The sequence below is a fragment of the Leptothoe sp. EHU-05/26/07-4 genome (assembly GCF_043421015.1).
Taxonomy (GTDB): Bacteria; Cyanobacteriota; Cyanobacteriia; order Phormidesmidales; family Phormidesmidaceae; genus Leptothoe; species Leptothoe turfae.
The window spans coordinates 57,672-173,014 of record NZ_JAXSQV010000003.1 but is presented as its reverse complement, the minus strand read 5'-3'; the positions used below and the strand labels follow the sequence as shown (position 1 = coordinate 173,014).

At 45.9% G+C, this 115,343-nt stretch carries 97 protein-coding genes, 2 pseudogenes and 1 riboswitch (2 of these 100 cut by a window edge); of the genes and pseudogenes, 52 read left to right on the top strand and 47 right to left on the bottom strand.

All coding sequences use genetic code 11. The annotated features are described in order from the left end of the window. From U2F10_RS08595 to phnF, 3 genes are all read right to left on the bottom strand, one after another. Positions 1 to 660 carry the 5' portion of a putative 2-aminoethylphosphonate ABC transporter ATP-binding protein gene (locus U2F10_RS08595; protein WP_163664907.1) on the bottom strand. 546 nt of this gene lie to the left of the window's left edge, so 660 of the gene's 1,206 nt are visible here — the first part of the coding sequence; the start codon lies at positions 658 to 660; its stop codon lies off the left edge, out of view. Between the two features lie 32 nt (positions 661 to 692). Then, a complete protein-coding gene (locus U2F10_RS08590; protein WP_499871732.1) occupies positions 693 to 1,802 on the bottom strand; it encodes a putative 2-aminoethylphosphonate ABC transporter substrate-binding protein in 1,110 nt (369 codons plus the stop codon). Between the two features lie 487 nt (positions 1,803 to 2,289). Then, a complete protein-coding gene (gene phnF / locus U2F10_RS08585; RefSeq protein WP_163664908.1) occupies positions 2,290 to 3,003 on the bottom strand; it encodes a phosphonate metabolism transcriptional regulator PhnF in 714 nt (237 codons plus the stop codon). A 282-nt stretch (positions 3,004 to 3,285) separates the two neighbouring features. On the opposite strand from phnF, the gene U2F10_RS08580 reads away from it, so the two are divergent. Next, positions 3,286 to 4,110 (top strand): HAD family hydrolase, encoded by an 825-nt coding sequence (locus U2F10_RS08580; protein WP_499871730.1) that lies wholly within the window; start codon positions 3,286 to 3,288, stop codon positions 4,108 to 4,110. Between the two features lie 60 nt (positions 4,111 to 4,170). Next, positions 4,171 to 5,334 (top strand): TIGR03364 family FAD-dependent oxidoreductase, encoded by a 1,164-nt coding sequence (locus U2F10_RS08575; protein ID WP_499871729.1) that lies wholly within the window; start codon positions 4,171 to 4,173, stop codon positions 5,332 to 5,334. A 44-nt stretch (positions 5,335 to 5,378) separates the two neighbouring features. Here the strand turns inward: U2F10_RS08575 and U2F10_RS08570 are convergent, their stop codons facing one another. Next, complete coding sequence (locus U2F10_RS08570; protein WP_163664913.1) at positions 5,379 to 5,903, bottom strand: hypothetical protein; 525 nt, start codon at positions 5,901 to 5,903, stop codon at positions 5,379 to 5,381. Positions 5,904 to 5,916: 13 nt separating this feature from the next. Then, entirely contained in the window at positions 5,917 to 7,407 is a 1,491-nt protein-coding gene (locus U2F10_RS08565; RefSeq protein WP_499871728.1) for an ammonium transporter, read from the bottom strand. A gap of 463 nt (positions 7,408 to 7,870) precedes the next feature. Here U2F10_RS08565 and U2F10_RS08560 point away from each other — a divergent pair, with 463 nt between their 5' ends. Then, a complete protein-coding gene (locus U2F10_RS08560) occupies positions 7,871 to 13,615 on the top strand; it encodes an AAA family ATPase (RefSeq protein WP_499871727.1) in 5,745 nt (1,914 codons plus the stop codon). A gap of 43 nt (positions 13,616 to 13,658) precedes the next feature. Here the strand turns inward: U2F10_RS08560 and U2F10_RS08555 are convergent, their stop codons facing one another. Next, complete coding sequence (locus U2F10_RS08555) at positions 13,659 to 14,129, bottom strand: hypothetical protein (protein WP_163664919.1); 471 nt, start codon at positions 14,127 to 14,129, stop codon at positions 13,659 to 13,661. A gap of 255 nt (positions 14,130 to 14,384) precedes the next feature. Between U2F10_RS08555 and U2F10_RS08550 the strand changes: the two genes are divergently transcribed. Next, positions 14,385 to 14,639: a hypothetical protein gene (locus U2F10_RS08550; protein WP_006513927.1), complete on the top strand. Its 255-nt coding sequence runs from the start codon at positions 14,385 to 14,387 to the stop codon at positions 14,637 to 14,639. 273 nt (positions 14,640 to 14,912) lie between these two features. On the opposite strand, the gene U2F10_RS08545 is transcribed toward U2F10_RS08550, so the two are convergent. Further along, positions 14,913 to 15,509, bottom strand: coding sequence for a LabA-like NYN domain-containing protein (locus U2F10_RS08545; RefSeq protein ID WP_163664921.1), 597 nt, complete (start codon positions 15,507 to 15,509; stop codon positions 14,913 to 14,915). A 560-nt stretch (positions 15,510 to 16,069) separates the two neighbouring features. On the opposite strand from U2F10_RS08545, the gene U2F10_RS08540 reads away from it, so the two are divergent. Beyond that, positions 16,070 to 16,603, top strand: a complete 534-nt coding sequence (locus tag U2F10_RS08540) for a pentapeptide repeat-containing protein (RefSeq protein ID WP_163664923.1) — start codon at positions 16,070 to 16,072, stop codon at positions 16,601 to 16,603. A 263-nt stretch (positions 16,604 to 16,866) separates the two neighbouring features. On the opposite strand, the gene U2F10_RS08535 is transcribed toward U2F10_RS08540, so the two are convergent. The 4 genes from U2F10_RS08535 to U2F10_RS08520 all read right to left on the bottom strand — a co-directional run bounded on the left by U2F10_RS08535 (position 16,867) and on the right by U2F10_RS08520 (position 19,304). Beyond that, positions 16,867 to 17,064, bottom strand: a complete 198-nt coding sequence (locus U2F10_RS08535) for a hypothetical protein (protein ID WP_163702664.1) — start codon at positions 17,062 to 17,064, stop codon at positions 16,867 to 16,869. A 77-nt stretch (positions 17,065 to 17,141) separates the two neighbouring features. Further along, the gene (locus U2F10_RS08530; RefSeq protein WP_499871726.1) at positions 17,142 to 18,080 is read right to left on the bottom strand and encodes a CHAD domain-containing protein; all 939 of its coding nucleotides are present in this window, start codon (positions 18,078 to 18,080) and stop codon (positions 17,142 to 17,144) included. A gap of 125 nt (positions 18,081 to 18,205) precedes the next feature. Beyond that, positions 18,206 to 18,343 carry a hypothetical protein gene (locus U2F10_RS08525; RefSeq protein WP_499871725.1) on the bottom strand — a complete coding sequence of 46 codons (138 nt, stop codon included), beginning with the start codon at positions 18,341 to 18,343 and terminating at the stop codon, positions 18,206 to 18,208. Between the two features lie 148 nt (positions 18,344 to 18,491). Continuing rightward, complete coding sequence (locus U2F10_RS08520) at positions 18,492 to 19,304, bottom strand: acyl-CoA desaturase (protein ID WP_163664930.1); 813 nt, start codon at positions 19,302 to 19,304, stop codon at positions 18,492 to 18,494. A gap of 234 nt (positions 19,305 to 19,538) precedes the next feature. Here U2F10_RS08520 and U2F10_RS08515 point away from each other — a divergent pair, with 234 nt between their 5' ends. From U2F10_RS08515 to ltaE, 3 genes are all read left to right on the top strand, one after another. Beyond that, positions 19,539 to 20,906: a (Fe-S)-binding protein gene (locus U2F10_RS08515; protein WP_499871723.1), complete on the top strand. Its 1,368-nt coding sequence runs from the start codon at positions 19,539 to 19,541 to the stop codon at positions 20,904 to 20,906. A gap of 111 nt (positions 20,907 to 21,017) precedes the next feature. Then, on the top strand, positions 21,018 to 21,443 hold the full coding sequence (locus U2F10_RS08510) for a thiol-disulfide oxidoreductase DCC family protein (RefSeq protein WP_163664932.1): 426 nt from the start codon (positions 21,018 to 21,020) through the stop codon (positions 21,441 to 21,443). A 22-nt stretch (positions 21,444 to 21,465) separates the two neighbouring features. Then, entirely contained in the window at positions 21,466 to 22,494 is a 1,029-nt protein-coding gene (gene ltaE / locus U2F10_RS08505; RefSeq protein ID WP_163664933.1) for a low-specificity L-threonine aldolase, read from the top strand. Between the two features lie 97 nt (positions 22,495 to 22,591). Here the strand turns inward: ltaE and U2F10_RS08500 are convergent, their stop codons facing one another. Further along, positions 22,592 to 23,272, bottom strand: a complete 681-nt coding sequence (locus U2F10_RS08500) for a YHS domain-containing (seleno)protein (RefSeq protein WP_499871721.1) — start codon at positions 23,270 to 23,272, stop codon at positions 22,592 to 22,594. 685 nt (positions 23,273 to 23,957) lie between these two features. Here U2F10_RS08500 and U2F10_RS08495 point away from each other — a divergent pair. Next, complete coding sequence (locus U2F10_RS08495; protein WP_499871719.1) at positions 23,958 to 24,929, top strand: phycobilisome rod-core linker polypeptide; 972 nt, start codon at positions 23,958 to 23,960, stop codon at positions 24,927 to 24,929. A 131-nt stretch (positions 24,930 to 25,060) separates the two neighbouring features. On the opposite strand, the gene U2F10_RS08490 is transcribed toward U2F10_RS08495, so the two are convergent. From U2F10_RS08490 to U2F10_RS08465, 6 genes are all read right to left on the bottom strand, one after another. Then, positions 25,061 to 26,365: a glycoside hydrolase family 10-like protein gene (locus U2F10_RS08490; protein ID WP_499871717.1), complete on the bottom strand. Its 1,305-nt coding sequence runs from the start codon at positions 26,363 to 26,365 to the stop codon at positions 25,061 to 25,063. After that, entirely contained in the window at positions 26,358 to 27,206 is an 849-nt protein-coding gene (locus U2F10_RS08485; protein ID WP_499871715.1) for an HAD family hydrolase, read from the bottom strand. Before U2F10_RS08485 ends, U2F10_RS08490 begins: the two co-directional genes overlap by 8 nt. A 167-nt stretch (positions 27,207 to 27,373) precedes the next feature. Then, positions 27,374 to 27,991: a helix-turn-helix transcriptional regulator gene (locus tag U2F10_RS08480; RefSeq protein ID WP_499871714.1), complete on the bottom strand. Its 618-nt coding sequence runs from the start codon at positions 27,989 to 27,991 to the stop codon at positions 27,374 to 27,376. A gap of 542 nt (positions 27,992 to 28,533) precedes the next feature. After that, positions 28,534 to 30,561, bottom strand: coding sequence for a dynamin family protein (locus tag U2F10_RS08475; protein WP_163664946.1), 2,028 nt, complete (start codon positions 30,559 to 30,561; stop codon positions 28,534 to 28,536). A gap of 46 nt (positions 30,562 to 30,607) precedes the next feature. Continuing rightward, positions 30,608 to 31,375 (bottom strand): GntR family transcriptional regulator, encoded by a 768-nt coding sequence (locus U2F10_RS08470; protein ID WP_499871712.1) that lies wholly within the window; start codon positions 31,373 to 31,375, stop codon positions 30,608 to 30,610. A 241-nt stretch (positions 31,376 to 31,616) separates the two neighbouring features. Beyond that, on the bottom strand, positions 31,617 to 33,290 hold the full coding sequence (locus U2F10_RS08465; protein WP_499871710.1) for a BCCT family transporter: 1,674 nt from the start codon (positions 33,288 to 33,290) through the stop codon (positions 31,617 to 31,619). Positions 33,291 to 34,122: 832 nt separating this feature from the next. Between U2F10_RS08465 and U2F10_RS08460 the strand changes: the two genes are divergently transcribed. Further along, positions 34,123 to 35,436: a J domain-containing protein gene (locus U2F10_RS08460; protein ID WP_499866367.1), complete on the top strand. Its 1,314-nt coding sequence runs from the start codon at positions 34,123 to 34,125 to the stop codon at positions 35,434 to 35,436. 137 nt (positions 35,437 to 35,573) lie between these two features. On the opposite strand, the gene U2F10_RS08455 is transcribed toward U2F10_RS08460, so the two are convergent. Beyond that, a complete protein-coding gene (locus tag U2F10_RS08455; protein WP_499866366.1) occupies positions 35,574 to 36,959 on the bottom strand; it encodes a sensor histidine kinase in 1,386 nt (461 codons plus the stop codon). Then, the gene (locus U2F10_RS08450) at positions 36,953 to 37,567 is read right to left on the bottom strand and encodes a cysteine hydrolase family protein (RefSeq protein WP_499866365.1); all 615 of its coding nucleotides are present in this window, start codon (positions 37,565 to 37,567) and stop codon (positions 36,953 to 36,955) included. The genes U2F10_RS08455 and U2F10_RS08450 overlap by 7 nt, the downstream gene beginning before the upstream one ends. Positions 37,568 to 38,179: 612 nt before the next feature. Here U2F10_RS08450 and U2F10_RS08445 point away from each other — a divergent pair. The 5 genes from U2F10_RS08445 (at position 38,180) to U2F10_RS08425 (ending at position 47,225) form a co-directional block, all read left to right on the top strand. Beyond that, positions 38,180 to 39,109, top strand: a complete 930-nt coding sequence (locus U2F10_RS08445) for a response regulator transcription factor (RefSeq protein WP_499871708.1) — start codon at positions 38,180 to 38,182, stop codon at positions 39,107 to 39,109. 146 nt (positions 39,110 to 39,255) lie between these two features. Beyond that, a complete protein-coding gene (locus tag U2F10_RS08440) occupies positions 39,256 to 39,801 on the top strand; it encodes a chemotaxis protein CheW (protein WP_499871707.1) in 546 nt (181 codons plus the stop codon). A gap of 120 nt (positions 39,802 to 39,921) precedes the next feature. Further along, complete coding sequence (locus U2F10_RS08435) at positions 39,922 to 43,542, top strand: GAF domain-containing protein (RefSeq protein WP_499871705.1); 3,621 nt, start codon at positions 39,922 to 39,924, stop codon at positions 43,540 to 43,542. A gap of 102 nt (positions 43,543 to 43,644) precedes the next feature. Then, positions 43,645 to 46,653, top strand: coding sequence for a hybrid sensor histidine kinase/response regulator (locus tag U2F10_RS08430; protein ID WP_499871703.1), 3,009 nt, complete (start codon positions 43,645 to 43,647; stop codon positions 46,651 to 46,653). A gap of 98 nt (positions 46,654 to 46,751) precedes the next feature. Next, positions 46,752 to 47,225, top strand: a complete 474-nt coding sequence (locus U2F10_RS08425) for a chemotaxis protein CheW (protein WP_499866360.1) — start codon at positions 46,752 to 46,754, stop codon at positions 47,223 to 47,225. A 20-nt stretch (positions 47,226 to 47,245) separates the two neighbouring features. On the opposite strand, the gene U2F10_RS08420 is transcribed toward U2F10_RS08425, so the two are convergent. The 6 genes from U2F10_RS08420 to U2F10_RS08395 all read right to left on the bottom strand — a co-directional run bounded on the left by U2F10_RS08420 (position 47,246) and on the right by U2F10_RS08395 (position 60,006). Then, positions 47,246 to 48,547, bottom strand: coding sequence for a M74 family metallopeptidase (locus U2F10_RS08420; protein WP_499866359.1), 1,302 nt, complete (start codon positions 48,545 to 48,547; stop codon positions 47,246 to 47,248). Between the two features lie 267 nt (positions 48,548 to 48,814). Next, on the bottom strand, positions 48,815 to 50,131 hold the full coding sequence (locus tag U2F10_RS08415; RefSeq protein WP_499871701.1) for a hybrid sensor histidine kinase/response regulator: 1,317 nt from the start codon (positions 50,129 to 50,131) through the stop codon (positions 48,815 to 48,817). Between the two features lie 120 nt (positions 50,132 to 50,251). Continuing rightward, positions 50,252 to 52,978 (bottom strand): hybrid sensor histidine kinase/response regulator, encoded by a 2,727-nt coding sequence (locus U2F10_RS08410; RefSeq protein WP_499871700.1) that lies wholly within the window; start codon positions 52,976 to 52,978, stop codon positions 50,252 to 50,254. A gap of 229 nt (positions 52,979 to 53,207) precedes the next feature. Beyond that, positions 53,208 to 53,978: a guanitoxin biosynthesis pre-guanitoxin forming N-methyltransferase GntF gene (gene gntF / locus U2F10_RS08405; protein ID WP_499058712.1), complete on the bottom strand. Its 771-nt coding sequence runs from the start codon at positions 53,976 to 53,978 to the stop codon at positions 53,208 to 53,210. A 54-nt stretch (positions 53,979 to 54,032) separates the two neighbouring features. Next, positions 54,033 to 58,379 carry an amino acid adenylation domain-containing protein gene (locus U2F10_RS08400; protein WP_499871698.1) on the bottom strand — a complete coding sequence of 1,449 codons (4,347 nt, stop codon included), beginning with the start codon at positions 58,377 to 58,379 and terminating at the stop codon, positions 54,033 to 54,035. Positions 58,380 to 59,520: 1,141 nt separating this feature from the next. Continuing rightward, positions 59,521 to 60,006, bottom strand: coding sequence for a GNAT family N-acetyltransferase (locus U2F10_RS08395; RefSeq protein ID WP_499871696.1), 486 nt, complete (start codon positions 60,004 to 60,006; stop codon positions 59,521 to 59,523). 1,032 nt (positions 60,007 to 61,038) lie between these two features. Between U2F10_RS08395 and U2F10_RS08390 the strand changes: the two genes are divergently transcribed. After that, positions 61,039 to 64,737 carry an NACHT domain-containing protein gene (locus tag U2F10_RS08390; protein ID WP_499871695.1) on the top strand — a complete coding sequence of 1,233 codons (3,699 nt, stop codon included), beginning with the start codon at positions 61,039 to 61,041 and terminating at the stop codon, positions 64,735 to 64,737. 139 nt (positions 64,738 to 64,876) lie between these two features. Here the strand turns inward: U2F10_RS08390 and U2F10_RS08385 are convergent, their stop codons facing one another. Beyond that, positions 64,877 to 65,311, bottom strand: a complete 435-nt coding sequence (locus U2F10_RS08385; RefSeq protein WP_163664978.1) for an ExbD/TolR family protein — start codon at positions 65,309 to 65,311, stop codon at positions 64,877 to 64,879. After that, on the bottom strand, positions 65,298 to 65,948 hold the full coding sequence (locus U2F10_RS08380; protein WP_163664980.1) for a MotA/TolQ/ExbB proton channel family protein: 651 nt from the start codon (positions 65,946 to 65,948) through the stop codon (positions 65,298 to 65,300). Before U2F10_RS08380 ends, U2F10_RS08385 begins: the two co-directional genes overlap by 14 nt. Before the next feature lie 446 nt (positions 65,949 to 66,394). On the opposite strand from U2F10_RS08380, the gene U2F10_RS08375 reads away from it, so the two are divergent. From U2F10_RS08375 to U2F10_RS08340, 8 genes are all read left to right on the top strand, one after another. After that, entirely contained in the window at positions 66,395 to 67,816 is a 1,422-nt protein-coding gene (locus tag U2F10_RS08375) for an energy transducer TonB (RefSeq protein WP_499871694.1), read from the top strand. Positions 67,817 to 67,821: 5 nt separating this feature from the next. Next, complete coding sequence (locus U2F10_RS08370) at positions 67,822 to 68,847, top strand: FecCD family ABC transporter permease (RefSeq protein ID WP_163664984.1); 1,026 nt, start codon at positions 67,822 to 67,824, stop codon at positions 68,845 to 68,847. A gap of 4 nt (positions 68,848 to 68,851) precedes the next feature. Then, positions 68,852 to 69,913 carry a FecCD family ABC transporter permease gene (locus U2F10_RS08365; protein ID WP_163664986.1) on the top strand — a complete coding sequence of 354 codons (1,062 nt, stop codon included), beginning with the start codon at positions 68,852 to 68,854 and terminating at the stop codon, positions 69,911 to 69,913. Then, positions 69,910 to 70,716 (top strand): ABC transporter ATP-binding protein, encoded by an 807-nt coding sequence (locus U2F10_RS08360; RefSeq protein WP_163664987.1) that lies wholly within the window; start codon positions 69,910 to 69,912, stop codon positions 70,714 to 70,716. Before U2F10_RS08365 ends, U2F10_RS08360 begins: the two co-directional genes overlap by 4 nt. Before the next feature lie 254 nt (positions 70,717 to 70,970). Further along, on the top strand, positions 70,971 to 71,366 hold the full coding sequence (locus U2F10_RS08355) for a bleomycin resistance family protein (protein ID WP_163664990.1): 396 nt from the start codon (positions 70,971 to 70,973) through the stop codon (positions 71,364 to 71,366). A gap of 42 nt (positions 71,367 to 71,408) precedes the next feature. Continuing rightward, a complete protein-coding gene (locus tag U2F10_RS08350) occupies positions 71,409 to 71,732 on the top strand; it encodes a hypothetical protein (RefSeq protein WP_499058727.1) in 324 nt (107 codons plus the stop codon). Between the two features lie 184 nt (positions 71,733 to 71,916). After that, positions 71,917 to 73,086, top strand: a complete 1,170-nt coding sequence (locus tag U2F10_RS08345; protein ID WP_499871693.1) for a virulence factor — start codon at positions 71,917 to 71,919, stop codon at positions 73,084 to 73,086. Further along, positions 73,083 to 73,811, top strand: a complete 729-nt coding sequence (locus tag U2F10_RS08340) for a hypothetical protein (RefSeq protein WP_499871691.1) — start codon at positions 73,083 to 73,085, stop codon at positions 73,809 to 73,811. The genes U2F10_RS08345 and U2F10_RS08340 overlap by 4 nt, the downstream gene beginning before the upstream one ends. A 289-nt stretch (positions 73,812 to 74,100) precedes the next feature. Here the strand turns inward: U2F10_RS08340 and U2F10_RS08335 are convergent, their stop codons facing one another. Next, positions 74,101 to 74,559, bottom strand: a complete 459-nt coding sequence (locus U2F10_RS08335; RefSeq protein ID WP_499871689.1) for an FHA domain-containing protein — start codon at positions 74,557 to 74,559, stop codon at positions 74,101 to 74,103. A 321-nt stretch (positions 74,560 to 74,880) separates the two neighbouring features. Between U2F10_RS08335 and U2F10_RS08330 the strand changes: the two genes are divergently transcribed. The 4 genes from U2F10_RS08330 (at position 74,881) to U2F10_RS08315 (ending at position 76,525) form a co-directional block, all read left to right on the top strand. Further along, on the top strand, positions 74,881 to 75,078 hold the full coding sequence (locus U2F10_RS08330; RefSeq protein ID WP_499871687.1) for a hypothetical protein: 198 nt from the start codon (positions 74,881 to 74,883) through the stop codon (positions 75,076 to 75,078). Between the two features lie 108 nt (positions 75,079 to 75,186). Beyond that, on the top strand, positions 75,187 to 75,831 hold the full coding sequence (locus U2F10_RS08325) for a DUF4291 domain-containing protein (RefSeq protein ID WP_499866349.1): 645 nt from the start codon (positions 75,187 to 75,189) through the stop codon (positions 75,829 to 75,831). 116 nt (positions 75,832 to 75,947) lie between these two features. Continuing rightward, positions 75,948 to 76,208 (top strand): AbrB/MazE/SpoVT family DNA-binding domain-containing protein, encoded by a 261-nt coding sequence (locus tag U2F10_RS08320; RefSeq protein ID WP_163698888.1) that lies wholly within the window; start codon positions 75,948 to 75,950, stop codon positions 76,206 to 76,208. Next, a complete protein-coding gene (locus tag U2F10_RS08315) occupies positions 76,196 to 76,525 on the top strand; it encodes a type II toxin-antitoxin system PemK/MazF family toxin (protein WP_499866348.1) in 330 nt (109 codons plus the stop codon). The genes U2F10_RS08320 and U2F10_RS08315 overlap by 13 nt, the downstream gene beginning before the upstream one ends. Before the next feature lie 292 nt (positions 76,526 to 76,817). Here U2F10_RS08315 and U2F10_RS08310 read toward each other — a convergent pair whose 3' ends face one another. Together U2F10_RS08310 and U2F10_RS08305 are read right to left on the bottom strand one after the other, a co-directional pair. Beyond that, positions 76,818 to 78,686 (bottom strand): S9 family peptidase, encoded by a 1,869-nt coding sequence (locus U2F10_RS08310; protein ID WP_499871685.1) that lies wholly within the window; start codon positions 78,684 to 78,686, stop codon positions 76,818 to 76,820. A 137-nt stretch (positions 78,687 to 78,823) separates the two neighbouring features. Beyond that, positions 78,824 to 79,558, bottom strand: a complete 735-nt coding sequence (locus U2F10_RS08305; RefSeq protein WP_163698894.1) for a nucleotidyltransferase domain-containing protein — start codon at positions 79,556 to 79,558, stop codon at positions 78,824 to 78,826. Between the two features lie 360 nt (positions 79,559 to 79,918). On the opposite strand from U2F10_RS08305, the gene U2F10_RS08300 reads away from it, so the two are divergent. After that, positions 79,919 to 80,503: a protein-S-isoprenylcysteine O-methyltransferase gene (locus tag U2F10_RS08300; RefSeq protein WP_250564689.1), complete on the top strand. Its 585-nt coding sequence runs from the start codon at positions 79,919 to 79,921 to the stop codon at positions 80,501 to 80,503. Between the two features lie 41 nt (positions 80,504 to 80,544). Here the strand turns inward: U2F10_RS08300 and U2F10_RS08295 are convergent, their stop codons facing one another. Continuing rightward, positions 80,545 to 80,775, bottom strand: coding sequence for a hypothetical protein (locus tag U2F10_RS08295; protein WP_499871683.1), 231 nt, complete (start codon positions 80,773 to 80,775; stop codon positions 80,545 to 80,547). Positions 80,776 to 80,785: 10 nt separating this feature from the next. On the opposite strand from U2F10_RS08295, the pseudogene U2F10_RS08290 reads away from it, so the two are divergent. Further along, positions 80,786 to 81,109, top strand: a pseudogene (locus U2F10_RS08290) (cation diffusion facilitator family transporter); the annotation flags it as partial. Positions 81,110 to 81,334: 225 nt separating this feature from the next. On the opposite strand, the gene U2F10_RS08285 reads toward U2F10_RS08290, so the two are convergent. The 3 genes from U2F10_RS08285 to U2F10_RS08275 form a co-directional block, all read right to left on the bottom strand. Then, complete coding sequence (locus U2F10_RS08285; RefSeq protein ID WP_499872340.1) at positions 81,335 to 82,000, bottom strand: O-methyltransferase; 666 nt, start codon at positions 81,998 to 82,000, stop codon at positions 81,335 to 81,337. A 75-nt stretch (positions 82,001 to 82,075) separates the two neighbouring features. After that, complete coding sequence (locus U2F10_RS08280; RefSeq protein ID WP_499871682.1) at positions 82,076 to 83,359, bottom strand: TonB-dependent siderophore receptor; 1,284 nt, start codon at positions 83,357 to 83,359, stop codon at positions 82,076 to 82,078. A gap of 125 nt (positions 83,360 to 83,484) precedes the next feature. Next, positions 83,485 to 84,510 (bottom strand): helix-turn-helix transcriptional regulator, encoded by a 1,026-nt coding sequence (locus U2F10_RS08275; protein ID WP_499871680.1) that lies wholly within the window; start codon positions 84,508 to 84,510, stop codon positions 83,485 to 83,487. 123 nt (positions 84,511 to 84,633) lie between these two features. Here U2F10_RS08275 and U2F10_RS08270 point away from each other — a divergent pair, with 123 nt between their 5' ends. From U2F10_RS08270 to U2F10_RS08225, 10 genes and pseudogenes are all read left to right on the top strand, one after another. Beyond that, positions 84,634 to 85,467 (top strand): alpha/beta fold hydrolase, encoded by an 834-nt coding sequence (locus tag U2F10_RS08270; protein WP_499871679.1) that lies wholly within the window; start codon positions 84,634 to 84,636, stop codon positions 85,465 to 85,467. A 187-nt stretch (positions 85,468 to 85,654) separates the two neighbouring features. Next, positions 85,655 to 86,884: a saccharopine dehydrogenase family protein gene (locus U2F10_RS08265; protein ID WP_499871677.1), complete on the top strand. Its 1,230-nt coding sequence runs from the start codon at positions 85,655 to 85,657 to the stop codon at positions 86,882 to 86,884. A gap of 213 nt (positions 86,885 to 87,097) precedes the next feature. Continuing rightward, positions 87,098 to 87,331, top strand: a complete 234-nt coding sequence (locus tag U2F10_RS08260) for a hypothetical protein (RefSeq protein WP_499871675.1) — start codon at positions 87,098 to 87,100, stop codon at positions 87,329 to 87,331. Then, positions 87,321 to 87,695, top strand: a complete 375-nt coding sequence (locus U2F10_RS08255; protein ID WP_499871673.1) for a type II toxin-antitoxin system VapC family toxin — start codon at positions 87,321 to 87,323, stop codon at positions 87,693 to 87,695. The genes U2F10_RS08260 and U2F10_RS08255 overlap by 11 nt, the downstream gene beginning before the upstream one ends. A 242-nt stretch (positions 87,696 to 87,937) precedes the next feature. Next, positions 87,938 to 88,783 (top strand): class II fructose-bisphosphate aldolase, encoded by an 846-nt coding sequence (locus tag U2F10_RS08250; RefSeq protein ID WP_163698914.1) that lies wholly within the window; start codon positions 87,938 to 87,940, stop codon positions 88,781 to 88,783. A gap of 461 nt (positions 88,784 to 89,244) precedes the next feature. Beyond that, positions 89,245 to 90,330, top strand: coding sequence for a HEAT repeat domain-containing protein (locus tag U2F10_RS08245; protein WP_499871671.1), 1,086 nt, complete (start codon positions 89,245 to 89,247; stop codon positions 90,328 to 90,330). Between the two features lie 301 nt (positions 90,331 to 90,631). Next, on the top strand, positions 90,632 to 91,249 hold the full coding sequence (locus U2F10_RS08240) for a TMEM165/GDT1 family protein (RefSeq protein ID WP_163660175.1): 618 nt from the start codon (positions 90,632 to 90,634) through the stop codon (positions 91,247 to 91,249). Positions 91,250 to 91,326: 77 nt separating this feature from the next. Beyond that, a complete protein-coding gene (locus tag U2F10_RS08235; RefSeq protein ID WP_163660177.1) occupies positions 91,327 to 92,511 on the top strand; it encodes an MFS transporter in 1,185 nt (394 codons plus the stop codon). Between the two features lie 61 nt (positions 92,512 to 92,572). Continuing rightward, a riboswitch (cobalamin riboswitch) is annotated at positions 92,573 to 92,717 on the top strand. Between the two features lie 283 nt (positions 92,718 to 93,000). Further along, the gene (locus U2F10_RS08230; RefSeq protein ID WP_163660179.1) at positions 93,001 to 93,267 is read left to right on the top strand and encodes a hypothetical protein; all 267 of its coding nucleotides are present in this window, start codon (positions 93,001 to 93,003) and stop codon (positions 93,265 to 93,267) included. 178 nt (positions 93,268 to 93,445) lie between these two features. Then, positions 93,446 to 93,574, top strand: a pseudogene (locus tag U2F10_RS08225) (SAM-dependent methyltransferase); the annotation flags it as partial. A gap of 282 nt (positions 93,575 to 93,856) precedes the next feature. Here the strand turns inward: U2F10_RS08225 and U2F10_RS08220 are convergent. Further along, on the bottom strand, positions 93,857 to 94,444 hold the full coding sequence (locus U2F10_RS08220; protein ID WP_163660184.1) for a hypothetical protein: 588 nt from the start codon (positions 94,442 to 94,444) through the stop codon (positions 93,857 to 93,859). A gap of 252 nt (positions 94,445 to 94,696) precedes the next feature. Here U2F10_RS08220 and U2F10_RS08215 point away from each other — a divergent pair, with 252 nt between their 5' ends. The 3 genes from U2F10_RS08215 (at position 94,697) to U2F10_RS08205 (ending at position 96,976) form a co-directional block, all read left to right on the top strand. Next, positions 94,697 to 95,131, top strand: coding sequence for a ferritin-like domain-containing protein (locus U2F10_RS08215; protein WP_163660186.1), 435 nt, complete (start codon positions 94,697 to 94,699; stop codon positions 95,129 to 95,131). A 704-nt stretch (positions 95,132 to 95,835) separates the two neighbouring features. Next, entirely contained in the window at positions 95,836 to 96,330 is a 495-nt protein-coding gene (locus U2F10_RS08210; RefSeq protein WP_163702934.1) for a tetratricopeptide repeat protein, read from the top strand. 205 nt (positions 96,331 to 96,535) lie between these two features. Then, entirely contained in the window at positions 96,536 to 96,976 is a 441-nt protein-coding gene (locus tag U2F10_RS08205) for a hypothetical protein (protein ID WP_163702933.1), read from the top strand. A gap of 76 nt (positions 96,977 to 97,052) precedes the next feature. Here U2F10_RS08205 and U2F10_RS08200 read toward each other — a convergent pair whose 3' ends face one another. Beyond that, entirely contained in the window at positions 97,053 to 97,835 is a 783-nt protein-coding gene (locus U2F10_RS08200) for an SAM-dependent methyltransferase (RefSeq protein ID WP_250566008.1), read from the bottom strand. A gap of 800 nt (positions 97,836 to 98,635) precedes the next feature. Here U2F10_RS08200 and U2F10_RS08195 point away from each other — a divergent pair. After that, on the top strand, positions 98,636 to 98,935 hold the full coding sequence (locus tag U2F10_RS08195; RefSeq protein WP_163700337.1) for a 2Fe-2S iron-sulfur cluster-binding protein: 300 nt from the start codon (positions 98,636 to 98,638) through the stop codon (positions 98,933 to 98,935). Between the two features lie 194 nt (positions 98,936 to 99,129). Here U2F10_RS08195 and U2F10_RS08190 read toward each other — a convergent pair whose 3' ends face one another. Then, positions 99,130 to 99,801 (bottom strand): tetratricopeptide repeat protein, encoded by a 672-nt coding sequence (locus tag U2F10_RS08190; protein WP_163700334.1) that lies wholly within the window; start codon positions 99,799 to 99,801, stop codon positions 99,130 to 99,132. A 429-nt stretch (positions 99,802 to 100,230) separates the two neighbouring features. Here U2F10_RS08190 and U2F10_RS08185 point away from each other — a divergent pair, with 429 nt between their 5' ends. Next, the gene (locus tag U2F10_RS08185; protein WP_499058792.1) at positions 100,231 to 101,070 is read left to right on the top strand and encodes a YwiC-like family protein; all 840 of its coding nucleotides are present in this window, start codon (positions 100,231 to 100,233) and stop codon (positions 101,068 to 101,070) included. 19 nt (positions 101,071 to 101,089) lie between these two features. Here U2F10_RS08185 and U2F10_RS08180 read toward each other — a convergent pair whose 3' ends face one another. From U2F10_RS08180 to U2F10_RS08145, 8 genes are all read right to left on the bottom strand, one after another. Next, complete coding sequence (locus U2F10_RS08180) at positions 101,090 to 102,043, bottom strand: FAD-dependent oxidoreductase (RefSeq protein WP_163700331.1); 954 nt, start codon at positions 102,041 to 102,043, stop codon at positions 101,090 to 101,092. Between the two features lie 149 nt (positions 102,044 to 102,192). Next, a complete protein-coding gene (locus U2F10_RS08175) occupies positions 102,193 to 102,552 on the bottom strand; it encodes a 2Fe-2S iron-sulfur cluster-binding protein (RefSeq protein WP_431732003.1) in 360 nt (119 codons plus the stop codon). A gap of 69 nt (positions 102,553 to 102,621) precedes the next feature. Continuing rightward, entirely contained in the window at positions 102,622 to 103,695 is a 1,074-nt protein-coding gene (locus U2F10_RS08170) for a chlorophyll a/b binding light-harvesting protein (RefSeq protein WP_163660202.1), read from the bottom strand. Positions 103,696 to 103,818: 123 nt separating this feature from the next. Continuing rightward, positions 103,819 to 104,076: a hypothetical protein gene (locus U2F10_RS08165; RefSeq protein WP_250564790.1), complete on the bottom strand. Its 258-nt coding sequence runs from the start codon at positions 104,074 to 104,076 to the stop codon at positions 103,819 to 103,821. Between the two features lie 210 nt (positions 104,077 to 104,286). Further along, on the bottom strand, positions 104,287 to 104,796 hold the full coding sequence (gene fldA / locus U2F10_RS08160) for a flavodoxin FldA (protein WP_163660204.1): 510 nt from the start codon (positions 104,794 to 104,796) through the stop codon (positions 104,287 to 104,289). 280 nt (positions 104,797 to 105,076) lie between these two features. Continuing rightward, complete coding sequence (locus U2F10_RS08155; protein WP_499871669.1) at positions 105,077 to 106,525, bottom strand: chlorophyll a/b binding light-harvesting protein; 1,449 nt, start codon at positions 106,523 to 106,525, stop codon at positions 105,077 to 105,079. A gap of 136 nt (positions 106,526 to 106,661) precedes the next feature. Continuing rightward, a complete protein-coding gene (locus U2F10_RS08150) occupies positions 106,662 to 107,726 on the bottom strand; it encodes a chlorophyll a/b binding light-harvesting protein (protein ID WP_163660208.1) in 1,065 nt (354 codons plus the stop codon). A gap of 132 nt (positions 107,727 to 107,858) precedes the next feature. After that, positions 107,859 to 108,584, bottom strand: a complete 726-nt coding sequence (locus U2F10_RS08145) for a phycobilisome rod-core linker polypeptide (RefSeq protein ID WP_163660210.1) — start codon at positions 108,582 to 108,584, stop codon at positions 107,859 to 107,861. A gap of 714 nt (positions 108,585 to 109,298) precedes the next feature. On the opposite strand from U2F10_RS08145, the gene U2F10_RS08140 reads away from it, so the two are divergent. Beyond that, entirely contained in the window at positions 109,299 to 109,751 is a 453-nt protein-coding gene (locus U2F10_RS08140; protein WP_489670947.1) for a Tery_1686 family protein, read from the top strand. A 546-nt stretch (positions 109,752 to 110,297) separates the two neighbouring features. On the opposite strand, the gene U2F10_RS08135 is transcribed toward U2F10_RS08140, so the two are convergent. Then, the gene (locus tag U2F10_RS08135; protein WP_163660212.1) at positions 110,298 to 110,486 is read right to left on the bottom strand and encodes a hypothetical protein; all 189 of its coding nucleotides are present in this window, start codon (positions 110,484 to 110,486) and stop codon (positions 110,298 to 110,300) included. A 464-nt stretch (positions 110,487 to 110,950) separates the two neighbouring features. Here U2F10_RS08135 and U2F10_RS08130 point away from each other — a divergent pair, with 464 nt between their 5' ends. The 6 genes from U2F10_RS08130 to U2F10_RS08105 all read left to right on the top strand — a co-directional run. Next, complete coding sequence (locus tag U2F10_RS08130; RefSeq protein ID WP_499871668.1) at positions 110,951 to 111,322, top strand: hypothetical protein; 372 nt, start codon at positions 110,951 to 110,953, stop codon at positions 111,320 to 111,322. Between the two features lie 79 nt (positions 111,323 to 111,401). After that, positions 111,402 to 111,761, top strand: coding sequence for a hypothetical protein (locus tag U2F10_RS08125; RefSeq protein ID WP_499871667.1), 360 nt, complete (start codon positions 111,402 to 111,404; stop codon positions 111,759 to 111,761). Between the two features lie 102 nt (positions 111,762 to 111,863). Continuing rightward, on the top strand, positions 111,864 to 113,051 hold the full coding sequence (gene grrM / locus U2F10_RS08120; RefSeq protein WP_499871666.1) for a cyclophane-forming radical SAM/SPASM peptide maturase GrrM/OscB: 1,188 nt from the start codon (positions 111,864 to 111,866) through the stop codon (positions 113,049 to 113,051). Between the two features lie 41 nt (positions 113,052 to 113,092). Further along, the gene (locus U2F10_RS08115) at positions 113,093 to 113,974 is read left to right on the top strand and encodes a hypothetical protein (protein ID WP_499871665.1); all 882 of its coding nucleotides are present in this window, start codon (positions 113,093 to 113,095) and stop codon (positions 113,972 to 113,974) included. Between the two features lie 98 nt (positions 113,975 to 114,072). After that, the gene (locus tag U2F10_RS08110) at positions 114,073 to 114,612 is read left to right on the top strand and encodes a 2OG-Fe(II) oxygenase (RefSeq protein WP_499871664.1); all 540 of its coding nucleotides are present in this window, start codon (positions 114,073 to 114,075) and stop codon (positions 114,610 to 114,612) included. Positions 114,613 to 114,756: 144 nt separating this feature from the next. Then, positions 114,757 to 115,343: the 5' end (the start) of a CHAT domain-containing protein gene (locus U2F10_RS08105; RefSeq protein ID WP_499871663.1), read on the top strand. 2,944 nt of this gene lie beyond the right edge of the window; only the first 587 of its 3,531 coding nucleotides appear in the window; the start codon lies at positions 114,757 to 114,759; its stop codon lies off the right edge, out of view.

Genomic DNA, 115,343 nt, shown 5'->3' with positions numbered 1-115,343 from the left:
ATTCAACTCCCTTTGTATACGGGCAATTTCGCTACGCAGTTTCACACGCACTTTAGCATCCAAGGCAGAAAGGGGTTCATCCAGCAGCAATAATCCAGGGGAGAGTGCTAAGGCCCGTGCTAAGGCCACCCGCTGTTGTTGTCCACCGGACATTTGAGCTGGATATTTATGACCAATTTGGCCTAAACCTACTTTGTCTAAAAGCTCTGTAACTCGGGCTGTAACTTGTTCTTTTGGGTGACCTGCGTTTTCTAAACCGTAGGCAATATTTTGGGCTGCGGTCAGGTTAGGAAATAGGGCATAGGATTGAAATACGATTCCAAAGTCTCGTTGATAAGGAGGGAGTGCTGAAACATCTTTCCCATTTTGGATAACGCGTCCACTGGTTTGGGGATCAAGGCCAGAAATAATACGCAGCAGTGTGGATTTACCACAACCACTAGGTCCCAGGAGACAGACTAGTTCACCTGGATAAACGTCTAGATAAATGGCTTTGAGGGCAACAAAGGAACCAAACTGTTTATAGGCGTTTTCGATACGCAAATAGGGCTCGGCCTGCCTTTCTGTTGTGACAACGGTACCGTGCCGTTGAACTAACGGGTCAGAGTCAACCGAAGGGATGGATTGGGACGAAACCTTAGGCTCATTAGGAGAATGCATTGTCGTAATTCCTAGCTAGCTGGGGGATGGATTTATTCTTTAGGCTCAGACTTGCCGTCGTAGCGATTGGTCCATTCTTCTAGGATGCGATCGCGATTCTCAGCCGCCCAATTAAAGTCATTTTCGGCCAGTTGAGCAATGGGATCGGCAGGGAAACCAGCGGGTACCGGAACATCTGTTTTCACCGCCGTGATTGCATAGCTTTTCGCATACTTCTCAGAAATTTCAGGGGTAATGGCCCAATCTAAAAAGGTTTTAGCCGCAGGCTTAATGTTGTCTTTCTTAATCAGAGCATTGGCTTCCATTTCCCAGCCAGACCCTTCTTGTGGAAAGACGGGTTCGATGGGTTCTCCATCATTCTTTTGCTTAACCGCCCGATAGCCAAAGGAAATACCAATGGGATATTCACCTGCCCCTGCTAATTTGCAGGGCTTAGAACCTGAGTGAGTGTACTGAGCAATATTGTCATGCAACCCATCCAGATACTGCCAGCCACCCTCTTCACCCTTGAGCTGAAGCAACGAAGACACCGACAAAAAGCCTGTCCCCGACGATGCTGGATTTGGCATTACCAGATGACCTTTGTACACTGGATCGGCTAAATCTTCCCAGGACTCGGGTATGGGCAATCCCTTAGCCTCTACTTCTACGGTATTCACACAAAATGCAGAAATCCAGGCATCAATGCCAATCCAGCGGGGAGGATTTTGAGGATCCCGAAATCGCGCCTCAACTTTTTCCAACCCTGCCGGGGCATAGGGTTCTAACAGTCCTTTTTGATCAGCCAGTACCAGGCTGGACGCGGCTAATCCCCAGACAACATCAGCTTGAGGATTATCTTTTTCCGCCAAGAGTTTAGCCGTAACAATTCCTGTCGAATCACGCACAATGTTGACGTCGATATCCGGATAGGCAGACTTAAACCCAGCTAGGTAGCCTTCAATCTGGTCATCTTCGATGGCAGTGTAAACAGTAATCGAACCTGCTGTTGCACTGGCGGTATCAACGGCTGCCGCACCCGATGTATTGGCACCGCTAGTGTTTGTATCCTCTTTGACAACACATCCGTTGACCGCAATGGCGACTATTAAACTGGCTAGGGACGTGGAACAAAGACTTAGAAACCGTTTTCTTGAAAGCATAAGTGACATTCCTATTTGGGGAACTAAAAGATAGAACGCCGAGCAGACGGGAAGAGAAAATACTTGCTGAGCTGAATTAACAAACGATGCGAGTTCAACAGACCCAGAGTGCGATTAAACAGGGAAATACAGCATGTATAACGGGATGGAGAACTCGAGCTGAACCGTAGCAGTATGACGATTGACTAGACGTTATGGACCAGATATCCATGGGTGGCTAGTTGTCTAGACAAGTTGAATGATATTGAGCTTACTTTGATAAATCGTTAAGGCAGGGTTAAGCTTCCCAAAAATTGGGTTCGATACCTTTTTGACATTGATTGTTAGTTAGCCTTGCTCAACCAGGGGCAAAAGAGGTCTTCAGGAATCAATCAGCAACTTTATACTTATTGGCCCGGAGTACTCAGGCATCACTCAGTAACTCGGCACTATCGGCCTGGAGTATTCAAGAATCAATCACCAGCTCGATACTATCGGCCTGGAGTATTCAAGAATCAATCACCAGCTCGATACTATCGGCCCGGAATCGTGTGATTGTGTACTCAATGGCTGTGCCGTACTGGTTTTCGTTAATGGACTGTACCAGCAGAATCGACTGATTTTTGGCAATTTTTAGGAGTTTGGCATCTTGAGGCTTGACCGGACGAGACGAGATAAACGTGCGACGACGAATGTGGTCAAATCCATAAACGTCATGCATAAGCTTGGAAATTGATGCGAACTCAGACAATTTCTCGGCAATATTAGGGCAGGATGCGATCGCAAAATAACTCGTTGACACATTTAGCGGTTTGTCATCTGCCCACCCCGTTGTTTCGTATTGAACGACAACATCTCCCAGGTCAAGGGCTAAATATTCAGCTACCTTGCCGGTCGCCACGGTTTCAGTGAGCTGAAGTACTTTTTGTCGAGACGAACGGCCCTGGGCCTGGAGTGAGTTGTTATAACGAACACGCTTACCAATGGGATAGTTAATGGGCGCGTCTGCAACAAAGACCCCCAGACCTTTATCTACCCGGAGCAATCCTTCCTCTTTTAGTAGGTCGACAGCCTGACGCACAGTATGTCGATTGACTCCAAAGCGAATGCCTAACTGCTGTTGACTCGGCAACCTATCACCAGTTTGATAAACACCTTGCTGAATATCGTGGCGTAAATCGTTGGCAATTTGCACATAGCGGGGCAGCGCTGATTGAAACATTGTCAACACACAGTGGCCAAAGTGCTTATTCGCTCAATCGTAACAGTATAGCAAGCTAAATACTGAAATTTATAGTAAATGGCTGAATGCATTCAGCCATTTACTGAGCACATAACTGCAGCTAAATAGAGATTTCAGCCATAACTGATGTCATAAACTATGTGCGCCAAAATATAGTTAGCAACCATTATTGTCAATTTTCCCATATGGAGTAAAATCTAGATGTCTAGACAGCTAGATATGTTGTTTTTTGAGTGATCTTTACATTAGGGGGTGTCAAGGATGTCTAGAATCCAGTTAGTTGTATTTGATATGGCTGGTACTACCGTTCAGGATCATAACGAGGTGCAGCGTTGTTTTTTTGAGGCAGCTGATGCAACAGGGTTGAAGGCAGATCCTAAAAAAATCACGGCCATGATGGGCTGGTCCAAACGGTTAGTGTTTGAGACTCTCTGGCAACAACAAATTGGGGGGGATCATCTCCATTATTTACATCGGGTAGAAACCTCATATCAAGCGTTTAAGCACATACTTGAAAACCATTACAGGACTCAGCCAGTCTTACCAACGGCAGGATGTTTGGATGTCTTTGATTGGCTGAAGTCTCAAGATATCCAAGTGGCGCTAAATACAGGTTTCTATCGCCAGGTGACAGATATTATTCTGGAGCGTTTGGGCTGGGATCGTGGTCTTGATAAAAACTATGCAGGGACTACGGATAGTGTTATACAGGTATCCGTAACCCCATCGGAAATTTATGGCAATGAGGGTAGACCAGCTCCCTACATGATTCAAAAAGCTATGTATTTGTTGGGTATTAAGGATCCTCAGGCGGTCGTTGTCGTTGGTGATACGCCATCAGATCTAGAGGCCGGTATCAATGCCCACTGTCGTTGGTCGTTAGGTGTCACTAATGGCACCCATAGCCGTGAACAGTTAGAGCTATATCCAAATCACGGTCTTTTGGATTCGCTATCAGCATTAAAGGACAAAGGCATTGCTGATCCTCAAGATGGCTTTAATTGTGAGACACCGTCCAATAGCAATCGCTCTAGACCGGTGCATCCCCTAAATCAGCAATCGCAAGACAAAATTGCGAAGGTCTAGCTGCATTATCTGACGTTTCTAGAAATAAAATCCATCTCACGAACAGGGAGTATAACGACTATGGCAAATGTAGAACGCAGGGTTGATGTAGCCATTGTAGGCGCTGGGATTGTTGGGCTTGCCCATGGGTTGGCTGCTGCGAAACAAGGTAAACGTGTTGTTGTTTTTGAGCGAAACCTTCAGTGTGTTGGTGCTTCTATCCGCAACTTTGGGATGGTATGGCCGATTGGTCAGCCTGGTGGGACGTTGCTGGATCGGGCGTTGCGATCGCGCAAAATTTGGCTAGAGCTATCAGCAGCAGCTGGGTTTCATGCCAATCCCTGTGGGTCTTTACACCTGGCGTATCGCCCCGATGAACTGGCGGTATTAGAAGAATTTATCGCTGAGCGACAACAATATACCAATACTGTTGCCCTCTTAGCTGCTGATGCAGTTAATCAGAAAAGCCGTGCAGTTAGAACAGAGGGATTACTAGGTGCCCTTTGGAGTGACACTGAAGTAATCGTTGATCCTCGAGAAGCGATTCGTAAATTACCTAATTACTTATCCCGTACCTATGGCGTAGAGTTTCACTTTGGTACTGTTGTCACTGACATTGCATCTCCATATTTATTGGCAGATGGCAAGCGTTGGCAGGCTGAACAAATCTTTGTATGTAGTGGAGCTGATTTTGAAACCCTTTATCCTGAACTTTATCGTGATAGCTCCATTACGAAAGTCAAGCTCCAAATGATGCGTACTACCCCTCAGCCAGATGGCTTTAGTATCGGCGTACCCTTGTGTGGTGGGTTAACACTGACCCATTATGCTGCTTTTGCCAACTGCCCCTCTTTGGCTGCATTAAAAGCTCGCATTGAGCAAGAAACCCCTTATTTTCCTCAGTGGGGCATTCATGTCATGGTTTCACAAAATGCATTGGGAGAATTGATTATTGGCGATTCCCATGAGTATGGCGATAACCCAGATCCTTTTAATCGGGCTCACTTGAACCAATATATTCTGGACTATCTAAAAAGTTTTTTCCAAGCTCCCTCGCTAGACATGGCTGCAACCTGGCATGGCGTTTATGCTAAATTACCGGGCAAAACAGAATTAGTTCTCTGTCCAGAAACTGGAGTTACAATTATTAATGCTTTGAGTGGGGCAGGCATGACCCTCTCTTTTGGATTAGCAGAAGAAGTAGTCGCGGCGATATCAGGAGAAGCCGTGGTTGCAGCGGCATAAAGCATGACTACGTCGCGGCAAGTCATCATTAGTCCACGATGAGACTACAATTTTTCAAGTACTTCTCTAGCAGCAGGACAGTTTTTGCGAGGATCTTGCTGATTTTGAAAAAAGCTTTCTAGTAAAGGCCTAATTTCTTGGGGTTTACCGGACGTGTTACGATTTTGTTCCCAGAGACTAAATAGAAATTGAGCCTCTTTAAAATACTCTGATCCACTTCCTTCTGGAATTTTACAGAGTCGAATAAAGGAGGTGCTAAATTTACCCTCTGTTGCTTTAATAATCGCCGTGTCATAAAGGGCACCATCCAATTTATTCTGACAAAAGTTAGTCCATTTCTCCTCGATCTGCGTCTTAAGTCTTAACAATTCTTCCACAATTATCTCATTGCTCTCAAAATCATCTTGACAATAATTTTCTGTAATTACAGGCAACTCGCTTATGACAGGTTGAGACGAAGTTTTAAACATAAAATAGGCAACAACACCAAGTGCCGATATCATGAAAGCGGCTGTTGACCACGTCATTGAGGAGCCAGAAGCATCCCTTTTTATATCTTGTTTACGCATGATTAAGGTCTACTCACATAATTATGGTGGCATCACTTCCCGCTTTTTCATCTTCCAGCGTTACCCTTAATCCTCTTCTAGCCGCTGTGAAAATACCCACATTATTACTAGTATTTTGAATGTAGCCGCTTTCATTTAAATTTAACGCGTAAAGAGATAACCCTATCAGCACCCAGGCTATTAAACTCAATAGGAAAGTAACGACCACTACACAGCTACACCCCAAAGCTTGGTAAAGAAATTGCTGAGTAACAGGATAAACACTACTAAACTCACGGGAGAAACTTTGTGCAAAAATCCCCACTGCTATCGTCCCCCAGATACCACAGAAGAGATGAACAGGCACAGCACTGACTGGATCATCAATGCGTAACAGTTTTTTTTCAAGTAAGCCCTCACCAATCAGCACCAGGATGCCGCCGACGGCTCCAATAATGCATGCGCCTAAAACATCTACATAAGCAGACGAAGCTGTAATACTGACTAATCCTCCTAGCAAGCCATTTATAATAGATGAGAGTTTTACTTTATAGCCCGTTACCAGAGGACTATAAAATAGAATGGCTAAACCTCCAGCAGTGGCAGAAAACATCGTTGTGGTAATGACATGGGGAACATAGTCTAAAAAGCGTGTTGAACCACCATTAAAGCCAAACCAACCAAGCCACAAAATTAAACACCCTAACGTAGTAAACCCTGTATTGCAGGGCTCAAATTTTTCAGTATCTCTCTCAAAAAGGAAGGTTTCTTGCTCTGCATCATATCCAAACCGTCCATCCCTTGGCCCTAGGACCCAAGCACCGACTAATGCAGCTGTTCCTCCAACTGCATGAATTACGGTTGCACCAGCGAAATCATGGAAGTTAAGCACATTTGCGATCCAACCACTTTCTCCCCATACCCAGTAACCCACTAGCGGATAAATAAAACCAACAAGAATAAAACTAAAGAGGATAAAGCCCCAAAATTTAATTCTTTCTGCAACGGCCCCAGACACAATCGTTGCTACAGTGCCAGCAAAAGATAATTGGAAAAAGAAAATTGCTGCAAACGACCTGTTTTCCCAAAAGCTTCTGACATATTCAAAACCTTGTGGAAAAGGATTTAAATTTTCCTTGGATGGAAAGATGAAATCCACAAAAAAACCAACTTGTCCAAAGAGAGAATTTTCACTATCGCCAAACATAAAGCGAAAGCCAAACAGGAAAAATGCACTTGCTGCCACACAAAATACGATTAAATTCTTAGCTAGAACATTAGTCGAGTTTTCAGTTCGACAAATTCCTGCTTCAAGCATGGCAAACCCAGCATTCATGAAGAAGACGAGTAACGCTGCAATCACCATCCAAGCAGTGTTGACCGCAGAGAAAAGCTCTATGTTCGTTGGAATTTGACTAGTAGATTCTTGGGCAAATGATTGAGTCGATATAACTAGTAAGAACGTAACTGTTAATAAACTAGTGAACAACCAGTGTTTTGATAATCGACTCACTAAAAGATTCATATTTCTAGAGAACAAGAATTTCAATTAACCTTCTGCATAAATGAAAGGTATAAATTTAAGCTGGGCAATTTTGATATCTATTTCGATGTGATCGCTTGTTAGGGGGTCTATTTATACCTTGAAGATTGCACCCACAATCGCTTTCATGACCAAGATGCATTTATCCCCATCGAGAAATTCTATACATCTAGACATTAAGTATCAGAGTATCTAGTTGATATCTAATATGTCATTGACAGAAGAGGCCATTATCTATGCAAAATTGGCCAAGTTCAATCCGTGTTTTGGGCAGGAACTTGGTCAGAGTATTATTCGTCACTAGCCTGGAAGCTCTGATTGAAGGGCAATTGGTCAAAGGATACTTTTTCGCTTGTGGCCAGCTACGAATGATTTCGAAAATTGCCCTGAAACGATACAAACGTTAGGCAAACATATAAGTGCATTCAACGTTAATGTTTATTAGATGACTCGTAAGCTACATCAAACGATCGTAGACACCTCTATTCGGATACCTGGCTACGAAATTATTGAAAACCTCTACAGTAGCAAACGAACTCTGATCTATCGGGCCATACGTCAGGCTGATCAGCAAATAGTCATCCTAAAGTTATTTCATAATTCGGAGCCTAACCTTAAAGAACTTGTCCGGTTTCGTAATCAATACTTAGTCACTCGGCAGCTGCAACATCCAGGAATTCATCAGATCGAAGCCTTGCTGCCCTATCAAAATGGCCTAGCTTTGGTTATGCTTGCTGACGATCGCTGTTCTCTTAAAGATTATCTAGAGAATAATGTTCAAGCTGGCTTGCCCCTGGCTGAGGTGTTAACTATTGGCATTCAGATGGCCGAGGTGCTCCATTATTTGGGAGAAAAGCGCATTATTCACAAGGATATTAAACCGGCTAATATTCTGATTCATCCAGATACCTTACAGATTCAACTCATTGACTTTGGATTGGCATCGTTGCTGCCCAAGGAAGTTCAAGAGCTGTGTGCCCCCAAGCACTTAGAAGGGACATTGGCCTACATGGCTCCAGAGCAAACGGGGCGCATGAATCGTGGGATTGATTATCGTGTGGATTTCTATAGTTTGGGGGTGACGCTGTATCAGTTGCTAACAGGGCAGCAACCTTTTTGGGCCTCTGACTCCTTAGGGTTGATTTATTGTCATTTGGCTCAGCCACCTACTCCACCGGTTGAGATTCTGGGTGTCGACTCCGGTCAACCCATTGATATTCAAAGGATACCGACGGTTGTCTCTGACATTGTGCTCAAGTTAATGGCCAAAAATGCAGAGGATCGTTATCAGAGTGGCCTGGGGTTGAAGTATGACTTGGAGCAGTGTCTATGTCAGTGGCAAGAGACCGGCACGATTACTGACTTTGAGCTGGGACAACGAGATAGGTGCGATCGCATCTTACCGCCCCAGCATCTCTATGGACGCGACACAGAGGCAAAAAAACTGCTAGATGCATTTGACCGAATCATAGCGGGGAGTGTAGAACTAATATTAGTCGCTGGTTTTTCTGGCATTGGTAAAACAGCCGTTATTAGTGAAATCCATAAACCCATTACTCGCCAGAGAGGCTATTTTATCCAAGGCAAATTCGACCAATTTAACCATAGTCTGCCATTCTCCGCCTTTGTCCAAGCCTTTCGCAACTTAATGGGCCAGTTATTGGGAGAATCAGATACGGCTCTGGCTGCATGGAAAACAAAAATCCTGGAAGTCGTTGGAGAAAATGGGCAGGTTTTAATCGACGTCATCCCTGAGTTAGAGTATGTTATTGGCCCCCAATCTAGGGTTTCTCAACTGTCTGGCAGCGCGTCTCAAAACCGCTTTAATTTACTTTTCAGCAAATTTGTTGGTATCTTTACCACCCAAGATCATCCTCTAGTCATTTTTCTAGATGATTTACAGTGGGTGGACTCAGCCTCCTTAAGGCTACTGGAGCTATTGCTCACTCAGTCAGACGCAGATTGTTTATTGATTTTGGGTGCCTACCGAGATAATGAGGTGTTTCCAGAACACCCTCTAATGTTGACACTGGAACAACTTCAAAAGCAACAGGCCAGCCTCAGGACATTAACACTGGCACCCTTAAAAGCCAAAGATGTTACCCACTTAGTTGCAGATACGTTACGGTGTCCTGCAAACACCGTAACTCAGTTATCACAAAGGCTCTATCCCATTACCCAGGGGAATCCATTTTTTACCCTTCAATTTTTGCAAGGTCTCTATGAGGAAGGCTGCATACAGTTTGATGCAGCAACGGGTAGCTGGCAATATGACCTGACACACATGCAACAGGTTGAGTTAGCCGATGATGTGGTGGACTTTATGGTGAAGCGTCTGCAGAAATTACCCGCTGCAACCCAGGAAACTTTAAAGTTGGCAGCTTGTATTGGCAATCGCTTTGATCTTGAAACATTGGCTATTATTTGCGAGATCCGTCAGGGGAAGGTGGCGGCAAATTTATGGAAGAGTTTACGAGCAGGGCTGATCATCCCAGAAACTGAAATCTATAAGTTTTTCCAAAGAGCTGATAAAGGTGTTGCCAGCCTTAAAGATATTACAGTTGACTACCACTTTCTACACGATCGGGTTCAACAAGCCGCCTATGCTCTGATTCCGCAAACTGATAAACAAGCAATTCATCTTAAGATTGGACAGCTACTTTTAAAGAAAATGTCTCCCAGTGATCAAGAGGAGACCATTTTTACGATCGTTGGCCAGCTTAATATGGGTCGTGATCTTTTGACCACGCAAGCAGACCGCACACAGTTGGCTCAGCTAAACTTACAGGCAGGCCGTAAAGCTAAAGCATCCACAGCCTATAGTGCTGCCCTTGGCTATTTGACCATTGCCCGCCAACTGTGTGCTCCAGATAGTTGGCAACATGACTATCAAGCTACTTTGGAGACTTTTATTGAGGCATTAGAGTTAGAGTACTTGAATACCAACTTTGATGTGGTAGAACCCCTTGCTGACGAAATTCTTCTTAAAACACAAAATTTGCTTGATCGCATCAAAGTCTATGAAATAAAAATTCGAGTGTGGATTGGCTATGGAGATCAACATCGGGCATTAGAGATCGGTCTGGATGTTCTCAAGCTTTTAAATATCCCTCTTCGTCACCATAAGCCTGATTCTGTTGCTAATGTTGCAGGGCTGATTGATGTCCCAGCCATGAACGATCCATACAAATTGTCTGCCATGACTATTATGGCCCACATCATTACACCTGCGTGGGCCGTCAGCCCTGATGATTTTAAGAGAATCACCTTTACTATGGTGGATCTGTCCCTACAACATGGAAACTGTGCGGCTTCTGCCTTTGGCTATGTCTGGTATGGCACTCTGCTATGTGAAACCCTAGGCAATATTAGCGAAGGCTATGAATTTGGCCGATTATCCGTTGATTTACTCAATCACTTTGATGCCCGTGAATTAGAGTCTAAAGTATTAGTTTTATATGCCAGCTGTGTGATTCTTTGGAAGGAACATATTGAGAAATCTCTTCCTGTCCACCTTAAAGGATTACAGCGGGGGTTAGAAACAGGAGATTTAGAGTTTGCCAGTTATGGTGCTGCTGAATATGGTCAGTACCTGTTTTTAACTGGCGCACCTCTGACACAGGTACGCGATGAGGTTGAGCAAAAAATCTCGATTATTCATAAGCTCAAGCAAAACTTTCATATTGACTACTTAGCACCCTGGCTCCAGGGAATCCTTAATTTATTGGGGAACAGTGAAACCACGACCACATTAGATGGCCCCACTTATAATGAGGAGCAACGTCTCCCCATACTAATTGAGCAAAAACAATTAACTACAGTATTCGTTGCTTATTTTGTTAAAAGCTTTTTAAGTTATCTGTTTGAAGACTTTGACCAGGCTGTTGAAAATGGACAGCGGGCACGAGACCACAGTGGTGGGGTGGCTGGAACATTTTTTATTCCAGTCGAAATGTTTTATTCTTCACTAGCACGGATTGCTCGTTTGGAAAACCTTGAATCTTCTAAACAACAGTCTGAACGTCAGAATATTAGTGAGTGCCTTGAAAAATTAAAACGCTGGGCCATCCATGCCCCCGAAAATTATCAACATAAGTGCGATCTGATAGAAGCAGAGCTAGCAAAGCATGATCGCCAATTATTAGTAGCAATGGAGCAATATGATCGTGCCATTGGCAACGCGAAAAAGAACAAATACCTTCAGGAAGAGGCATTAGCTAACGAACTAGCGGCAAAATTTTATATTGATTGGGGTAAAGAAAAAGTTGCAGTAGGCTATATACAAGAAGCCTATACCTGCTACAGACGCTGGGGAGCTACGGCCAAAACAGATAAGTTAGAGCAGCGCTACCCCAAGTTATTGGGACCAATTCTTCAAAACCATTCAACGGAGATTGTTTCTATCGTTTTCCCTGCCACACACAACAACTCGACCAAGGGTACTGATCAATCATCCGGTGATTGGGAACTCAACTCTGTGGACTTTATTCCAATTATGCAATCAGCCCAGGCTCTGGCTCAGCATACCGACATCAATGAACTGATTCGACAACTGATCCAAATTGCCTTAGTTAGCTCAGGTGCTCAAACCTGCATGATTGCCTACTTCAACACCCATGAGCAATGGATTGTTCAAGGCAGCCATATCCCTCACAACAGAACAGATAGTGCTGAACAATCTTCTACGACCTTAATAACTCCCATGGAGTATCCTAACCATCTAATCCATTGGACTAAAAATACTAAAACTGTGGTGGCTATAGACAGCCAAAGTCCTCTGGCCGTCGTCGATCACTATCTACTTGACCATCGACCTCAGAGTGCTTTTTGTGCTCCTATCCTGAAAGGTGAAACGGTTCTTGGTGTCCTTTATCTTGAACATCGCCATGTTGCCAATATTTTCACCAAACGAGATCAGCTTATTCTGTCGTTTTTATGTGCCCAATCTGCCATTGCCTTTGAAAACACGCATCTCCGTCAAGTTACCCAAACGTTACGAACCGAGCAGACGTATTTCACCACACTCTTGGCCAATATTCCCCATATGGCATGGCTTCAGGATCTCAGCGGCCATATTTTAGCGGCTAATCCAGCTTTTGTCCAAACCTTTGGTCAAGGTACTTTACCAGGTATGGTCGGCCAACATTACACCGATTGGCTGCCAAAATCACTAACAGAAAAGTTCCAAGCGGATGCCCTAGAAGTGACCGTGACTGGTCAACCAAAAGTGACTGAAATCGAGATTATATTGATTAATAGTCCTCCCCGTTGGTACGAAGTCATCAAAAATCCAATCCGTGATACAGAAGGTCAAATAACTGGCATGGTTGGTATCTGGATTGATATTCAAACGCGCAAACAAAACGAGATTGCACGTCAAGCCATGGAGCACCATTACCAAACTCTCTCTACTCAAATGCCCGGTGTGGTCTTCCAGTTATGTCAAGAAACAGATGGTGTTCTCAGTTTTCTCTATATCAGCATCACCTGCTATGAGCTATGCCAGCTGTCAGCCACTGCCATCATGACCAATGCAAATTGCCTACTGGGCATGATTCACGACGATGATATTGCCGGAGTCAAAGCAGCCATTAACCAATCTGCTGAGACATTAACTCCCCTATTATGGATGGGGCGCTTTGTTTTACCCTCAGGGGAAGTCAAATGGATAAGACTAGCTGCTCGTCCTGAATCTAACAGACAAGGAGCAACTATCTGGGATGGGGTACTGCTAGAAAGCGATGTCCCTATACAACCTGCCACTCAAAATACTCCCATCTCAATCAATCACCGAACGGCTGCCCTGACCAAAACCAAAATGTGGAAGTTTGCCCAGGCGCAATTAACCGAACCTTTAGGCACACCAGAGTACTCTAATTCTTTCTTAGAGCAGGTCAAAGCAACCTTGGTTGAACTATTGCCCATGGGGCAATGCTCAGCAGTGAGCGTCGCTAAGAAATTAGAAGTTAGTCCGCGTACTCTACGGCGGCGTTTACAAGATAAAGGAACAACCTTTAAGACCATCGTATCCCAAATACGGATGGCCCTTGCCAAACATTATCTACGTCAGTCTGATCTAACCTGCAAGCATATTGCTACCTTGATTGGATACGATAATCCGAGTTCCTTCACTCGAGCTTTTCACACAGCAACTGGCACAACTCCTGAGGAATTTCGTGAAACTCAGTAGGAAAGATAGGTAAATCGATTTTTAGTATCGACAGACACTAAGACTATTGTTCTTTCCGAACAATCAGCCAGGGCATCACCGCAAACAAGCAAAGCATGATGTAGTAAACCGTACCAGCTATGGGGTCACGAGTAGCAATATACTCACCCATGGAAAGTCCCCGTAGCCCCAGAACCAGGCCCCATTCTGCACCCAGCAAACAAGCCAGTGCCACTAAGCCCATGCTGAGCCTGGACCATAGCACCGGCGGCACCGCTAGTTGCTTCACAACCCAGTAGGCAGCTATAACAACGGCCATTAACATCAGAGGCATTTCCAACAGTTCAGCCAGTCTGACCCCAAATTGAGGCTCTATCCATACCACTCGAATGAACCCCAACAGAAAACCTATTCCAAAAACAGTCACAAAGTAGATTAATCCGGCCTTTACACTTAGCCATAGCGTCGTTAGTCGATGAAAAGACTTTTCTTCATTGTTGTAACTGTTTAGATTTTGATCGGTGGAGCTTTGCATTACCTCTAACTCCCTAAATTAGCCTACATCGCTACTTTAGGGAAAAAGCATGGGGAACCTGTGAGGCAAACAGGAGATGCCTTCACAAGTGTCTCAGAATTAAATGCTTAAATAATAGCAACTTTCTCCCCAGCGGCTTCATTTTTAGGTGTCATGGTTTGGGCTTCCGTAATGGGGTGTTTCCTTCCAGATAAAGAAAGCCATACTTAACGCTAGGGTAAGAGCCTGAGGAAATTATGAAGGGAGAAGATCCTAATGCTCACATTTCACACAATTCTAGAACCTGAAGAACATTGGGATGATCTATTGGAGAAAGAAGTGATCTATTTCGGTAATGAGGCAGCTCCAGTTGAAATTGTGGCGATGTCAAAGGGCATGGCCTCGGGACGAACCAGCATCAGCATGCGGCTAGATCTACCCGATGGTCGCGTGATAATTATGGAGACGGCTCTGTATGAGTTAGATAGAGCGGTGAAAACCATCCAAAAGCATTTTGGCGAATGCGTCTAAAGGAGACTGCCCAAACATAAAGACCCAGGTTTAGGCTGTAGATGGGTGGGGAACGGGGTGATTCCAAAATATCATCTATAATTCAGCCACCCATATAGCTGATTAAGGCTAAATCAAGGGTGGCTGAATGTAAATTTCTGGCATTGCTGATCTTTAGAAGGGGGTTGGCGATGAGGGGCCGTTACATAGCAATGACGCTAGACTGGTTCATCCTCTAAATCAGCAATCACTATAGTCTTAAGATATCTGAGCACCCCTGCACAGGCAAATTCATTATACTCTAGCTGTCAGTGGCCGATAAACATAGTGATCTTCGTTAGCCTTAGTAATTCTTTTGTGAACAGCTTTTTGAATGTCAGTTTTTATGGTGGAGAGATCTAGATAAGCATCGGCGACATTGATCAAATAATCACTCATCATAGATTTAAGACCAACCACCTCGACCCGTACCCCTTGTCTACTAACAGCATCAACGGCATAAGCCAAGTGGCCGTTACCGCTGACCAAAACAGCGGTGTCATAGTAAGGAGCCAGGGTGAACATATCAACCACCATTTCCACCTCTAAATTAATTTTCTTAGAGCCATCAGGCATTGGCACTAACTCTTTGGTAACGACTCGATAACCATTACGCCGCATCCATAGCAAAAAGCCCTGTTGTTTTTCGTTATTGCTATCCACACCTGTGTAGAAAAAGGCCCTTAGAAGTTTTGAATCCAAAGTTAGCGTTGCTAACAATTGGGTGTAGTCCAGCTCAATATCTAGCTGTAAGGCCGCATAAAACAGGTGCGAGCCATCAATAAAGATGGCAGTGCGACCACGATCCTGATGGGGCAGCAGGCTAGATAAACTGTTTTGATGAATCGTCATAATTAGGACCTACTAAATTCTACAGAGGGGTGGGAATAAGCACAGATCGTCAAGCTTTGAAGGTGCGATCTGCCTATGGCTCCATGGGCTTGAATTCAATGTTGCCGCTATGTTCAAGTGTGATGTAAACAGTTGTTGGGAACGGGTTACCATTCTCGTTATATTTCATAAGCTTTCTTTTTATAGTGCTGACGGATAAGCAACCTGATGCATCACACAGATGGCTATACTTCACACACTAATTTCTAAAAATGAAAAAGTTCTGAAATGCTACAGGTATTGCTTGCCCATAGATCAGCGTGGGGCATTGCAATCCATTAACAACCTGTGTCGCTTTTTATAAAGTACGCCAAGATAGGGATACCGTTAGGAACAGTGTTGGCGAACGGCGAATCATTAATCGCACATTAATCGCACATTTGTGTGACGATCCATCACAACAAACCACAGATCGTATCAATTCTCTGTCGTAGGTATTCCGCCAATAGCGCCAAACTGTTTCATGTCAGTTAGAGAGCCCCACCTCTTTACCTTGGACAACCCCCTATAGGAGACACACCATGATTAATATTCAACAACTCCGCCACGAATATAACCAAGGCTACCGCGATTTCTCCGGTGTTAGCCTGCATAATGCCAACCTCAGCCAAACGCACTTCAGCGGCGTAGACTTTAGCCAATGCGATCTCAGCGGCGCAGACCTTAGCAATGCAGACCTTAGCCGCAGTGACCTCAACAGCGCCAACCTCACCGATGCCGATGTCACTAAGGCCGACCTCAGCGGTAGCAAGCTCATGGGCGCTAACTTTATCGGGGCCGATCTGTCAGGCACGAGTCTTGTCGGAGCCGACCTGAGCCAGGCCGACCTCAGAATGGCCAACTTAGAAGGAGCCGATTTGAGAGGTGCTAATCTTACCGCCGCCATTGTCAGTGGCGCTAACTTCTGTAATGCCAACTTAACCGCTGCCTGCTTAGACGAAACTGGCTTAGAGGAAGTAGATCATGACGGTGCTAACCTTTGCCATCTCAGAACCCCTGTAATGAATGGCGCAGACACCACAGCTCATCGCTGGGTTACCTGGGGCGCACATTAAAAAATAGTCTAAGTGTTTCTCCGTAGGGGCGCGCTGCTGTGCGCCCTTTTAGGCTGTTTACCAATAATCAATTATCTGTTTCCTGGGTCTCCTGAGAATGGCCACAAAAAAAGAACGCAAAGAAATACGTCCCTCCAGAGATATTCGTTTTCTTATGCAAATCTCTTACCCAATCAAAAAGAGATATCTGTTCTATTTGAAGATATAGCCAATATCAACAAGAAAATTTCAGACAGTTACCACTATTTTGCCTCAGGCGTACATCAGTGTGCCCCCACAACCTCAGCATCCGATACGACTAGCGGCCTAAACAACATATTACTCAACACAGCATGCACTTCATCGGCACCACAGCTATCCGCTTCCGGCATTTCCTGACGGCAGTCAGGACAATACAAATACACCTCACCATGACGAATATGTCGTAACAGCGAACTATTGCAACAAATACAGTAACTCATAGTCACCTCCAACCTGTAGTGCTGTTACATTAATAGGCTACAAAGTTGAAGATTTTATGAGGGCGGGTAGAATCTGGCTACACCAAGAACAGCTGATGTAAAGCATCACGCTGGGTTGCAGACACATAAGGCTGCCGTAGTTCTAACCACTGCTGCCATAGCTGATGATGTTGCTTCTGAAAACACCGATGTAAGCTAGGCAATTTTTTCGCCCACTTAGAACCGAGCATGGTTACCAAAAATGATTGCACAACTAATTCATCTTGCAATTCACCCAGCACATCCTGCATCTGTCTGAAGGTGTTTACCTGGGTTCTATAGTCTTCGCCATAAAACTCTCTAAATAATGCCATCTGATAACGCACACCTTTAATGTGTTTGCGCAGATCATGGACCTGTTCAAGCTTAGTTGTGTCAGTTGCATCCACCACTAACCAGCCAGGATGCAACAATAGCTGACAGATCATCGGCAACTGAACGTCTGGCAAAGCGACTGTCAAAGGCAATCTCGATACGGACTGATATTGCGGCTGTTTCAGCCATTTTTTGATGACCTTGAACAGTTGTTTATAGGCCTTACTCCGCAGTAGCTTGTCAGTTTGAACCCGACATTGCTTACGTTGCTTTTTCAGCGTTCGGTTTAAGGTGCGTAGCACTTTTATTTCCGATTTTTTCAACTTAGTCTGGCTACTGTACTTTTTAAGCCAACCTTGCAATATATCCAGGTCTCGCATGCGCCCCAAAGCTTTGCCCAGCCGCTTCAGGGCACGATCACTAACTGCATCGGGTAAAACCAAGGCAAAGTCAAAGGCTGCTCGCACCGTCCGCAGACGACGCAAGCCTACACGCATTTGATGCACAAATTCAGGATCGCGATGATGGGCCAGCACACCCTTTTCGTGCTGGAGAATATGATCAACATATTTTTTGATGGCCTGGTGAGCATAGTCACCAACACATTCGGTTTTTTCTTTTACCGGTAACTGGGCAATAGCTGACACAAGTTGGGGTTTCATGCGATGCGCCCCTGATTTCATAGAGCCAATTTCAGCCTATCGTATCGCCTTTAGTCTGTGGTTTTTCCTTAGAATTTCTCCACCTGATTAGGAATAGGTAACAACCGATCAAGCAGGCTCTCTAGCTATATTTTCAGAATTATCTTGAGCCCCAGCCGATAGCTCAAATTAATGGCCATCGCTGGGTTGCTAATTTCATACACCGCTGTCAGGCTTACTTTTAGCCCCACTCCATCGGTTGTCAGCACTGCCTGCTCCGGCACACTCAGATACTGATCCGTAGTAAGGGGGCAGTGGGCAACCCTCAGCTAGTCATACTAGCCGGAGGAGCTTAACGGTCCCTTAACGGGCATTATGGTCCCCCAGATTGCCCCTGTGATATATCAAAAGTAAGCCCCTACAGAAATTCCATTAATTGGCTGTTTTCACCTTTTGAGCCAGACCAACCGCCTGCAGCAATCGGATTACTTGCCATACGGGATCAATTTCCCACCAGCTTTTCTGAAAACAAGCAGAAGACTGACAGGCGTGATGATTGTTGTGCCAGCCTTCACCATAGGTGAGTATGGCCACCCACCAACAGTTGGTAGACATGTCATCGGTGTCAGTGGAACGGTAGCCAAACTTATGACAGGCGCTGTTCACAAAGCAAGTGCCATGGAAGCTAACGAGCAGTCTGACAAATATGCCCCAGACAAGAAATGGCATGCCACCCATTAGATATAGCAGCAGTCCCAGAGCCACCTGTAGTGTGATGTAGTGGTTATGGCAAAACTGATAGAATTTATCGTCACGGATATCTTGAGTCATGCGAGGTAGCAAGGATTGGGTAGGCACCGTATGCATTAGCCAGTTGATATGGCTCCACCAAAATCCCTTACTAGCACTGTGGGGATCGAGTGCTTGATCAGTGTGCTTGTGATGCAGTCGATGATACCCCACCCAGCCATATACGCCCCCCTGAAAGGCGAGGGTACCCAGCAAAATGAACAGGTGTTCTAACCACAGAGGTACTCGCAAACTGCGATGGCTAGCCATTCGGTGAAAGCCGAGGGAAATGCCGAGACCTTGAGTCAATGCATGTAAAAAAATAGCGATGCCAATGGCTCGCCAACTAAAATTGCTTGGCAGCAGCGCCAGGAGAGCGAGTAAGTGAAGAATGACCGTTGAAACAACCACCGTCCAACGTAACCGTGGGGTGGGTAGAGCTGCTGTAGTAACCAAGGATTATTACCTAAATAAGTAAGACTGATTGAGGGGTTCTTCCCCTATGGCAGACTAACATATTCGTCTTGTATCGCTTCATTTCCAGGCCATTACCACCTTAGGTACAGACCACTCGTGTGGAGTATATTTATTTGCCTCATTAGCTTATTCAATCGACAAAAGGTGTTTTAGAGCCATGACATCATAACGAAAACGATAAGCTAGTTAGAGTATTGCCTCTTGCTCCTTTGAATGCAGACTTCGGAACCATCTACGGCGGCCTCTCTTAAGCTTAATACTGGCCTGGACTCTAACACGGTTGGGTTTGATGCCCATGAGCCCCCTGACCAATCTTTAATTGATGCCTGTGTCCACTGTGGATTTTGCCTGACGACATGCCCTAGCTATCGGGTTATTGGTAAAGAGACTGATTCACCTCGGGGTCGTATTTATTTGATGGATGCCATCAACAAGGGAGAGGCCCCTCTGTCTGCGGCATCGGCCAGTCATTTTGATTCTTGTTTGGGGTGTTTAGCCTGTACGACTTCCTGTCCGTCTGGAGTGCAATATGACCGGTTGATTGACTCGGTGCGATCGCAAGTCAATCGTAACCATCAGCGCCCTCTCCCCATCAACCTGATCCGACAGTTAATTTTCTCCCTATTTCCCTACCCCGACCGCATTCGTCTGCTGTTGGGCCCCCTTGCCCTATATCAATGGCTAGGGGTATCGAAAGTCATCCGCAGCACCGGCCTATTAGAGCGTTTTTCACCGCAGCTGGCGGCGATGGAATCAAACTTGCCTGCGGTCACTCCCAAGTGCTTCCAAGACAATCTGCCAGAAACCGTACCTGCCCAAGGCAAAAAACGCTACCGAGTTGGCATGGTGCTGGGCTGTGTTCAACGCGTCTTTTTCTCTGACGTCAATGAGGCGACGGCCCGCGTACTGAGCGCTAACGGCTGTGAAGTGGTGATTCCCAGAAGCCAGGGCTGCTGCTCCGCTCTGCCCGCTCACCAGGGAGAAACTGACCAGGCCCAGGCCCTTGCCCGTCAGATGATCGACAGCTTCGCCGACACCGCCGTAGACTACGTCATTATCAATGCCGCTGGCTGTGGTCACACCTTAAAAGACTACGGTCATATTCTTAAAGACGACCCCGACTATTGCGACAAAGCGGTCGCTTTTAGCGACAATGTTCGCGATATCCAGGAGTTTCTTGCCGAGGTAGGGTTAACCGCCAAACTCTCTGCCGTGACGGATACCCCCCTCAAGCTGGTCTATCAAGATGCCTGTCATTTACGCCATGGCCAGGGCATCACCCAGCCGCCTCGCCAGTTGCTTAAACAAATTCCTAACGTCAGTGTTGCTGACCCCATTGATGCAGAACTTTGCTGCGGTAGCGCTGGTGTTTACAACATGCTGCAGCCGGAAGTTGCCAATGAATTGGGCCAGATGAAGGTGACTAATTTGGTTAATACAGGAGCGGCCCTGATCGCTTCGTCGAATCCAGGCTGTGCCCTTCAGATTCAAAAGCATCTTGAGCTCCAGGGAAAAACGCTGCCGCTGATGCACCCAATTGAATTACTGGATAAGGCCATTAGTGGCGAAAAACTAGATTGAAGGGCAAGTGCGATCGCGATGCTGGAGGGTGAGGATATCCCATCACCCAGCCACCAGCAATAATCAGAAAATCCCTTTAGACTACCAAAGGAAACAAACGCATCTGCACCCATGGCCGACTGGAAAATTAAGCTGCTCTATGACGGTGACTGTCCTTTGTGTCTGCGCGAAGTAAATTTTCTCCGAAAAAAGGACAATGGTCGTGGCCTAGTAGTCTTTACAGATATTGCTGCGGACGATTATGATCCTGCTGCAAACGGGGGTGTTTCCTTTGAAATAGCGATGGCTCGCATTCATGCGGTCCTACCCGATGGCAGTGTGATTCAAAATGTTGAGGTGTTTCGTCGAGTCTATACCACACTGGGTATCGGCTGGATGTATGCCCCTACCCAGTGGCCTGTGCTGGGGCCTTTAATAGACAAAATTTACGACATTTGGGCGGACTGGCGTTTAAAACTCACAGGTCGCCCAGATTTAGCCACTATAATTGCCCAACGCAACCAGCGGTGCCAGCCTGAGGAAACCTGTCGGTTGTAATCGGTCAGAAGCAACCAAGCCCATGCCCATTGATCTGAGAAGCGACACCATTACACAACCGACCCGTGGTATGCGGGAAGCCATTGCCACCGCTGAAGTTGGGGACGATGTCCTGGGAGATGATCCCACTGTTCGGCAGCTAGAGCGATTTGTGGCGGGTCTTTTGGGCAAGGAAGCGGCGGTCTTTATGCCCTCTGGCACCATGACCAACCAGATTGCGCTGCGCACCCATACGGAACCGGGCGATGAGGTGATCTTAGAATCCCAGGCGCACATTTACTATTACGAAGGTGGGGGTCCCGCTGCCCTATCCGGTGTGATGTGTCGCCTGATCAACGGAGATCGTGGCGTTTTCACGGCGGCAGATGTGGAAACGGTTTTGCGTCCCGCCGATGTTCATTTTCCAAAGACTAAATTAGTCTGTCTAGAGAATACCCATAACCGAGGTGGGGGCAAGATTTATCCCCTGTCCGAGATAGATGCGATCGCGCAGGTCTGCAAACAGCACGGTCTCAAGCTTCACCTTGATGGTGCCCGACTGTGGAATGCCTGCATTGCCACCAACACCCCTGAGGAGCAATACGTTAAAGCCTTTGATTCCGTCAGCGTATGTTTTTCCAAAGGTCTCGGTGCGCCCATCGGCTCTGCCCTGGCTGGGTCCCATGACTTTATTAAGCGAGCCCGACGCTTCCGCAAAATGTTTGGCGGTGGTATGCGACAGGCAGGCATGATGGCGGCAGGGGCCATCTATGCCCTTAAGCACCATCGCGCCCATCTAAAAGAAGATCATCTTAACGCCCAAACCTTAGCCAAAGGTCTGGCAGAAATTCCAGAAATTATCATTGACCCTACAGCCGTGGAAACCAACATTGTTGTTTTTCACACAAAAATGTTACGCGCCCAGGTGCTGGTAGATCGTCTTAAGCTAAAAGGCGTTTATGTTTTACCGGTGGGGCCAAAGTCTATTCGGGCCGTGACTAATTTAATGGTAACAGAGGAGCAGATTTTACAGGTTCCAGATCTGGTGGACCTTTCCCTCAATGAAAGTTAAAAGAAAACGAAAGTTAAAAGAAAACTCTCTCTATCGGGAAAGGGTATCCTGATATAACAACTGCTTTAGGGGTGTCAAGGACAAAAAGAATCCAAACCTAGAAATAGACGGCTCCAACAGTGTCGTAGTAAACAACATTGGCAGTCTCTAAAATGCTGGGCCACTTAGAATCTGCTTTAGAAATGTTGCCAGGAATATCTCCTTTCCACTGCGTTTGAACATCCAGACTGTAGTTGAGATAGAGTTTACCATCAACAATATCCCAAGCCTCAGGTACTGTTGAAGCCAGATTTCCTTCACTCAAAGCCTTTGCACAGTAGCCACCATACTGGGGGGCATAGGCTTCGGGGTTACTAGCAAACAGTTCTTTATTAGCCGCACTAGAGAAACGCCAGGTAGCACCGTTCCACTCATACGCATAGTCGCCGCTGCCTTCAACCGGCGCACCAACCGTAAAATAAGCCACTGGGTCATACCCTCGAATAGCAAGATTATCCTCTGCCTGAGGATCGGAGAAAACGGTTGGGATCGCAGCAGCTACAGAGGCTGCACAAGGATCAGCCGCACAAGGATTTGCAGCGCCAGCGCAAGGGGCCGCCGCGCAAGGGGTCGCCGCACAAGGATTTGCAGCGCCAGCGCAAGGGGTCGCCGCACAAGGATTAACAACGCCAGCAGCGCAAGGATTGGCCTGGGCAGGGATGAACTGAGTTGGAGCCACGACAGCTGTAAAACTAACAATCGAAGCGGCAATCAGAGTAGAAAAATACTTAATTTTCATGGACCTGATACTTCCTAAAGGCTAGAGGGTATTACGTTGGCAGCACCAGGGATATATTGGCATCAACTCCATGCTTGAACCTGAGATTGCGCTGAACTAACCATGAGCTTTAGTCCGTTATTCAATGAGCCCTTCTCATATAATGAGCCCTTCTCATATAATGAGCCCTCATGCTGATTGGCCCATCACTGTTGCCATGCCGTCACATCGTATCCAAACTGCTCACCTGTTAGCCTGTGCAGCAGATCAGTCACTACCACAGGCTCCCCTCAAACCTAGGCAATACCCATGTGATTTTACGTTTTGTTACGTTTTTTAATTTTCTAAAGTAGCGAACCAGCTATTTGAATGCCCATCCAAAGGATCAAATCAGAGAGTATCTCAGCTGATATAACTTGGGACTAATTCAACCAAGCCCTTACTCTTCAATGATTTTGAAGGATAGAAAAGTAAGTCATATCCACCCTGGCAGTCAGCATTTGCTGCATTCAACGTTCATTGACGAGGCACCAGTCACGCTGATAGGATTGGCCCTGTAATCTACGTCCCCTGTAGGTTTTCAGCGAGTTTTTAGCTCCTTACTTTGTGGGAGAATAAAAATTTAATTTACGTCCTTAATGAGACTAAACAGAGTCCGTTAAGTGTGTGAGGTTGTCAAATTTGTTTTTTCTAAAGGGCTTAGGAAATGCTTAAAGGGTTATCTGGCGTCTTAGAACAATCTAAGAACCTCAAGCTGCCAGTACTGAATGGAAAAAAACCAACTGAAGCCAAGCAGGCGAGTGAGCCTAAAGCTGTAGCCACACCAGCCCCTGTCACATCACCTACGCCTAAGGCCGTCGCTGCTCCGAAACCTGTAGCCAGTAAGGAGGTAGACGGTCGAATTCAAATTTGGACAGCCCCAGAAGATAAGGCTAAAACTTTACCGACAAAATATCGCGACGCCATTGCTGGCAGTGTTGTCGCTGAATACACTGGCGATGCCCTATCCCAAGGGAATGCCGATTTGGTGATTGCTGCGGCTTACAAACAGGTTTTTGGTAATGCCCATCTAATGGAGTCTGAGCGTTGCACCATTGCTGAATCAAAAGTGCGCAGCGGCGAAATTAGCGTGCTTGAGTTTATTCGGGCACTGGCTAAGTCTGATCACTATAGAGCATTGTTCTGGGAAAAGCATCCCAATGTGACTGCCATTGAATTGAATTTCAAGCATCTGCTGGGCCGTGCCCCTAAGAACTATGCGGAAATTTCCGAGCATATTCAAATCATTGCAGAGGGTGGTTTCGACGCTGAAATTGATGCTTATTTAGATAGTGATGAGTATTTCCAAACGTTTGGAGATATGTATGTGCCCTATCCCAGGGGCTATAACACTCAGACTGGTGTTAACGGATTAGGCTACACTCGCTCATTTTCCCTATTTGGTGCTGCTTGTGGGAGCGATAAGTCTAGGTTTGGTGGCGATAACCCTGGCTTGAAGCCCAATTTACTGTCTGAGGGGCCTGGTGAGATTCCTGACATCAGGGCGATTCCTGATTCCTATTCAGCGGAGTTGGTTAAAACGTCCATACCCCGCGTACCTAAGGAGCTATATAGCATTGCTCGGGAACTGCTAGGAGAAATGCGCGCTAGAAAAGGTCTTGCACCTCTTAATTACTAAGTGTCATAGCTTGGTTAAGCTTGTCCCTTCTTTGTGCTTCTCCCTAACATCTAGGGAGAAGCACAAGTGTATTTTAGGAAGTTTTGATATCACCTGATATTCCAGGGTGTGCCCAAGACATCATCTCACTGTTAAGACTGAAACAAGCGCTCTAGGGTTTGTCTCACTTCTAGGTCAGTCGCTTTTCTCAGGACCCAGAATGTTGTTTCCCATGAGAAAAAGGCAACACCACGGTAACCTGCCTGCTGTACAGCTGAAATTTCATCTACTGTGCGATTGAAATCTTTTGCTGCTGCCAGTGGCCCTGTGTAGAGACCAATGGCAATGGGAACCTGGTTACGCAGGTTATGAAACCCGCTGCTATACAAGTCTTTTTCAAAGATGCTGAGGTCGTCACGGTAAAGCTGCACGACCACCTCATCGACGATGCCTAAATTGACCCACTGGACCCAGTCTTGAAGGTACTTGCGATAGGCAAACCCAGGTGGATTGGGAGAAACTGAAATAATCGCTTCTGGGCGTACCTCTTTGACCGCTTGGGTGATGTCGGTTAGTAGCGTAGTAATGGCGTGGGCCCGCCAGGCAACCCAACCCGGAGCACTGGGATCATCGGGGGGTGGCGCACCGCCATGGGTGTCTTTATAGAGCTGCACTGAATAAGGGTCGTAGCCCATGGACATTGGCAAACTAAAGTGATCGTCCAACTGGATACCGTCCACTGGATAGCGCTTGACCACATCGACAATCAAGTCGATCATGAACTGGCGTACCTCTGGGTGCATGGGGTTAAGCCAGGCAATATTGCCACCGGTAATCTCCATTTGGACATTCTTTAAGGGCTGCGGCAGCAATGGATGGGCCGATAGCGGTGCCGGAATACTAGCGCCTGCTCGGTTAGTGGTTAACCACTCGGGGTGGGCCCTGGCAATGGGCGATGTTGCTGGCACCATGAGGCCATACTCAAACCAAGGGATCAGGCGCATGTTGTGGCGGTGGGCCTGACGGGTGAGGCTATGGAGAATATCATCAAAGGGGTAGAAAGGGACATTGGCGATGCGATCGCAACATCGCCCGCCCGCTTTTTTAGTCACCTCATTGGGATACAGCGTATACCCCTGGTTCCAAACGCTGGGATAGAGTGTATTGATCCGATGCTCCGCCAGGTTAGCCACCGCATCATCCAGGCGAAAGCTGAAGTAGTTCATAGCCGCCGCCACATTGGTCATCCACACACCGCGAATCTGGTTGCTGGTGGTCAACTTGACCGCTGGAGCCTGCCAACAGGCCAACACAAGCCACACCGCCGCAATGCCCAAGGCCCAATAGCGCCGTCGCCTACGTCTGGCTAATTTAGCCCGTAGTAACAAGCGTGACTGCTTCGATGATTTAGCAGGGGAGGTCCTGGATGATTTACCAGGGGACTTAGCTTCAGACATTCACCATTGACCAACGGGATTCTAAGTATTTCACTACGCTATCTTCACTGTGGTGACCAATGATTTCGGTTGCATGTTGCTGTAGTTCTAGCGTCGCATTCGCCGTTGCCACTGCCACATCGGCCAGTTGAAACATGGAAATATCGTTGTTGTGGTCTCCAAACACGGTCAGATCGTGATCATGCAGCTTGTGAAATGCTTGCAATTCACGAATACCATTTGCTTTAGTTGCCGATCGATCCTGTAGAGTCAGCCAGTACCAATCAGGCTGATAGGGATTTTCGAACAGATGCATATCAAGACAGCCAGGAAAGTGCTGATTCAACGCTTGTTCTAGATGGGTTAAACGCGCTTTCGTATCAATCAGTGTAAACCGCATCACCTGTTCGTCAAAGATTTCCGTTAAGTCAGTCCGACAGTGCCAACGGCCATCTTCATTACGCTCAGCATCATCGATGTACCATTGGATGCCTGGATTCACATCATGGGTGAAATAGACATGGTCATCTTGACCGTTATAACTAGAAATCAGCGGTTTAACGTCATAATCTTGCACTAACTTTAGAATTTTTATGGCCAGCTCCGTGGCAATGTCATTCACAATCAGATGCTGCCCGGTGGTCAAGTCAGTAATATAGGCACCATTTAGCTCAATAACCGGTAATGGCAGTGATACGCCCTGAAAAATGGGGCCAACCGAACTGACACTGCGGGACGTGGCGACGGTAAATGGTAAACCGGATTCTAGTAGGCGCTTGAGAGTGGCTCGGGTGTAAGTGGACAAAGTGGCCGTTGGTGTTAGTAACGTGCCATCGAGATCTGAAACATACAGTGTGGGCATGGGCAATCTTGAGTCCAATACTCCTCAGAGTTGAGGAAAATCATACAAGCGAGGCTTTGTCCCACCTAGTTATGGCAGCTATGGGTGCCATTGTCTAGCGGTGGGCTCCTAAAGATTACATTTGTCCACCATGCTAAAGAATTGCTTGACGTTGTTAGCTGACATGGTTAACTGGCCAGGTTATCGGTGTAAGTCTCTTCTTTCACCAAGGCCATATGTCGTTTGACATAGATCTTCTTGATGTGTCTCTTCACCGTATTCACGGCAATGTATAGCTCGGCAGCAATTTCTCGATAGGTGTAGCCCGTGCGGTGTAGCAACCATACTTCTGCCTCACGGGGACTGAGACCATAGCGATCCACTTCAGTAATGGCCAAATTCCGTTTGGAATAGTTTTGATCTTCTAAGATCACCAAAATGTAAGCATTGTTGCCATAGTCACCAAAATCAAACCATCGGGCACGAATGCGAAAATGTTCGTGGGGTTTCACACTGAGTTCTGATTCGGCAACCACTGGACCCTCGGTATACTCGTTACAGCCTTGAATCAGTACCCGACAGGTGCGCCAGATTTCTTTGGGGATCTGGCCAGAATCGGTTTGGGTGATGCGATCGCAAATTTGTTTTGCAATGGAGTTACTGCGCACTAACTCACCCGTTTTCGTCAAAATCAGAATGCCATCAATCCAGCTGGTGATAATAGCATCCATCAGTTCACGGTTAGGGCCATGGACACCTAAGGGCGATGATGGTTGAGATAGCTGGTTAGGGTTTTGAGAAGTCATGGGGCTACGCACAGGTTCAACAGTGAGGTACAACAATCAGGTGTTTGAAGCCTGTTCAAACGGTTGCTCAAAAATTGGGCTTTGAATAAATGTCTTACAGCGTCAGCAAAACAGGCTCAACCGGGCTGAGTAGCTAGTTGAGTCCCAGCAGCAGATTCTCAAACAGAGTAAGAATAATCTTCGATACCAACTTGTCTTTATGAGAATTATGAGGAATTAGCCCCTGAATATCATTGCTGTTTCTGGACAATTGAGACTGCACTTTATTGCCATTTTTCGATGAATAATATTGCAGAAAACTGCAAAGGGGCTGCCCATCTCTCCCAACCATCAAAAGCAACATCGTTGCCAATCATCACTTTCACGGTGCTTACGACGAGACTGAGAGAGAGTACCTAGCTGAGTTTTTTACCTCGTAACGCATGGGTAAAGAGAACCCTGATGTGGCTAACTCGTCTGGAGTAGTTACCATAGGTTATGGTGGGCAGATGTAGGGTCAGAGTATAGGCAAAGGATATCCGTAGGGAACTGCCACCCTACCGTTACACCATCCCCTGTAATACTTCTAATTCTTGCTGAATACTGTCTTCCAATGATTTCAATCGCTCTACCGTTTGCTCGCGATTAATCTCATTCTGTTGCTTTTTCTCCACCAGGCTGCTTAACTCCAAACGTCGCGCTGCAATATCACTGCTAATCCGCTCAATTGCCCGTTCTTCATAGGTACCAAAACAATCTGTTACCGCCTTGTAAATTGACTGCCACTGGTCCGCTGCAATCTGGGGCAAGTGCTTCACAAACTCTTTGCGCGTTGCCTTGATAAATTCTTGACGCACAAACTCTGCTTGCACTGCTAAAACGCCACCCGCAGCAGCAATCACACCAATAATATTTAAGAACAAACTGCTAAACAATAACCCTAAAATCTGTAGCGCAATCACAATACACACATAGCTCACCGCCATCTGCAACACTGATTGCCAAAAATGATTAAAGGGCTGGATCGCATCGTTCAACGTGTCGGGAATCTCATCAAAGAGATCGCGAATATTATCAATCCAAGGACGCGCTTCATCCGCAGTGTCTGTGCTGGGGGCATAGAATTTACGCCCCATCATTTTCTCGTGGATTACTTCGACCACTTCGGCATAGGCTACCTGATAATCCGCAGCGCTCTCATTGAGCTCGTCAAAGGACTGACCAATCTTTTGCTTGGCGGTAAACTCCCAGGCAGCTAGACGATCGTTAATATAACGCTCAAAGGCACGCTTGAATTCTTTGTAGAAGTCATCCCGTGCATCTTCATCTAGAAAATCAAGAAAATCCAGATCGGGCTGGGAAGCAACAAAATCGGTCTCGAAGGTTTCTTCTAAATTGAGGATATAGGTTTTGAAGGAATCAGCAATGGCTTTAGCCGTGCGATCGCATCTTCCCCGAATCAGCTGTCGGTAATTATCCCGAATCTTCTCCAGCTTGCCAAATTCCTCCTCAACTGAAGCGACCCGTTGCTGTAGTTCACTTAGATCTTCATCTAGTAAAGGAATCCGCCGGGCCACCGATTCTTGCACCGCGCTGTAGGCCCGATGGGCGAGCTTGGCCGCCCGCCGAATCTCTGCTTGACCACGGCTTTGGGTTAAAAAGGACTCCAGCTCGGTTAAAAACTTATCCACACCGCTACCGGCCAGGGACTTTCCCTGACGCCGCTGACGCAGGGCCGTTAGGGCTGATACCTCAAACCAGCTGGCATCTTCGGGCAGGCTCTGGGCAAATACCTGACGCTGACGCTGTTCCGCGTCAGTCAACGCGGCTGCATCCTCCGGATTAACCAGGCCGACTTTAATCCGGTCCCAGCCATTGACCACATAAAAGCAATCCAGATCGCGGCCTTGAATATAGTTTTGCAAGTAGCGCCGCTCGTCCAATGTCATCGGCTGCAACGCATCCAGCACAAACACAACGGCCTGGGCTTCGTTTAAATAGCTCAGCACCTGTTGGTTACGGGCTTCAGTATCATTGAGGCCTGGGGTATCAACGATTTCTAGTCCCGATGCCAGCAGCGGAGCCGGGCATTCAATCACCACATGGCTAATGTCAGGAAACGCATTGGTTTCCAGATGCCGGGCTTCATCGGCAGGAATCGTGTAGTCAGCACGGAAGGTATCAAAATCAATGGCTTTAGGGGATTTGCCATCGGTATAGTGCACCATCACCCGTTGCTCTGGGCCGTGGCGTAGCAGGCTCAATAATGCCGTGCAGGGATTGACATCACTTGGCAGCAGCGCCTCTCCCACCAGAGCATTGATCAGGGTGCTCTTACCCCGCTTCATTTCACCCAGTACCACGATGCGATACTTGCCCTGCTGTAGCTGCTCCGCCGTACTTTTTAGGGTACGAATGTGGCGGGTTAACCCCAGTTGGCCAGACCGCTCCGTAGTTTCAGCCCGGTCCATTGCGATCGCAATTTGACTTAAAACCTGGGCTGCCTGCTTGCGACTATGGATAAGTGCATCAAGGCTGCCTGCCATTTGCGGGTGAGCATTGGAACCGTTTGCTGCCTGGGGTGTGACCATAAAAGCACGCTAGAACTACTAAAAGCGAAGGATTATCCGACTATACCTACAACCCAGTGTGCCTCAAATCCCCAAAATTGAGATCTGTGATCTCAGATGTGTAACAAAGCCAGTTAGAATGCGACAGCACCTTGCCACACACAACCGGCTGCAGGTTATCTGAAAAAACAACAAAATCAAGCACTAGCAACGGCATGCCTAACGGGATATTTAAGTGCTTGGTCAACTCATAGGTGGCAGGCACAGTCCCCAACGTCACTTTACCAGTACTGAGATTAACGCCATTAGCCTTTAACGTGCTGTACGTAAACCCTTGCTGCAACTGGTCTGTCAGGGATGTACCAATTGTCTCAAGGAAATAGTCAATTTCTAGAGCAATGGGACTATCGTCAGCGTAAATGATTTTCTCTTGCTCATACACATGGGTTCCTTGAGCAACGGCGAGGGTGTGTGCTAGTTCAGCAGATGCCTGGGTTAGCTGAAATTTTAACGATTGGATTCGTCCCTCATAACCCTGTTCCCGAAAAGCAATATCGAAATGGGTCATGGGGTTAGAGATAGAAATGTTGATCTTGTGATGACCGCTGACAAAACTACCTTTACCCCGCTGACTTCTAACCAGACCTTGCTGAATCAGGTTTAAGATGGCTTTGCGGATCGTAGTACGGCTAACGCCAAAGAGTTCTCCAAGATCAAATTCACTGGGCAACCGTTGCCCCGGCTCATATTGACCCGCTTCAATTTTTTCTTTTAACTGCTCTGAAATAACCATGTGCAGTGGTTGTTTGCCTGCACCTGGCTCACTTGGAACCATAGAGTGTAAAGTCATTTCCAGGGGTTACTCCAGACATCCTACCGGAAAAAAAGACCCTAGTTTTTAATGGATTGAAATCAATTAACTTTATTGGGAATATAATTCACTGGTCCAGTCGCAGATATGTTCGGTTCATTGTTGGCTGGGGGGGTAATCTACTTCGCTGGGGCTATGGGATAGCTCAGGGCTTTCCTCCGAAAGGGAGGAAAGCCCTGAGCCCCTCACTTCAAACCAACACCTCCTAAACCGCTTCCTCAACAACTCCTTCAGCCATCTGCAACTCTTTTTCTTTAGCCATCTGCAACTCTTTTCCCTCAATCATCGCCAACTCCTGACTTAGCCCCCTATACAAGCTGAAACACATCACCAACAACACAATCGCAAATGGTAACCCCGTGGCAATGGATGCCGTTTGCAACGCCTGTAGACCTCCTCCTAACAACAGCACCGCAGCAACAACACCTTCTATTACCGCCCAAAACACCCGTTGCGGTATAGGGGAATCTAACTTTCCACCAGACGTCAAACTATCCACGACTAAAGAACCAGAATCCGACGAGGTCACAAAGAAAACCACCACCAACAAAATCCCCACAAAGGAGGTGATTGCCGTTAGGGGCAGCTGTTGCAACATGACAAATAAAGCAGTGGCCACATTTTCATTAACCGCATTGCTGATGGTGCCCGATAGTTCACCCAACTCCATTGACACGGCTGTTCCACCAAATACCGACAGCCACAAAAATGTCAGTGTTGTCGGCAGCAGCAACACACCTAAGATAAATTCACGCACCGTACGTCCTTTAGAAACACGGGCGATAAAAATACCCACAAAAGGAGACCAGGAAATCCACCATCCCCAGTAGAATACGGTCCAACTATTCTGCCAGGCTGTTCCCTCAAAGGTTTCCGTCCAAAAGCTGAGGGTGGGCAAGGAGGCCGCATAGTAGCCAACAACCTGAACAAAGGAACCAAAAATAAACAAGGTGGGACCCACCAACAACACAAAGGCCATAAAGATGGCCGCCAAAATCATATTGAGTTCACTCAAGCGGCGCACACCGGAGTCTAAACCAGAAACAACTGACGCTGTGGCAAACCCCGTAATAATGGCAATTAAACCAATCTGGATGGGCGTGTTGATGGGTAGACCCACCAGGAAGTTAAAGCCTGCATTAACCTGTTGGACACCAAAGCCTAGGGAGGTCGCTAATCCAAAAAGAGTAGAAGCGACGGCCAGAATATCAATGACGTTGCCACCCCATCCGTAAATACGATCACCCAAAATGGGATAAAACACGGAACGAATGGTTAAAGGTAGCCCCCAGTTATAAGCAAAAAAGCCCAAGGACAACCCCACAATGGCATAGATACCCCAGGCATGCAGACCCCAGTGAAAAAAGGTAATCCCCAGGGCCTGTTGGGCCGCATCTTGAGACAAGGGTTCAATGGCACCAATGAGCGCGGGCGGATCCTGGAAGTGGTAGATGGGCTCGGCCACGCTCCAAAACATCAGGCCAATTCCCATACCCGCACTGATTAACATGGCAATCCAGGCAAAGGTGGGAAACTCAGGTTTAGCGTTTTGGCCGCCCAAACGAATTCTGCCAAATTTACTAAAGGCGAGAAGAATAGCCACCCCTAGATAAATGCTGACGGACAAGATTAAAAACCAGCCCATCGCCTCCGCAATAAAGGTTTGAATATCTCCAAAAACAGTCTCGGCAGGCTCGCGAAAGAGTAGGGTCACCAGCACAAACAGCACAATGAGACCAGCGGAAACTAGAAATACCTCCGGATGAAAATCAAAGCCATAGCCAGTGACGTTGCGATCGCCAGGCTGACGACGACTTCGATGCGACCTCGGTGTGCTCAAGGGTTCTTGCCCTTGAGCACCAGGTTTTTGATGGGTCATAAGTAGTACTACTCCAATGCTTAGAGCACGTAGCTATGTGCCCTAAGAAAAAATTCATAAATTTCGATCAACAATGATGATGTTCTTAAAAGCAGCAGCGCATCATCAGATTTCGACGTTAGCTGCACGATAAAGGGCACATTATTAAGCCTCTGTCTTTATCTCTACAGTTGTCACTACATGTTTTGAATGCCATAGATTGCTGATTGAAATTTAACTATTAGAGGATGTTTCAACTGTGTAGGTTAACAATCCAGGCTTCTGAAGACCTTGAAAATATTTGGATTAGATACCCTGGATTCAAATTAAACATCCCTAGAAATTTTAGAAGGCTAATGTCCTTTTATAGAGAGTTATAGAGAAGATCTTAATAAAAGTTTCAGATTTTATGATGCACCAGAAACTGAATACGACTTCTAGAAAAATCTAAAAATTGTCGAAAATATGACAGTCTAAATTGAAAACATACTCCATATTCTCTATTTTCAAGACTTGTAATTACAAGTTCAAATTTGTGATTTACAGACTAAAAAGTATTAAGTTTGACGGTCACTGATCTAGACAGGGTCCATGACAATTGAGGCAGAATATGAATCCCCCGTGTTGTTTCGAAATCCGTTTGCGATTCTGACGAGCTGTAAGAACCAGACATATCTTTAGGGTCACCCATGACATCCTTAGGGACCTACAGAGAGGGTCTATCATCGGATGGGACGGTGCGTCGTTGGTAGGGAGTATTGCGTCGTGAGTTACGATTCACCTGACTAAATGATTACAATAAGGACATCTCCTACATCATCACCCCATCCATATCCCACTTGTTTGGTTGTCTATGGCCATTCCTGACGACTACTACGCCCGGTTACAGGTATCGCCCGATGCCACTCAAACAGAAATCAAAGCGGCGTTTCGACGATTAGCACGACGCTATCACCCCGACTTAAACCCAAACGATCCAAGAGCCCTGGAAAAGTTTCGAGCCCTGCATGAGGCCTATGAAGTGTTGACGGACCAGGTGCGGCGACAGCGCTATGACTGCACAGGCACCACTGAATATAATGGCACTCGACCCCAAACAGCCCATGATTTCTACCTGCGGGGTATTCAGCAAACCTTAGCAAGGCGTTATAAAGCGGCATTGGCAGATTTTGACCAAGCCATTGAGCTCCAGCCAAACTTAGCTGAGGCCTATTTACGACGGGCTCAGGTGCGCTACATTTTAGAAGATGATGCTGGGGTACTGGCAGACTGTCAGCGGCTACTACAGTTTTCAGATACATTACCCCAGACGTATTACTACCTTGGTTTGGCGCGCTATCGTCTGGGCTATACGGAGAGCTCGATCGCTGCCTTTACCGAAGCCATTGTCCTTGAACCCGATGATCCCCAAGCCTATTTTCAACGGGCAGTGGCCTATGAAGATATCCAGGAATGGGACGAGGCCACCACTGACTTTCAAACTGCCTCCATGTATTACCAAGCCCAGGGAGACTTGGAAGGCTATCATCGGAGTTGCGATCGCATCCACGCTCTCCGCAAACAGCGGCGCTTTAAACTCAGCACCCCTTCCCGCAGAATTGTCGCTAAGCGATGGGGCCTACTGGGGCAGCTCAATCGATTACTATTCGGCCTACTGAGCAACCCAGCAGAAGAGTTGCCTGCCATTTATAGCCATCTTAATCAACGCCAGGCTTTGCGCGTCGGCTGTTTACTCGCCACCCTGGCCCTGGGCAGCTTTACCTTAGGCGGCTACATGCTGCCGTTTGCCTCAGGCGCAACCAGCAGCAATATTGCCCTGGGCGCATTCTGGCTATCGGGTTCTGCCGCTTTTTTAAGTTTAATTATGATGTTGGCTGTTTCCCGTCTTTGTCTACGACGCCACGGCAGTTGGTCCGACGACACGTTTATCGCTGGTGCCACGTTATTGCCCATGGGCATCTTTATCTTGATCAGTCCTGTGGCCATTGGTATCCCCTGGCTGTGGTTGCTGCTGCTTTGTATCGCTCTGCACCACACACTTTTAACCCTCCACAGCGGCTGTCACCAAATTCAACATTATTCTGTAGTTGCTGCCACCTGGCTAACACCCAGCCTGTTCTTTACGTGTTTGAGCATCGGCTATTTAGTCTGGCGTATCTGGATCTAGCTTTAGTGACATAGCATTAAACATTACCCCCACTCACCAATCACTGACACCACCAAACTGTATTCATCCCAACCGGGAACTGCCACAAATGCCGTTACTGATCCTCTCAAGGATCAGTAACGGCTATAAATTAAACCCTATCGAGCATCCGCAACGCCCGCATCGTTTATCGGCATCTGGATTTTAAATGTTGTTCCCTGGCCAATATCAGAGCTACAGCTTATTTGCCCATGATGGTTTTCAACAATAATTTGATGACTAATCGATAACCCCAGCCCAGTTCCTTTTCCAACCGGCTTAGTTGTAAAAAATGGCTCAAACACCCGGGAGATAATATCCTCAGAAATACCAGGCCCGTTATCAGAAATTTCAACATTAACAAAACCATTCTGTGCGTGAGTACAAATTGTCAACACAGGCACAGAATTTAGCAACGTGTTACCTAATACGCTAGCATCATTTTTCTCAACAGCTAATAGGGCATCAATGGCATTACTCAACAGATTCATAAACACCTGATTAAGCTGATCCGGAAAACCATCAATCAATGGCAGTTCACCATAGCTTTTAATTAACTGAATCCCTTTCTCTTCACTGTTTTTTCCCTTAAAGCGATGGTTTAAAATCAATAACGTATCATCGATGCCCTTGTGGATATCTACTTTTGTCATTAATGATTCATCTACGCGAGAAAAGCCTCGTAGGGAATCGACAATTTTTCTGATGCGCTCTGTGCCTGACTCCATAGAGCTTAGCAACTTGGGAAAATCTCCTTTAATAAACTCAATATCACAATCATCAAGCATGGATTGGATACCCTCAGCAGGTTGAGGATAGTGCTGCTGATAGAGCCCAAGCAAACTCAATAGTTCCTGGGCATAGGCTTGGGCTGGCTCAAGATTACAATGTACAAAACTCACGGGATTATTAATCTCATGGGCTACGCCAGCTACCAACCGGCCCAGGCTAGACATTTTTTCTTTATGTACAAGTTGTCCCTGGGCATACTTCAGCTGCCGTATCGTATGCTGCAATTTCTGATTGGCGCTTATCAATTCCAATGTACGCTGCCTGACTCTATCTTCAAGCTGCTCATTTGCCTGTCTTAAAAAAGTCTCAGCCTGTTTACGCTCAGTGATATTAATCAGTGCACCTGAGAGGCTATTACTATCCTCAAACCGCATGGCAAGCTCTAACCACAATAGAGAGCCATTGTCAGCATAAAACCGCAGCTCTAAATAGCAGTCGATTTGCATTTGTAATGCTGTTTGCCATTTATGAATGTCATCCTCATTGATAAACTGATCCAGGGACTTACCGACAACATCTCCAAACGCATACCCTAACGTTTCGGTCCAGGCTCGATTAATAAATGTCAGTACCCCCGAATAGTCACATTCGAACACGATCTCCCGTAAATTTTCGACTAGAGTACGATAACGTCGCTCTGACTCTGTAACCTTTTCAATTAAGCGATACTGAATTTGGGTGTAGAGTTCGTTGACTTTTTCAGGCTCTAGCATAACGATTCAACGGCTAGCTTTTCCAAAAACTCTGAAGACGTGATGGTATCGCTATATAAAGGAAATATATTTTCGCAATAAAAGTCTTGCTCAAAGGTTGTGCGTGCTGATGTACAGTCTTTAAGAATAGAGACATGGTAGCCTTTTTCATGGGCTGAGCGACCAGTAGAGTCAATACAAATAGACGTTACAGCACCCGCTAAAACAAGGTGAACAATATTATTCTTTCGCAGGATTCCGTCTAGATCAGTATTGATAAACGCATTAAATCCACGCTTGCCAGGAACCTCTAAAATTTTATCCTTAAACGGTAGTAGTGCCTGAATACTTTCAAAGCCCTTAGAGCCTTCTTGAAAAGCTCTCATATCCTTAATTGTCTTTAGGATACCCACGGGTTCCATCAACTCCTCATAGTTTGGGGTAAAGCAGATGGGGGTAGAAATTAATAAAACAGCGGTATTTTCTAAGGAATACAATAGCCTGGTCACATTTTCAACTGTCTTGACAGCCTTAGCTGATGCATCAATCACTCCGTGCAAAATTCCATCCGGAGCAAAATAGTCGTTTTGAAAACCAATGAGAAGCAAGGCGGTACGCTGAGGATTCATAAGCTGAAATCGGATAAACACGTCTGTAAGGTCTGATAGCTAAAAATTCATATCCTGACGAGTTGAATTCTCGGTGTAGTCAGTAAATAATGGTCGCGATTAGCGACTACCTACATCCACTCCAAATCATTCAGAATAATTTAAATTATATTTAAACAAAATTAGATAACCACCTCACATATATGAATTTTGTAATTGGTTATATCCAGTCTTGGTCAGTAGCGCTCTGGTCTAACGCATAATTGGGCCAATCAATCCCTATATATGCTGATTAATTCCAGTGAACATCAACAATTTAATGAAAAAACGCCCCAGTAATTTTTCCTATTCCTGAACATCTTTATAACCATAAGAACGAATAGAAAAATTATTTCGTTGTCGAAACTGAGTGTATCTATGCAACTGGTCTATTTTTTTCAATCTATTTCCACCCAGGAAAGCTTGATTAGTCAAATGGATGGAGGGTCGCAGCAATAGCCTCTTTGGTTCACGTCAAACGGTTATTGTGATTTGGCATTGGTCAACAGCAACTTTGGCTCTGAGCTGTTGACTATCGTCCAATAAGTTCAAAGCCTTTTAGCCCAGACACCCATATTCATTTGAATCTCTTTTATGACTTGGAAAATCTTATTAGTAGAACATGATGAGCCCATGTGTAGGATGTTACAAAAACAACTTGCACAGTACGGATATGAGGTGGTGCTGGCCAATGATGGAGGGGATGAAGGGATTTTAATGGCGGTCACTGAGCTGCCGGATTTGATCTTAATTGCAACAGATCTGCCTGTAATTGATGGTTGGCAAACTATTAAGATCCTGAAGGCTTCCACCGTCACTCAGAACATCCCGATTATGGCGCTGATGGCACTAACCTCAGATGCCGAATGGGGTAAAGTATCCGAGTCAGGCTGTGACGATTATGAGCTGAAACCAATTGATTTAACAAGTGTCTTGAATAAAATCAAGGCTCTCTTAAGTCCTGAAAATGCATCTGCTCTTTCAGCCATATCTTATGGTTTCGAAAGCCCATTATTCCAGGATCGTTTGCCAGCTTCTCAACGTTCAAGAGAAGCTCAGATATCCAAGCGTTGGGCTCAGGTGGCAAATGCTACTAACCCAACAACAACATCAAGTCAATCAAGGGTGGTGTACGTTGATGATAGTCCGGTAGATAGCCAAGTTATGGCAGAAATTGTCAGGGGTGCAGGCTATGAATATGACAATATTACTGAACCATTAGACGCTATTCCTATATTATTGGAGCTTAGACCTAAGGTTATTTTTCTAGATCTGGTGATGCCATTTACCAATGGCTATGAGGTATGTGCTCAGATTCGACGCATATCTACCTTTCGAAAAACCCCTATTATTATTGTTACTAATAATGATGGTATTATTGATCGAATTCGCGCCAGAATCGTTGGTGCATCAGGATTCTTCAGCAAGCCGGTCAAGAAAAAGCGCGTCCTCAAGGTACTCAACAAATACTTGGGTGCTAGTCGTGAAGAAACCATCAAAAGTCTTTCTCCAAGTGAATTTTGATCTTTTTTCTAATGTGTTTAGTGGCCGTCATGTTCGCTAATTAGTCAATAAATACTCTGATTCTGATGCTGTTCTCAGTATCAGTACTTAGGCCCTCGCGTGAACATCAACACTATAGAACTTATATCCACCTGAGCACATCAGCCATGGCATCAACTGTTGTCAGTCAGCTACAGTCATCTCTTCAGGAGACTGCGGCACTGTCGGATCCACTTGGACTGGAGCCCATTCCTGAAGATACGCGTCAACGTTTTTTGAGATTTAAACTCTCCGGAGAGAACGGAACATTATTGCCCCTAGAAACGATTATTGAGATATTGCAATTAGAGCCAGTAGAGATTTTACCTGTACCAGAGGTACCGGCTTATTTATTGGGCGTATGCCACTGGCGCGGTGCCATTCTGTGGCTGACGGATCTAAATGTGTTAGTTGGCTCACCGCCGCTGTGGCAGCAGGCCCCATCCCTAGAAAAGCCATTAGTGATTGTTATCGAATCTGGCGATCGCAGGGTTGGTCTGGCGGTAGAACAGGTGGATGATGTGGAAATGGTGGCTCCTGAGACAATTCACTTGCCAACCGAATTTGACTCGACGCCAATAGCGCCTTTTGTCATGGGCTATTTGCCAAACCATGGAGGTACTGTATTGGATGTGGATGTCATTGTTGAACGCTCTCTACAAGGTCCCCCTTAATACCCTAAGCTCCTGCTCTTCTAACCTAGGAGTTCACCTCAGCATTACTCGATGCTATGGGCTGAAATTACACGCTGAAATTACACATTAATTACACACGACTAAGGTTTAAAATTATTCATGGATAACATCGCTAACAATAATTCAGACGAGCTACTGACAACCGTTGATACCCCATCTCCAGAAGAGCAGGACTCGTCTCCAGAACTAATGCTAGCCGCTGAGGAGTTGACGCTAAGTCAAACTGCGTCAGACCAGTCTACTGAGATCACCCTTGCAGTAGAGTCCATTCCCTTTTCACAGAATCAGAGTAGACGACCGTTTGCGATCGCAAACGCCATGGCTCAAGCCACTGACTTAGAAAACCTTTACCAGGTTACGGTTAGTCAATTACGTAAACGATTTAATGCAGACCGAGTCCTGATCTATCAGTTTCAATCTGAAACCCAAGGCACTGTCATTGCCGAGTCACTCACGTCCGGCTATACACCTGCTTTGGGACAGACTATTGCCCCCTTATCCTTTGGAGCAACCACCACTCAACACTATCAGCAACAAGCCGTTATCAGCATTAGTAATATTGCAGAAGAGGCGATTACACCCTACCAGGCGCAAACCGCCCAACGCTTGCAGGTACAGGCTAGTCTCGGCTTACCTCTTTTTTTAGAAAACCAGTTGTGGGGATTGTTGGTCGTTCAAAATTGTGCCGCCCCTCGTCAGTGGACAGATTCTGAAATTGCCCTACTCTATCAAGTCGGCACCGAACTCATCTTGAAGCTTCAGCCATTACGACTGCAAGCTGAACGACAGTTGCTTGCTAGTGTCAGTGACAAACTCCGTCAATCCTCCGATCAAGAAACCCTCTTTCGGGGCATCACTCGAGACCTTAGGAGACTCCTAAATGTTGATCGCGTGGCCATTTGCCAGTTCCGTCAAGACTACAGTCTGCAATTTGTCTTTGAATCAAAAGTGGGGCCAGTAGCCTCGATGCGTGATGTTGTTTTAGCAGATAGCCATCTGCAAAAGCATGAGGGAGGCATCTTTCGACAATCTGACCCATTTGTTGTCAACCATGTCGCCAAAGATTCCACGCTCACCCCTTGTCATGTCGAGAATCTAACCGACTTTGACATTAAAGCCTGTGCCATTGTGGCGATTTATCAAGGACAGAAACTGTGGGGTTTGCTGGGGGCCTATCAACATAATGGTGCCCGATACTGGGACCCCAATGAAGTCAAATTGTTGACTCAGTTAGGTAACTTGGTCGGGGTCAGCTTGCATCAATCAGAACTCATGGAGGATCAAGCCAAAGCCTCTAAAAACCAGGAAGCCCTGCCCGACATTATTAATAAAATTAGTAATACGGCCTATGCTGAAAACATTTATCAAACCGCTGTACAAGAGGTTCGTAATCTCCTGAATGCAGAGCGCGTCTGCATTTACAAATTTCGCCCAGATTATTTCGGCGACTTTATCTATGAATCTGGTACCGGTGGGTGGCCATCATTGGTGGGAAGCGCCTGGGAAGATACCTACATTCAAGAGAATCAAGGGGGGCGATTCCGCAACACTGAGCAACCGTTTCTCGCAGATGACATTTACTCCGCTGGGTTAAGTGAATGTCATGTTCAGACGTTAGAGCACTTTGGCGTTAAATCCTTCTTGATCGTCGCCATTAGACAGGGAGGTAGTCTTTGGGGTTTGTTAAGTGCCTTTCAACATAGTGGGCCTCGCCATTGGTTGGAGAGTGATATTAACGTTTTACAAGATATCAGCCGCCAGATGGAAGTCAGTCTGAAAGGGGCTAATTATGTTGCCCAGTTACAAGAGCAATCGGCTCAAATGACTAAAGCGGCTCAAATTGGTCGTTCAGTGTCCACTATCATTCCAAAGATTTTGCAAGCCCAGGACACTGAGCAAATCTTGAAAGTAACACAGCGAGCGGTACGACAACTGCTGGTATGCGATCGCGTCGCCTTCCATCGCTTCAAAGCTGACTGGAGTTCCGAACTACTCTATGGATCAAGTGCAAAAAGTCAGGCCAGTTCAGACTTAGAAGAAAATCTGCAGGCAATTTGGCCAAAGCACAATTTGCAGGAAACCCAGGGAGGGCCTTATCGCAACCAAGACAGCTTAGTCATTAACAATATCTATGCCGCTGATCATGCACCTTTGGAGATTGAAATGCTGGAGGAATTTAGCATTAATGCCTATATGGCAGTACCCATCTTTAATAAAGGTCAGCTCTGGGGTGTGCTGAGTGCATATCAAAATGAGAAACCCCGTTCATGGACTAACGCAGAGATTAATGCCCTGAAACAAATTGGTTTACAGGTGGGGACTGCAATGCAGCAAGCAGATTACCTCAAACGCTTGGCTCGCATAGCCCAGCAGGAACAATTAATCAGTAATATTATCGATCGTCTCCGCAAAGCCACCGATTTACCCCAGGCTCTAACAACAGTGGCCCGTGACATTCGTGTAATGCTTCAGGCTGATCGAGTAGGGCTGTACCAATTTGATCCAGCCACCAACTATAGTGTCGGAGCGTTTGTTGTAGAAGACGTTGCTCCAGGGGTACGGTCTGCGATGGCCGCCAGGATACAAGATCACTGTTTTGCTGAAGGTCAGGCAGAAAACTATCAAAAAGGTCGCTACTGGGTCGTCAATGATGTTAAAACCCTGGATCTGCCTAATTGCTTAGTCGATCTACTGGCTAACCTACAGGTCCGGGCCAGTTTAGTCGTTCCCTTACTCAAAGGCAACGTGCTTTGGGGCTTATTTGCCATTCATCAGTGCCAGGGACCCCGTGAGTGGCAAGAGACTGAAGTAGAGTTTGTTCACCGCATTGGTGCCCAGCTTAACCTGGCACTGCAGCAGGGTGAATATTTAGATCAGCTCAAGGCTAAAAATACAGCCCTGACTGAAATTGTTTTAGAGGTGCAAAAAGCGGCGGATCAAGTGGGGCAAACATCCCAGTTAAACGCCGTCTCCATCACCCAGCAAACTGAGTCTCTGACCCAGGTTCTCAAGCGCGTTCAAGATCTCATGCGCCTTTCTGAAGGGGTGGTGGGTGATGCCCAACAAGTGGAAGCTGCTGTCCAGCAGGCGAATAAAACCGTGCGCATTGGCGATGCCGCCATGAACCGCACGGTTGATGGCATCATGACCATTCGCTCCACCGTAGCCGATACTAACCAGCGCATTAAACGGCTGAGTGAGTCGTCCCAGAAAATCTCGAAGGTGGTCAGTCTGATCAGTCAATTCACCACTCAAACCCAGCTACTGGCACTGAATGCCTCTATCGAAGCCACCCGCGCAGGGGAATATGGTCGCGGCTTTGCCGTTGTTGCGGACGAAGTGCGATCGCTAGCCCGACAATCTGCTGAAGCAGCCACCGAAATTGAACAGCTAGTGCAGGAAATTCAAGTGGGTACCGCTGAGGTTTCAACCGCCATGGAAACGGGTATCCAGCAGGTGGCGGAAGGCACTAATCTGGTCACTGACACCCGTCGTAATTTGACGGAAATCGTAGAAGCTACCGGCCAGATCAGTAACTTGATTGAGGAAATCACCGAAGCCACACACCAACAGGCCGATGAGTTTAAGGGGGTGACGGCCACCGTGACAGAAGCCACCACCACCGCTGCTCAAACCTCGAAAAATTCAGAACAGTTAACCCTATCCATTCATCAACTGTTAACGACCGCCAAGGCGCTTCAAGCCAGTACGGGCACTTAATCAGCGTTCTAATGGTCGAACATCGTGGCGTCCTGTGTTTAACCTCCTAATCCCAGGGCGCTACCAGACTTTTGCATGCCATAAAAATCTCGTTTTCAGTGAATGATGACTTCTGATTCCGTGCATTCCCAGCAGGTACCCTCTTACTTTTTGCAAGAAGCCTCCGAGTTGCTTCAGCAAATGGACGGTGAGCTGCAAACCCTCAGCCAGGATTTTGGTGTCCAGAAGGTCTATGCATTGATGCGAATAGCCCATACTCTGAAAGGAGCCGCCGCCAGTGTCGGATTAGACCACATTAAAACAACCACCCATTCCCTAGAGAATGTGTTTAGGGCATTGTGTAGTCCCAATGCCTCACTCACTCCTGCCATAGAATCACTCATTTTTGAGGGCTATGGCTGCTTACAGTTGCTACTTTCGGCCCAAATAGCAGAGGCCCAGATTGATGAGCCCAGCATTTTGGAGCGCATGGCAGATGTGGTCTCTAAGTTGGAAAAACATCTGGGCAGTCGGTTTGGACAGGATGGTTATTTACCCACATCGAGTGAGCTGGGGGTGGATATTACCCGGTCAGTTTTTGAGAAAGGCATCACGCAACGTCTCCAGCAATTAGAAGTGGCCCTGGAAACGCCAGATCCAGAAAATCTTAGGTCTTTATTGCGCTCCCAGGCGGATGTTTTTGGTGGTTTAGCCGAGTCGTTTAATCTGCCAGGGTTTGGAGCAATTGTTCAAACCACGCTCAAAGCACTGGAGTGTCGGCCTGATCTGGTGGTGCAAATTGCCCAGATTGCCCTAGACGACTACCGCGCTGGCCAGCGGCTTGTCTTGGACGGCGATCGCAATCGCGGCGGTGAACCCAGCTTAATGCTCAAAAAATTGGCCACTCCCCCCAAGTCCGCCAAGAACAATTGGTTAGGACAGGTGTGGAATGCTTTAAACCAGCCGATTCCAGGGACGACAGCGAAACATCAAACTGCGACTAAATCGCAGAGCCCAGCCGCCCCCAGCCACCGCCCCAACTCACCTCCGTCCATTCCTGAGCAAGGAGCAGCCAACAAAGGGACATTGGACGATCTATTGACAACGTCAGAATCAGTTGCGATCGCTGAAACGAATGCTTTATTTGCAACCCACCAGGGGGGGGCTGGTTTAGACAACAGTGACTCCAGGACAGATGCCCCCCTACTATCTGACTTACCTGTTCCTAAGTCGGCTCCTAAAACCTCCAGTATTCCGACCTTACATGTCTCCAACCTTAAAATATCCGTTGCTCACCTGGACCAAATTAACTATGCCATTGGTGATTTATTAACCCAGCAAAATCGGCAGGCCCTTCACAATCAGCAATTAGCAACCGCCAGTAAGGCCCTACTTAACCGACTAGAGCAGCAACAACAACAGTTAACCAAACTACTCAACCAAGCAAGTCATAGCGCCCTCGCCCACCCCACCACCCGCAGCACTGAATACCAGTTCGATACATTAGAATTCGACAACTACAGCGAACTTCAGCTGCAAGTCCAGGCGTCGTTGGACACCTTAGTGCAGCAAATAGAAAACGCTGAAGCCATTGAACTGTTTGTGCGCCAGAACACTCAGGCCGTTGAAAAACAGCAGCGGTTAATTAAAACTCTACGAGAAACTGTGGTCACAGCGAGAATGCAGCCCATCGACAATGTGTTTCAACGTTTTCACCAAGTTTTAGGTCGCTTAGTGGCTCAACAAGGCAAACCCGTAGAGCTATTGATTGAAGGTGGTCATGTCCTTGTCGATAAGATGATCGCTGACAAGCTTTATGAACCCCTCTTGCACCTGATCCGCAATGCCTTTGACCACGGTGTCGAAAAAGCATCAGAGCGTAAACAGCAGGGAAAGATAGAAGACGCTAAAATCACGCTATCCGCAAAACAAGAAGGGCACCACCTCAGCATCACTGTGCGAGATAATGGTCGCGGTCTTAACCTTGATAGCATTCGGGAAAAAGCGATCTCCCAACAACTGATCACAGCAGATGAGGCTCAACAACTAACATCTGACCAAATCAGCGAACTAATCTTTGAGCCAGGTTTTTCAACGTCAGCGCAAGTTAATGACATCTCAGGGCGAGGGTTTGGACTCGATGCGGTACGGGCTCAGATATATCCCCTCCACGGCAGGGTGACGGTCACCCATAAACCTGACCAAGAAACCTGTTTCACCCTGGAGCTTCCGACTCATTTAACAATTGCCAGATTGTTACTCTGTCAAACAGGTGAAACACTATATACCTTTATGACCGATGCCATTGAGCAAATTCTCGTTCCTAAACCTGAGCAGTTAAGTACCCGTAATGAGAGAAAAATGCTGAGCTGGGAGTTGGAAGGTAAAGAATATTTAGTGCCCGTCATTTCCCTTGCAGATGCCCTCAACTACAACGCCAAACTTCCCCATAGCCATTGGCAAAGAACAGACCAGACAGCCGATATATCCAGTCCAATTTTGATTATGCGACACCAAGATAAGATCTTGGGTCTAGAATGCGATCATCTTTTGGGAGAACAAGAACTCGTCATTCGCTCCCTGGGAGATATGGCCTTTACCCCCGAGTATTTCTATGGCTGTAGCATTCTCCCCAATGGTCGTCTCAGCCTGGTCATTGATGGCAGTCTGTTAACGGTGAATGTTTTACAACAGTCTTCTCAAACATCAACCGTAAGTTCTCCACCACCACACCATCAAGCTGAACCATCGACTCTAGAGAAACAATCGATCTTAATCGTTGATGATTCCATTACGGTGCGTAATACCCTAGCCCAGGGATTACAAAAGGCTGGCTATCGGGTTATCCAAGCTAAAGAAGGCAATGAGGCGTTACAAAAACTAGAGCACACGCCAGTGACAGTTATCTTGTGTGACTTAGAAATGCCAGGCATGAATGGCTTTGATTTTCTAAGAGCGCGCCAGAGAATCCCAACCGTTGCATCGGTGCCAACGATTATGCTCACATCCCGAACAGGGGATAAACATCGTCACCTGGCTCAGTCTTTGGGGGCCGATAACTATTTAACCAAGCCCTATTTGATGCCTCAGCTGATTGAAACCATTAACAATGTCCTAACGCCGGACGCTTAAGCATTAAATTGCTAACATTCCGCAGCATAGCCCCATCTTTTATCGATAGGGCGTTTTCAAACGCCTTGAAGACCCACCGCTCCCCTGTACTCCCCCCTATGGATAACAACACACCAGAGATAGAACGATTTATTACCTTTGACGTGGGTGGCTACTGGTTTGCCTTGCCCATGATGTCCATTCTGAAAATTGTTAACTGCCCACCCCCTACTCAAGGGGGAACTGTGGGCATTGGCTTAGTGCAGTTGGGCTCCCACACAGTCCGACTCTTAAATTTACATAGAGAAGTCGGTAAGACGGCTGAAGCCTCACCTGATCATGCTCCCTTTCTAGTGGTTGTTCGCACCCCTCAAAAGGAGCTATGGGGCATCGCCTTGGAGGAGCCACCCGACTTGATAGAACTCCCCTTGACCCTCTTTAAACCGGTATCCCTGGAACCCCCGTTTGACCACAAGACAAACTGGATTAGCCACATGGCGATTGTGTCTGAAAAGGATAGCGATCGCACCCTGCTATTGTTAGATGTCCATGCCGTCTTTCAACATGACATTGGTCAACCTGTCAGCGCCTAGTACCCTCACTAGCAACCACATTAGACCTGCGGGGGCACATTGATCTCAAAATGAATGTGATCATCATGGCCGCCTGCGCGTCGGCATAGCCTTTTGCTAATCAGAGCGGGATCGTTGAAATACAGAGTCCTCTTATCGACCCAAGGTTGTGCTCGTAACGCCTTTAAGATGGCCTCGGTTGCATTGCGATCGTAGTTAGCATTAGACCATCTTGTGCCGCCAAATCGTCCTCCCTTACGGGGTAGCACGATATCCCCCGCATTGCCGCTTTGATGACCAGAATGATCCGGCGTGCGCCCTCCCTTGGGGAGACTGACATCATTCACGGCCATGGGGGCAATCTCTGAGCGATTTTTACGATAGGCCAACTCATAGTGAATACCGGCTGATCGAATCACATTGCTAATCCAATCGATACCATAGTCATGGCTATCCCCTGGCTGGTCTAACACTTCCACGTTATAAAAGCCCACCCCCTGGCCTGGCATCCGCATCCATTTGGGGGCATTCGCGGCTTCTAAAAACTGCTGGGTTTTACCCCCGACATCCACTCGCCCATCACCTCGAAGTGTGGTACTGCCTGAGATCGCAGACTGAAATAGCTGAATAGCCTGGATCAGATTATTCATGGAGTTGCCTGCCGCAAAGTCATATCCCAGGACCACTAAACGGTCGCGGACAAGTTTGACATCACTGGCTCGATTTGACCCTCCAGACCCAACACTGGCACTAAGCGCAAGCTTCTGGCCCCCTGGATGTTTCTCAATGTAGGGGGTAAGGGTTAGAGACGCCATATCCGTAGCCTCCCCCGCAACCACCTTCAGCCGACGCATCTGGGGCTTAGGCACGGCTAAAAAGACGGACTGAAAAGCCCACTGGTTATTCCCATTAACCGTTGTTGTTGCAATGGGCTTTTGGTTGTTGTCCACATAAAGGTTCACCGTTTTACCCACCAAATCATCACTGGTGGTGCCCGCCAGCTGATAGGGATGGTAGATCTTCACCTGGTTAGGAACTTTGGTGATTTTGATACCCTGACTAGACGGCGGCTCAGGGGTGGGGGTTACCGGTTGAGGGTTGGAAATCGGCGGGGGGGCGGGGGGTTGCGGCTTGGGTTGCGGCTCATCGACCCCGGTCCCTACGGATACCAGGAAAAACCCTGGTGCATCATCACTATTAAGCCAGTCCTTGAGCACCTTAGTCCGAAAAAAGGTTTCACCCTCTACATCACCCTGACGTGGGGACTTGTCAATTTTCTGGCGGTAGTAACCACCCTCCATTAGATAAATGGCTTTATCAGTTTCCTTAATCCAAGTCCCCATAGGTCCTCCAAACGATGCTGATGTAGGAAAGCGAAATGTTAACCAAGCTCAGGTCCCTGCAAATGTTAGCAGGATATGACTATGCGGTTAGATATCTAAATAGATATCTATTTGTTGGGTTTTTGGTGGATTTTTAGGTGAATTTCAATGAATCTAAATCAATTTAAAATCCTCTCTAGTTTCCTGAAACCCAGCCTTGCCGCTCCTGAGTATGATTTAGCCTTGCCAATCCAGGCTATTGGCAAGTTTCACAGAGCCGTTCATCCCCTAAACTGATTTAGTTGAGGCAATGGGAATTTCAATCAGAAACTGGGTCCCTGGCTGGTTTGGAATGGGCTCACACCACAGTTTGCCTTTGTGGGTTTCAGTTACGATGGTGTAACTGATGGACAGCCCCATACCGATACCTTTGCCGACGGATTTGGTCGTAAAGAAGGGGTTGAAAATTTGCGATCGCAAATCTTCTGGCACGCCCATACCGTTATCCATAATTCGGATCAGCAGCCGACTATCCTGGATCGCTGTCGAAATTTTAATCATGCCGGGATCTGCGATCGCATTTTCCACAGTTCGGTGAGCATCACGCTCATTCACAGCCTCAATGGCGTTACTCAACAAATTCATAAATACCTGATTGAGCTGCCCTGCATAGCATTCAACCAGAGGTAAGACCCCGTAATCTTTAACAACCTGAATATCAGGATAGTGATTGCTACGTTGCAAGTGACTTTGCAAAATGGTGAGGGTACTATCGATACCCTCATGGATATCAGCCAGTTTAATCTCTGCTTCATGGTGTCGCGAAAACGTCCGCAGAGAAAGCACAATGTCACAGATCCGACTAGTGCCAAGGCTCATAGAGTTTAAGATCTTCATTAGATCCTGCTCAAGATAGTCCAGATCCAGTTCATCGATCTTGTCAGCAACTGCCTTTGGAGGGTTGGGAATATGCTGCTTATAGAGTGAGATAATGCTCAATAGATCTTCCACATAGCGCTCAGCGTGGTGAAGATTGGCATGGATAAAATTCACTGGATTATTGATTTCATGGGCAACCCCTGCAACAAGTTGCCCCAAGCTCAGCATCTTTTCATTATGTACCAGTTGTATTTGTGTTTTCTTAAGTTCCTCAAGGGCCCGCTGTAGCTCTCTCTCGGCCTGCGTTCTCTCAGTAATTTCACTGAGTAACTGCATTTGTGTGTGTCGCAATGTCAGGTGCACTTTAACCCGTGCTAGCACCTCATCAGGGTGGATCGGCTTAGTAATGTAGTCAACGGCACCTATGCTGAGGCCTTTAACCTTATCGACCTCATCGGTCAGGGCTGTCATAAAGATAACTGGAATATCTCGGGTCCTTGGATTCTGCTTGAGTTTTTCACAGACTACAAATCCATCCAGCCCTGGCATCATCACATCCAGTAGAATAAGATCTGGAACTATTTTTTCTAATTTCTTAAAAGCACTCTCTGCATTTTTAGCAATTGAAACTTTGTAATTAGACTGTTGAAGAAATTCGTAGAGGAGTTTAATATTAGTTGGAATATCATCAACAATCAAAATTTCACTTCGTTGGGAGCTCAACATAATCTAGCGAGGTCCAAAGAAAAAATTAACGAGGTATTTAAAGTAAGCGTTGAATCTGGTGAGTCTAGTTACTCTAGATTTCCCAAAAGTTAGTTTGTCTCTAAAGGGACATCCTATGGTTTAAAAGTTTATATGGGGTTTCACAAGTTGGACAATCCCTTCATCATCAAAGTCATCAGCTAGTTTCAACAACTGATCAACAAATGGAGCATAGTCTGAACCAAGCTGCTTGAGGTGAGCAACTTCAGCTTGAATATCTGCAATATACCCCTTTTCAGCTGCCTCATAGAGAGGCATCAGGATATCTGAGGATGGCACAACCATCTCAGCCCCAAGATTAGGCGACACAGCTTCTACAGGTTTTAAGTCATATTGCCACTCTAAGCGCAAGAGCTGTTGAAGCTGATTTATAAGCTCTTGTGCTTGTATCGGTTTTGATAAAAAGCCACTAAATCCAGTCTCAATGCTGGCTTCTAAATCTCCACCAGATAAGTGTGCCGAAGAAGCAATAATAGGCACAGATTGGAATTCTTTCAAATTATGAAGCTGTTTGAGAAGTCCATAGCCATCCAAGTTGGGCATCAGCAAGTCTGTAATCACTAAATCTGGTAGAAATGATTTAGCCTTAGTGATGCCATCCTGGCCATCCTGAGCTTCCAATACTTCAAATCCAAGGGGTTCTAAAAGATTGACGATCACAGAGCGATTTTCCCATCGATCATCGACGACTAAAATTTTTCTACCTTTACCGTCATATCCCATCAGCTCACCTAAACCTGGCTGTTCAAGGTTACTTTGAAGCCAGTCCTCAGCAAGGGGACAAACTACGTCAAATTCAAAGACACTGCCTTCGCCCAAGGTACTTTTAACCTGAATATGGCTGTCCATCAGCTGAATAATTTGCTGGCTAATGGCAAGACCTAATCCAGTGCCTTCAATTACATATTTGGTGTTATCTGTCTGCTCAAAAGGCGCAAAAATTTTCTCAAAGTTATCAGTTGCAATGCCAACACCGGTGTCTTCAACAGCAAAATGAAGCTGCGTAAGTAATGGATTCTGGGGATCAGCTTGCGCTTCCACCTTCAGTGTGACCCTACCCGCGTCAGTAAATTTAACTGCATTGCCAAGGAGATTTAACAAAACCTGCCGTAACCGTTTTTCATCAGCAACGATGCCTGGCGGCAAGGTATCGAGAGGCTCAAAAATCAGGGGTAAATTTTTCTGATCGGCACGAATCCGACAAATTTCCACAACTCCTTGTACAAAAGAAGGAAAATGAAAGGGGCTAGGATTTAATTCCAATTTTTGCGCCTCAATTTTAGAAATATCTAAAACATCATTAATTAGAGTTAAGAGATGACCAGCGCATTGGGAAATAGTCCGAATACTTTTACGGTCTTTGTCAGGGCGATTTTTTTGAAGTTGCAGAATTTGGGCATATCCTAAAATGCCATTCAGCGGTGTTCTAAGCTCATGGCTCATATTCGCTAAGAACTCGCTTTTAGCATGGTTGGCCATATCTGCAAGATCCTTCGCTTCAGCTAACTGAGCAGTACGCTCTGCAACTCGGGTTTCCAGCATTTCAAAGGCATCTTGCAACTGTTCTGCCATTTGGTTAAACGCAGACGATAACCCTTGTAGTTCGCGAATTCCCCTAACTTGCAGCGATTGCTCCAAATCTCCCGTTGCGATCGCTTGACTAGCCAAATTTAATCGCTGAATCGGCGCACTAATCCAGCGAGACGTCAGAAATCCTAGTAAAGTTGCAATCACCAGGGCTGCAACACATAGCATGACCGTATTACGGGTGTTGGCATTAATTACTGCCATAAAGTCAGACTCTGGGATGGCAACCACCACCAGCCAGTCCAACCCATAATCATCTTGCCAGGGAGACACCTGGACGAACTGTCGGCTGCCGTCTGTTCGAAATTCTAGTTGCTGGCCATTCTGGATATTTTCAAAGCCATTAAATTCCGCTTCCAGATATTGAGCGGTTGCTCGAATAATTGAATCAGAACTTTCTAGGGCACTCAGGCGCTGGGGTTCTCCATCGACTACACTGTAAGTCTTGGCTTCACTAGAATTACCTATCAGCAGACCATCCCGTTCCATCAAAAAGGCTTTGCCATTGGGGCTGATATCTAGTTTTTTCAGAAAATTACTAATATCACTCAGGAGCAGATCAATACTCAATGCCCCAAAAAGCTGACCTTCAGTGTCATAAAGGGGGAACGAAGCAGATGCAGCAACATAGTCTTCGAATCCTTCTGCATTATAAATACTGCTCCATGTTGGTTGCCCTGCATTGACAGCATCGAGATACCACTGGTCTTCAGGAGCGTAATATTCAGTAGCATCTAATACATCGGTACGATTTCCTTGAGCATCGGTGCCATAGGTATAGTCTTTCCCATCTGCTAATGAATGTTCGACGATAGTGACACCTTGACCTGCTAGCCAGCGTCCAGCTCCCACCCCTTCTCCTGACTCCAGGTAATACCCAATAAAATTGATATCTGGATAGGTTTGTGCCCTTTGCCATAGGTTACGACCGGTCAGCTCAAAATTTTTGATATCAAGGACTCCAGTTTGTAACTCATCGACGGTTATGGCACCCAGTTCATGGGGACGAGATAGGTAACTGTCTAAATGCTGATCAACCCGGCCACTAATTTCATTACTAAGACGTAAAACCAAGCTATTAACAGCCTTTTGACTATTTCTGAAGGACAGATATCCCACTAACCCTACAGCTGAAAAAATTTGCAAAACGAATGGGACGACAAGCACAAGGCTTAACGGCGTCCCATGGGGCATTTGACTGTGTTTTCTGTCCATAGCCATAGGTTTTGGGTTCAACACTGTAGGGAAATAGATGACGATGTACTTTACCAACTTCTGTAAGGTTATTGGAAAAGACTCGATTCAGCTATATCCGCTAGAGTGCCCAGGAAAAAAATGGCTAACCACAGGCCATAGATGGCTATATCATCACTTTTTCATGAAACAAGTGACTCATTGAGACGACTTAAGAGTTTAAAGTTGTCAGGTTTGTTTTTGTTAAAACTCAGATTTAAGAAGATTTAACACCACAAGCAAAGATGGTATAGAAAAATCCCTGTTCTGAATATTCGGGTAAATCTCTAACACGAATGTCAAGATTGACAAACCCATTGTCTAAAAAACAGCTCAGTACATCTTGGGGATTCAGTTCCGTAGATGGGAAACAGTTGTCACCAACTCGATAATAGTTACCAGAACCACAGGCTGAGGTGATCAATGTGCCACCAGGTTGCACCATGCCCATAATATTACGCATATAGGTACGCCACTCGTCTTTATTGAGGCTAATACCTTCTGCACAATAATGGGCTGTCACCAATGGATAAAACGTGCGTTTGCTTTCCCCTAAAGGATTAGGTTCTCTGACATCACCCGGGGTAATTAGGGTGACTTTTTGACGTGCGTCTAGCTCTCTTTGCTGAACCTCTAGAGGTTCAGGCAATTGATGGCCTTCAAGCTGTAATACCTTTTGAGTGAAAAGCTGCCAATCGTAGGCTGTTGGATCTCCAGAAAACCATTTCTTTAGTTCAATTAAATTGGACTCAACATATTCAGAAACATGAATCTCGTGGGCCTTAGTTACCAAAGGTAAAATATGGGAAATAATAGGTCCACTGCCAAAATCTAATGCAACTGGGACAGACTCGATTCGCTTTAAAGACTCTACCAAAAACTCCAAACAGTATTGTTCGTCAGGCATAATTCCAGAATAGTATTCTTGCAAATACTGTTTCGGATCCCAGGCAGAATAATCTGTGTACTTCGTTTCAACAGCTTGCATTGGTTCTCTCCAAATTTACTAATGAATAGTCGTGTTTAGTTTGAGCAGAAAACATTAACTAATGTTTTCTAAATATTTCATTAACATCTGCTTATCAACTGCTGGACAAGCAATTTGGGTTTGATTTAGCCCCTGTAGGGTATTTCGACAATCAAACATTTGGGTGCCTGCTAACCAGATTTCTAGGCGAGTAAGAGAATGTCCTTGTACCACCTCCATTAAGACTTTAGCTAGGGGGCTAAGGGCATTATGCACATTAATTACTTCACGTTGCCACTGTTCATAGGGGGATGTTCTAACAGAATAGCCCAATTGGTTCAGCCCATAGACCAGCTGGCCTAATGGATAGGGGTTGGGGTTCACTAAGTGGAAAGCTTGGGTGAAAGAGTCCGGTTGCAGGGATAGATGAGCGATTGCTTTACTCACATAATCAACCGGTGTCATATCAATCATCCAATCTAAATCCGGTGCACTTTCAAGCTGAAGAAGACTACTCAAAAAGCGACACATTAAATCTGTTGGATTACATATTCCTGTTTGGGTGTGCCCAGTTACCATGCCTGGGCGATAGATACAAGCCGGAACCCCCGATGCTATGGCATGCGTAACGAGTTGCTCTGCCACCCATTTACTTTGAGCATAGCCTCCCGAAATACCAGAACCTTGGGCAATATTATCATTCTCATAAATAATCGATGGTCCTGTTGTTACCAAAGACTCAAAGACATCTAAAGTCGAGATATAGTGCACTGGTTTGAGCTTAGTATGAGTAGCGAGGTTCAAGACAGATTGGGTCCCAAGTATATTGGTTGCCCTTAATGCTCGATAAGGATAAAACAAGTTAACATTGGCAGCGCTATGGTAGATAACATCTATAGTCTCAGCCAAATAGTTAACGTCTTCAAGGTCTAAGCCCAATCCAGGACGGGCCATATTACCAATCAGAGGTTTGATTCTGTTATGGGGAATATCGAAGCCTGGTAAATTTTGTTGCAACGCCTGATGTAACCTTTTTTGACCTTCTTCACGTGTTTGTGCGCGCACCAAACAGTAAACAGTTGCATCTGTCTGTTTTAGTAGCTCATACAATAACGACGTACCAATAAATCCTGTCGCACCTGTGAGTAAAATCGACTGGGGATTGATCCAATTTGATTCAGGTTTTGACCAAGGACCTCCTGAAGAATATAAGTTGACCTCAAACAATGCTTCAGCCTCCAGCTGAGCTAGGGGCATGAACTCAGTAACGGTAGAAGATTTTTGTGTGTGGCCCAGCTGTTTGCATAGATCTGAGATAGTGGGTCGTTGGAAGAAATCGGCAAAGGAAAGCGTTAGTTTAAAGGAGCGTTCAACTTGTGCCATCAGCTGCATCAACCGTAACGAGTCACCCCCCAGTTCAAAGAAACTATCATTAATGCCAATGGGGGATACATTTAGAATGCTTGACCAAATCTCTGCTAGCTTTTCTTCTTGAATGGTTTGAGGGGCAACAAAAGACACCGATAGTTCTGGCCGAGAAGAATCAGGCAATGGTAATGATTTTCGATCAATTTTGCCGTTCGCATTGAGAGGAAATGTCTCTAATATCACAAACGCGGAAGGTACCATATAGTTGGGTAATGTTTGTGCAGCATAGGAGCGTAGCTGACTCGAAAGGATTTGAGTTATCTTGGCTTGCAACGGATTATTAGCATAGACGTTCCAAGGCTGGGGCAGTGGTTGCGGACCCATTGCTGGCAAAGGCTCAATGCTACCTAATTTATAGTCAGCCATATTCGCCTGGGGTTTAAAGAGGGCGTTAAAAGAACCACTATTTTCTGCACTGGGCCAGCTAATGGTAACGTCATAGGATAGCTCAGTGGCAATTTGTCTAAGCTCTTCAGGATCTACGCCATCAATATCTTTGGTTTGTGTCAGATAGCCTTTTAGGTCCGCAACGTTGCCAGAGAGCTGACATTGTTTAAGGACATCCACCGCTTTGATAGATTCTGAAACCCTGGCATTAGGAATATCTCGGAAACCTATGGCTTTCATGGTATAGCTTTTTAAGCGTTGTCGGAGTTTTGCAAGATCAAGGTATTGAGATGTCCAGTCTGACCAACTGGTTTCAACCATTAATTGGGGTGTTGCACCGACGTGTAAGACAACGTCATACCGAAATTGGCTAAGTTCGTTATGAAACTGGCTTTGTTTCAGTAAAACTTGAACCTGGCTAATTTGAGGCAGATAATCTTGCAGGGTTAAGAAAAAGGACGGATCGATGGTGAGTTCTTCTTCCTGACGTAGTCTTTTTTGAATACGTTGCCAGAGATCTGTTACAGGCAGATCATCAGGGGCTTTAAATAATTCTATAGACGTGGCGAATGCCTCTTGTAGGAGGTAGTTTCTAACATCGCCAATGAATAAAGAGCCACCCGGTTTAATGAAACGTACAGCCTGTTCTAGAACGTGGACTAAATAATCAATACTGGGAAAGTATTGTAAAACAGAGTTGAGAATCACTGTGTCATAGGAAGCCGGTTCTATACTGCTAAAGTCATCTGCAGCACAAAGTTTAAGATCAACGCGTGATGCTAGATCTTGTCTGCCTGTCAATTGTTTTTTGATATGTGCCAGCGAAACATCTGAAATATCTGTGCCAATGTAGCCCTTGCAATGGGGTGCCACTTGAAATAGCAAGAGTCCTGTACCACATCCAAGTTCTAACACATGGTCAGGCTTAAGGTTTAGAATTCGTTCAACGGTTGTATCAACCCATTCTTGCATTTCAATATCAGGGAGTAGTGCACCTGTGTAACTGCTAATCCAACCGCTGATATTGAATGTTTCATCCCATTCTGTGTTGACAGCATTTAAGTGGTCATCGTTATGGATAACTTGCCACTGTTTGATTTGTTCTTGCTCAAGTTGGGTGCAAATTGACTCGTCAGCGCTGACGCTATCGTCAATCAACTGGCCCACCGTTGAAGACGGTATATGATTGACCACATAGGCAACTAGCCGCTTACTGCCGGAATTATCTTCTTGAGCGACAACAACAGCTTCTTGCACAGCAGGGTGCTGCTCTAGGATAGATTCAATCTCTTGTAACTCGACCCGAAAACCTCGAATTTTAATCTGATGATCGACACGCCCTAAAAATTCTAACTGTCCGTCTTTACAATAACGAGCTAAGTCACCTGTTTTATAAAGTCGAATCGTTTGATTATTTTCGTCTAACGTTGTCACTAAAAACTTATCCGCTGTCAAATCAGGGCGATTTAAATAACCTGATGCTAGACCTCGTCCACCGATATATAACTCCCCCGAACTCTCTGCATGAACAGGTCTCATCTGCTCATCGAGAATATACGCTTGGACATGGCTTAATGGCCTGCCAATGGGAGCAATACCATCATTTACATCCTTATCTGTATAGGGCCCAGCTAAATGGCAATACGTTGCAACCACTGTCGTTTCTGTTGGACCATAGGTATTCACTAGCTGAACCTGAGGGCTCACATACTGTTTCCAGATATTGACCCATTGGGGCAGCACTCGCTCTCCTCCAATAATGGTGAGTCTAATAGTTGGCGATAGGTGTAGAGTATCTAATGAGGCACACAGCTGATGCCAAAAAGCAGTTGGCAAATCTAACACAGTTAGCTGCAATCTCTCGCAGGCTTGCAGAAAATCCGGAATGGATTTCAGCATATCTTTGGTGCGAAGGACTAATGTTGCCCCTTGGGTCAGGGTCAGGAAAATTTCCTCGATAGCCGCATCAAAACTAATCGATGCAAATTGCAATACGCGATCGTCAGCGACAATTCCATAGGCTTGATTGGCCGCAGAGACAAAATTTGCTAAGGCAACGTGCTCAACTAGAACCCCCTTGGGTTGCCCGGTGGAACCAGATGTGTAGATGACATAGGCTAATGAGCCTGCTGTCAAAGATGGGAGGTTATAAACAGGATACTGGGCAATAATAGGCCAATCTGCATCTAAACAAATAGTGTTTGCACCATTAACTGGAAGTGCTGAGACTAAAGATTTTTGCGTCAGTAAACATGAAACTTGAGAGTCTTTCAATATCCAATTAAGACGCTCTTCGGGATAGTCAGGATCTAAGGGAACGTAGGCCCCACCTGCTTTTAGAATAGCGAGGACCCCTATGACCATCTCAAAAGAGCGATCAATGCATAGCCCCACCAATACACCAGGTCTGACACCTTGTGTACGCAAGTAATGAGCAAGTTGGTTAGCACGGGAGTTTAAGGCTTGATAACTCAAATGCTGACCCATAAATTCAATTGCCGTCGCGGTAGGTCTGATATTGACCTGGGTTTCAAATAACCGAACAACAAATTTTAGGCTCTCAACAGAACCCTCCAATGAGCGATTCCTAAGATCTACAAAAACCATTTACTTGATTCCCCCAAACACTGACAACAGGCCTGACAACTTTGGTTCCTAAATCGACTCTAGGGCTGCTGTATCACTAGACACCCACGTTGGTCTAGATAGTGACACTAAAAACCAAGCCCTTATCTAACAGGGACTGTGAAAGGTATGATATAGGACTATTATTGACCACCACCAGGCCGATACCGGTGATCAATGGCCTTGCCTATCCCGACAACAAAGTCATTGCCGAAGCGCCCAAAGTCCCTAAAGACCTTGGGGAAGTATAATTCTAAAGAGTGAACATTTTATCGAGCAAACAGAACAGTGAATCCCTCTAAATGGATAGGCTTCATACTTCCCATGACTCTCAAAAAAGACTTTTTGACATCCATAGACTTGGCAATTAGTGAACGTATTATCTCAAATCAAACGTTGACATGCGCTAATTTTCAATACAGTAATATTCTGCATTGATGGGTCGACTGGATTAAAATCGCCAATCATCAATCATCTGAGACAAAGGACAATTCAGTCGAAAAACCAAAACGGGGCTTCTCTCTCCGATCTTGTTTTACGCCTTATCCTACCTTGATAAAAACCGTATTCCACGCTTTGTGTAGTATCAAAGAATACAATAGCTCCATTGCCACAAATTTATATCCAATTAAAATATTAAAGAAACCTTAAGTCCCAAGGGCTGTGCCATAGGTCCTTAGGTGTGAATACTGAGATTTCCCCCTACAAATTAACCTGTCGTACTCTACAGCTTTTTCACGATATGTACTCCAGAACATCGGAGTATGGTCATGAGAACAAAGAAAAACCTTTTTCTTTGTTCTCATTCCGTATTTCCTCTGTTTACATTACAGCTTCTCTTTTGCTAAAGACAATGCCCATAGCGCCAAAAGGCTTTCTGAACCATTTATTGGTGCTATATTGGGCGAGTGAGAGGAAAATATTTTTTGATTTTTAGGTTTTTGTACTGAATAAAATGCACTTAACGCTATTTTTATACTAATAGGCTTATGTATCCCCACGTTAATGTCGTATAATCTGGCAGGGTATCTGTTAAACAATTTTTTCTGTTCTGTTTTTAGAAAACATACGTCAAGAGGATCGTGTTATCTTTTGAGCAAGATAGATTGTTAATGCCATTACATTAACGGTGATCAATTTTAAGTTCTAGTAGGAATAACTCAACCAGATAACGTTCGAACTCTACACCCTGCAGAGAAACCACTTCAGTGTCATACAGTTGAAAACCAAATTTCTTAAATAGCCCTAAGCTAAACTCACTGGCTTCCGCGTAAAGTCTTGGCATGCGATGTTCATGGGCATAGTTCAGTACAGTTTTCATTAATTTAGAACCAATACCCTGATGAAGACTGTCGTATCGAACATAGGCTGATGCCACATGACCATTGTCTCCAATGCCTGAAAATCCTAGGATACCTGTTTTATCAATCGCAACAAACGTGGTAACTTCTAGAATAAATTGACGAAAATGTTCAACATCTAAAGGGGAAGATGCCCACACTTCCGTTTGAGCCTTTGTGTAGTATTGGGGGGCATGTACTAACACTGTCTGTCGAAACAGAGCTGACAGCTCCAATAGATCTGTTTCATGAGCAAGGCGAATATTCATCACTGATTGCACCTAATTGTTGTCATAAGCTTAATCAGCTTCTGAAGCTATCTTAAACTTCTTCTGACAGAGCGTTAACCTTAGCATTAGATATATGGGTATAGTATTTGCGATTCACAGTGAATATTCCGTACGCGTGCTTTATCTATCTAGATAGCTCTCTATTGAAGTGGAGTATGGATATAACAATTTTTAAGTTATTTTGGGCGTTGCCGCTCTTCAGTATTGTTTCATCTGCCACGTCTAGATTGTTTGAAGGCACTTACGCTTAAATAAGCATTCCATTACCCCATCCACTCATCCACCCCTCTACAGCCCCACACTGGGCCTTTATTTTTGTACAGTCCCCTAATCCCATGATTACTCAGGGATAAGCTGAAGCTCAGAGGATTATTGGCACTTTAAAAATCTTTGCGTATCTAGCTTTATGGGGAACAGAGCAGAGTCATTGGGCGTGAACATGGGTTTAAAGAGCACCATGGGTTTCTTAGCCAAGCAAGGTTGATGTACAGAAGACTGTACCCATGATGGGTACCGATCGCCAAGGGGTCCTGAAGCTTCAGAAAGCAAAACTGTAAACACCTTTAGCCATAAACTAATCCCTATATAAAGGGTAATAGAATCAAAGTACAAAGTTTTCTCAACTGTATAAATTAGGCATTGGGTTCAAAAATCCAGTGCCTTACTGATCGTCTGGATTCTGAACACCTAACTAGTTGGAATTTCTTAACATGAATAGATACGCTAAAATGACTAGATCACGTTCAGAGTGGATCAAGGTAGACTCACAGCATAGTCCCATGTAAAAATCATCACAATGAGTTCTTAAAAAGGAATGATCGTCCTATCATGTCTGAAGAGGCCCAATCGTTATCTAGCCTAATTATTGACGCATTGGGAACCAGGAGAGGATTTTTCTTCGGCCTGCTCAAAAAGCGTCCTAATCCACAGACGAGGCAAGCTATTTTGACTGCCTCTCAGGCATATGTGCACAGATTTAGACAACGTCATGGCAAGCTTAAGGTTCTGGGCATGAGCAAGCCCGTAAGCCTCGACTCGGTTTACGTTCCTGTACGTTTTTTGGAAGAAAGCGAAATTAATAAATCTATGTCAATTGATGACATGGAAAAGGCTTGTCGAGATCGCAACGAGCGCAAGCTACGTTCCAGTTCAAAACGGCAGAAAACAGCCATACATGTTGCCAACGAGCTTCAGTATTTATCAGTGATTGGTGCACCCGGTGTTGGTAAAACGACGCTGCTTCGGAAAATTGGTTTAGAAGCCCTCAAACATGCGAATGAAACTGAGTTTCATCATGCCTGTATACCCCTTTGGATTGATTTAAAAAAATTTACTGAGGGAGCGGTCGGGTTTCAAGCCTATATTGCCAATGAATTAGAATCATTTGACTTTCCAAGCAGCTTAGAAATTACTGAAAATGCCTTAAAGAAAGGACGTTTTTTAATCTTATTTGATGGTCTAGATGAAGTCTCATCAAAGCGTCGTTATAAAGTCCTTGATAAAATTGAGGCCTTTGTAGAACGCTATAAGAAAAATCGCTACGTTATTTCTTGTCGAGCAGCTGCTTATCGTAGTCCGTCGCCAAGTTTTCGAGAGATAACCTTGGCGGGTAATGGTCAAGATCAGATTAAAAATTTTATTTTTAACTGGTTCACTGTCGATCGGGAAGATGGTTCTGAAGCAGCGGAGAAGTGTTGGAAGTCCATTCGGAAATCAGATAATGTTGCGGTTAGAGAGCTTGCCCGTACGCCGCTGCTGCTGACATTTTTATGTCTGGTTTATAGCCGTTCTTTAACATTTTCGGGTAACAGAAGCATCCTTTACCATGAGGGCCTGCGCATTCTGTTAGAGAAATGGTTTGATGAAAAGCGGGTCTCCAACGAAGTCATTTATGAAGGTCTGCATGTAGAGCTTGAGGAGAAACTGTTGGCAGAAATTGCCTACAAGGCTTTTAGAGATGACAAAATTCTATTCACTAAAGTCAATCTAGTCGAGCATATTCGGGAATTTTTGCTCAGAGAATTGAATGCGCCCAGTAACCTGAGTGGAGAGAATATATTAGATGCGATCGCAATTCAGCAAGGCATCCTGGTCGAGCAGTCTGAGGGCATCTATTCATTTTCACACCTTACCTTTCAAGAATTTTTAGTTGCCAAGTACATCCACGAAAACTACAGCAACCAAGCTCTTTCAGAGATGGTACGGCTATACGCCAATGATAAGCGGTGGGAAGAAGTTTTTCTACTGATTGCTGGTCTCAAGTACGACGAAAGTAACGTTATTAACCTGCTGCTCTACCTCAACCAGGTAGCCCAAGGTTATATCAATACAGAACAGCTTAGCTCGCTATGGATGTGGGCTGCCCAAGTAACAGCGGATGAACCTACACCTGAGAAGCTGATCGAAAAACGTGCTAATGCCCTCTACCGAGCATTCCATTACAGTCGAATTTTAGCCCAAAGTTCCAAACTCAAAGGAGAGTTGGAAATCGTCCAAGCATTACTACAACCCTTTATCTATAATCTGAGAGCATCAAGTGATTTAACCCTGACAACCCATCTCATCAATGCATTCCAGAGTGTTGTTTTACAGGTTAAAAAAACGGGAAAACTCAGCGAAACAACAGCAAGAAAACGCGCTCAAAGCGAACTTAAAAAAGCTGTTCAGTTAGCGAGACCCTTAGCTAACACAATCCGCAAGCGAGCCAGTGTTCGCAGCATGCGCTACTTGAAGAACCATGGGCAGCGTTCTTCCCTCGATGAAGATCTAAAGAACAACGAAATTTTCTCAGGTTCTGACTTTTTATCACTGTTCGAACAGCTCAACCGATTGAGTCTCAATATACCAGGCACCCAGTTTCCAAGCCATATTCATAAAAAGTTTCTAGATGAGCTTAAGCAAGTATGTCTAGGCATTTTAAAAATCGATGAAGCCTGGTTGATGCTGACTCGCCAGGAAGCCAAGGCCTGTCAAGATTGCTTATACGTAACACTGTTGATGTTGAAGTGCAGACAGGAAGCAAAACGTATATCACCCGAGCTGTGGGACTCTGTTCAGGAACAAATTCTCTCCCTCACCACAGGGGGGTATCGAACAGCCATGTTGACAGCTCAAAGCTTTTTAGACCAAGTGGGCGCAATATCAAAACAGGAAAATGATGAGAATCTCTTAGTCACCAAGATTTCAGACGAGTTTGGCTTAAACCCACCATTTTTTGTGGCCGCAGTAGCAGAATATCTGACGGAAGATATCCTCAACAAATTATGCCATAAATCTGATGAGATCAAAGCCCATAACGCAGATTTAACTGGGATCATCCTGTATGAGGCGCTACCTGAGAACGCACCGAGAAAGCTAATTGCCGATTTGAGAGCCCATCAAAACTTTAAGGTGATTCCCATTGCTTTGGCGGAAGTCGAACATGTCTTAACTGATGCCGATAGCTGCAAAGAAGTACTGATAAACTATGCTCGTCAATATACTGATACGGTTGACTTCTTCAGGGGCAAAAAGCCGATTCATGACAAACTACTGTTTTTTGGGCACGCTGAACTCCTGGAAGAACTAGCGACCGATTTAAAGGACAATCAAAACATCGGTTTATTTGGCCTGCGTAAGTCAGGAAAGTCATCTGTCCTCCATCAGCTATCTCTGATGTGCCAGGATCACGCTGTTATTTATATAGACTTGCAGAAGTACACCGACATTGGTTATGGCGTTGAGTTACTAGATGATATTTTGCAAACCCTCTATGCTTTAGTAAAAAATAGAAATCCATTGCTAGAGCAGCCCCCTCTTTTCTCAGAAAGTGGTCAACCCATCAAAGACGCATCGCGTGATTTTTACCAGCATTTCAAGAAATTATCTAAGGATCTTGAAGGCGTTGGCTATGAGCTACCGATCCTTTGCTGCCTCGACAATTTAGATAAGATTTTCCCACGTTCCAATGAAAAATTTGAGGAGAAAGCAGAAGAGTTTAATTTTGTATTCAGCGCATTACAGGGTTTGAGCCAGAAAGAACAACTGGTCTCTTTAGTCGTCACTGCTGTAAGACCGCAGTGTAATCGGATTAAGCAGTGGAACTTTTCTGACACCGCCGAGAATCCACTGCATCGGTTTTTTAAAGAGACGTTTCTAAAGCCATTTTCGATCCATGAGACCCTGGCTTTAGTTAATGGTCTGGGCAGCCTTATGCAGTGGGAGTTTGACTATCAAACGACCCAGGCTATTCACCGTCTGAGTGGTGGCCATCCCTTTTTGATTAGAAAGGTCGCTGGATTCTTAGTTCGAAAGGCCACCACTCAGACTGAGGCAGGTTCGACAGGGTATATAACATTTGACTTTGCTCAACAACATCTGAGAAAAGTCTTTCGCGATCAGTCGTTGAAAGCCTATGTAGAACATGGCATTATTGGTGAGCTTAGGGCGTATAAGTCAAAACCTAAGGTGCATCATGTGTTGAATGCTCTGAGTATCATGACAACGGCATCTAATAGTACGGATGGTTGGCTGCGGGCAAGGACACTGTTAGGATTTCTATCTAAGAAATTAAATCTTTCAGAGATCCAATGTTTGGATGCGGTGCATGTCCTACAAAATTTTGGCATTGTGGAGCAGACGGAACATCCAGACGGATATGATTGTTATCGGATTCAGCTATTGTTATTACATCAGTGGTTCCAGATGCTAAGGAAATCTAAAAGTGCTTAATTAAAGACGACCTCTGACGACAGTCTTTCTACATAAGAGAACAAAATCTCGATGGCAGCAATTTGGCCACTACTGCATCCACCCATTTACCCATCGACGCATCCACATTGGATAGTGGGCAAACTTACGCCACAAAGTACTAGCGATTTTCAACTGCATTAGGAGAAGCCGGCTTAGGTAAAGTAGCAATACCTAAACTGGCTCCTTCTATGGTTCTTAATTCATCCATGACTGTAATCACCTTGCCATGATAAGTCTGTTCATCTGCTTTGATAGTAATCAACACCGCTTGTTCAGGTTCAAGCTGAACCTGAATTCGCTCACGCAGAGTCTCTTCTGTAACAGATGCATCATCAAGAAAAAGGCTACCATCTGGCTGAATTGTGACCGTGAAGTCAGCCGGATCCTGTGGCTCAGACGTATCGGTTGTAGGTAAATTGACGGGTAGTCCTTCTGTGCGAGTTAGAAAAAGCGTCGAAACGATGAAAAATGCAAGAATTGCAAAAATCACATCGATCATCGGCAGGATATTAATCTCAAACTCATCTTCTTGCTCGTTGTCAAGGATGTGCATATTCTTGGCTTCCTAACTTGTTGGTGTAGTGATTTTCGTACAGTAATTCAAGCTGACCACCATGTTCTTGCAAAAGCGAAATCTGTCGTTTGTAAAGACCACGAAATAAATTAGCGAACAGTAATGTGAAGATGGCAACGACCATTCCCGTTGCTGTTGATACCAATGCTTCGCTAATGCCACTAGTGACCGCATTCGCATTGGTCCCAATACCACCAATTTCAATCGCGCCAAACGAATTAATGAGGCCTAAAATAGTTCCTAGAAGACCTAACAGTGGTGAGACTGTGATAATTGTCTGAAAAACAGTATTAAATCGCTTCAGAATGGGTAATTCTGCTTGGGTAGCACTTTCCAGTGCCAAACGAAACTGGCTAGGAGAAGGCTTTTCAAGCTCTAGCGCTTCAAGAAAAATACGAGAGATGGGCAGGTGAATATTTTGTCGCAAAAGTGTAAACACATCCATGGGCGTGCGACGGTAGGTTGCCAAAACTTGTTTTACGACTTTTCGTTGGCTGCGATTAATACGTATCCAAAAAACTAAGCGCTCAACGGAAAGTGCGATCGCGATTAACGAGAACAACGCAAGTGGCCACATCACAATTCCACCTGCTTGAAAAATCTCAGTCAAAGACATAACAAAACCCAATCACGCCTAAATCTCAAAAATCATCGTTGCTGCCGTCCACAGAAAGCTACCATGACACAAACTGGTAGGGCGTATCAACTGTTGATGACATTAGATGTCATATAGCAGTTCATTCTAATATACATAGATGAAATCTAAACGTACCAAGGACATTTCCCTGACAAGACCGAATAGATTTGATTGTAAGGCTTGGAACCGTTAAGACTTAAGATAGAAATTAGATGGAGTCAATCGTAATTAAACTGACTGACTTATTTTCCTTTTTTTATCAATAGAGCTAAAATCAAACAGTCCACACCGAGTCTTAATTGACAAAGGTTATCAATAGCTTTTGTATGGCGCTTTCTCAATCTTGTATAGAGCAACATAATCGGGAAGAAGCTATTGCGCGCAGATGGGTTTGCTGGGGGTTAGTGTGTGCTGCTGGAAGTCATATGGCACTGGTCCCTTTGTTAGCTCTTAGGCCAAGTTTTCTCCAGCAGAGTGAACCGGAGCGCATTGAGCTGATAGTCACAGCTCCACTTGAACCTGAAACTGAGATAGAGCCAGAGCCAGAAGAACCGCTTCCGGAACCAGAGCCACCCAAACCTCTACCTCAGAACGTCCAGCAGCCAACAGAGCGTGAAGTTGCCACAGAACCTGAGGCTGAGGCAGAACCTGAAGTTACCGAAGAGCCGGAGCCGGAGGCCGAGGTGGCAGAAGAGCCCGATAGCGCTCCTGCCGAAAACGAGCCTGCCGAAGGTCCAAGCGTTCAGCAACCCATACTCGAAGGCAATGGGCCGACTAGGGTGGACGGAACTTCTGGGCCCAGCATTGCCGTGCCTACTCTTGCCACCGGGGGAACAGGTTCAGAGGGCACAGGAACAGGTTCAGAGGGCACAGGAACAGGTTCAGAGGGCACAGGAACAGGTTCTGAAACAACAACAGCAGCACGACAGGGGCCTGCTGCGCGCCCCTCGGGGCGAGGGAGTACTCAATTTGGCTGTCGCAATTGTATCCGACCCGACTATCCTGACGAAGCCTTAGACGATGCAGTCGAAGGACAACCAGCAATCGAATTTGAGGTGGATGAGGACGGCAACGTTATTAATGCCCGTGTTACTCAATCTAGCGGTAGTGCAGCTTTAGATCGAGCAGCCTTGGAAGCCGTCAGAGAATCAACATTTACCTCAGGTGGTCAAGGGCGTGCTCGTACAATTGAGGTGGACTTTTCCATTGAAGGTTCTGAACGTAATCGTGCTGCGCGGAGACGAGGTGAACGACAGACAGTGGAGGAATCTGCTCCTGTAGCTGACCCTTCACCTGTAACATCTCAGCCAGAAACGCCTGTTCCTGAAGCAGAAAATCCATCAAATGCAACGCCGCCATTAAATGCCAGCGATGAAACTGATAACAATAGTCAGCCAGCTGGTCCGGCACCAGTTTCTAATGAAACAGATGAAACAGATGAAGATGAATCGTCTTCAGAGCAGGAGACAGATGCGGCATTAGAGTCTCCCGATACGCCTGCCCCTGCCAGCAATGCTAGCCCAGAAACAGCTGAACCAGTTGTTCCTGCAACACCACAGCCATCGACAACACCAGCAACGCCAGCACCCAGCAATCCCCAACCGACTACGCCAGCATCTTCGGTGCCCGAAACAAGCTCCCCAACGTCTCCCGCCCCACAGCCGAGTGCTCAACCGGCGGCCCCACAGCCAAGTCCACAACCGGCGGCACAGCCGAGTGCTCAACCGGCGGCCCCACAACCGAGTCCACAACCAGCACTACAGCCGAGTCCACAACCGGCGGCACAGCCCAGGCCACAACCGGCGGCAGATCCACCGCCTACTAGTGCACCAGTACCGGAAAGCTAGTACACATGGAGAGAGTTAAAAATCAATTGTTCATTCCCTCACGAACAACCCTACTCACAGCGGGATATGTTATTGGAATTTCGCTGTTGTTGACATGCTTGATTGCCAGTATCGCTTTAGGCGTTGCTGACATTGCACCCATGGATGTTTATCAGGCATTAGTCTCTCCCAATGGTTCTACAGAACACTTAATTATTCGTACCGTACGATTACCCCGCTCCATAACGGCCTTGTTGGTTGGGGCCGCTGTAGCAGTATCTGGAGCCATCATGCAGGGACTGACGCGGAATCCCTTGGCTGATCCTGGTATTTTAGGGATCAACTCTGGTGCGGCTTTAGCCGTGGTTGTTTCAGTCTTTTGGTTTAACTCCACATCGCTGAGTGTCTATGCTGGGTTTGCATTAGTTGGGGCAGCTATTGCAGCCGTTACGGTTTATGGTTTGGGGTCCCTAGGGCGAGGGGGACTGAATCCTCTTAATCTAACGATTGCTGGAGCTGCCCTGACGGCTTTGGTCTCATCGTTAACGACGGGGATTTTGATCCTTAGCCAGCGGACCTTAGAAGAGATTCGCTTTTGGTTAGCTGGGTCTGTGGCTGGGCGAGATATGGAACTCGTGCTCCAGGTGATGCCTTTCTTGCTGTTAGGGCTGGTTTTAGGTTTAGCCATGGGCAAACAGTTGACCACCTTAAGTCTGGGGGATGCTGTTGCTAAAGGGTTAGGTCAAAAGACTATCTGGGTCAAGGTGTTTGCCGCCATTAGTGTTGTTTTATTAGCCGGAGGTTCGGTCGCGATCGCAGGTCCCATTGGTTTTCTAGGCCTGATTGTTCCTCACATTGTGCGATTCTGGGCAGGGGCCGACTACCGTTGGATTCTTCCTTATTCAGCTCTATGTGGGGCAATTTTGTTGCTGTTGGCTGACATTGGCGCTCGACTCATTATTCAGCCCCAAGAATTACCGGTGGGTATTGTTATGCCGCTACTAGGAGCACCGTTCTTCATTTATCTCACGCGTTCTCGGGTGAGGCGATAGCATTATGCAAAAAACAAGGCAGTCCCAAGACCATCTACAGTGGCTAATACTACGCACAGGGTTTGTGTCTGCACGCCTGGATCGGCGAGTCCCCAAAATTTTGTTGGGTCTGATGCTAGTGACTCTGTTGGCCATGGTATGGAGCGTCGGTCAAGGCGAATATCCAGTGCCCCCGCTAGATGTGATCCGCACGGTGTTGGGTTTACCAACGGATAACCCAGACTACGGGTTTATTGTCAATACACTGCGTTTGCCAAGAACCTTAGTGGCCTGGGGGGTGGGTATGGCCCTAGGCATGGCAGGTACCCTAACCCAGGGGATTACCCGGAATCCCCTGGCCGCCCCTGGCATTATCGGTGTGAATGCCGGGGCCACTCTGGCTGCGGTCAGTCTAATTGTTGTTTTCCCTTGGGTACCGATAGCCGTACTCCCCCTGGCTGCTTTTATGGGGGCCCTCGCAGTCGCTGTCTTAATATACCTGCTGGCCTGGAATGGAGGGGCTTCTCCAGTCAGGCTAATTTTAGTGGGTGTGGGCTTTAGCTTAGTGGCGGGTGCCTTAACGAATCTCATGGTTACCTTTGGTAATATTTACGATGTTAGTCAGGCGCTGGTGTGGTTGGCAGGCAGTGTTTACGGTCGCAGCTGGGCCCAGGTGTTTGCCTTTACGCCCTGGCTAATTGTTTTTGGCTTGTTGTCGCTGGTGCTGAGCCGAGAGCTGAATGCTCTACAAATGGGGGATGATGTAGCTCGTGGTCTGGGCAGCCGGTTGGAATGGCAGCGTGGCTGGTTGTTGCTGAGTTCGGTAGCCTTGGCTGGGGCGGCGGTGGCCACGGCAGGGAGTATTGGTTTTATTGGTTTAATGGCTCCCCACATCGCTCGTCAGCTGGTGGGGCCTTCCCATGAGGGACTGTTGCCAACGGCAGCGCTGACCGGGGGAATGGTGGTGGTGGTGGCTGACCTGATGGGTCGGCTGTTATTTGCTCCCATTGAATTACCCTGTGGCATCATCACCGCTGTGATTGGTGCGCCTTATTTTCTGTATTTATTGATTCGCGATCGCAAATGACAGATCCCGCTCTCACCACCCGTAAACTGACCCTGGCCTATGATGGCAACCCCATTATTGAGGGGCTGGATCTGGCCATTCCCTCAAGCAAAATTACGGTTCTCGTGGGACCCAATGGCTGTGGCAAATCCACGTTACTTAAAGGGTTGGGGCGACTGCTCAAACCACAGCAGGGCATTGTCTATCTAGATAGCACTTCCATTTTCAAACTGCCTACTAAAGATGTAGCAAAACAGTTAGGACTATTGCCCCAGGGGCCTACTGCGCCGGAAGGATTGACGGTGCGAGAGCTTGTAGCCCAGGGGCGCTACCCCTACCAGAGCTGGCTACAGCAGTGGAGCCAAGACGATGAAAAAGAAGTCGAAGCCGCCTTGGCAATGACAGAACTCCAAGAATTTGCAGAAAGACCCGTGGACAGTCTTTCTGGAGGACAGCGCCAGCGTGCCTGGATTGCCATGACCTTAGCGCAAAACACCCAGATTTTACTGTTGGATGAACCCACCACCTTTCTCGACTTAGCCCATCAGATTGAGGTGTTGGATTTGCTCTATGACCTCAACCAGCGAGAGGGGCGCACCATTGTTATGGTGTTGCATGAACTCAATCAGGCCTGTCGCTATGGCGATCACATCATCGCCATCAAAGCTGGCCAGGTATGTGCCCAAGGAAAGCCTCACCAGGTGATGACCGAAACATTGGTGAGAGATGTGTTTGGTCTCGATTGTCAAATTGTCAGCGATCCGGTAGCGGGCACACCTCTGTGTATTCCCATTGGACGTAAGGTCTCGGTCTCACAATACTAATGTTGCTCTGTTACTCAGGGATTGCCCTATGGGCTTGTCATGCCTGCACACCATTAAGGTAATCGGCTTGCTAATCCCATATAAGTTATGTAAAGCAGGTTGCCACAGTACAAATTTACTATACTACGATCTAGATGTTCGGTTTTTAATGAGCCACTGGGTGTTGAATCATGGGCTGGGCTAACTATCGTTCTTTGTCATGTCGATTAGTGCCGATCGCTTAGCACCAACTTAAAATCATAGAAACTGAGGATATGAAAGCTAAAGTAATCACCCCGATTCTGAATGTTTCGAGTCTACAGGAAAGTTTGGAATGGTTCGAGAAATTAGGTTGGCAGAAGCTCTGGGATTGGGGCGATCCCCCTGGATATGGAGCCGTGGGTTCTGGAGAATGTGAGATTTTTCTATGTCAGGATGGTCAGGGTGGCCGTGGTAAGGGCAACAACTCAAGTACATTCGGCCCTGGTGGTGATGAAACCCAAGACAAGGGGGCCTGGATGTCCATTTGGGTGGAGAATGTGGATCAGGTTTATGCCCTTGCTCTTGAGAACGGGATTGAGGTTGTTTTTCCTCCCGAAGATATGCCTTGGAAAGCCAGGGAATGTCACCTAAGACATCCCGATGGTCATGTGTTTCGGGTCAGTCAGTAGCTCAGTGCGTTGTAGCTAGGATTAAGGGAACGAGGTTTCAGCATGAAGCGTAAAAAATCAGATGACTATTACGTAGAGCTACCGGAGGGTATCTCTACGGATGAAATGCATGGGGTTTTAGAAAAAGCGGCAGAGACTGTGGGCATGTACATCTCCCATGTGGGCGGTTACTCACGTAAGAAATATCCCAATTCTGTACACTGGCATTTTAAGCGCGATCGCAAAGAACCCGGTCTTCTAGATGCCACATTCTGGGATGTTAAAAACTTGTTTTGGTTGATGATCCGACACCGCGAACCCCAATGGGTCCATGAGATAGTGCCAACATTCTTAACAGCTATAAAAAAAGAGATTCAAGCGTTATAAATAGAGCCATCTGGAAACACCATTACCCCATCACTTATCCACCCATCTACAGCCCCACCCTGGGTCTTTATGTTTGTGCAGTCCCCTTAGCCATGCACTATCTCGCTGATGATCTAGGCTAGCAACCCCATGGTCTCCATCGATATATTTAATATGGTTAACTGAGCCCAGTACCATTAAGACCATGCAACTGCTCTCCATCGAAACCACCCCCAGCCCCAACTGCATCAAGCTCAACCTGGATGGGACCATTAGCCCCAAAGCCCTAACCCTAGACAAGGGCAGCACCGTACCCGATACCCCTGCAGTCATTCAACAACTGCTCACCATTGAGGGAGTGAAGTCTGTCTTTGCAGTCCAGGACTTTATCACCCTTACCCGCCAAGGCAGCTCAGACTGGCAATCCATTTTGGCAAAAGCGGCTAAGGCGATTGGTATAGCCGACAATGCGGATGCGAAGCTCCTGACCCAGGTGGCTGAACCAACACAGCCAGTTGCCACTAAGGCCACCAGCTCAAATTTAGGCATGCTTGAAGTGGCAGTCCAGATGTTTCGCGGCATTCCGATACAGGTCAAGGCCACCGCAACAGATGGACAACAGGCCCGAGTTGCATTACCCGACCGCTTTAGTCGGTCACTCCAAAGGGCCATCAGTGAAACGGGCGCTGACTATGTAATGGAACGACGCTGGGACCCCTATCAGGCCCCAGCCGGTGAGCCTGAGCAAGTGGCTCAGCTGGTGGCCGGTGAAATCGATAGTTTATTTGACCCTGAAGAACTGGCCCGGATTGAAGCCGCCGCCGTTAGCGCCATAGCTCAGTCCCCTGACCACGCAGCTCAGCAACAGATGCTTGTGGCTGAGTTGAACGATCCTGACTGGAAAAAGCGGTTAAAGGCACTACAGCAGCTTGATGTGACCACCGATAACTTTGCCGCCGTAGTAGCAGTACTCGATGATGAGAAAAGCGCTATTCGCCGTTGGGCAGCGGCCCTGTTGGGGGCCAGTACTCTAGAGATTGCGGTTGCCCCCCTGTGCCGTGTGGTGCGGCAGGATCCGTCAGCCATGGTCCGTCGAATCGCCGGGGATGCCCTGAGTGATATTGGCGATGCCAGTGCCCTGGCGACGATGGCTGAGGTGCTGACCGATGAGTCTAAATTAGTCCGTTGGCGGGCGGCTCGATTTATGACCGAGCTGGGCGATCAAACGGTGATTGAACCCCTGCGCCAGGCCGTGGGTCAAGAATCTGAATTTGATGTGCGGGTGGAGATGGCAACAGCCCTGGAACGCATTGAGGACGGTGGCGATACCCAACTGCCCATGTGGATGCGGCTGACCCAGGGAATGGAGGCATGATTAAGGTCGATGCTCGTAATGAATATCGAGAATTATGTCGCAGGATAGAAAATAAAGATGTTGAATCTTTTATTTGTGAAATTGCTCTAAGTCTTGAATCCATTAGTAGGAAAGATCGTCCAGACTTTTGGGAGTCTTACATTCCCCAAATGGAGATGTCTGGAAGGTTTGAAAATAACCAATATTCTGGAGTGTTCTCAATATCTCCAGATACATCTAAGCATCCAGGAATGCACCCAATACTTCAGCGCAAGTTGGCTGAAGCCCAAAGATTAGGATTCAAAGTTCTCAGAATGACTAATCTTGGAACTGTAATGTGTCCGGATATCCCAGATAGCATGTACACAGTCTTTAGTGAGGGCAGCTTTTGGAATTACTGTGAGAGAGTAGCTAAATGCAGCGATTATATTGTCAGTCATGATTGGGGTCGGGCACAGTATGAAATCTTGAAGAATGAGTATAATCTAGTAGGCTTATCAGTCATCGATTGTTTATCAAAAGTACCTCCAGGGAAATCCAAAGCATTTTGTGATGCAATAGCTGAATGGGTTGATGGCGACTCAATCTCTATGCATTTTGGCTATTCAAATGAATATTTTTGCACAGAAGATAGAGGTAAAGGTGCTGGCAAAAAATCGGTTTTCCATGAAGAAAATTTGGCTAGTCTTAAGCAAGCTTTTGGGCTAAAGATCGTTTCAATATCAGAATTGCTCGAAGCTCTGTAGTATTAGAGGGTCTTCTTTCAGGGTGCAGTTTGATGAGTTTATAGATAGGTTCTTTCATAAATCAAGCTAACAACGCCCATGTATACCGACCGCCGAAAGTGGATCGGTATGATGCAGAAGTTATCTGCGGCGGATGATGGGCAACGTTAGGCGGCTGGTTGGTTGGTAAAGTAAAGTCTCAGCCTGGAGATGGTGTGATGCATCACACCATCTCCAAGAATCTGGCATAGTCTTTTGAGTTGGTGCGTTACCCTTCGCTAACAGCACTTAGCTTTCTGATAAAATAAGCTTATGGAATAGTACCTTGCCCATTATCAGGGATGGCTTCAGCGCCTAGGTTAGGGGTAAATGGGTAGGGGGGGCGGGGATCTCTAGATCCATTCGGGTTTGGACCAAATTCGTCTGGTGACGTAGTATCGCGCTCTAGTTGATAGTAAATGGCTCGAGCTTGTGTACCAAAGACAATTTCGTCCTCATTTTTTAAATCATAAGCCATTAACTTTCTGCCATTGATAAGCAAGCCGTTTGCGCTAGGTTTACCTTTTAAATTGCCATCAACAATTTGATAGTAGTAAGTTTCGTCATCTCTTGGTAGTTGCACTAGGGTAGCGTGATGCCTAGAAACAAACTTTGAAGCCAGACGGATATTACACTTCGCATCACGTCCTAATGAATAGACAGAGCTATCGAGGACAATTTCCCGTATCCCCTGGCTATCTTCCACAATGAGAATGTTGCTAAGTGCCATTAATATTTTGATTGTGACGATGAATTCTAGTCTATCTTAGAACTTAAGCATTGACAGAATAGCAAAGCCATGAGGTGATATAGGTGTCCCTACCTGTTCCTGCCTAACCCAGCGATGCGTGAGCTATCCAAACCGTCACGGCGCGTTGCAACTGTAGCCTCTACATCTTTCTCTGGGTACACCTTCACAGTTGTAGCGACGTGGAATTCACTCCCTTCGAGAACTCAGAACTTGTCAAAGATCTCACTCAATTGGGGGCTTGTGACCTCGATATTCTGAGCGTGAAAGATGAGGAGAGCCACGTCTCAGTCTGCTGTACTGATGGCATACTTCGCCTACACTACGTGGATGCAACTTGTGAGCTGGAAAGCTGACGAACTCGGTGACATGAGTTTATTAGATGACGGAGGTAGTACCGATCCAGCTTGCAAGAGGGAGTTTGTCGAAGCTCTCCGAGCGATTCTTGATGCTGAGGCGGAATCAGGGCGATACACTAGGCCCGATCAACAGCTAACTTGAGATGTATAACAAATCGATGCAGCGGACTAATAATACAGAAATTACCTTTTAGCCCTTTACCAGATGCTAATCTCAATCGTTATGTGCTCACCCTACACCGCACTGAAGATGACGCTTGATACTGAACCATACTCGCAACAAGTCATACGCTGGCCGCAAGACGGACGCGTGATCCTCGCCCAATTCGATGCCGAGTCGATTGTCGTCTATCAAGCATACGGCCCCGCTATCGGTAACTTCGCTGCCGAAAACGGTTACTTTGGCGGCCCGTTCAAACTCACGCGCATGTCGTGGATCAAACCCAACTTCCTATGGATGATGTATCGTTGCGGGTGGGCCACCAAAGAGGGCCAAGAAGTCGTGCTCGCAATTCGGCTGCAACGATCCGCATTTGATCAAATCCTATCGCTGGCAGTTCATTCATCATTCAAACCCGATGTTTACGGCACACGCAAAGAATGGAAAAAGGCCGTCGATGAATCTGATGTCCGATTGCAATGGGACCCCGATCACGATCCCAAAGGCGAAAAGGTTGAACGTCGCGCAATTCAATTAGGCTTACGCGGTGATGTGATTGCAAAATACGCTCGCGAATGGATACTTGATATTCAAGATATTTCTGGCTTTGTTGCCGAACAACGTTCACATGCGAAGTCCCGCGATTACGATCGGCTGTTCACGCCCACTGAGTTTGCTTACCCTGTAACGAATAAAGACGTTGCGGGGAAACTCGGTTTGTCAACTCTGGCGTAAACAAACGCCACATAAATACGCCCTGAGGCAGACGAGGTCAATTTCGCACTGCTTGACAGTCCTTTGACATGTGATTACGATGTAATTACATGTTCGTGTTCGCAAGTATCTAAACTATGGGCACAGTTATCAGAACTCGGATCGTCAAAATTGGTAACTCTCAAGGCGTTCGCATTCCTAAGCTTCTCTTAGAGCAAAGCGGTATTCATGAAGACGTTGAGATTGAAGTACAGGGTGATTGTCTGACTATTCGCACAGCACACTGTTGGCGTGCCGGATGGGATGAGGCTTTTGCAGCAATGGCTAAGAATCAAGATGATGCACTTCTAGATGATGTCAGCACTACTGATTGGGATCAATCTGAATGGGAATGGTAGTCAAACGTTTCGATGTTTTTCTGGTCAACCTAGACCCCACTGTTGGTAGTGAAATTCAGAAAACGCGACCCTGTGTTGTTATCTCACCGGATGAGATGAACCGTTATATCGCTACGGTTATCATTGCGCCAATGACTACAAAAGGTAAGCAATATCCCACTCGTCTTGTCTGTCAATTTCAGGGCAAAAATGGACAAATTGTTTTGGATCAAATCCGTACAGTAGATAAAAATCGATTGGTCAAAAAGCTTGACCGAATCAGTCAAGATGAGCAAAAAATGCTTCTTGATATCTTGGCTGAAATGTTTGCTGAATAGGTTGCCTAACAAGGGCTTGCAACGGAACGGAGAATAAATTTAGATTATGATGCAAAATCATAATCATATCCCCATCCGCTGAAGCCCAAGCCGTTAAACAGCCACTTTCTTGGTCATTGCCCTTAGCATAAGACCAGAACTGCCCTAAATGGTCTGCTAACCTCGTGGTCTGTCAAGCTTAAGCCTTGGGATAAGGTCAGTGAAGGGATAAAGGATAAAAGTGCTGGGGAGACATACAGATAATCATTGCTGACATTCTCCGAGTCTCCCTGGCACCGATCTCCCTAGCCCGCTATTTCACCACGCCGCAGTGTCCCTCAACTTCAGCGGCAGGTTCGGCACGACCACCGATATATTTCGCCAGAAACGCCTCCACGATGCCATAGAAGTGCAAGCGGTTTTCTGGGCGCGCAAACCCGTGACCTTCGTCGGTATACAGGACGTATTCAACCGGCTTGCCAGCCCTATGCATGGCCTCAACAATCTGTTCACTTTCCGCTTCTTTAACGCGAGGGTCGTTAGCACCCTGACCAATGAGCAAAGGCTTCTCGATGCGGTCCACAAAAAACAAGGGAGATCGCTCTTTGAGCATCTCTTCTTCGGTTTCAATATCGCCCACACGATGGGCAAACATGGCCATCATCGGTTGCCAATAGGGGGGCACGCTGCGAATTAGGGTGATCAAATTGGATGGGCCGACAATATCTACACCGCAGGCAAACACATCTGGGGTAAAGGTTAACCCCGCCAGGGTGGCATAGCCACCGTAGGAACCGCCCATAATCGCCACTTTAGTACGGTCGGCAATGCCCTGGTTACAAAGCCAATCTACGGCATCAATCAGATCGTCGTGCATGGTTTTGCCCCACTGGCGATTGCCCGCGTTAAGAAAGTCTTTGCCATAGCCATTGGACCCTCGGAAGTTCACCTGTAGGACAGCGTAGCCTCGATTTGCCAACCACTGTACAGGCGGGTTTAGGCCCCACATATCCCGCACCCAAGGACCGCCATGGACAAACAGCACCGTGGGTAGATTTTTAGCTTCGATGCCCACCGGCAAGGTCAAATAGCCGTGGATGGTGAGACCGTCGCGAGCCTGGTATTCGATGGGTTCCATCGACGCCAGGGCCAGATCTTCTAGTTTGGGCTGGTTACTAAATAGGTAGGTGGCGTCTTTACGATTACGATCATAGCGATAGTAGTATACTGGACCATCGTCAGTGAGATAAGCCACCAGCCATATATCATCGGCTGTAGTGCGTGAGCTAATGACAAACTGACCGGGACGCACCTGGGCCAAGGCCTCAAAATCTCCTCGAATAGCCTCGTCAAGTACCGTCCATTCTTCCTTGGCTTTATAGACAGAAACGGCCTGGATGGTGTGCTCAGTGGGGTGGGTGACGATATTACTAATGTCGTACTGGGGGTCTGCGGCAATCACAGTTTCAGTACGAGCCGCTAGATCGAGGGCAATAAAGCGTTGGGCATTGGCATCGTGGGTGCCCACAACGTAAAGAGTGTTGCCATCTTTAGAGAATCCAACGGCACCGCCCTCGTCATCTGGTCCCCAGCGGCGCAAACTCTCCCAGGCATCATCGGCAGTAGCGCGATAAAGCAGTTCGGAGCCGCCATCGGGGGTGGCTGCCGTGGCTGCACGGATCTGGAACTGATGGTCGGCGGTCCAGCTTACGATATTGCCAGGATTATCGGTGTCAAACTCCACTGCACCCGTGGTGAGATTGATGCTGTAAACGTCGAACTTCTGACGATCCTTCAGGTTAAGGCTGACTAGAGCTCGGTCGGGAAAGTCAGGATCTAGTTCGATAGGGTTAGCTTTAACGCCCTGGAAGGGGGTGAGGTCACGGACCATGCTAGTGGTGACATCCACCAAATAAAGATGGAAGTTTTCATCACCATCGGCATCTTGCAGATAAATTAACTGATTTTCCTGGTATGTCCAAAAATATGACCGAATACCGCGTTTTTTATCCTGGGTGAGCTGACGATCATCGCCGCCTGGTTCCTGTAGCCACACTTGTAGAACGTTATTGGCATCCGGCGCAATATACGCCAGGTATTTGCCATCCGGGGACAGGCGTGGACTGGTGCGCTGGGGGTTTCCAAACAGAGTGGCGCGCGGAATCAGGGGCGGTAGGCTCATCGTGACCGTGGTTTCAAGTTATGTTTGCTTTTCTATCTTGCCTTATGGGTTGCTTGTTGGAGATTGTCAGGGTAGCTAGCTGATTTTGATGACGGTGTACCCTATGGTTTAGAGCCAATAACCTGTTTAGATAGGGGTTAGATAGGTTTTTTCCAGGAAACAGGGGCAACAAGTTTATACCCCTCAAATAACCAACCACCCTCTGGCATTAGCATATTCTCTACTACCCCTATAAGCTGATCAGTCTCTCCATGGGCAAATAGAGCTGCAAAGCTGTCTTCAAACTGAGCAGCAAACTGAGGGGAAACTTGCTGCAATCGTTTGGGAATTGTCTTGCCTGTGGCAGACCAGAGATTCCGACTACGCAGATAATGATTTGCCACCGCATCATATAGCTGAGTACCAGAAGCTATCAGTTCTGCCCTTGAGCGCGGTGCTCGAATATCATCGATCAGCTCTGTAATGGCATAGCGTGACCTATCGATGGCGTCTTTGTCCCAGACCGGTGGACCGTCATCTAAAATATCGTCCGCTAGCTGCTTCAGCTCTCTGGATAGCTCGCTCGGCTGGGGTATCTCGATTCCTTCACTCACCATAGCGGACAAAGAAGGTATCCCTGTGGGGCTATCGACCTCAAAGAAAAAGTACCTCAGCGTTTCAGGATCATGGACAAATGCTTCGACGGGCCAGCCTTCAAACTGAAAAGATTCTCGATATGCCGCAGGCAGTTGTTGAAAGACAACAACAAGATCAAGATCTGAAGTAGCGGTACCTTCACCACGAATGACAGAACCTGCTAAGAAGATAACGTCTGCATCTGGATAGCGATCTTGTTGGATTTTGGTCGCGATCGCAATTAACTCGTCTGTCATAGGGATGTTCACTATGCTGAACCCGTACAAGCTCAATAGTAAAGAGTTTTACCCGATCTTGGCATCGGAGTAGACCCAGGGGAAATTATTGATAGTTAATCTCAATAATCTTAAGTTATTGAGATAATATGTCAGTTTGCATGTTAGTTAATTGTCTGCGATCGAACCTCCTTTTATGGGGGGGGCAGGTGAGGACGCAGTTTTGGGGAAGAGATAGCGAAAGGGAGAACATTACAAAAGGTTGAGGGGGTGTCATTCCTGTGGGCCTTCGCTATGATAGTGGAAAGTTATTGCGAAAGATTCTTAATTGCTAGATTACGAATTTTGCTCAGCTCAAAATTGGCAAGTAAGAGGTCAATCATGGACACCCTCACTCTCAAAATCATCTTCTTAGTATTCTTTGGACTCACAGGGGTTATCCGCAAACCCTATCAGCGAGAAATTAAGAGCAATACCATAATCGATAATCGTAAGACGCCTCTAGAGAATGGCTTATTAGCATTTGTTCTGCTGGGGATGTGTGTTTTGCCCTTGATTTATATTTTTACGCCGTTGTTCAATTTTGCTAATTATTCACTGCCGGTTGGGGCGAATGTTTTAGGAATTGTGACATTTGCGATCGCGCTCTACCTATTCTGGCGGTCTCACCATGACCTAGGAAAAAATTGGTCGCCCACGTTACAGGTCCGAGAAGACCATACGTTAATTACCAAAGGTATTTATCAGAATATCCGTCATCCGATGTATACAGCAATTTGGCTATGGGTTATTGCCCAAGCACTGTTGTTAACCAACTGGATTGTCGGTCTCTCAGGGGTGATCACCTTCGGTACCCTGTACTTTTTCCGGGTAGGTAATGAAGAGAATATGATGCTAGAGCAATTTGGAGAACAATATCAGGCCTATCGACAACGGACGAAGCGCTTGGTGCCGTTTCTTTTTTAATTTCCCCACCCATGTTCAAACCCTACGCTCGCATCTTGTCCTTAATCCAGCGGATGTCCCATGGCTATTTTAGCAGAGACGTCCGTCGCTGATATGGCTAAGTTCTCATTTAACAGTTGCTGATTAATCAGCAGAACTAGCCCCTCGCGTAAATTTTCATTGCAAAACTGTTCCTTGCTAAACCGTTCAGGCAAAGTCAACGTACCCTCAAAATCGGAACTAGATTCTTCTTGCGTTACCGGCATTGCTGAAGATGCCGGTTTTCCAATCATTATCAATTCCATGCATATACATATTCTTGACCAGTGGCAACATTCTCACGACTTTTCTAACGATCAGGGTCGTGCAGAAAAAAATACCAAGATAGTCATGCTGTTTACAGCCGTCACCATGGTGGCTGAGATTGTGGCTGGAACAATTTTTGGGTCAATGGCTTTGCTAGCTGATGGTTGGCACATGGCAACCCATGTCGCCGCCTTTGGCATCACGATTTTTGCCTATCAATATGCCCGAAACCATACCTCCGACCCTAAATACACCTTTGGTACAGGAAAGGCCAGTGTGCTTGGCGGTTTTGCCAGTGTCGTTGCCCTTGTTGTCATCGCTGTATAGAGGTTTCAACCCAGAGTGCTATGAGATAAATTGAACAAATAAAATATCCCACTCTAGTCTGTTTAAGACAGGGCAGAATTTCTCGCAGTGGCCATGAAGGAATGTGCGATCGCACCCCCGTTAATGTAATTTTCAAAGGTTTTGTTTACCCCAACTCTGCAGACCGTTTTTCAAAATTATAGCTTCAGCGCTAGATAAGAGTTTTAGAGACTAAGAGTTTTAGAGACGCTTCATTGCTAAGGTCAACCCGTCGGCGATGGGTAACATGCTTAGCTCAATGCGTTCATCCTGGTGGAGGGTCTGATTCAAGTCTCGTAGTGCTTGTGTATCAGGATCGATAATATCTGGATCGGCTACAGCTCCAGACCACAGAACATTGTCGATGGCGATCAGTCCACCGGGTCTGAGTAATTCTAAAGACTTTTCGTAATAGTGGATATAGTTGCTCTTATCGGCATCGATAAAGACAAAGTCAAAGGTGCCTGACTGTCCTGTGAAGATTAAGTGATTTAAGGTCTCAATGGCATGTGCCAAGTGCAGATTAATTTTGTCAGCGACGCCAGCGGCTTGCCAGTAGCGGCGGGCGATTTCTGTATACTCTTCACTCACATCGCAGGCGGTGAGGGTGCCATCTGAAGGCAACGCCAGCGCCATCCACAGGGCGCTATAGCCAGTAAACGTGCCAATCTCCAACACTTTTTTAGCCCCCATTAGCCGCAGCAGTAGGGCCATAAATTGGCCCTGATACGGTGAGATTTGTATACTACTTACGGGATGTTGGGCGGTCTCCTGACGCAGCTGGGTCAAAATTTGGGGCTCGCGTAGAGAAACAGAGAGCAGGTAGTTATAAAGATGTGATAAAAGTTGTCCAGAATTGTCTCTGATCCCTGGGGAATACAGGTTTCTCCCGTGGCATGCTGAACTGGCCGACAGTTGGCGATGGGCGCAGAGGACCCACCATCAGAACTGCCATGACACCTGTGCTGACACGGTTAAGGGCTGACCTGGAACAATCTCTAGCTCATTGCCACCGCGAGAGGCTTCAAAAAAGTCAATATCAAACAGGTTTTCCACATTGATTTGGGCTCGAAAGCGATCGCGTTGATAATACACCAGCGCATCGGAACGGACATAGGACGATAGCTCAAAGGTGTTGTCAAGATCTCCTTCTCGCTCTCCTGTGAAGAACAGTCCCAAGCCAAATCCTAACCCCTCAAGGGAGCCCTGCTGTAGCTCATAAACTGTCCATAAACTCCCTGAATGACGTGGCACATTAAAGAGCGTGTCTCCCTCTTCAAAAACTTCGTCTTCCGTAATTTCGGCATCCGTGAGTGCATAGCTAGCACTCACATTCCAGCCGGGTAAAATTTCACCTTGCACATCTAACTCAATGCCTCGACTGCGTTGTTCTCCGGTTTGAATTTGAAACAGCCCATTATCTGGATCGGTCGTAAGGACGTTGGTGCGGGTCAGGTCAAAGAAGGCAAGATTTGCAAATAGCTTATCTTGCAACAAATTTGCCTTAATACCCAGCTCATATTGGGTGCCGCGCTCCGGTCGAAAGGAGTCTCTGGTAAAGGTTTGTCCAGCCTGGGGAGTAAAGGAGCGGGCATAGCTGCCATAGAGAGAGACATCCTCGCTGGGTTGATACACTAAACCCACGCGGGGGCTAAAGGCTTCATCTTGTTGAAACTCGTCGGTTTGTGCGATCGCATCATCATTGGTCACCCCGGCAATATCAAATCGCCCCCCCAGCACCAAGATCAGATTATCCGTAAACGAAATCTGATCTTGAGCGTAGATCCCCAACGAATCGGTGCGACTAAAAACATCTTGCCGAAGCACCTCAAAGCCAACGTTATCAGGGCTGTACACCGGATTAAAAATATCAATCGGGTCTAGAAAATTAGCCACCAATCGATCCGTTAAATTTTCCCTGGCCAGTTCCACCCCCACCAGCAGCTGATGGTCAATGGAGCCTGTGTTAAAACGCCCCACTACACTGTTGTTTAGGACATAGCTATCGCGGTCAGTATCCACATCCACCCCTAACTCTGTGGGGTTTACCTGGACGTCAATCACCTGGACAAATGCCTGAGCCAGGGAGTGTTCTCCTTGGACTATGGAAGGACCTGATAGATGATTGGGTCGGACAGTCTCCTCAGCCCAGGCTGATTGGCCCAACAGTGCCAAACTTGATGCCAAGAGCGACACGATCCGATACCCCATATCCTGCTTACCCATAGCCTCACACTCACGCATCTAAAGTCAATCAAGAAAGATTCCTAATAAACTTGACGATACGGGATTTGATAAATTTAAGGTTGCCGCAAACGGATTTTTTTTCTGTCCGATCAGGATTTTTTTCGTCACGCCTTAAACTGACGGCGATAATCGCTGGGAGTCAGGTCTGTATGTCGCTTGAAGGCATGGCAAAATCGGCTAGGACTGGCATAGCCCACCCGTTCGGCGACATCCGCAATTCTCAAGCCGCGATCGCACAGTAGATGCTGAGCCTGCTCCATCCGACAGGCATGCACATACCCAAACACCGTTGTATCAAACACCTGACGAAAGCCTCGCTTGAGCTTATAGTCATTTAGCCCCACCTGCCTGGCCAGCTCCAGCAGAGAGGGTGGGTCGTTAAATTTTTGTCTCAGAATGTCTCGCGCTAGCTGCAACCGTTCAATATCACCTGACCGTAATTTAGGAGACACCAAATCTGACCGCTGTACCTTGCTCAGGTGATGAAACTGCAGTGCCAAAAGCTCCAACACCTTGCTTTCTAAATACATACGTTTTACGGCCCCGCGATAGGGACAGTCCAGCAGCAGCTGGAGAATCTGTTGCATCATCGGAGTGGTGTGATTCAACGATTGATGAAAACTATCCACGGCTTTCCCCTGGGCCAGCTGTCGCAATGGGGGCGGCGCATCTTCCTGGGCAAACCCAAATGAGCGCAGTCGTTCAAAATCAATGGCAATGCCGAGATTTTTGTGGGGTTGTTCAGCCGGGTAGTATTCAATCGATTGCGCCTCAGCAATATGGCACAGACAGGTTTCACCCGCAGTTTCCTCACGATCATCTTCGAGCTGAATACCAGGGTTAATGGTGCGGTGCCCCCCCAGCAAATAAAAATTGGACAGCAGCTTGTCTTTGGTAGTGGAGTGATAGTTTAACTGTAGCGATCGCACATACCAGCTGGTGTAAATATAGAGCGTCAGCCCTGGCTGTAGCCTAATAACTCGTTTCTCACCTTTTCCCAATCGCTGGGGAATAGACTGCCAGCATTCAATCCCGTTCCATTTCCAGGCCACCTCACCACACTCACTGGCTTCTTGCCAAATGGCATCATATTCGACTTGAGTAATGGTCCGAGCGTGATCGAGGGGCATGGGACTGCTCTCAGGTTAGTCATGGGTGCACTGGCCGTCCTTCCAGGAGAAGTAGTTAGCTAACAATTGGGAATTATTCTTAACTAGAATAGACGGAGAGTCAAGCTATGCAAATATTGCAAAATGTCAAAACAATTTATTGTCCTTAAGGACGGCAAAATTGCCTATCAAGTATACGGACAAGGACAACACACTCTACTCCTATTCCATGGTCTGCTCGGCAGCTCGTGGCTCGGCGATGAATGGATACAGGCCATCGAACAAGCAGGTGTACGCTGCATCGTACTAGAACGACCGGGCTATGGAGACTCGTCTATTTTTTCCATAGAATGTGTTGCCGACTGGAATATTATCTTTGCTCAACTCATCCATGCTTTGAATATTCAATCTGCCATTGCCATCGGCTGTTCCGCTGGGGCGGTTTATGCCTATGCAACGGCCTTTGCGTTTCCTGACATCATTACCCATGTTTGGGTATTAGATGGTGTGCCTGCTGTCTTTTTAGAAACTGTTATTCGTCACTATTCCCATGACGATCAAGCCACCTATAACCGTTTCTTAGTCAGCCCCATTGCCGAGATTCAGGATGACTATGCAACGTGGCTAGAGGCTTTTTCTGAGCAGCAATCTGATCATCCCTCCTATATGCTCAACATATTGAAAGATGCTCGCGCCAACCACCATATCGGCATGGCCCGAGAAAGTCAGCTGCAGATTCGCCCTTGGGGATTTGATATCTCAGCCATTCAACAACCGGTGACGCTATGGCATGCGGAGCATGATGCCATGGTGCCCTACAATGCTGCACAAGAGATGACCCAGGTGCTCGCCAACAGTACCCTGATTACGGCCCAAGACCTGGACATATCATCAGAACAAACTATCCATTCAGAAAGCATATCCCAAGGTTTTTTGCACCTGGTAGAACAATTGCAGGATTATAGAGGCGCTGATTAGGGCAAAGGTCCAACACAAATTAAGTCATGATTTTCCAACCATGCGGTACAAAGATGCAGAAATAGCTCGCAGGATTCTCCACCTAAAGCAAGCACCAGAGCCACCTATAAACAATTATAGCGTATACAATTAGCCAATCTCTAAAAGGTTGTTAGCCTCCATCAACTAGAGCAATAGGGAAATTTTCATGGCTTATCAAACTCCCCAATACAATTTAGTTGTTTTTGGTGCAACCGGATTTGTTGGCCGTATCCTCTGCCAGTATTTGTTAAAGCAGGTTGGGGTACATGGTTCTGTTAAGTGGGCGATCGCAGGTCGTTCCCAGGCTAAATTAAATGCCCTGGTGTCTGATCTAGAAGCCAACGGCTTACCCCAAATCATTGCAGATGTCTCCGATGAGGCCAGCCTGCGGCATATGTGCGACCAAACCCAGGTTGTTATCTCCACCGTTGGTCCTTATGCCCTGTATGGGGAACCGCTAGTTAAGGTGTGTGCGGAGACTGGCACTGACTATTGTGATCTGACCGGAGAGCCCCAGTGGATTCGTCGGATGATTCAGCGGTACAGTGCTACTGCTGAGCAATCCGGGGCGCGGATTGTTCACTGCTGTGGGTTTGACTCGATTCCGTCTGATTTAGGTGTGTATTATCTGCAGCAGCAGGCAAAACAACGGTTTGGGAGAGTTTGCGATCGCATCAAAATGCGCCTTATAGCAGCCCGAGGCGGCATCTCGGGGGGGACTGCTGCCAGCGGCATTAATTTGGCGAAAGAGACCAGTACCAATGCTGCCCTACGCCAGGAGTTGGATAACCCCTATTCGCTTTGCCCAGATAGTAGCCAGCTGTCGGAGCCTCCCCCGATCCTGGTTCCGGTACAGTACGATCCGGATTTTCAAGGGTGGGTGTCTCCATTTGTGATGGCGGCCATTGATACCCGCATCGTGCTGCGGTCGAATGCCCTGCTGGATTATGCCTACGGTAAACAGTTTCAGTATGACGAGGCGGTATTGACCGGGCCTAGTGCCACAGGCTGGCTGGTGGCTCAGGGGCTTAGTGTTAGTTTAGTCGGTGTGGCGGCGGCCATGGCATTCTCACCGACGCGCTGGTTATTGGAGACTATGCTGATTCCTAAACCAGGGGAAGGACCAAGTCAGGCAGCCCAGGAGCAAGGGTTTTATGATTTGCGATTCTGGGGGACAACTGCTGAGGGACAGACTATTCAGATTAAGGTGACGGGCGATCGCGATCCGGGCTATGGGTCCACAGCTAAGATTTTGGGCCAGGCAGGGCTATGTTTGGCGGAGGATTTTCCACCGTCTGTTAAAGCAGGGGGATTTTGGACACCGGCGTCGATGTTTGGTGAAGTTTTGATCGACCGTTTGGTGAAAGCGGCTGGGTTGACGTTTGAGGTGTGCTGATACACTAAAGAATCACTTGCTAATCCCAATCCGTTTCCCCTTGACCAAGCTGTTAATTAGCAGACCATCCCACTTCGACGACAGCATCGCCTTAAAACATCGGATGCCATTGTGGCGAGCCACTACTCTGGTGACAGATGCGGTGCTGATTATGGAATCCTTTTCTAACTACACTGGGTATTGAGAATGAATAAAACAAGTAGGGAATCCACTATGAAAACGTTTCAGGTTGAGGTGACGGTGCCAGCAAATCGGCAGTTGATGATCGAGCTGCCGGAGGATGTGGCTGTGGGGAACTATCAGGTGGTGGTAGTCATGAATCCGACTCCAGTCGAGCCGCAGGTGGTGCACAGGCTTAATGCATTAGCAGGTCAGGTACAGTCTTTTAGAAGTCTGAATGCGGTGGACTGGCAACAACAGGTGAGGGCTGCTTGGGATGATGCCTGATTATGTTCTAGACACCAATATTTTTATCTTGTTGTTCAACAATCAGTTGGATGAAGTAATTCCCCAAGGACGTCTGGGATTTTCGGTTATTACTGAGATAGAACTGCTGTCGTTTTCGGGCTTAAGCGATGCCGACGAGAAATTGATACAGCAACATTTGCAGACACTGGCACGCATTTCCCTTGACCAAGCTGTAAGTCAGCAGACCATCGTACTCCGACGACAGCACCGCCTAAAGACACCCGATGCCATTGTGGTGGCTAGTGCTCTGGTGGCAGATGCGGTGCTGATTACGAATGATCAGCAGCTGCTGGGGCTCGATGGGGTAAAGATCCGTGCTTTGAAGATGCAGAGGGTTGGATAATCAATGAGGGAGCTGAGGGCAAGCAGAAGATGCTATTTAGATTAAGGTGATGGGCGATCGCGATCCAGCCTATGGATCGACCGCTAATATTTTGGGCTAGGTGGGGCTATGTTTGACTCAGCCTTAGAAACAAATACGGCGACGATTTCAATGATACTAATGAGCATGTATAGCCCATTAGTAAATAATATAGGGTGAACCCATTCCGTTTTACTCAGTGACATCTACCCCAGCCCCCTTTTATACTTACGTCTACTAAAGAACTGCTAGAGAAAGCTCAAAAACAGGCCTATGCTGTCGGTGCTTTTAACTTATACAACCTCGAAGGTGTCAAAGCCGTTGTTAATGCAGCTGAAGCTGACAATAGTCCGGCAATTATCCAAATTTTGCCAAATATCCTAGAGTATGGAGGGACACCTCTGGTCAAACTCTTTATCGAAGCAGCGGACTCGGCCAAGGTACCGATGTCAGTTCATTTGGACCACTGTGACAGTCGTACCCACATCGAAACGGCTTTAGACGCTGGGGTTCAATCGGTTTTAGCGGATGGTTCTAAATTTCCGTTTCAAGAGAACCTCGCGTTTACCCGTGAAATGACAGCCTTAGCCCATGCCCAGGGAGCCACTGTAGAGGCAGAAATTGGCAGAATCAGCGGTACCGAAGATGGCATGACGGTGGCTGCAAAAGAAGCCAAGATGACCGACCCTTACCAGGCGAAACAGTTTGTAGCAGAATCGAGGGTAGATTTCCTTGCGGTCACCATTGGTAATGTTCATGGGCGGTATCACAGTGAACCCCGGTTGGATTTTAAGCGTCTGGCCAAGGTGCGTCAGCAGCTCGATATTCCGCTAGTGCTACACGGTGCGTCTGGCCTACCGGCTCTGATGATTCAACGCTCAATTGAATTGGGAGTCTGCAAATTCAACGTTAATACTGAGGTTCGACAAAAATATCTTCAGTTTTGGCGAGAGTATGGAAAAACTGATTCCAAACGTGATCTCTTAGATTGTCAGAAGGCATCAACAGGTGCCATGCAAGAGATTATTGCTCAAAAAATCAGGTTGTTTGGCAGTGCTGGCAAAGCCTAGTAAAGCAGGGCTTACAGAGCCAGTATGCTTGATAGGGGATCTCCCCCAGCCTATTAAAGCCGTTACGCAGCACCCGTGCGCCCTGCCCCCCGCAGGCTAAACTCAACTGATTCAACACTGAACCGGAGTTTATTTAACCCCAAGCGGGAGCTTTGTTACATAAACTGATTAATTACGATGTGGATTGTTTTTGTATTTGAGTAGCTAGAACAACACTTAGAGTAAATTTAAAGATTGAACTCTACTTTAAAGAGTCTTCATAGAAACATAAAAATCAATGGGTTGTTGCAGTGGAAACTATAGTGAAAACTTTTGAGTTTCATAGGATTTAGATCCGGATACTAACTTTAACTCAATCGCGTTTTTTCACTATTATCGAAATATTTCCTAGTTGTTGCCTTAGTGAATTTTTGCTTTAAATATTTCAGCACACAGTTCTAAAGACAGATTAATCTAATCCTATGAAATTGTTGATATCTCAAAAGCTTGGCCGTTATTTTATCCTGTCATCTATGTTGTTTCTCAGCAGTAACTGTTCTTTGTTCTCTCTCGAACGCATCGGAGATCGGGGAGACTGCAAAGATATTAGCAATGGGATATCTCAGAATGATGCCCATTTCCTAAGAAGTAAGCAAGACGACATAGATATTGAGAAACTGTTGACCTCTCTTGAGAGTTGGAATAGTACAACTCGCTATAAATCCCTTTTAATTCTCATTTCTAATACGGACCCGACTACACTCTTGCCTAATCTCAGGATAGCTCTCCAAGATAAAGATCCAAGGGTCCGAGCCACCAGCATTGAAGGACTGGCTACGGCGGCTGCATCCCAAGAGACACTACTGTCTGAAGTTCTTCCAATCTTGACTCAAGGAACGCAAGATGAAGATCCAGGCATCCGTTTAAGTAGCTTCGATGGACTAACCGAAGTTGTTGTCAGTCATCAGACGCTGTCTCCTCAATTGGTCCCCTTAATTGCCCATGGGTTGAAAGACAGCAGTGCTTGCGTCCGTGCAAAAACTGTATTCAGTGCGGACTGGCTTATATCCGTACTAGATTCCTCTAATGCTGAGATAAAAGCTATGATTTCAGACTTAATTACAGTCGCATCAAGCGATTCTAGTGTTTGGGCTCGGCGACATGCTTTGGGTGCACTGAGTGATATCAATGTCGCTTCAGAGGAAATCATTCCTATGGCAGTTAATGTTTTGAAACATCATCCAGATTCGGCTGTCCGTTCTGCTGCAGCTTATGCATTGATGGCAAAGGAGGCAAATCCTGCCTCTACAGAAGCCCTACTTGCAGCCATTAATGACGAAAATTCACCAGTTCGTATTCGGGCAACCGCTGCTTTATTTGCGCAACAACCGACCTTATTAATAAGCCAAGATGCCTTATCTACTCTATCTGACACAGGGCTTGGAACAGCTATTTGGTATGTGAAGCAACAGCTAGACGATTTAGATGCGACAGACGAGTCGAAAGCTGATGTGCAAACGGTCTTTAATGCTTTGGCTGCAGAGTATAACTCCCGTCCAAATAAGTAAGGCCGTTGTTCCGTATGTACCTGCTAGTAATCCATTGTGTATGTATTTTATAGGAAATCATGCAATTAAAAATCATAAAGACTCTATTTGTCGTATAATCCTTCTCGAAGGGGAGTAGCTATCGGTTTAGCCGACATCTCTGAATCAACATACTGGTGATGAGCCTGGTTCAGAGAATGATAGGGAATTTCCACTAGTCATTAGCGAGACCTTCACTAAATCTGCTGACGCGGATTTGGTGGAGTCTTGTGCCTCGTCAAATTCGTGCCAGAGACCGTTGTGATCTGAGGAATTTGAAAGGATGCTAGCTGCATTTACGGCCAGTCTGTTATTGATTACTATCTCTGAGTTGGGTGATAAGACCTTTTTTATTGCCGCCATTTTGGCCATGCGCCATCGTCGCCGCTGGGTATTTGCAGGGGCGGTTGGGGCATTAGCCCTCATGACAATACTCTCCGTTTTAGTTGGGCAGGCGGCATCACTGTTACCCGACTCAGTGGTTAAATGGGCTGAGGTTTGTTTATTTATTGTTTTTGGTATTCGGCTGCTATATCAGGCTAGCCAGATGGCAACAACAGGAGACGAAGAGAAAGATGCGGCTGAAGCAGTAGATAGGGCAGAAAAAAGCAAGAGAAAACCGAAAGAGACTCCCTTGGCAATTATGGCCGAGACCTTTGGGTTAGTCTTCGTGGCGGAGTGGGGCGATCGCACCCAAATTGCTACCATTGCTCTGGCCGCAGCCAATCCACCTGGCGGAGTCGTGATGGGTGCCGTCCTGGGCCATGCTATTTGTGCAGCCATTGCCACTAACTGTGGTCGCTGGCTCTGTGGCAGGGTTTCAGAACGTACACTGACTGCATTAGGTGGAGGACTGTTTTTACTGTTTGGCAGCTTGGCTCTGTTCATGCCTCAAGCTTAATTTTTGAGGGCAGGGGGGATAGGACAGATCATCTTATCCCCCTGCTACTTCATCCTGAGAACCCCCAGTAGGATTCTATGACTAATCAATCACGTAGGCTGACACGAACCGTTCAAGCTCTAGGCTGGGTAAGCTTGCTGACTGATTTTGCCAGCAAGATGGTGTATCCACTAACACCTTTTTTCTTGACGAGCATGCTGGGTGCTCCAGTTTGGACAGTGGGGCTGATCGAGGGGATTGCTGAGAGCACGGCCAGTATTTTGAAACTGTACTCTGGCTGGCTGTCGGACTGGGCCGGTCGGCGCAAACCTTTTGCGTTGGCCGGTTATAGCTTAGGGGCATTGTCTAAACTAGGGTTAGCTCTGTCGGGAACCTGGGGCCATGTGTTAGGGGCACGTTTGTTTGATCGGATTGGCAAAGGATTACGAGCTGCACCACGGGATGTTCTAATTGTTGAGAATTGTACTGCTGCCCAACGGGGACAGGCATTTGGCTTACACCATAGTTTGGAAACGGTGGGTGAAGTGCTGGGTCCGCTGGTGGGTTTTGTCTTTTTGCAACACTCTGTAGGAAATTATCGAGGCGTGTTTGCGATCGCATTTTTCCCAGCGCTCCTGGGTGTTTTGATCTTACTAACTCAGGTCAAAGAACAACGTCCTCAAACTAGAAAAGCACGTCCCCAATTTACATTACGAGGATTAAGCCCCACCTATCGACAGTATTTACTAGCCGTTACCCTCTTTAGTTTAGGAAATTCATCGGATGTTTTTCTGTTATTACGGGCCCAAGAGCTGAGCTTTACCGGCTCTACACTTCTGTTACTATACGCAGCTTTTAACCTGGTAGCCGTTGGATTAGGACTGATCGCTGGTCGTCTATCTGACCAAATAGGGCGACGACCGCTACTCGTCAGTGGATATCTTGTCTTTGCTATCACCTATTTGGGATTTGCTCAAGCAGAGACGCCTGCTATTATTTGGTTACTGTTTATGTTATACGGCCTCTATGGCACTCTAACGCGGGGTGTCCAAAAAGCATTTGTTGCCGATCTAGTACACCCCAACCGACGAGGCGCTGAAACCGGCACCTTTCATATGGTAGTTGGTTTGTCTGCATTACCTGCCAGTCTCATCGCTGGCTGGCTCTATGCAACAGTCTCTACAGCGGCTCCTTTTTATGTCAGTTCTGTTGCTGCGGTGATCGCCACACTATTGCTAATGCGAATGCATTTGCCATCGTTAGAGTCAGGGAATCGAGAATGAGCCGCACAGACAGCACCGCAAATTGAATTAACATTCCGTGTTGTGCGTAGTCAGAATGTGCTAGATTACTGGGCGTATCGGTTCTAAGGGGAAACAGTCCTTAGAGGAAACGGGGAAAGAGCAGTGAGAATCTGCCGCTGTCCCGCAGCTGTGAAGGAGGTGTCGCACCTCTCAGTCAGAATGCCCGCCGATAGTCCAATTCATGTTCTACAACATCTGCGAGGTACGGATGATGATTTTAGTGCGTAATTGTAACTATGTTGCCAGGGGAAATCTCTACAATGCTCTACCCTAGGCATATCTAGCTCCATAACTATTAAGTGTGCCTGTTAATTTTGGGCATCTGTTAGTTATCTAATTAATTTTTTGAAAAACTGTTGGCCAGTGTGTCACGGATTGTTATGCCTGCAAAAGGTATGAACAATCTATTGCTCTTAGCACTGTCTAACCCGTTCTCAACAGATCATTTTGAAAAAAGTTAAAAGCATCGTGCCATCCATTATACTGCCGCCTGAAGCACTCATGTTGCAACAGTATCTGCATCGCCCTGGATGTATTCCTGCGTCGGTTCATCCGTTTGTGAAACAAGCGGCACTTACGTTTGTTTCACAAACGGCACTTACCCATAAGATGCGGAGCCAAAAGACCTTTGGAAAACCAGCCAGGCGATTTCCATGGCGGGGTTGGTTGATGTTGATTGGATGTACGATCGCATCTCTCTCTCAATCAGTGACTCGCCGCATGCGTCGATGTTGACAACGGCAGTTCTCTCATCGTATGTCCATTGCCCCAGTGGGCAACCGCCTCCATCCTAAAAATGAGAATAGTTACTAACATGAATATTTTGTCATTGCTTGTTGCCCTCCTAGCGATTTTGCTGGTGGTTGACATCGTTGTTTATCTGCTGACTCCCCGCACCCATGGGTCATCATCACTGATGCGGTTTGGGGTTGTCGGACTGCTCAAATCATTGCGAGAAGTACCCACATTTCTATTAATGCGTTTAGCCTTTGGGGGTGGCCTGTGTCGCTTCGGCGTGTTCCGTGCCGTGCGGGCTGACTCGCTAGACTTGGGTGAACGGCCCCTTTCAGATAACGGACAAAAGATGGTCGTGGCTAGCCAGGCCCTTCTTGCATTAAACTGGTATCCGTCCAGTGCCACTCCACAGCAGGGAAACTCAGAAACATGATCCCTTCAGCCTAGGCAAACTGGCAGCAGGTGCTTGTCGCCACTAATCTTCCCCCTCGGATATAATGCCTGGAGCGGCTTTCTAGCCGGGGGCGAGGTGCCGTTGTATGTGCAAATCAAGCTAACTCATCCATCAAATTGATGCACGAGTGCTGTCTTAAAATGGCTGAGCCAGATCGGTGGCATAGACCGTTTTCCAAGCTTTAACGGTGTCCTCGCCAATTTTGCTATCGATTGCTTCGCCGCTATCAGTCACCAGTCGAATATCAAGCGTTGTCTCTGGTGCATTTTGCAACGCTTGGGCTAACTCATTGCTCACTGAGAACACATTATTTTGTCCATCAATTTGAAACACATCGCCATCAACTTTAATGAAAAGTTGAATGATATTTCTGGCGTTACTAAATTCTGAGCAACTCAAATCTGGAGAAACCCGAAACGACCCGCTGAGACAGTCGCGATCGCGAATAATCGACAGCACCCGAATAAAATCACGACTCCAGAGGCTCTGCACCTCAATTCGGGCGGTTGTATTCAAAAAGCGATCGCTAAAGGAATGACGGTCAAATACCCCAACAAAGCTGCCTTCAAACGGATCATTGATTTGAACTGGCTCTGACCAAGGTAAATTACGGTGGGTTCCTAATGTGGCCGAGTCGACAACAGCTAGCCCAGCGGCAGTGGCTGCACTCGTTATACAGATACTCCCCAACAACCCTAAACTAATCACTAAACGCCCAATCATAATAGAGCGCCTCTGCTTTATGAGACTCTACTTTGACGATAGCACAAGGGATTGGAAACAGTTGAAATATGAGCTTTCTCTTATTAGTTGCAATTGAAATTGCAGGCTTCCAGATGATCTACCAGATGATTTATGTCTACTTAGCTAAACCCATGCCCCAATCATCTTTCAACTCCAACCATTAAATCATAGCCACCCATAAAACCTATTCCATGCTTATAATCAGAACTCGTTGATTCTCAACATGACTAAATGAAAAACCTTGACACCTCACAAACCATTGAACTGCTCAATCAAATTATGGAATTTGAGCTAGCTGGTGTGGTGCGTTATACCCATTGTTCTTTAATGGTTACTGGGCCCAATCGCATTCCGATTGTAGATTTTTTCAAGACTCAGGCAAATGAATCTTTACTCCATGCCCAAGAAGCCGGTGAGATTATTACTGGGCTAGAAGGCCATCCCAGTCAGCAAATCTCAGCTATTGAGGAAAACAACCGCCACTCGGTTAAAGACCTCCTGTCAGAAAGTCTAAACCATGAGCAAACGGCATTAAATATGTACAAAAAGCTCCTAGATGTGGTCCAAAACGCCAGCGTTTATTTGGAAGAATATACCCGTACCAAAATTGGACAGGAAGAAATGCATACACTCGAGATCAAAAAAATGTTGCGTGATTATAGTTGAGCTCGTGGAACCGTTGCTTAGGTAGTTTGGGGGCCTATCTTAACGCGATGGGCTACCAAGCCCTATGTGGTCAAATCGTCGATGCCACATTAGTACCGGTGCCCAAACAACGGAATCGTTGAGACGATGATAACGAGATCAAAGCAGGCAAGGTGCCTGAGCCTTGGCAGGATAAGCTTCATCTACTCCAAAAGGATGGGAAAATTTGGGTAGTGGGTCGCAGCATTCTAGCCGCTTACCAAATTTTAGAAGACGTTAAGTTGTACATAAATCAGGCTTATTGGGTATAAATCTCAAGAAAGGCCTATGCTTAGAAAGCTGATTTTTAGCGGGGATCGATGGTAGGGCGATTGCGATCGCAGCCGATCTTGCCTACGCTAAACCTGGGATTACACGCATATTTCACGATCACAGGCTGGCCAAACGGTATGAGGCCCTAGAGATGATAAGTGTAAGTATTAAGCCAAAGTACCCAACCCTATCACCTAACACCCGAACGGATATGTGAACCGACAAGTCCCTCAGGTTTGCTTAATCGTCTGCTGAGCAAACTAAATACAGTTGCTTCCCGTGGCGCAGGCATTATCAGTCACGCTCCTAAATTCATAAAATCACCTACAAATTGCCGTAGATCCTTATTGACAATTTTTCTTATTTAGGTGATGCTAAGGTCATATGTCTGAGCATGTATGAATGCGGGAGGCATGCAAGTAATGGTGGGTCGAGAGATTGAATCGTTAGTCACGATAGTTATCACTCTTTTTCTCTGTTTAATAGTTAACGTATCCCCTGCTGTTGCCAGTGTTACTGATGCCACAGTATGGAATAATTTAGGGCAACAGCTTTTTAGCCAAAAGCGTTATCCAGATGCTTTGTTAGCGTACAATCATGCTTTATTAATTGAACCAGAGTATTCTCTTGTTTTGGCAAATCGCTGTGGTGTTCTCAGTCAACTGCAAGAATTTCATCAAGCCTTAGTATCCTGTGATTTAGCCCTTGAAATCAATAGTCAATGGGGCGCACAAGGCTCCGCTCTCGGTTGGGATAACCGAGGGGATGCCCTTTTCAACCTGGAAAGGTATCAAGATGCTCTACATTCATTTGAACAAGCCTTGATGCATAATCCTGGCTATCAGAACGCACGACGAAATCGTCAGATTGTATTGAGCCGACTAGAGCAAATCGGTGAAAAGCCGTAAAGATTACATATTTCTGGAGAGCATTAGTTTATGTGGGATCCTCCTGCCATAATTGACATAAATCTGTTGTTAATTCTGTCCCCAATTACTGTTGCGATCGCTTGGAGCATACTAATTTCTAAAATTCTCAATCTATAATTTTCTTCACAGTTATTAACATCCTCGAAAACAATTCTTGAAGTCACACAATCCATGACTCTGAACAATGAATCACTTTATTGATGTTGCCGTTGCTTTTTTAGGTGGCACTATTATCTCGGTCAAAGGTGGCTACCGTGTATTACAACATCCCAAGAAGGGGCATATTTTTAATCGGCTAGCTGATGCTCGTTGGTTTTTAGCTGTTCATTGGTGTGATCAATTTCCAACACCAGCGGGGATCTTAACCCATGATGGACAAGTTACCTTTCAAAATCATGCGGCTTTGGCCTATGGAGACACCGTGTTTTTACCCATAAAGTCCAGGAAAGCCATCTTCAATCACTGTTTAACGTTGACACCTGGAGAAGTCGTAACTTATACAATTGAGGACTCTTCTCAGACTGATAAACATGAGGTAGAAATCATGGGACTAGATATTGATCCCCGGTATGGAAGAGTTGCCCTAGTAAAAACAAAACAGTCAGGTTCCTCGGCATCGTTTTAGAGTCTTAGTTGAAATATAATCTACGGCACTAACCAACAGCAGACAACGTGGGCATAAACGTGAGACTAGACATGGTTTATCTCTCCTTTCTGGCACAAAGCACAACATAACCTAAGTTGCTGCCATGACGGATAAACGTTTCTCGCATAGAGAGAATGCGCTGACGGAGAACCGGACGGGTGAGCATATTCCAACCCATGGTTAGTAGAGTCGGTACGCCTTCCTCTTTAGCAATACAGAGAGGGTTAAGCAGTGCCATAGGACCACTGTTGGACTGCTCTACAGTGAGTCCTGCGGTTTGACAAACATCCATCCATCCCTGCATGGACAACGGGGCGGCATTCACCCGAATAGTGGTGGACAGGTCTCGATGAATAGCCTCAATATTAGAATCACTCGCCCGCGATTCGTGACTAAGAAATTGACCATTAGGTTTGAGGCGATCGCAAATGCCAGACAAAATTTTAACCTTACCTGCGGCAGACTGCATGGTCAAAATTGCTTCTGCTAGCACATAGTCAAACTGTTCTGTAATTTCCTCTAAATGGAAAATATCTCCCTTAATAACACTGACCTGGTCAGTTAAGCCAGCAGCAGCAATATTGGCTTGGGCACGAGCCACACTGTCAGAATTTTTCTCGATGCCCACCACACGTACTCCGTAGCACTGCGCCAAGGAAATTGCACTGTAACCAAAGCTTGCCGCCAATTCTAGAACAGTTTCACCAGGCTGAAAGTCAGCCCAGGCAAAAAGCTGTTCAGTCGCTCTATATCCTCCTGGGCGAAGAGCCTGTTTACCGGCAGTTGCTAACACTTGATGGGCTGGGGCAGTTTTCAGATCTATCTGAGCCATATTCATTAGCGCAAGACAATACCCTGAATATGCCAAAGAACTCCATCTTATTCTATGAGGTAGCTCATACACGGAGCATCCACTTAATCCAGGAAAGCTCGGCTCGACAGGGAGTTAGGACGAAGGAGTCAGGGGCTCACTACCTTTCGACAAAAAAAAATTGTGGTTGAAATAAAAAATATTTCAACCACAAAATAACCGAGTGAACACCGCAATAGCCAAATTCTGAAAAAATCCAAAAGTCTCATTGAGCAGAACCCACAGAAAGCCCTTTGGCTGCCAATAGCAACTAGAATTCAACTATTCCAGGTGAAAATAATTATACAGTTAATATTGAGAATCAGTCCTATATACTTAGGCTACCGGTATCATATTCAGTTATGGGTTAACCAACAGGAAAGCCCTAGCTGCGGGAATATTCAACAACGAAATGCTGGTCTACTTTATGGTTTTGTTTAACAAGCTCTACACTGGTCATTAGTGGCATTTCCTGACGACACCGTAAACACATCCAGTAGAGACCTGCTGCACGAACATGGCGCAGCAAATTCCCAGAACAGCAAGGACAGGCAACCATATGTTTCACCTTTATTAATAGGATTTATTCTCAATAATAGCGTATATTCATGAAAGTGACTTACCCTTAGAGAGTTGAGAATTACTCGCCAATAGATGTAGGTGTAATCTACAAATCAGCATCCTGAATAGCTACAGCGAAATCATTAGTAATTTTTAATTTATGAGTTGATTATTGAGAAAATATTGCAATAATACGAGAGGAATATTTTGTTCTTTAAATAACGTACATGCAGACTTACAAAGTGAATCTTGTCAATGAAAAGTACGGCATCAATGCAATCATTGAGGTGCCTGAAGATGAGTACATTCTTGATGTTGCTGAAGAGGAAGGAGTTGATTTACCTTTTTCGTGTCGTGCTGGAGCCTGTTCATCCTGTGCTGGCAAAATTTTAGAAGGAGACGTTGACCAATCAGATCAGTCATTTTTAGATGACGATCAGCTATCTGCTGGCTATGCTTTACTTTGTGTCACCTATCCAATGTCTGATTGCAAAATTGAAACGAATTCGGAAGATGAATTGTACTAGTGATTTCAACGCCTAAGTATAGAGGCAATAGGATTAATATGCCGATAAAACAATTGTTTCTATACTCACATACAGGTATCGCTCTAATTGATTTATGCCGTTGCTGATTCAGGAGATAAATCGATGTAGTAAGATTTCCCTAAATCAGAATTTTTTAAATACCTTTTCCTGAGAATCAGCAACGCCAACTTCAGCTACTCTGAAGAAGTATTCTCATCATTTGAGTCCTCATCTTCGCCCTCACGGGCTTCTAGGGCAGCTTCTGCTAGGGCTAAATTTTCTTGAGCGGCTTGGAAATCAGGCTCAATTTCCAAGGCACGACCATAGGCAACAATGGCGTCTTCATATCGCTCTAATTCAAAAAGTACTGTGCCTAAGTTGTTGTGAGCCTGAGCGTAGTTAGGGTTAAGCTCTATCGCTTTTGCATAGGCTGCTACTGCCTGTTCTGCAGGCAGTAGATTACCCAGGTTTACATAGACCTCAGGCAAGTCTGGATCGATCTCAATGGCTTGCTCGTAGGCCTCAATGGCTTCTTCATAGTTCTCCTGAAATGCCAATACAGTGCCAAGATTATTATAGGTATCTGCACTATCTCCATTGATTTCTAACGCTTGCCGATAGGCATCTACAGCTTCTGCTGGCCGCCCTAATTGATACAGTGTAGCCCCCAAATTGTTATAGGCATCAGCATTTTGAGGGTCAATCTCAATCATCTGCTGCCAGGCCGCTGCCGCCGCTTCATATTCTCCGGAGCGATAAGCTTCTAAACCTTGCTGTGCCACCTCTTCAAGGGATTGGGCCAAGGCTGGCAGCGGATTTAAGAGTAGAGAGAATAAAAACAGTGGAAGGCATTTACGTAGGAGCATAAATGGATAGTCCGCTAGCTACCCTAGTAAGCATAGCAACTATTGACACTAGTTCTCAAATTTAAACCTGCTGGCCAAGGCATCTTGAATTATCCATAAATCTCAAAGCTCTCTATTTCTGAACCTAAAGAATTGTGATTATTGTTTCAAGTCGTGAGAAATATAGTTAGCTTTTTGCCATTCCATAGTATATCCTTAATAGGAAGAATTCTCATGTAAGTAGATCTGGCATATCTCAAAGTGCAAAGCCTGGATATTAATGTTTGATTGAGTTTTTTCTACAGCAAAATACTGCTGCTAAGCATGGAACAAGTTTATGTGGCAGGTGATTTAAGGGATGAATGGCCCTGGCACAATTGCTTGACATCAGAGGATTTCTCAGCTTAAGCCTTCCAAAAATTAGCAACGCCAATTTTATTACTTTCTTCAATGATGACCAGTTCTCAAGTAGCAACTTTTTCGATCTCCACATCTCGCGCAGGAAGTACTAAACCTATTTATTGGCCCACATTTTCTCCTGAGCATGGAGTGTTGTTGGTATTGGCTGGAGCTTTACTAACCGGTGCTTCTCTTGCTCAAACATGGACATGGGAAACTAGCCTGGCTTGTCTGGGTGCTTTTTTAGGATTACAGGCCGAACATCCCTTAGTTGTACAAATTAAGCAACGACGAAGTTGGAAACCGCGATATTTATTGTGGGCCGGTATCTATGGCGGGATTGCGATCGCAATTGCCGCCTACCTTACTTATCGTCATCCAGTGTTGTTATGGATCTGTAGTGGGGGTGTCATCGCCATGGGGTTCGACATGGTCGCTGTGCTACGGCGACGACAAAAGAGTATCGATACTGAGATGCTGATGTTTGGAGCCATATGTATGGCCACGCTGTTTATCTATGGCACCAATACAGGCACCATTACCCTTCAGGCCATAGGACTATGGGTACTCAATACTCTCTTTTTTGCCAGTGCGGTTTTTACTATAAAGCTACGCAAAGTAAAAACCAGTTCTCTGACCGGTAGTTTGGTGTATCACAGCATTGCGATCGCAATAGCTGCAACACTTTACTTATTAGGCTGGTTATCTTTATTTACAGCTCTTACCCTGGCAGTCGCGTTACTCAAGCTCGCCGTTGTTGTTTTACTACGAGACTGGTATTGCAACTGTCGGTTTGAATATATCGCCCGGTTCGAAACCTACTTTGCCCTTACCTATACGGCCTTAGCGTGTTTAACAGTGTTGCCAGAGTATTTACCTGCACCAACCTGAGGGATTTATTTTAGCTTGACTATGTGTGATCCCAGTCGGGCTTAATAGACTTACGACGGTTGAGAAAGCGATCAATAGACATTGCCGCCACACAGCCATCTCCTGCTGCTACAACAGCTTGCTTAAAAGGCGTATTTCGAATGTCACCAATGGCCCACACACCGTCTACGGAAGTGTTCATCATCTCATCTACTTTTACCCCGCCGTCCGGATTAAGGGCAATCTGACCATGAATAAAATCTGTGATCGGTTTGGAGCCACTCTGATAGATAAAAACACCCTCTACAGGTAGTTCAATAGGAGATTGATCCAGTGGTTTAATGTTTATACCGTTAACCCCCATGATGTCACCCTGCACATTCAGTAAACGAGCACGATTCCAAGGTTTGACATTGCCCATCTGCAACAGTTGCTGACTATGCACATCATCCGGCTTAGGCACTTTAGGCGTAATCCAATGAACGGTAGACGCAAATTTAGTCAGTACTTGAGCTTCTTCTAGTGCCTCCAGGTTAGAGCCCACAACAGCGACTTCACGATCCCGATAAAAGGCCCCATCACACGTAGCACAATAGCTGACACCTCGGCCTAAAAATTCAGCCTCACCAGGAAATGAAGCTTTTCGCCCCATAGCCCCTGCTGCCAATACTAAAGCTCGCCCTACAAAAGTTCCTTCGGGAGTATAAGCTTTTTTTAGTGGTCCCTCAACATCAATACTAAAGACCTGAGATCGCTGATAACCAGCGCCATAGGCAACAGCCTGATCGCGCATCATATCCAGTAAAGCACCACCACTGATATCACCAGCTACACCAGGATAATTGGCGATTTTATGGGTAATGGCCAAGGCTCCTACAGCTGGATTTTTATCCAAAATAATAGTCTTTAAGTCAGCGCGAGCTGTGTAGAGTGCGCAAGCGCATCCTGCTGGACCGCCACCAATAATAACAACATCAAACTCATGGGTTTCCACAATACCAGTCCCTCAGAAATATTTGAAAGTAGAACAGTACTCCAACAACTGTTAAGCTACCACCCCACCTGGTTCTAGACCTGTATCTGCGTCAATAGCATTTTATGTATTGGCGTAAGGAAGAGAAATCGACATATAGTGGGAAGGCCTTAACTACCTATAGCTATAAATGGATAGTTCTGCTCTAAAACACCGCCCTCCCAATCAATAGCAATTGTACAGTCGGAGAGCGCATAAGCACGACACAACAATACACCCCCCTCAGCAATTTGAGCGTCGTCTAAAAGTGATTGCTCTGTCTGATCAAGATCACCGATCAAAAGTTTACCAACACAAGCATCACACATGCCTGTCCGACAGGGCAAAGGAAGGTTCAAACCCATTTCCTTTGCCGCATCTAATATGGAGTGATCTTCCGAAGCCTTCAATGTGGTCTTTTGACCCAAGCGGTCATTTTGTAGAGTAACGTTATACCAATGCATTAACTTAAAACCATATCTAAATGTCAAAAAAAACTCATCTCCACCAGGTAGAGATGAGTCGGCATGGATTTAGAGGAATCCATAGTTGAGAAACCGCTAGGCAACGCTGTTCAATCCTATGGCCAAGGCGACGACCAATATGGTAGCAAAACCAGCCATGGCTGCTTCATAGTAAGAAGACTCACTGAAGCGGCCACTTCTCTTCTGACCAAGCAGATTATGCCACACATGGCCACCCAGAAAGACCACGGCCAAAACGGCTTGCAAGACCACTGTTTCTAATCGATTATCTCCAAAAATCTCAATGGGATAAACCAGCTCATTGAAGACAAAGAAGATAGAAATCAATGCCATCAGGCCAACACCAGCAAGACTGTAGGACAAAATGACATGGCCATCATAAATAAACTTTTCTCGGAACCAACCAAATGGGGCACGCACCGTATGCCAAATGCCTCCAGAGATACAAATGACAGAGATCCAAAGATGACCTCCTACTAAATCTGGAAGGTTATCCACCGCTGCCATCCCCATGGGATCCCAACCATGGCGAGTGAATCCGAAAAGATAACCCAATATAACAGCTGGATTGGTGGTGGCATTCTCAACAAGATGAACAGAGCCTGCTAGAGGATCGTAAATACCACCAAAACGAGTAGCTTTAAGAACAAATAATGATGCGGCAAATCCTAAGATAATTAAATGTTGCCCTAGGATAAAGCTTAGGGTTTCCGGATTACTCCACAATCCTTCTTCCTTGGCCATAATCCTGTCATCGCCCACTGCATAGTTAGTAGATTGCTTGTTAAACACATGGAACAAACCACCCGCAGCTAAAACAGCTGATGATGCTAAGTGGAGGATTGCGATCGCAAACCAAGCCTCTATATTATCCGTGCCCCAACCCAAATTAACCAGACGGGGCAATAACAATAGCCCTTGATCTGCCAGGGGCACATCAGCAACGTAGCGAGAAATTTCCAACAGGGTAAATGAACCTGCCCAGAACATAATCAAACCAGCATGGGCTAAATGTGCACCCAGCAATAGCTCAGTTCGATTAATTAAACGGGCATTACCCTGTAGCCACGAGAAATCTCTAAGCTGAGATAAACTACTAGAGCCATCGACTCGATTAACAGCTACATCTAATGTTGGTTGAGATTGCATTATTTAAGCCCCTATCTAAAAAACTTGCACATTAATGACGTTGGGAGATATGGGGGGAACGATTAAAAAGTTTTGCCGCTTGCTAGACTCTTTGCACCTTAACCTCCACGCCTAACCTTAAAACTATCGCTTAACTAACTCTTTAATATGCTGATAGGTCGGCGCAGATTGAGAACAGAGTTTTCCACACCTGGGAGAGCTAGAAACATAATCAACACAATCGATAGCTTCTTCAGTCAAAGCAGACACGGGATGGACAGTACATTTCAGTCGGTAATCTCCCGTAAAATAAGCACACCGACTGCAAGGAATCTGATGTAATCGTCTAACATAGTTAGCACCCTGTTTCAAGGTATGAAGCATCCGCCAGATGCAAAACATTAAACCAGCGCCGATTCCAATAATCACTCCCACACGGCCTACTGCATGTAGAACCAGGGCGATAACATTCATGAAACTAAAAAAGAGAGAAAACGCAGAGTCAGAGAGAGAGTCAGTCAATAGTCAAGCATTTATGCTAATAAAAACCGATGCATCAGACTATTGACTGAATTAGGAAAAGCTATCTACAGAGAGGAGTAATAAGATAGCTTAGAGCGACATTTCTTGTTTAATTTGAGCAGTCCAAGTCTTGATACGACTCTCAGTCTTGTCAGACTCATTGTCATCATCAAGAGCTAAGCCACAAAACTTGTTGCCATCACGAATTGCCATGGAAGCCTCATGGTCATAACCGTCTGCAGACCAATAGCCGACAGTTTTACCACCTAGACTAGCGATTTTCTCCTCTAGCTGCCCCATGGCATCCATAAAATTGTCTGCATAGCCAATTTGATCACCTGTCCCCATGTAGGCAACAGTTTTGCCACTGAAATCAACGTCATCTAGATCGTCGAATACAGCAGCCCAATCATCTTGCAATTCACCAATATTCCAGGTCGGGCACGCAATGATCAAACACTCATATTCAGCTAGAGCACTTGCGTCCTCAATTTCAATAAGATCCACTACTGAATCACCACCCAATGCTGCTTGAACCTGCTCAGCAGCATCAGCGGTCTTACCTGTAGTAGACCCATAAAACAAACCTACTTTGGCCATAACGACTCCCTTAATCAAGTCAAAAGAAAGTGGAGACTATAATGCGACGGAACTATAGTCTCCTTGGCGAATTCCCGTCCAATTGATAATCAAAGTCAATTAGACTTGTCTCTAGATGAGTATACATGGAATTCATTTATTGAGAATAATTCTTTTAAAAGAAGTTGGAAAAAGTGTGGAAGCATAGCGCTAATTGCCAAGAGAAGCCCATATACCTGCGTTGTCTCATGGCCTTTAACCCGTAGGAAAGGCTTACGGGTTAAAGACCGTTGGGATATATCTACAAAGTCATTAGCAGATCACCGTTACTAACAAGCAGATAGGCAAATAGAGCCCCTCCAGCACCACCCACTAAAAAGCTAGTAGCAAACTGGCTCCAGCCATCAGCAGACTTAAGGTTTTCAGGAAGCTCACCAGCGATCGGCTTATTCGGGACAAAGGCGGCCCTACCGTAGAGCGACAGTCCCAGGGTCAGAATCACCACTAAACCACAGGCAGAAAGCAAGCCAGCAAGATCGGCTAGATCGGTATTGCGCAGTGGCCCCAAAATGGCAAAAGGCCCAAATAGGAAATATCCATGGGCCATGCCAATTTCTAGCCCGCGGGAAAAGGGAGACAGCCCCTGGCGATAAATTGGCAAATTATTAATCCACAGCAGGCTTAAATCAGAGCTGTTGAGAGGCGTATTCATGGTGCCCACCTCTGGGTTATAGCTGAGCACAAAATCCCCTCTTCCAAAGCTATAGCCTTGAGCCTGAGCCCTGGCTCGAATAGCGTGCCATAGATGCCCGGCCAGCAATAGACCGCCAAAGGCAAAATGAAACGCTGCCAGCCAGGTGCGTACGGGAATGATGTCCGCATTCCCTAAGAAACCCAGTGGACCATAGAACACTTCTGGATACGCCGTGTCATTCACGGTGACAAAATAGCCGGCAAAAATGCCCATGTAGGCCAGTGCCCCTAGGCTGTAAGACAAATAGGCTTCGCCGTTATAAACCAAAACTTGTTTAGCCCAGCCAAAGGGGCGAGTGGCAATGTGCCAAATGCCTCCTAATACACACATTAAGCCAACCCATAGGTGGCCACCGACAATATCCTCAAGATTATCCACCGCTGCCATACCGGCTTCGCCATGGGAACCTACCAGGTAACCAAAAATTTCTCCGGCACCTAGGGTAGGGTTATTCACCACCCGCATAGCACCTAGCTCAGGGTCATATAAACCACCCCAGAACATCGCCTTGGCCACTAACAACCAGGCCCCTAACCCCAACAAGACTAGATGAATTCCAATGATGGTGGTCATCTTGCGATCGTCTTGCCAGTCATATCCAAAAAAGCCCGCAAAAGAGCGGTCTTGCTTAAGCTGATCTGGACCTAGAAATGAGTGATAGAGACCACCTGCGCCCAACACAGCTGAGGCCACCAAGTGGAACATACCAACAGCCAAAAACGGATATGAGTCAACAATTACGCCACCCTCACCAATGCCTAAACCATAGGTGGCCAGATGGGGAAGCAAAATGAGACCCTGGTCATACATGGGCAAATCTGGGCTGTAACGAGACAGCTCAAACAGGGTCATAGCCCCAGCCCAAAGGGTAATAAGCCCAGCATGCGCCACATGGGCTCCCAGAAGTTTGCCAGAAAAGTCAATGAATCGAGCGTTACCAGCCCACCAGCCCACACGCTGGGAAACTGGTCGACTACTAATTGCAGTTGCAGTCATGATTTACCTTTTAGTGTTTTTGAGTGTTGCTAATCCTCGGAACGAGTTAACCTGAACGCCCCTGATCAGCAGCATGCCTTTCAGATCGATTCATTCTTCTCAATCAGCAACAGCATTTCGTTTATTGACAGGATGCTTAGCCCTTGAGCTGACTAATAGCCATCTGTTCAGTCGGAGCAGCAACACGTCCACCGACGTTCTCAGTCACTTGACCTTGATTGAAGTTAAAACCAGCGGCTCTGAGGGCGTGCCAAAGATGTCCTTGTAGGAAAAAGAACCCTAACCAGAAATGAGCATTTGCCAACCACTCCCGTGATGAGTAGCCATCTACAGGAGAAGTACTCACAAAATAAGGAACTCGGTCAAATTCAATAGTCAACGTAGGGCCAAAAAAATCTGTAGGAAATACTAAAGAGTTAACAGAGACAAACAATGTGGCCACAAACGCCATCAGACTGAGTGCTCCCAAGCTATAGGCCAGGTATGCTTCACCTGAAAACACAAACAGCTGTTTTACCCACGCTGCAGGCTTACTGGAAATATGCCACAGACCACCTAAAATCAGCACAATACCGATATACAGGTGACCACCCACGACATCCTCAAGATTATCCACACCCGCTAGCCAAAACTTACCTGCGAACAGATAACCAAAAATTTCAGCCGGATTGGTGTTAGGTGTAACCGTATGCACGGACTGCGTTAGAGGATCGTACAGGCCACCCAACAACATGGCCTTGGCCACCAAAAGCAATGCACCACCACCAAGCAGCACCAAATGTGACCCCAAAATTTGGGTCATCTTATCGCCATCGCTCCAGTCATAGGCATAGCTACCCCCCAAAGTTTCAGGACCTTTGAGGGTGTGGAAAATCCCGCCAAATCCTAAAAAAGCAGAACTAATTAGGTGCACAGCCCCCACAACAAAGTAAGGGTGACCATCCACAATCGTGCCGCCATCTCCCAAGCCGTAACCTAGACGAGCAAGATTAGGCAGCAAAATAAAGCCTTGCTCATATAGAGGACGGGCGGTGTCTAGACGACTAACCTCAAATAGAGTAATCAATCCAGCCCAGAGCACAATCAACCCGGCATGGGCGACATGGGCACCAAGCAGTCGCCCCGATAAGTTCACCAGTCGAGCATTTCCCGCCCACCAAGGCGGTGAACCCGCTGCGCTGGTTGCAACAGACGTTGTCATAGTTATGAGTCCTGTAGTCAAAAAGTGAACCTTATTGACTTTAAATGTCAATAAGGTTCAAGTAAACTCTAGTTCATTCTCAGATTATTGAGAATATTTCCTTTTTTAAGTTTTATGTCATTCCATGGCGGCTCAAGACGAAGCCATGGGCACAAACGCAATTAGATAAAGTGCTGCAAACGTCATTAAACTAACAACAACATAGGGCAAGGGAGACGCTGGAGCCTTGGGGAATTCCCACCAACTAGGCACTAAAGGTCGTGCCACATAGTCATATCCCAACTCCATCAGCTGTTCTAAATGCCCTAAACCATAGCGAGACATTCGTGCAAACGGCAGTTCTCCAACTGCACGCTGAGGCAAAATTCTTCGACGCTGGTAGGGGACGGTATCGTCCCCAAACGTATTTAAATATTCATCACTATCTAAAAGCGCATCGATAAATCCTGTCAAACCTTTAGTAGCTAGGACAATTGACCAAGCTCTGGACTCAGCTTGACTATAAATATCTCGGCCTAACATTCGTTGCACACAAAGCTGAACGAACCGATAGTTGTTATTACAGTCATATACATAGCGACGAAAACTATCGGCAGTCACCAATCCCCGAATAAAATCACGGACGGTAATTTGACTACTCCTAAGCTGGGATTCTAAAAAACGCTGACGATTGTGGGCAATTGTCTGTTGTTCATTAAAAATCTGTCGATAAGCCGCATAGATTAACGCATCTATTTCTAGAGCGTTAGGTAGAGTATTAGTTGAGAAAATCTTAGGGCTTTCTTCATTGCCAACCCCTAAGGCAGCAACTCTAATGTTTTGAGAAGTAGGATTGTAGGCCAATACAGGGATAGTCATTAGTCAGTCTCCTAAAGTAATAGTTGTGTGTTTGATAACTATTTAATGACTCGTTGCTTAGTCAATTACATCCAAAGCTTTGCTGGCTATACGCATTCCAGTAAACACATTAGCAAGGCGTTTGCGGCAAGAAAGTTTTAATCACGCAGGAAACAACCTGGAGGTTATCTCCAGGTTGTCTGACCAGATATAAAGGCTACCTGATACAACACTAGGCTAGTCCTATAACAACATTAGATCAACAGGTTATAAACAAACTCATAAGAAAATCTCAACACAGCCATTTAAAGATTGCTCAGATACAGTAAAGACCATTAGGGAATTGCCCACACATAAAGTCCCAGGCTAGGATTGTGGATGGGTAGATGAAAAGATGAATGTGTTTGAGAAAATACTAGATAATAAGCATCTAATTAAATATCCATAGGTGTTTTCAAAAGATTCTCATTAGTGTTGAAAAATATTTTTAAGGTAGAATATTAAATACGCCTAGGCCCGAACTTTAAATACTATCTTTCATAAGATGAAATGCCATAAGATCAATAAATACAGGCATTTTAATATATCTTTTATATCTCCTATAATTCGTTTAGCTCAACCTCGCAGGAAAACATTTACAGGCTAATTACTGGGAAATAACTATCTACTTATTGATATATAATCGCAATAAGTAGATAGTTGTCAACTTTGAGTTGAATTTGATTTTTCTGTTTTATGAATGCTAGCGCTCAAGATCTGTCCATTAGTCTGACACGTAAAATTGCTAATGTTACTGTGATGTTTAGAGCTGAGTTTCCAGTAGCAGTTCCTGATCTAAGCCCATGGCTTACGGATGACATCACACAACAACAGATACAACCTTCCTCTATTGATTTGAATTTTGTATCACCACAAACATCAAACTTGCTTAATTGTCGATGTGTTTTTCTGCAGATTCTTTTTTCGGATGCTGTGTTAGAGCCTACATGTCGTTTTATTGGCATTGAAGCATCAGGACATGACTACCAGGGAAAATGCTGGACATGTTCAACGGTAACAAATTGGCAATTCGAAGGTAGACATGTTCCTGAGGATCCTAACCAGAAAAAAAGGTTTATCCATCTCTTGGAACAGATTCTCACCCTATTCAACTATCCTACGGCTTTATCTCGGTCAATCTTGGACTAGGATTCTATTCTATAGTTGCCCGCCTAACAATCATAGGTCGGAGACATCATCACCATTCACTTGCATAGTGATGATGTCTTCGATAACTGCGACGGCTTCGCTGTCGACAGCTATGAAAAATAATAATAAGTTCACATACCTAAAAATCAAGGTATTTAGAATAACTTTGCCATGGCAAAACCCCAATGAAAATTGTGCACTCCATGGATTGAATCTCAATAGATTAGGAAGGCTTGCCCCATAATGGGTAATTCTCACAACTAATGTTATCGATATGTGACTCGATCCAAAGCACTGGTAAAAATAACAGGAATAATCTTTATCCTTTCAGAACTTTGTAGTTGTTTGCATAGTTCATTGCCTGTTATTTGTGCATGCACAAATAAATTATTTCTTGTATCAGTACGACCTGCTTCACTTGTAAGCATTCCCTTCGACTTTGCTCAGGAGATGCTGGCTGGGAGTGTTGGCTTGACTTCGCTCAGCCAACGGCATATCAAGGACGGCTACCTTCACTTAGAAATTAACATTAAGTTCTTCGGCCAGCTAATTGAGTCCCTGGCTTAAAAGTTCTACATCAGGCTCATGGGCCTGATGGCTCAGCAGCTCAATCAAGCCGGTAATGAGTCGATTACTACGCTCCGGATGGTGTCTTGCGCTACATTCCCCTGGCAGCCCTTCATGACGGTCAGCAGTAGTTGAGTGCCTGTAAAACAGTGGTGGGTAGTACGGCACTGGGTAATAGCCTTCACTCCCTATAGTTTTTTACCTCTAGACCCTCTTTACATAACTCCACAAAACTGAATAAGTTCCAGCCTTCTAGATCTAAGGGGTAATACCCCCTTTGAACTGAAGCAATTTTATCCATGCATTCTTTTACGAAACTATTTAGCTTAGCGAATATCACTGCTGTAGTGATATTCGCCCCTTGGTTTCTAGGATTCCTTAAAGTAAAAACCAGCTGAATTGCAGTAGCACAAATCTTACACAGGTTCGACAAAAATTATTCTTTTGAAAAATCAGATATGGACTCTCTACCTATTGAGTCTTGGCATTAGTTATGGAATTTCTCATCCCATATTTTTAAAAATCAAGAAAAAATAAAAAAATATTTGCCAAGTCAAAATTACCTTTATTGTGAATACTTGAAATCAGATAAAGTACCCAACAAAAGCCATTGAAAAGGTCTATAAATATCCATGGATCTAATAAATCCTAGACTTAAACTATTAAGTACTTTAGCCATTTCTGGGCTGATCTTGGGAGCATTATCTATGCTGTCAATGGCTGCATTTGCAGAATCTTCACAAGTTTCTGCAAACGTAGAAATGCGGCTTCAAAGAGTTAGGAATATCTTGACAAAAAAGAGGATCCCGTTGGCTCCTGAATTCACTGTAAAGTCAGAAGCCAACGAGTCAAGTAATACAGATTTAATTATCAAGCAGGGAAATGAGTCAGATTGGTATAACTGGGGTAACTGGGATAACTGGATCAATTTTGCTGGCGACAACTGGGATAACTGGGGAAACTGGGACAATATTACTTGGGACAACATTACTAGCGATAGCTGAGACAACTCGTTAAACCACAAATAATACGAACAAAGTCTCTCAAAATAGTCAAACAATCATCAAGAATAAGGAAAAAAAGATGCATCCAAAACTCAAACTCTCAGCTATTCTGCTAGGTGCCAGCATTATTGTGGGAACATTGACAGTTCTCTCGGCAGAGGCCTTTGCAGGGTCATCGGAAACACTTGGCAATGTAGAAGAACGTCTGCACAGAGTTAGAATATCTTTGATAGAAGACCCTCAAAGTCGATCTTCAGAATCGAGTGGCATACTGGAGCAAACTGATCAGACGAACGTGGATTCCACTCCTGAACAAGAAGAGGTCGCTCAGAACTGGTATAACTGGGATAATTGGGGAAACTGGAGCAACTGGGATAATTGGGGAAACTGGAGCAACTGGGATAACTGGGGAAACTGGAGCAACTGGGATAACTGGTAACTGGAGTAATCATTTAAAACAACTTAGAAAATTAACTGAGGAGCCATTGGCGATGCAATATTTAGGCTCCCAACTTTTGATATCAACAAGGTTTTATCCACCATGCATGCTTGTTTCCCTCAAAATCCTCAAAATCCTGCAAAAGGCAGGCAGCAGTTTGGCCCCATTAAGCTAGTAGTCATTCAACCAACTACTTTTTGCAACTTAGACTGTAGCTATTGTTATTTGCCTAACAGGCAACAAAAGCACAAATTTTCGCTTGACTTGCTGGAGCCCATTTTCCGAGAGGTCTTTTCCAGTTCTTTTTTATCCGATCAATTCACAATTGTTTGGCATGCGGGTGAACCCCTCACTATGCCAATCAGCTTTTATGAAGCAGCAATTGGTAAGATCCAGGAGCTATCAGATCAGTACAACCATAGAGCCTGTAGATACTCTCATTCTTTACAAACGAATGCGACCTTGATTAATCATGCATGGTGTAGCCTCATTAAAAAATACAAAATAAAAGTTGGCGTCAGCTTAGATGGCCCTGCGTTTATCCATGATGTTCATCGCGTCACTCGGAAAGGATTAGGAACTCACGCTGCCACGATGAGAGGTATCGAGCAGCTGAAAAAGAATCATATTGATTTTTCGGTGATATCAGTCTTGACTGAACAATCTTTAAGCTACCCGGATGAACTCTACCATTTCTTTCTAAGCAACGGTATCTACCGTGTCGGTTTTAATGTCGAAGAGATTGAGGGTAATCACCAAGATTCTTCTTTGAATACACAAGACGCTGATGATAAATATTTCAGCTTTATGAAAAGATTTTACTCGCTGACATCTCAGCCAGGTAACAGGCTGAAAGTTAGAGAGTTTGATCGCCTTAGGAGAGCGATATGTAATCCTACTAAACAAGCAACCCAAGCAACCCCCCTGTCAATACTTAGCTTTGATTATGCTGGGAATTTTATGACATTCTCCCCAGAGCTTCTATCGCTTGATAGTGTTGACTACGGAAAATTTATTTTGGGAAATATTAGGTCAGAGTCTTTGAACACAATTGCTGACAACCCAAAATTTCAACAAATTAACCATGACATTCAATCGGGAGTCCATCGTTGTCGGCAGCAGTGTGAGTATTTTTCGTTATGTGGAGGGGGAGCACCTGCGAATAAATATTTTGAGAATGGCTCCTTTAATTCCACAGAGACAATGTATTGTCGCTACACGCAGAAAATATTGACTGATATTTTACTCACGGACATTGAGAAACAGATGGGGATACGCGGGGCTGCCTAACGTACCAAGGACTTTAGTATCTCAGCAATGTTAAAAAGAACATGGGACATCTTAGCAAAACCGTCAAAATTATTGACTGTAATCCAGAACCTTGCTGCCATAAACCACGATTTCTTCTCAGTGATGGTATGATGCCGACCCATGAGACTTCCTATCATCAAAGTTATGTCGAGAATGCATTTATTCCATCTAACACTTGGCGAGAACCTACAAGTTTAGAAGAAGATGTGATGTCTTTAAAGGACGGTGAGAAATTACCTGCTTACGGCCAATATGTTGGCATCTTTAAGGTAACAGATTCTATGTTGAGTCCCTTTGAAGATATGGGGGTATCTTTTGCTGTAACCAAGCAAGACTGTCACTTTTTATGGTCTCAGGAAGGATATAGGCAAGCGATTGAGAATTTAAACTCCCAATTGAGTCCTTTTATCTTGTCTGTTCGAAACTATAAAGTGCACCCGTTGACAGTGAATGCTCCTGGCCTGAGGACGGTGACCTACAATCGAGAAATCGGAAAATATATCGGTTTACATTTGGATAGCTGGGATAAGCTGCCGCTGGGAAAAAGGCATACTGGCACCAATCGCATTTGTCTTAACCTAGGGCTTGAGGATAGATATTTCCTCTTTGTGGATCTGACGTTACTGGAGATAGTGCAGAGAATTGACAGTCAATGTCCTGTCTCTAAAAAAATGAGTGCAGCTAGTAAATCTGAATGGGTTAGACAGCAATTCTTCAAGCAATATCCTAGGCACCCAATTGTTAAAGTGAGAGTTGCTCCTGGTGAAGCATATATTGCACCTACAGAAAGTATTATTCATGATGGCTGTACATTAGGCAAAAAGTTTGCCGATGTTATTTTAACGATTCGTGGACATCTAAAGCTACCTAACAGTCTTTTGCCTAGAAAGATAGTAATCTAAGATGCTCTAAAGTTATGAGACTATTCGTGGCTAAATTCTGATTGTGTCAATATTAATTGCTTGAAACTTTCTTGTTCTGTCCATTGCTTAGAATAATAGTGAAACAGATTAGTATGAAACCCATCATAGATGGTGTTTGGGAAATTCCTCATTTCTTATCTCCAGAAGAATGTATGGTGATAATTCTCAAAGCAGAAATGTTGGGCTTTAAGCCTGCACAGGAGAGAAGTTCAGGGCGATATAATCAAGAGGTGCGTTTAGAAGAAACTACAATTTTAGGTACTTTAGCCATGAGGCTAATTAATTATTTATCTGATGATGGAGCATGCCAGTTGCAGCTGGCTGATTTGGGTGATCTGCTGGAATGTTACCGATACGATGAAGGAGAATATATTGCCCCCCATTCTGATGCCCACAAGAAGCTTAAGTCTGGATTTCTATCGAACTTAACCTTGATTGCCTACCTGAATGATGACATACAGGGGGGTGAGACATATTTTAGTGAGTCTAAATTGCCTATTGCTCCTAAACTTGGTAAGGCAGTTATTTTTAAGCAGGCACTGCGCCATGAAGGCGCTAAAGTATTACGGGGTACAAAATATATTATCCGTACTGATTTAGCTTGTGCAGGTCTATAGAACAAAGTAATTAACTCACTTGCTCCTATGGTTAGAGGCTAACGGAAGGAGACGGCACAACAATAAAGACTCTGGTTGGGGCTGTAGATGGGGGGATGGGGGGATTATTTAAGCGCAAGCGCCTAAAGTTATTTTTCTGATCCAATGATGTTATGTTCTCAAACACTCCATGCATTTGCTTCAGCCGTATTGCTACTGTTGACTTCATTGATTTATGGCAATGGAGCTAGTAATGTCCGATCTCAACAGGGCTATGATATGCCTCGTAATAGCTCCGGCGTTTTTGCTGATACTTTTAATTCTTTGAGTAATACGTCTAAGAACACTTTCGATAATGCTGCTGTTAACACTGTTTATAACTTCGAAGGAGATCAACAGCATTCTTCTACTGCCCAATCCTCTGAAGCTAGCTCTCAACTTTTTACAGCCAATCGTTTGCTACATCATGGAACTCAGCAGTTCCAGTTAAACCATCTCCATGAAGCGATACAGTCCTGGGAGCAAGCGTTAGCGATATATCAAAGCAATGAAGTCAGTGAGAATTTTCCAGAGTTGAGTCGTCGTGGGCGGGCCAAAGCTCTAGCCAGTCTCAGCCATGCTTATCGAGCTGCTAATCAGTATGACCAAGCAATTGACTATGCTCAACAAACCTTAGTCATTGCACGCCAACGCAATAGTCGGAAAGAAGAAGCTGATGCCTTAAACAATTTAGGCAACATATACTATTCATC

Bases quoted from the DNA above. Each gene is read 5' to 3' on its own strand.
- U2F10_RS08590 (WP_499871732.1), bottom strand. From the start codon at position 1,802: ATGCTTTCAAGAAAACGGTTTCTAAGTCTTTGTTCCACGTCCCTAGCC.
- phnF (WP_163664908.1), bottom strand. From the start codon at position 3,003: ATGTTTCAATCAGCGCTGCCCCGCTATGTGCAAATTGCCAACGATTTA.
- U2F10_RS08580 (WP_499871730.1), top strand. From the start codon at position 3,286: ATGTCTAGAATCCAGTTAGTTGTATTTGATATGGCTGGTACTACCGTT.
- U2F10_RS08575 (WP_499871729.1), top strand. From the start codon at position 4,171: ATGGCAAATGTAGAACGCAGGGTTGATGTAGCCATTGTAGGCGCTGGG.
- U2F10_RS08570 (WP_163664913.1), bottom strand. From the start codon at position 5,903: ATGCGTAAACAAGATATAAAAAGGGATGCTTCTGGCTCCTCAATGACG.
- U2F10_RS08565 (WP_499871728.1), bottom strand. From the start codon at position 7,407: ATGAATCTTTTAGTGAGTCGATTATCAAAACACTGGTTGTTCACTAGT.
- U2F10_RS08560 (WP_499871727.1), top strand. From the start codon at position 7,871: ATGACTCGTAAGCTACATCAAACGATCGTAGACACCTCTATTCGGATA.
- U2F10_RS08555 (WP_163664919.1), bottom strand. From the start codon at position 14,129: ATGCAAAGCTCCACCGATCAAAATCTAAACAGTTACAACAATGAAGAA.
- U2F10_RS08550 (WP_006513927.1), top strand. From the start codon at position 14,385: ATGCTCACATTTCACACAATTCTAGAACCTGAAGAACATTGGGATGAT.
- U2F10_RS08545 (WP_163664921.1), bottom strand. From the start codon at position 15,509: ATGACGATTCATCAAAACAGTTTATCTAGCCTGCTGCCCCATCAGGAT.
- U2F10_RS08540 (WP_163664923.1), top strand. From the start codon at position 16,070: ATGATTAATATTCAACAACTCCGCCACGAATATAACCAAGGCTACCGC.
- U2F10_RS08535 (WP_163702664.1), bottom strand. From the start codon at position 17,064: ATGAGTTACTGTATTTGTTGCAATAGTTCGCTGTTACGACATATTCGT.
- U2F10_RS08530 (WP_499871726.1), bottom strand. From the start codon at position 18,080: ATGAAACCCCAACTTGTGTCAGCTATTGCCCAGTTACCGGTAAAAGAA.
- U2F10_RS08515 (WP_499871723.1), top strand. From the start codon at position 19,539: ATGCAGACTTCGGAACCATCTACGGCGGCCTCTCTTAAGCTTAATACT.
- U2F10_RS08510 (WP_163664932.1), top strand. From the start codon at position 21,018: ATGGCCGACTGGAAAATTAAGCTGCTCTATGACGGTGACTGTCCTTTG.
- ltaE (WP_163664933.1), top strand. From the start codon at position 21,466: ATGCCCATTGATCTGAGAAGCGACACCATTACACAACCGACCCGTGGT.
- U2F10_RS08500 (WP_499871721.1), bottom strand. From the start codon at position 23,272: ATGAAAATTAAGTATTTTTCTACTCTGATTGCCGCTTCGATTGTTAGT.
- U2F10_RS08495 (WP_499871719.1), top strand. From the start codon at position 23,958: ATGCTTAAAGGGTTATCTGGCGTCTTAGAACAATCTAAGAACCTCAAG.
- U2F10_RS08490 (WP_499871717.1), bottom strand. From the start codon at position 26,365: ATGTCTGAAGCTAAGTCCCCTGGTAAATCATCCAGGACCTCCCCTGCT.
- U2F10_RS08485 (WP_499871715.1), bottom strand. From the start codon at position 27,206: ATGCCCACACTGTATGTTTCAGATCTCGATGGCACGTTACTAACACCA.
- U2F10_RS08480 (WP_499871714.1), bottom strand. From the start codon at position 27,991: ATGACTTCTCAAAACCCTAACCAGCTATCTCAACCATCATCGCCCTTA.
- U2F10_RS08475 (WP_163664946.1), bottom strand. From the start codon at position 30,561: ATGGTCACACCCCAGGCAGCAAACGGTTCCAATGCTCACCCGCAAATG.
- U2F10_RS08470 (WP_499871712.1), bottom strand. From the start codon at position 31,375: ATGGTTCCAAGTGAGCCAGGTGCAGGCAAACAACCACTGCACATGGTT.
- U2F10_RS08465 (WP_499871710.1), bottom strand. From the start codon at position 33,290: ATGACCCATCAAAAACCTGGTGCTCAAGGGCAAGAACCCTTGAGCACA.
- U2F10_RS08460 (WP_499866367.1), top strand. From the start codon at position 34,123: ATGGCCATTCCTGACGACTACTACGCCCGGTTACAGGTATCGCCCGAT.
- U2F10_RS08455 (WP_499866366.1), bottom strand. From the start codon at position 36,959: ATGCTAGAGCCTGAAAAAGTCAACGAACTCTACACCCAAATTCAGTAT.
- U2F10_RS08450 (WP_499866365.1), bottom strand. From the start codon at position 37,567: ATGAATCCTCAGCGTACCGCCTTGCTTCTCATTGGTTTTCAAAACGAC.
- U2F10_RS08445 (WP_499871708.1), top strand. From the start codon at position 38,180: ATGACTTGGAAAATCTTATTAGTAGAACATGATGAGCCCATGTGTAGG.
- U2F10_RS08440 (WP_499871707.1), top strand. From the start codon at position 39,256: ATGGCATCAACTGTTGTCAGTCAGCTACAGTCATCTCTTCAGGAGACT.
- U2F10_RS08435 (WP_499871705.1), top strand. From the start codon at position 39,922: ATGGATAACATCGCTAACAATAATTCAGACGAGCTACTGACAACCGTT.
- U2F10_RS08430 (WP_499871703.1), top strand. From the start codon at position 43,645: ATGATGACTTCTGATTCCGTGCATTCCCAGCAGGTACCCTCTTACTTT.
- U2F10_RS08425 (WP_499866360.1), top strand. From the start codon at position 46,752: ATGGATAACAACACACCAGAGATAGAACGATTTATTACCTTTGACGTG.
- U2F10_RS08420 (WP_499866359.1), bottom strand. From the start codon at position 48,547: ATGGGGACTTGGATTAAGGAAACTGATAAAGCCATTTATCTAATGGAG.
- U2F10_RS08415 (WP_499871701.1), bottom strand. From the start codon at position 50,131: ATGTTGAGCTCCCAACGAAGTGAAATTTTGATTGTTGATGATATTCCA.
- U2F10_RS08410 (WP_499871700.1), bottom strand. From the start codon at position 52,978: ATGGCTATGGACAGAAAACACAGTCAAATGCCCCATGGGACGCCGTTA.
- gntF (WP_499058712.1), bottom strand. From the start codon at position 53,978: ATGCAAGCTGTTGAAACGAAGTACACAGATTATTCTGCCTGGGATCCG.
- U2F10_RS08400 (WP_499871698.1), bottom strand. From the start codon at position 58,379: ATGGTTTTTGTAGATCTTAGGAATCGCTCATTGGAGGGTTCTGTTGAG.
- U2F10_RS08395 (WP_499871696.1), bottom strand. From the start codon at position 60,006: ATGAATATTCGCCTTGCTCATGAAACAGATCTATTGGAGCTGTCAGCT.
- U2F10_RS08390 (WP_499871695.1), top strand. From the start codon at position 61,039: ATGAGCAAGCCCGTAAGCCTCGACTCGGTTTACGTTCCTGTACGTTTT.
- U2F10_RS08385 (WP_163664978.1), bottom strand. From the start codon at position 65,311: ATGCACATCCTTGACAACGAGCAAGAAGATGAGTTTGAGATTAATATC.
- U2F10_RS08380 (WP_163664980.1), bottom strand. From the start codon at position 65,948: ATGTCTTTGACTGAGATTTTTCAAGCAGGTGGAATTGTGATGTGGCCA.
- U2F10_RS08375 (WP_499871694.1), top strand. From the start codon at position 66,395: ATGGCACTGGTCCCTTTGTTAGCTCTTAGGCCAAGTTTTCTCCAGCAG.
- U2F10_RS08370 (WP_163664984.1), top strand. From the start codon at position 67,822: ATGGAGAGAGTTAAAAATCAATTGTTCATTCCCTCACGAACAACCCTA.
- U2F10_RS08365 (WP_163664986.1), top strand. From the start codon at position 68,852: ATGCAAAAAACAAGGCAGTCCCAAGACCATCTACAGTGGCTAATACTA.
- U2F10_RS08360 (WP_163664987.1), top strand. From the start codon at position 69,910: ATGACAGATCCCGCTCTCACCACCCGTAAACTGACCCTGGCCTATGAT.
- U2F10_RS08355 (WP_163664990.1), top strand. From the start codon at position 70,971: ATGAAAGCTAAAGTAATCACCCCGATTCTGAATGTTTCGAGTCTACAG.
- U2F10_RS08350 (WP_499058727.1), top strand. From the start codon at position 71,409: ATGAAGCGTAAAAAATCAGATGACTATTACGTAGAGCTACCGGAGGGT.
- U2F10_RS08345 (WP_499871693.1), top strand. From the start codon at position 71,917: ATGCAACTGCTCTCCATCGAAACCACCCCCAGCCCCAACTGCATCAAG.
- U2F10_RS08340 (WP_499871691.1), top strand. From the start codon at position 73,083: ATGATTAAGGTCGATGCTCGTAATGAATATCGAGAATTATGTCGCAGG.
- U2F10_RS08335 (WP_499871689.1), bottom strand. From the start codon at position 74,559: ATGGCACTTAGCAACATTCTCATTGTGGAAGATAGCCAGGGGATACGG.
- U2F10_RS08330 (WP_499871687.1), top strand. From the start codon at position 74,881: ATGGCATACTTCGCCTACACTACGTGGATGCAACTTGTGAGCTGGAAA.
- U2F10_RS08325 (WP_499866349.1), top strand. From the start codon at position 75,187: ATGACGCTTGATACTGAACCATACTCGCAACAAGTCATACGCTGGCCG.
- U2F10_RS08320 (WP_163698888.1), top strand. From the start codon at position 75,948: ATGGGCACAGTTATCAGAACTCGGATCGTCAAAATTGGTAACTCTCAA.
- U2F10_RS08315 (WP_499866348.1), top strand. From the start codon at position 76,196: ATGGGAATGGTAGTCAAACGTTTCGATGTTTTTCTGGTCAACCTAGAC.
- U2F10_RS08310 (WP_499871685.1), bottom strand. From the start codon at position 78,686: ATGAGCCTACCGCCCCTGATTCCGCGCGCCACTCTGTTTGGAAACCCC.
- U2F10_RS08305 (WP_163698894.1), bottom strand. From the start codon at position 79,558: ATGACAGACGAGTTAATTGCGATCGCGACCAAAATCCAACAAGATCGC.
- U2F10_RS08300 (WP_250564689.1), top strand. From the start codon at position 79,919: ATGGACACCCTCACTCTCAAAATCATCTTCTTAGTATTCTTTGGACTC.
- U2F10_RS08295 (WP_499871683.1), bottom strand. From the start codon at position 80,775: ATGATTGGAAAACCGGCATCTTCAGCAATGCCGGTAACGCAAGAAGAA.
- U2F10_RS08280 (WP_499871682.1), bottom strand. From the start codon at position 83,359: ATGGGTAAGCAGGATATGGGGTATCGGATCGTGTCGCTCTTGGCATCA.
- U2F10_RS08275 (WP_499871680.1), bottom strand. From the start codon at position 84,510: ATGCCCCTCGATCACGCTCGGACCATTACTCAAGTCGAATATGATGCC.
- U2F10_RS08270 (WP_499871679.1), top strand. From the start codon at position 84,634: ATGTCAAAACAATTTATTGTCCTTAAGGACGGCAAAATTGCCTATCAA.
- U2F10_RS08265 (WP_499871677.1), top strand. From the start codon at position 85,655: ATGGCTTATCAAACTCCCCAATACAATTTAGTTGTTTTTGGTGCAACC.
- U2F10_RS08260 (WP_499871675.1), top strand. From the start codon at position 87,098: ATGAAAACGTTTCAGGTTGAGGTGACGGTGCCAGCAAATCGGCAGTTG.
- U2F10_RS08255 (WP_499871673.1), top strand. From the start codon at position 87,321: ATGATGCCTGATTATGTTCTAGACACCAATATTTTTATCTTGTTGTTC.
- U2F10_RS08245 (WP_499871671.1), top strand. From the start codon at position 89,245: ATGAAATTGTTGATATCTCAAAAGCTTGGCCGTTATTTTATCCTGTCA.
- U2F10_RS08240 (WP_163660175.1), top strand. From the start codon at position 90,632: ATGCTAGCTGCATTTACGGCCAGTCTGTTATTGATTACTATCTCTGAG.
- U2F10_RS08235 (WP_163660177.1), top strand. From the start codon at position 91,327: ATGACTAATCAATCACGTAGGCTGACACGAACCGTTCAAGCTCTAGGC.
- U2F10_RS08220 (WP_163660184.1), bottom strand. From the start codon at position 94,444: ATGATTGGGCGTTTAGTGATTAGTTTAGGGTTGTTGGGGAGTATCTGT.
- U2F10_RS08215 (WP_163660186.1), top strand. From the start codon at position 94,697: ATGAAAAACCTTGACACCTCACAAACCATTGAACTGCTCAATCAAATT.
- U2F10_RS08210 (WP_163702934.1), top strand. From the start codon at position 95,836: ATGCAAGTAATGGTGGGTCGAGAGATTGAATCGTTAGTCACGATAGTT.
- U2F10_RS08205 (WP_163702933.1), top strand. From the start codon at position 96,536: ATGAATCACTTTATTGATGTTGCCGTTGCTTTTTTAGGTGGCACTATT.
- U2F10_RS08200 (WP_250566008.1), bottom strand. From the start codon at position 97,835: ATGAATATGGCTCAGATAGATCTGAAAACTGCCCCAGCCCATCAAGTG.
- U2F10_RS08195 (WP_163700337.1), top strand. From the start codon at position 98,636: ATGCAGACTTACAAAGTGAATCTTGTCAATGAAAAGTACGGCATCAAT.
- U2F10_RS08190 (WP_163700334.1), bottom strand. From the start codon at position 99,801: ATGCTCCTACGTAAATGCCTTCCACTGTTTTTATTCTCTCTACTCTTA.
- U2F10_RS08185 (WP_499058792.1), top strand. From the start codon at position 100,231: ATGATGACCAGTTCTCAAGTAGCAACTTTTTCGATCTCCACATCTCGC.
- U2F10_RS08170 (WP_163660202.1), bottom strand. From the start codon at position 103,695: ATGCAATCTCAACCAACATTAGATGTAGCTGTTAATCGAGTCGATGGC.
- U2F10_RS08165 (WP_250564790.1), bottom strand. From the start codon at position 104,076: ATGTTTTGCATCTGGCGGATGCTTCATACCTTGAAACAGGGTGCTAAC.
- fldA (WP_163660204.1), bottom strand. From the start codon at position 104,796: ATGGCCAAAGTAGGTTTGTTTTATGGGTCTACTACAGGTAAGACCGCT.
- U2F10_RS08155 (WP_499871669.1), bottom strand. From the start codon at position 106,525: ATGACTGCAACTGCAATTAGTAGTCGACCAGTTTCCCAGCGTGTGGGC.
- U2F10_RS08150 (WP_163660208.1), bottom strand. From the start codon at position 107,726: ATGACAACGTCTGTTGCAACCAGCGCAGCGGGTTCACCGCCTTGGTGG.
- U2F10_RS08145 (WP_163660210.1), bottom strand. From the start codon at position 108,584: ATGACTATCCCTGTATTGGCCTACAATCCTACTTCTCAAAACATTAGA.
- U2F10_RS08140 (WP_489670947.1), top strand. From the start codon at position 109,299: ATGAATGCTAGCGCTCAAGATCTGTCCATTAGTCTGACACGTAAAATT.
- U2F10_RS08130 (WP_499871668.1), top strand. From the start codon at position 110,951: ATGGATCTAATAAATCCTAGACTTAAACTATTAAGTACTTTAGCCATT.
- U2F10_RS08125 (WP_499871667.1), top strand. From the start codon at position 111,402: ATGCATCCAAAACTCAAACTCTCAGCTATTCTGCTAGGTGCCAGCATT.
- grrM (WP_499871666.1), top strand. From the start codon at position 111,864: ATGCATGCTTGTTTCCCTCAAAATCCTCAAAATCCTGCAAAAGGCAGG.
- U2F10_RS08115 (WP_499871665.1), top strand. From the start codon at position 113,093: ATGGGACATCTTAGCAAAACCGTCAAAATTATTGACTGTAATCCAGAA.